The 114226-nt window shown below is 46.2% G+C and carries 114 protein-coding genes and 1 pseudogene (1 of these 115 cut by a window edge); 74 read left to right on the forward strand and 41 right to left on the reverse strand.

Features of this window, described 5'->3' with window-relative positions; translation table 11 throughout:
- The first annotated feature begins 237 nt into the window (after positions 1-237).
- Entirely contained in the window at positions 238-1230 is a 993-nt protein-coding gene (locus D1Z90_RS10285) for a WG repeat-containing protein (RefSeq protein ID WP_119910671.1), read from the forward strand.
- Positions 1231-1283: 53 nt separating this feature from the next.
- A complete protein-coding gene (locus tag D1Z90_RS10290; RefSeq protein ID WP_119910672.1) occupies positions 1284-1964 on the forward strand; it encodes a hypothetical protein in 681 nt (226 codons plus the stop codon).
- 42 nt (positions 1965-2006) lie between these two features.
- Here the strand turns inward: D1Z90_RS10290 and D1Z90_RS10295 are convergent, their stop codons facing one another.
- Entirely contained in the window at positions 2007-2306 is a 300-nt protein-coding gene (locus D1Z90_RS10295) for a hypothetical protein (RefSeq protein WP_119910673.1), read from the reverse strand.
- Between the two features lie 380 nt (positions 2307-2686).
- Between D1Z90_RS10295 and D1Z90_RS10300 the strand changes: the two genes are divergently transcribed.
- Both D1Z90_RS10300 and D1Z90_RS10305 read left to right on the forward strand, forming a co-directional pair.
- Positions 2687-3202, forward strand: a complete 516-nt coding sequence (locus tag D1Z90_RS10300; protein WP_147378754.1) for a DUF6985 domain-containing protein — start codon at positions 2687-2689, stop codon at positions 3200-3202.
- A gap of 172 nt (positions 3203-3374) precedes the next feature.
- Positions 3375-3599, forward strand: a complete 225-nt coding sequence (locus D1Z90_RS10305) for a hypothetical protein (RefSeq protein ID WP_147378755.1) — start codon at positions 3375-3377, stop codon at positions 3597-3599.
- A gap of 229 nt (positions 3600-3828) precedes the next feature.
- On the opposite strand, the gene D1Z90_RS10310 is transcribed toward D1Z90_RS10305, so the two are convergent.
- The 6 genes from D1Z90_RS10310 to msrP form a co-directional block, all read right to left on the reverse strand.
- Positions 3829-4824, reverse strand: a complete 996-nt coding sequence (locus tag D1Z90_RS10310; RefSeq protein WP_119910676.1) for a transposase — start codon at positions 4822-4824, stop codon at positions 3829-3831.
- Positions 4825-5103: 279 nt separating this feature from the next.
- Positions 5104-6147: a GMP reductase gene (locus tag D1Z90_RS10315; RefSeq protein WP_119910677.1), complete on the reverse strand. Its 1044-nt coding sequence runs from the start codon at positions 6145-6147 to the stop codon at positions 5104-5106.
- A gap of 421 nt (positions 6148-6568) precedes the next feature.
- Complete coding sequence (locus D1Z90_RS10320; RefSeq protein ID WP_119910678.1) at positions 6569-7177, reverse strand: hypothetical protein; 609 nt, start codon at positions 7175-7177, stop codon at positions 6569-6571.
- Positions 7178-7287: 110 nt separating this feature from the next.
- Entirely contained in the window at positions 7288-7539 is a 252-nt protein-coding gene (locus tag D1Z90_RS10325; RefSeq protein WP_119910679.1) for a hypothetical protein, read from the reverse strand.
- A gap of 23 nt (positions 7540-7562) precedes the next feature.
- The gene (gene msrQ / locus D1Z90_RS10330; RefSeq protein WP_119910680.1) at positions 7563-8252 is read right to left on the reverse strand and encodes a protein-methionine-sulfoxide reductase heme-binding subunit MsrQ; all 690 of its coding nucleotides are present in this window, start codon (positions 8250-8252) and stop codon (positions 7563-7565) included.
- Complete coding sequence (msrP, locus tag D1Z90_RS10335) at positions 8252-9247, reverse strand: protein-methionine-sulfoxide reductase catalytic subunit MsrP (protein WP_119910681.1); 996 nt, start codon at positions 9245-9247, stop codon at positions 8252-8254. Before msrP ends, msrQ begins: the two co-directional genes overlap by 1 nt.
- Positions 9248-9514: 267 nt before the next feature.
- Between msrP and prfB the strand changes: the two genes are divergently transcribed.
- Positions 9515-10613 (forward strand): peptide chain release factor 2 gene (gene prfB, locus D1Z90_RS10340; protein WP_119910682.1). Its coding sequence is split into 2 segments (ribosomal slippage): positions 9515-9589 and positions 9591-10613, totalling 1098 coding nucleotides; the frame shifts between segments, so codons are not numbered across the junction.
- Between the two features lie 19 nt (positions 10614-10632).
- Positions 10633-12171, forward strand: coding sequence for a lysine--tRNA ligase (gene lysS, locus D1Z90_RS10345; protein ID WP_119910683.1), 1539 nt, complete (start codon positions 10633-10635; stop codon positions 12169-12171).
- A gap of 155 nt (positions 12172-12326) precedes the next feature.
- On the opposite strand, the gene D1Z90_RS10350 is transcribed toward lysS, so the two are convergent.
- From D1Z90_RS10350 to D1Z90_RS10370, 5 genes are all read right to left on the reverse strand, one after another.
- The gene (locus tag D1Z90_RS10350; protein ID WP_119910684.1) at positions 12327-12863 is read right to left on the reverse strand and encodes a YbhB/YbcL family Raf kinase inhibitor-like protein; all 537 of its coding nucleotides are present in this window, start codon (positions 12861-12863) and stop codon (positions 12327-12329) included.
- Positions 12864-12956: 93 nt separating this feature from the next.
- Positions 12957-13805: a helix-turn-helix transcriptional regulator gene (locus D1Z90_RS10355; protein ID WP_119910685.1), complete on the reverse strand. Its 849-nt coding sequence runs from the start codon at positions 13803-13805 to the stop codon at positions 12957-12959.
- A gap of 24 nt (positions 13806-13829) precedes the next feature.
- Positions 13830-14042, reverse strand: a complete 213-nt coding sequence (locus D1Z90_RS10360) for a hypothetical protein (protein WP_119910686.1) — start codon at positions 14040-14042, stop codon at positions 13830-13832.
- Between the two features lie 305 nt (positions 14043-14347).
- On the reverse strand, positions 14348-14590 hold the full coding sequence (locus tag D1Z90_RS10365) for a hypothetical protein (protein WP_119910687.1): 243 nt from the start codon (positions 14588-14590) through the stop codon (positions 14348-14350).
- 240 nt (positions 14591-14830) lie between these two features.
- Positions 14831-15235: a hypothetical protein gene (locus D1Z90_RS10370; RefSeq protein WP_119910688.1), complete on the reverse strand. Its 405-nt coding sequence runs from the start codon at positions 15233-15235 to the stop codon at positions 14831-14833.
- 210 nt (positions 15236-15445) lie between these two features.
- Between D1Z90_RS10370 and D1Z90_RS10375 the strand changes: the two genes are divergently transcribed.
- The gene (locus D1Z90_RS10375; protein WP_119910689.1) at positions 15446-16402 is read left to right on the forward strand and encodes a DUF2860 family protein; all 957 of its coding nucleotides are present in this window, start codon (positions 15446-15448) and stop codon (positions 16400-16402) included.
- Positions 16403-16408: 6 nt separating this feature from the next.
- Here the strand turns inward: D1Z90_RS10375 and D1Z90_RS10380 are convergent, their stop codons facing one another.
- Positions 16409-17344 carry a LysR family transcriptional regulator gene (locus D1Z90_RS10380; protein ID WP_119910690.1) on the reverse strand — a complete coding sequence of 312 codons (936 nt, stop codon included), beginning with the start codon at positions 17342-17344 and terminating at the stop codon, positions 16409-16411.
- A gap of 153 nt (positions 17345-17497) precedes the next feature.
- On the opposite strand from D1Z90_RS10380, the gene gltS reads away from it, so the two are divergent.
- Positions 17498-18694 (forward strand): sodium/glutamate symporter, encoded by a 1197-nt coding sequence (gene gltS, locus D1Z90_RS10385; protein ID WP_119910691.1) that lies wholly within the window; start codon positions 17498-17500, stop codon positions 18692-18694.
- Between the two features lie 277 nt (positions 18695-18971).
- Here the strand turns inward: gltS and D1Z90_RS10390 are convergent, their stop codons facing one another.
- From D1Z90_RS10390 to D1Z90_RS10415, 6 genes are all read right to left on the reverse strand, one after another.
- Positions 18972-20444, reverse strand: coding sequence for a glutathione synthase (locus D1Z90_RS10390; protein WP_269777037.1), 1473 nt, complete (start codon positions 20442-20444; stop codon positions 18972-18974).
- Between the two features lie 60 nt (positions 20445-20504).
- Positions 20505-21044: an RNA polymerase sigma factor SigZ gene (gene sigZ, locus D1Z90_RS10395; RefSeq protein ID WP_119910692.1), complete on the reverse strand. Its 540-nt coding sequence runs from the start codon at positions 21042-21044 to the stop codon at positions 20505-20507.
- 189 nt (positions 21045-21233) lie between these two features.
- Positions 21234-22523 (reverse strand): MipA/OmpV family protein, encoded by a 1290-nt coding sequence (locus tag D1Z90_RS10400; protein ID WP_119910693.1) that lies wholly within the window; start codon positions 22521-22523, stop codon positions 21234-21236.
- 184 nt (positions 22524-22707) lie between these two features.
- The gene (locus D1Z90_RS10405) at positions 22708-25797 is read right to left on the reverse strand and encodes an efflux RND transporter permease subunit (protein ID WP_119910694.1); all 3090 of its coding nucleotides are present in this window, start codon (positions 25795-25797) and stop codon (positions 22708-22710) included.
- Positions 25798-25808: 11 nt separating this feature from the next.
- Positions 25809-26882, reverse strand: a complete 1074-nt coding sequence (locus tag D1Z90_RS10410) for an efflux RND transporter periplasmic adaptor subunit (RefSeq protein WP_158587102.1) — start codon at positions 26880-26882, stop codon at positions 25809-25811.
- Between the two features lie 130 nt (positions 26883-27012).
- A complete protein-coding gene (locus tag D1Z90_RS10415; protein WP_119910696.1) occupies positions 27013-27522 on the reverse strand; it encodes a metal-independent carbonic anhydrase family protein in 510 nt (169 codons plus the stop codon).
- A 236-nt stretch (positions 27523-27758) separates the two neighbouring features.
- Here D1Z90_RS10415 and D1Z90_RS10420 point away from each other — a divergent pair, with 236 nt between their 5' ends.
- Positions 27759-28109: a putative quinol monooxygenase gene (locus tag D1Z90_RS10420; RefSeq protein ID WP_119910697.1), complete on the forward strand. Its 351-nt coding sequence runs from the start codon at positions 27759-27761 to the stop codon at positions 28107-28109.
- A gap of 148 nt (positions 28110-28257) precedes the next feature.
- Here D1Z90_RS10420 and D1Z90_RS10425 read toward each other — a convergent pair whose 3' ends face one another.
- A complete protein-coding gene (locus tag D1Z90_RS10425) occupies positions 28258-28500 on the reverse strand; it encodes a hypothetical protein (protein WP_119910698.1) in 243 nt (80 codons plus the stop codon).
- Positions 28501-28721: 221 nt separating this feature from the next.
- Between D1Z90_RS10425 and D1Z90_RS10430 the strand changes: the two genes are divergently transcribed.
- Complete coding sequence (locus D1Z90_RS10430; RefSeq protein WP_119910699.1) at positions 28722-29138, forward strand: DUF4174 domain-containing protein; 417 nt, start codon at positions 28722-28724, stop codon at positions 29136-29138.
- Positions 29139-29209: 71 nt separating this feature from the next.
- On the opposite strand, the gene D1Z90_RS10435 is transcribed toward D1Z90_RS10430, so the two are convergent.
- Together D1Z90_RS10435 and D1Z90_RS10440 are read right to left on the reverse strand one after the other, a co-directional pair.
- Positions 29210-31264 (reverse strand): bifunctional metallophosphatase/5'-nucleotidase, encoded by a 2055-nt coding sequence (locus D1Z90_RS10435; protein WP_119910700.1) that lies wholly within the window; start codon positions 31262-31264, stop codon positions 29210-29212.
- Positions 31265-31512: 248 nt separating this feature from the next.
- Positions 31513-32898 (reverse strand): DEAD/DEAH box helicase, encoded by a 1386-nt coding sequence (locus D1Z90_RS10440; protein WP_119910783.1) that lies wholly within the window; start codon positions 32896-32898, stop codon positions 31513-31515.
- Between the two features lie 387 nt (positions 32899-33285).
- Here D1Z90_RS10440 and D1Z90_RS10445 point away from each other — a divergent pair, with 387 nt between their 5' ends.
- Positions 33286-34725: a KAP family P-loop NTPase fold protein gene (locus tag D1Z90_RS10445; RefSeq protein WP_119910701.1), complete on the forward strand. Its 1440-nt coding sequence runs from the start codon at positions 33286-33288 to the stop codon at positions 34723-34725.
- Between the two features lie 319 nt (positions 34726-35044).
- On the opposite strand, the gene D1Z90_RS10450 is transcribed toward D1Z90_RS10445, so the two are convergent.
- The 3 genes from D1Z90_RS10450 to D1Z90_RS10460 all read right to left on the reverse strand — a co-directional run bounded on the left by D1Z90_RS10450 (position 35045) and on the right by D1Z90_RS10460 (position 37485).
- Positions 35045-35473, reverse strand: coding sequence for a hypothetical protein (locus D1Z90_RS10450; protein ID WP_147378756.1), 429 nt, complete (start codon positions 35471-35473; stop codon positions 35045-35047).
- 453 nt (positions 35474-35926) lie between these two features.
- Positions 35927-36328, reverse strand: a complete 402-nt coding sequence (locus tag D1Z90_RS10455) for a GFA family protein (protein ID WP_119910703.1) — start codon at positions 36326-36328, stop codon at positions 35927-35929.
- 101 nt (positions 36329-36429) lie between these two features.
- Entirely contained in the window at positions 36430-37485 is a 1056-nt protein-coding gene (locus D1Z90_RS10460) for an alpha/beta hydrolase family protein (RefSeq protein WP_119910704.1), read from the reverse strand.
- Between the two features lie 160 nt (positions 37486-37645).
- Between D1Z90_RS10460 and D1Z90_RS10465 the strand changes: the two genes are divergently transcribed.
- From D1Z90_RS10465 to D1Z90_RS10485, 5 genes are all read left to right on the forward strand, one after another.
- Positions 37646-38191, forward strand: a complete 546-nt coding sequence (locus D1Z90_RS10465) for a phosphoribosyltransferase (protein ID WP_119910705.1) — start codon at positions 37646-37648, stop codon at positions 38189-38191.
- A 113-nt stretch (positions 38192-38304) separates the two neighbouring features.
- Positions 38305-38751, forward strand: coding sequence for a hypothetical protein (locus D1Z90_RS10470; RefSeq protein WP_119910706.1), 447 nt, complete (start codon positions 38305-38307; stop codon positions 38749-38751).
- A 129-nt stretch (positions 38752-38880) separates the two neighbouring features.
- The gene (locus tag D1Z90_RS10475) at positions 38881-39300 is read left to right on the forward strand and encodes a GFA family protein (protein WP_119910707.1); all 420 of its coding nucleotides are present in this window, start codon (positions 38881-38883) and stop codon (positions 39298-39300) included.
- Between the two features lie 177 nt (positions 39301-39477).
- On the forward strand, positions 39478-40701 hold the full coding sequence (gene trpB, locus D1Z90_RS10480; protein WP_119910708.1) for a tryptophan synthase subunit beta: 1224 nt from the start codon (positions 39478-39480) through the stop codon (positions 40699-40701).
- A gap of 340 nt (positions 40702-41041) precedes the next feature.
- Complete coding sequence (locus D1Z90_RS10485) at positions 41042-41656, forward strand: arylesterase (RefSeq protein WP_119910709.1); 615 nt, start codon at positions 41042-41044, stop codon at positions 41654-41656.
- Here D1Z90_RS10485 and D1Z90_RS10490 read toward each other — a convergent pair.
- Entirely contained in the window at positions 41653-42573 is a 921-nt protein-coding gene (locus tag D1Z90_RS10490; RefSeq protein ID WP_198419117.1) for a LysR substrate-binding domain-containing protein, read from the reverse strand. The genes D1Z90_RS10485 and D1Z90_RS10490 overlap by 4 nt on opposite strands.
- A gap of 371 nt (positions 42574-42944) precedes the next feature.
- Between D1Z90_RS10490 and nagE the strand changes: the two genes are divergently transcribed.
- Positions 42945-44417 (forward strand): N-acetylglucosamine-specific PTS transporter subunit IIBC, encoded by a 1473-nt coding sequence (gene nagE, locus D1Z90_RS10495; RefSeq protein WP_119910710.1) that lies wholly within the window; start codon positions 42945-42947, stop codon positions 44415-44417.
- Between the two features lie 141 nt (positions 44418-44558).
- Here the strand turns inward: nagE and D1Z90_RS10500 are convergent, their stop codons facing one another.
- Positions 44559-45479 carry an NADP-dependent oxidoreductase gene (locus D1Z90_RS10500; protein ID WP_119910711.1) on the reverse strand — a complete coding sequence of 307 codons (921 nt, stop codon included), beginning with the start codon at positions 45477-45479 and terminating at the stop codon, positions 44559-44561.
- Between the two features lie 166 nt (positions 45480-45645).
- On the opposite strand from D1Z90_RS10500, the gene D1Z90_RS10505 reads away from it, so the two are divergent.
- The gene (locus tag D1Z90_RS10505) at positions 45646-46545 is read left to right on the forward strand and encodes a LysR family transcriptional regulator (RefSeq protein WP_119910712.1); all 900 of its coding nucleotides are present in this window, start codon (positions 45646-45648) and stop codon (positions 46543-46545) included.
- Between the two features lie 15 nt (positions 46546-46560).
- Here D1Z90_RS10505 and D1Z90_RS10510 read toward each other — a convergent pair whose 3' ends face one another.
- Positions 46561-47349, reverse strand: coding sequence for a hypothetical protein (locus tag D1Z90_RS10510; protein WP_198419119.1), 789 nt, complete (start codon positions 47347-47349; stop codon positions 46561-46563).
- Positions 47350-47479: 130 nt separating this feature from the next.
- Here D1Z90_RS10510 and D1Z90_RS10515 point away from each other — a divergent pair, with 130 nt between their 5' ends.
- From D1Z90_RS10515 to D1Z90_RS10530, 4 genes are all read left to right on the forward strand, one after another.
- Positions 47480-48115, forward strand: coding sequence for a LysE family translocator (locus D1Z90_RS10515; protein ID WP_119910713.1), 636 nt, complete (start codon positions 47480-47482; stop codon positions 48113-48115).
- A gap of 43 nt (positions 48116-48158) precedes the next feature.
- Positions 48159-48653, forward strand: a complete 495-nt coding sequence (locus tag D1Z90_RS10520) for a GNAT family N-acetyltransferase (RefSeq protein ID WP_119910714.1) — start codon at positions 48159-48161, stop codon at positions 48651-48653.
- Positions 48650-49129, forward strand: coding sequence for a DM13 domain-containing protein (locus tag D1Z90_RS10525; RefSeq protein ID WP_119910715.1), 480 nt, complete (start codon positions 48650-48652; stop codon positions 49127-49129). Before D1Z90_RS10520 ends, D1Z90_RS10525 begins: the two co-directional genes overlap by 4 nt.
- A 231-nt stretch (positions 49130-49360) precedes the next feature.
- Positions 49361-50086, forward strand: coding sequence for a sulfite exporter TauE/SafE family protein (locus D1Z90_RS10530; RefSeq protein ID WP_198419121.1), 726 nt, complete (start codon positions 49361-49363; stop codon positions 50084-50086).
- Between the two features lie 224 nt (positions 50087-50310).
- Here the strand turns inward: D1Z90_RS10530 and D1Z90_RS10535 are convergent, their stop codons facing one another.
- A complete protein-coding gene (locus D1Z90_RS10535; protein WP_119910716.1) occupies positions 50311-50556 on the reverse strand; it encodes a YecH family metal-binding protein in 246 nt (81 codons plus the stop codon).
- 233 nt (positions 50557-50789) lie between these two features.
- Between D1Z90_RS10535 and D1Z90_RS10540 the strand changes: the two genes are divergently transcribed.
- Both D1Z90_RS10540 and D1Z90_RS10545 read left to right on the forward strand, forming a co-directional pair.
- The gene (locus D1Z90_RS10540; RefSeq protein WP_119910717.1) at positions 50790-51449 is read left to right on the forward strand and encodes a glutathione S-transferase N-terminal domain-containing protein; all 660 of its coding nucleotides are present in this window, start codon (positions 50790-50792) and stop codon (positions 51447-51449) included.
- Between the two features lie 109 nt (positions 51450-51558).
- Complete coding sequence (locus D1Z90_RS10545; protein WP_119910718.1) at positions 51559-51936, forward strand: hypothetical protein; 378 nt, start codon at positions 51559-51561, stop codon at positions 51934-51936.
- Positions 51937-51992: 56 nt separating this feature from the next.
- Here the strand turns inward: D1Z90_RS10545 and D1Z90_RS10550 are convergent, their stop codons facing one another.
- Entirely contained in the window at positions 51993-52622 is a 630-nt protein-coding gene (locus tag D1Z90_RS10550) for an MBL fold metallo-hydrolase (protein WP_198419129.1), read from the reverse strand.
- 289 nt (positions 52623-52911) lie between these two features.
- Between D1Z90_RS10550 and D1Z90_RS10555 the strand changes: the two genes are divergently transcribed.
- From D1Z90_RS10555 to D1Z90_RS10565, 3 genes are all read left to right on the forward strand, one after another.
- Positions 52912-54291: a PhoH family protein gene (locus tag D1Z90_RS10555; protein WP_119910719.1), complete on the forward strand. Its 1380-nt coding sequence runs from the start codon at positions 52912-52914 to the stop codon at positions 54289-54291.
- Positions 54292-54408: 117 nt separating this feature from the next.
- Entirely contained in the window at positions 54409-54699 is a 291-nt protein-coding gene (locus tag D1Z90_RS10560; RefSeq protein ID WP_119910720.1) for a PilZ domain-containing protein, read from the forward strand.
- 155 nt (positions 54700-54854) lie between these two features.
- A complete protein-coding gene (locus D1Z90_RS10565; RefSeq protein WP_158587103.1) occupies positions 54855-56105 on the forward strand; it encodes a prolyl oligopeptidase family serine peptidase in 1251 nt (416 codons plus the stop codon).
- A gap of 108 nt (positions 56106-56213) precedes the next feature.
- Here D1Z90_RS10565 and leuA read toward each other — a convergent pair whose 3' ends face one another.
- Entirely contained in the window at positions 56214-57776 is a 1563-nt protein-coding gene (gene leuA, locus D1Z90_RS10570; RefSeq protein ID WP_119910722.1) for a 2-isopropylmalate synthase, read from the reverse strand.
- A gap of 338 nt (positions 57777-58114) precedes the next feature.
- Between leuA and D1Z90_RS10575 the strand changes: the two genes are divergently transcribed.
- The 6 genes from D1Z90_RS10575 to ilvN all read left to right on the forward strand — a co-directional run bounded on the left by D1Z90_RS10575 (position 58115) and on the right by ilvN (position 63440).
- A complete protein-coding gene (locus tag D1Z90_RS10575; RefSeq protein WP_119910723.1) occupies positions 58115-58768 on the forward strand; it encodes a TetR/AcrR family transcriptional regulator in 654 nt (217 codons plus the stop codon).
- 336 nt (positions 58769-59104) lie between these two features.
- Positions 59105-59617 (forward strand): phosphatase PAP2 family protein, encoded by a 513-nt coding sequence (locus D1Z90_RS10580; protein WP_119910724.1) that lies wholly within the window; start codon positions 59105-59107, stop codon positions 59615-59617.
- A 3-nt stretch (positions 59618-59620) separates the two neighbouring features.
- Positions 59621-60724, forward strand: a complete 1104-nt coding sequence (locus tag D1Z90_RS10585; protein ID WP_119910725.1) for an MJ1255/VC2487 family glycosyltransferase — start codon at positions 59621-59623, stop codon at positions 60722-60724.
- 98 nt (positions 60725-60822) lie between these two features.
- Complete coding sequence (locus tag D1Z90_RS21515; RefSeq protein ID WP_198419130.1) at positions 60823-60978, forward strand: hypothetical protein; 156 nt, start codon at positions 60823-60825, stop codon at positions 60976-60978.
- Between the two features lie 249 nt (positions 60979-61227).
- A complete protein-coding gene (locus D1Z90_RS10590) occupies positions 61228-62946 on the forward strand; it encodes an acetolactate synthase 3 large subunit (RefSeq protein WP_119910726.1) in 1719 nt (572 codons plus the stop codon).
- Entirely contained in the window at positions 62946-63440 is a 495-nt protein-coding gene (ilvN, locus tag D1Z90_RS10595; protein WP_119910727.1) for an acetolactate synthase small subunit, read from the forward strand. The genes D1Z90_RS10590 and ilvN overlap by 1 nt, the downstream gene beginning before the upstream one ends.
- Before the next feature lie 115 nt (positions 63441-63555).
- On the opposite strand, the gene D1Z90_RS10600 is transcribed toward ilvN, so the two are convergent.
- On the reverse strand, positions 63556-64467 hold the full coding sequence (locus tag D1Z90_RS10600) for a SphA family protein (protein WP_119910728.1): 912 nt from the start codon (positions 64465-64467) through the stop codon (positions 63556-63558).
- A 448-nt stretch (positions 64468-64915) separates the two neighbouring features.
- Here D1Z90_RS10600 and D1Z90_RS10605 point away from each other — a divergent pair, with 448 nt between their 5' ends.
- From D1Z90_RS10605 to D1Z90_RS10635, 7 genes are all read left to right on the forward strand, one after another.
- A complete protein-coding gene (locus D1Z90_RS10605; protein WP_119910729.1) occupies positions 64916-65125 on the forward strand; it encodes an envelope stress response protein PspG in 210 nt (69 codons plus the stop codon).
- 63 nt (positions 65126-65188) lie between these two features.
- Complete coding sequence (locus tag D1Z90_RS10610; RefSeq protein WP_158587104.1) at positions 65189-65638, forward strand: copper chaperone PCu(A)C; 450 nt, start codon at positions 65189-65191, stop codon at positions 65636-65638.
- Positions 65639-65659: 21 nt separating this feature from the next.
- Positions 65660-66658, forward strand: coding sequence for a DUF2333 family protein (locus D1Z90_RS10615; RefSeq protein ID WP_119910731.1), 999 nt, complete (start codon positions 65660-65662; stop codon positions 66656-66658).
- Positions 66659-66781: 123 nt separating this feature from the next.
- Positions 66782-67438: a TIGR04219 family outer membrane beta-barrel protein gene (locus D1Z90_RS10620; RefSeq protein WP_119910732.1), complete on the forward strand. Its 657-nt coding sequence runs from the start codon at positions 66782-66784 to the stop codon at positions 67436-67438.
- A gap of 215 nt (positions 67439-67653) precedes the next feature.
- A complete protein-coding gene (locus D1Z90_RS10625; protein ID WP_119910733.1) occupies positions 67654-69471 on the forward strand; it encodes an assimilatory sulfite reductase (NADPH) flavoprotein subunit in 1818 nt (605 codons plus the stop codon).
- A complete protein-coding gene (gene cysI / locus D1Z90_RS10630; RefSeq protein ID WP_119910734.1) occupies positions 69471-71201 on the forward strand; it encodes an assimilatory sulfite reductase (NADPH) hemoprotein subunit in 1731 nt (576 codons plus the stop codon). Before D1Z90_RS10625 ends, cysI begins: the two co-directional genes overlap by 1 nt.
- Positions 71194-71955: a phosphoadenylyl-sulfate reductase gene (locus D1Z90_RS10635; RefSeq protein WP_119910735.1), complete on the forward strand. Its 762-nt coding sequence runs from the start codon at positions 71194-71196 to the stop codon at positions 71953-71955. Before cysI ends, D1Z90_RS10635 begins: the two co-directional genes overlap by 8 nt.
- A 26-nt stretch (positions 71956-71981) precedes the next feature.
- On the opposite strand, the gene D1Z90_RS10640 is transcribed toward D1Z90_RS10635, so the two are convergent.
- On the reverse strand, positions 71982-72251 hold the full coding sequence (locus tag D1Z90_RS10640; protein ID WP_119910736.1) for a hypothetical protein: 270 nt from the start codon (positions 72249-72251) through the stop codon (positions 71982-71984).
- Positions 72252-72416: 165 nt separating this feature from the next.
- On the opposite strand from D1Z90_RS10640, the gene cysG reads away from it, so the two are divergent.
- The 7 genes from cysG to D1Z90_RS10675 all read left to right on the forward strand — a co-directional run bounded on the left by cysG (position 72417) and on the right by D1Z90_RS10675 (position 79734).
- A complete protein-coding gene (gene cysG, locus D1Z90_RS10645; RefSeq protein ID WP_119910737.1) occupies positions 72417-73832 on the forward strand; it encodes a siroheme synthase CysG in 1416 nt (471 codons plus the stop codon).
- A gap of 11 nt (positions 73833-73843) precedes the next feature.
- Positions 73844-74752 carry a sulfate adenylyltransferase subunit CysD gene (gene cysD / locus D1Z90_RS10650; RefSeq protein ID WP_119910738.1) on the forward strand — a complete coding sequence of 303 codons (909 nt, stop codon included), beginning with the start codon at positions 73844-73846 and terminating at the stop codon, positions 74750-74752.
- Between the two features lie 11 nt (positions 74753-74763).
- On the forward strand, positions 74764-76191 hold the full coding sequence (gene cysN, locus D1Z90_RS10655; protein WP_119910739.1) for a sulfate adenylyltransferase subunit CysN: 1428 nt from the start codon (positions 74764-74766) through the stop codon (positions 76189-76191).
- A 4-nt stretch (positions 76192-76195) separates the two neighbouring features.
- Positions 76196-77923 (forward strand): SLC13 family permease, encoded by a 1728-nt coding sequence (locus tag D1Z90_RS10660; RefSeq protein WP_119910740.1) that lies wholly within the window; start codon positions 76196-76198, stop codon positions 77921-77923.
- A gap of 8 nt (positions 77924-77931) precedes the next feature.
- On the forward strand, positions 77932-78534 hold the full coding sequence (cysC, locus tag D1Z90_RS10665; protein ID WP_119910741.1) for an adenylyl-sulfate kinase: 603 nt from the start codon (positions 77932-77934) through the stop codon (positions 78532-78534).
- The gene (gene cysQ, locus D1Z90_RS10670; RefSeq protein WP_119910742.1) at positions 78515-79276 is read left to right on the forward strand and encodes a 3'(2'),5'-bisphosphate nucleotidase CysQ; all 762 of its coding nucleotides are present in this window, start codon (positions 78515-78517) and stop codon (positions 79274-79276) included. The genes cysC and cysQ overlap by 20 nt, the downstream gene beginning before the upstream one ends.
- Before the next feature lie 209 nt (positions 79277-79485).
- Positions 79486-79734 (forward strand): hypothetical protein, encoded by a 249-nt coding sequence (locus tag D1Z90_RS10675; RefSeq protein ID WP_119910743.1) that lies wholly within the window; start codon positions 79486-79488, stop codon positions 79732-79734.
- Between the two features lie 45 nt (positions 79735-79779).
- Here the strand turns inward: D1Z90_RS10675 and ppk2 are convergent, their stop codons facing one another.
- Positions 79780-80577, reverse strand: coding sequence for a polyphosphate kinase 2 (gene ppk2 / locus D1Z90_RS10680; protein WP_119910744.1), 798 nt, complete (start codon positions 80575-80577; stop codon positions 79780-79782).
- Between the two features lie 148 nt (positions 80578-80725).
- Here ppk2 and D1Z90_RS10685 point away from each other — a divergent pair, with 148 nt between their 5' ends.
- Positions 80726-81088, forward strand: coding sequence for a hypothetical protein (locus D1Z90_RS10685; RefSeq protein WP_119910745.1), 363 nt, complete (start codon positions 80726-80728; stop codon positions 81086-81088).
- A 288-nt stretch (positions 81089-81376) separates the two neighbouring features.
- Here D1Z90_RS10685 and D1Z90_RS10690 read toward each other — a convergent pair whose 3' ends face one another.
- Entirely contained in the window at positions 81377-81820 is a 444-nt protein-coding gene (locus D1Z90_RS10690) for a CBS domain-containing protein (protein ID WP_119910746.1), read from the reverse strand.
- A 252-nt stretch (positions 81821-82072) separates the two neighbouring features.
- On the opposite strand from D1Z90_RS10690, the gene D1Z90_RS10695 reads away from it, so the two are divergent.
- The 7 genes from D1Z90_RS10695 to D1Z90_RS10725 all read left to right on the forward strand — a co-directional run bounded on the left by D1Z90_RS10695 (position 82073) and on the right by D1Z90_RS10725 (position 89293).
- Positions 82073-83296: a S1 family peptidase gene (locus D1Z90_RS10695; protein ID WP_119910747.1), complete on the forward strand. Its 1224-nt coding sequence runs from the start codon at positions 82073-82075 to the stop codon at positions 83294-83296.
- A 103-nt stretch (positions 83297-83399) separates the two neighbouring features.
- Entirely contained in the window at positions 83400-84467 is a 1068-nt protein-coding gene (gene queA / locus D1Z90_RS10700) for a tRNA preQ1(34) S-adenosylmethionine ribosyltransferase-isomerase QueA (protein WP_119910748.1), read from the forward strand.
- A gap of 39 nt (positions 84468-84506) precedes the next feature.
- Entirely contained in the window at positions 84507-85634 is a 1128-nt protein-coding gene (gene tgt, locus D1Z90_RS10705) for a tRNA guanosine(34) transglycosylase Tgt (RefSeq protein ID WP_119910749.1), read from the forward strand.
- A 24-nt stretch (positions 85635-85658) separates the two neighbouring features.
- Positions 85659-85994: a preprotein translocase subunit YajC gene (gene yajC, locus D1Z90_RS10710; protein ID WP_119910750.1), complete on the forward strand. Its 336-nt coding sequence runs from the start codon at positions 85659-85661 to the stop codon at positions 85992-85994.
- Positions 85995-86013: 19 nt separating this feature from the next.
- The gene (secD, locus tag D1Z90_RS10715; protein WP_119910751.1) at positions 86014-87873 is read left to right on the forward strand and encodes a protein translocase subunit SecD; all 1860 of its coding nucleotides are present in this window, start codon (positions 86014-86016) and stop codon (positions 87871-87873) included.
- Positions 87874-87889: 16 nt separating this feature from the next.
- The gene (gene secF / locus D1Z90_RS10720; protein WP_119910752.1) at positions 87890-88837 is read left to right on the forward strand and encodes a protein translocase subunit SecF; all 948 of its coding nucleotides are present in this window, start codon (positions 87890-87892) and stop codon (positions 88835-88837) included.
- An 84-nt stretch (positions 88838-88921) separates the two neighbouring features.
- Positions 88922-89293: a rhodanese-like domain-containing protein gene (locus D1Z90_RS10725; RefSeq protein ID WP_119910753.1), complete on the forward strand. Its 372-nt coding sequence runs from the start codon at positions 88922-88924 to the stop codon at positions 89291-89293.
- A 54-nt stretch (positions 89294-89347) separates the two neighbouring features.
- Here the strand turns inward: D1Z90_RS10725 and suhB are convergent, their stop codons facing one another.
- Positions 89348-90148 (reverse strand): inositol-1-monophosphatase, encoded by an 801-nt coding sequence (suhB, locus tag D1Z90_RS10730; RefSeq protein WP_119910754.1) that lies wholly within the window; start codon positions 90146-90148, stop codon positions 89348-89350.
- Positions 90149-90299: 151 nt separating this feature from the next.
- On the opposite strand from suhB, the gene trmJ reads away from it, so the two are divergent.
- From trmJ to pepB, 10 genes are all read left to right on the forward strand, one after another.
- Positions 90300-91049 (forward strand): tRNA (cytosine(32)/uridine(32)-2'-O)-methyltransferase TrmJ, encoded by a 750-nt coding sequence (gene trmJ / locus D1Z90_RS10735; protein WP_119910755.1) that lies wholly within the window; start codon positions 90300-90302, stop codon positions 91047-91049.
- Positions 91050-91170: 121 nt separating this feature from the next.
- Positions 91171-91677, forward strand: coding sequence for a Fe-S cluster assembly transcriptional regulator IscR (gene iscR, locus D1Z90_RS10740; protein ID WP_119910756.1), 507 nt, complete (start codon positions 91171-91173; stop codon positions 91675-91677).
- 54 nt (positions 91678-91731) lie between these two features.
- The gene (locus D1Z90_RS10745; protein WP_119910757.1) at positions 91732-92946 is read left to right on the forward strand and encodes an IscS subfamily cysteine desulfurase; all 1215 of its coding nucleotides are present in this window, start codon (positions 91732-91734) and stop codon (positions 92944-92946) included.
- 39 nt (positions 92947-92985) lie between these two features.
- Positions 92986-93366 carry a Fe-S cluster assembly scaffold IscU gene (gene iscU, locus D1Z90_RS10750; protein ID WP_119910758.1) on the forward strand — a complete coding sequence of 127 codons (381 nt, stop codon included), beginning with the start codon at positions 92986-92988 and terminating at the stop codon, positions 93364-93366.
- 18 nt (positions 93367-93384) lie between these two features.
- Complete coding sequence (iscA, locus tag D1Z90_RS10755) at positions 93385-93708, forward strand: iron-sulfur cluster assembly protein IscA (protein ID WP_119910759.1); 324 nt, start codon at positions 93385-93387, stop codon at positions 93706-93708.
- 9 nt (positions 93709-93717) lie between these two features.
- Positions 93718-94233 carry a co-chaperone HscB gene (hscB, locus tag D1Z90_RS10760; protein ID WP_119910760.1) on the forward strand — a complete coding sequence of 172 codons (516 nt, stop codon included), beginning with the start codon at positions 93718-93720 and terminating at the stop codon, positions 94231-94233.
- Positions 94234-94239: 6 nt separating this feature from the next.
- Positions 94240-96087 (forward strand): Fe-S protein assembly chaperone HscA, encoded by a 1848-nt coding sequence (gene hscA / locus D1Z90_RS10765; protein WP_119910761.1) that lies wholly within the window; start codon positions 94240-94242, stop codon positions 96085-96087.
- A gap of 1 nt (position 96088) precedes the next feature.
- The gene (fdx, locus tag D1Z90_RS10770) at positions 96089-96427 is read left to right on the forward strand and encodes an ISC system 2Fe-2S type ferredoxin (RefSeq protein ID WP_119910762.1); all 339 of its coding nucleotides are present in this window, start codon (positions 96089-96091) and stop codon (positions 96425-96427) included.
- 20 nt (positions 96428-96447) lie between these two features.
- Positions 96448-96645 carry a Fe-S cluster assembly protein IscX gene (iscX, locus tag D1Z90_RS10775; protein WP_198419131.1) on the forward strand — a complete coding sequence of 66 codons (198 nt, stop codon included), beginning with the start codon at positions 96448-96450 and terminating at the stop codon, positions 96643-96645.
- A 185-nt stretch (positions 96646-96830) separates the two neighbouring features.
- Positions 96831-98117, forward strand: a complete 1287-nt coding sequence (pepB, locus tag D1Z90_RS10780) for an aminopeptidase PepB (protein ID WP_119910764.1) — start codon at positions 96831-96833, stop codon at positions 98115-98117.
- A 190-nt stretch (positions 98118-98307) separates the two neighbouring features.
- Here the strand turns inward: pepB and D1Z90_RS21520 are convergent.
- Positions 98308-99003 (reverse strand): annotated as a pseudogene (locus D1Z90_RS21520) (hypothetical protein).
- A gap of 474 nt (positions 99004-99477) precedes the next feature.
- On the opposite strand from D1Z90_RS21520, the gene D1Z90_RS10795 reads away from it, so the two are divergent.
- From D1Z90_RS10795 to D1Z90_RS10825, 7 genes are all read left to right on the forward strand, one after another.
- Complete coding sequence (locus D1Z90_RS10795; protein WP_119910766.1) at positions 99478-99819, forward strand: DUF5713 family protein; 342 nt, start codon at positions 99478-99480, stop codon at positions 99817-99819.
- Positions 99820-100517: 698 nt separating this feature from the next.
- Entirely contained in the window at positions 100518-101141 is a 624-nt protein-coding gene (locus D1Z90_RS10800; RefSeq protein WP_198419133.1) for a CDP-alcohol phosphatidyltransferase family protein, read from the forward strand.
- A complete protein-coding gene (locus tag D1Z90_RS10805; protein ID WP_119910768.1) occupies positions 101138-102985 on the forward strand; it encodes a bifunctional alpha/beta hydrolase/class I SAM-dependent methyltransferase in 1848 nt (615 codons plus the stop codon). The genes D1Z90_RS10800 and D1Z90_RS10805 overlap by 4 nt, the downstream gene beginning before the upstream one ends.
- Positions 102985-104394 carry a phosphatase PAP2/dual specificity phosphatase family protein gene (locus tag D1Z90_RS10810; RefSeq protein ID WP_119910769.1) on the forward strand — a complete coding sequence of 470 codons (1410 nt, stop codon included), beginning with the start codon at positions 102985-102987 and terminating at the stop codon, positions 104392-104394. The genes D1Z90_RS10805 and D1Z90_RS10810 overlap by 1 nt, the downstream gene beginning before the upstream one ends.
- Positions 104375-104899, forward strand: a complete 525-nt coding sequence (locus D1Z90_RS10815) for a hypothetical protein (RefSeq protein ID WP_147378757.1) — start codon at positions 104375-104377, stop codon at positions 104897-104899. Before D1Z90_RS10810 ends, D1Z90_RS10815 begins: the two co-directional genes overlap by 20 nt.
- A gap of 75 nt (positions 104900-104974) precedes the next feature.
- Positions 104975-105649: a lysophospholipid acyltransferase family protein gene (locus tag D1Z90_RS10820; RefSeq protein ID WP_198419135.1), complete on the forward strand. Its 675-nt coding sequence runs from the start codon at positions 104975-104977 to the stop codon at positions 105647-105649.
- The gene (locus D1Z90_RS10825) at positions 105646-106587 is read left to right on the forward strand and encodes a phosphatidate cytidylyltransferase (RefSeq protein ID WP_119910771.1); all 942 of its coding nucleotides are present in this window, start codon (positions 105646-105648) and stop codon (positions 106585-106587) included. The genes D1Z90_RS10820 and D1Z90_RS10825 overlap by 4 nt, the downstream gene beginning before the upstream one ends.
- Before the next feature lie 82 nt (positions 106588-106669).
- Here the strand turns inward: D1Z90_RS10825 and D1Z90_RS10830 are convergent, their stop codons facing one another.
- The gene (locus D1Z90_RS10830) at positions 106670-107551 is read right to left on the reverse strand and encodes a GGDEF domain-containing protein (RefSeq protein ID WP_119910772.1); all 882 of its coding nucleotides are present in this window, start codon (positions 107549-107551) and stop codon (positions 106670-106672) included.
- Between the two features lie 71 nt (positions 107552-107622).
- Here D1Z90_RS10830 and D1Z90_RS10835 point away from each other — a divergent pair, with 71 nt between their 5' ends.
- Positions 107623-109656 carry a monovalent cation:proton antiporter family protein gene (locus D1Z90_RS10835; protein ID WP_232525240.1) on the forward strand — a complete coding sequence of 678 codons (2034 nt, stop codon included), beginning with the start codon at positions 107623-107625 and terminating at the stop codon, positions 109654-109656.
- A gap of 31 nt (positions 109657-109687) precedes the next feature.
- Here D1Z90_RS10835 and D1Z90_RS10840 read toward each other — a convergent pair whose 3' ends face one another.
- Positions 109688-110800: a patatin-like phospholipase family protein gene (locus D1Z90_RS10840; RefSeq protein WP_119910773.1), complete on the reverse strand. Its 1113-nt coding sequence runs from the start codon at positions 110798-110800 to the stop codon at positions 109688-109690.
- Between the two features lie 198 nt (positions 110801-110998).
- Here D1Z90_RS10840 and D1Z90_RS10845 point away from each other — a divergent pair, with 198 nt between their 5' ends.
- Entirely contained in the window at positions 110999-112561 is a 1563-nt protein-coding gene (locus D1Z90_RS10845) for an ATP-binding response regulator (RefSeq protein WP_119910774.1), read from the forward strand.
- A 107-nt stretch (positions 112562-112668) separates the two neighbouring features.
- Here D1Z90_RS10845 and D1Z90_RS10850 read toward each other — a convergent pair whose 3' ends face one another.
- Both D1Z90_RS10850 and D1Z90_RS10855 read right to left on the reverse strand, forming a co-directional pair.
- Positions 112669-113703, reverse strand: coding sequence for a response regulator (locus D1Z90_RS10850; RefSeq protein ID WP_119910775.1), 1035 nt, complete (start codon positions 113701-113703; stop codon positions 112669-112671).
- A protein-coding gene (locus D1Z90_RS10855) for a response regulator (RefSeq protein ID WP_119910776.1) crosses the window boundary here: on the reverse strand, positions 113696-114226 show its end. The gene runs 5235 nt beyond the window's last position; the window shows 531 of its 5766 coding nt (coding positions 5236-5766); the start codon falls outside the window, past its right edge — the gene reads right to left on this strand; its stop codon occupies positions 113696-113698. Before D1Z90_RS10855 ends, D1Z90_RS10850 begins: the two co-directional genes overlap by 8 nt.

The raw sequence follows: 114226 nt of genomic DNA on the forward strand, positions 1-114226 counted from the left end.
CTTAACAGCATGACTAAACGGTTGATTTTAGGCTGGTCTAGCGGGGTTTCTTCTAACGCTTGGGTATATTGTTTGGTAAATAAATGGTGCCATTAAACACGGGCTGTCTAGTCACTTGTGAGCTAATTAGCCTGCGCTTGTCATGTTTTGAACACTTCGTTATTTAACTGCCTGTTTTTTAATATATAAAATATTTAGCTTAATGGTTTATTCGTATTTTTAGGGGAGGAGAGACCGGTGTCGAGATACGTAGTGAGTAAAAATGGAAAGTTTGGTTTTATTGATCAAGCGGGGGGTGAAGTTATCCCCTTGCAGTTTGATATGGCTGGTAAGTTTAATGAAGGGGTAGCTTGGGTGGTCATTACTCAGGATGAGCGACGGTTATCAGGCTTTATCGATGAAGCGGGAGAGTGGGTGATTGAGCCGATATTTTCGGCTGATGGATGGCACAATATGGATGGCAGCCTGTTTTCAGAGGGGGTTGCGGGCATCCAAGCTGATAATAACAAAATGATGTACATTAATCGCCAAGGCGAGCCGATTTGTGAGCCGATTTATGATCAGGTGCACCCTTTTTGCGAAGGGCGAGGGCTCGTGTGTCGTGATGGGTTATATGGCTATATTGATAGCACTGGGCAAGAGGTGATTACGTGTCAGTTTGCGATTAACAATACGTTTCCCGAACACAGTTACTTCTCTCATGGCAAAGCCATGGTGCGATTTAATATTGGTGAGGAAGGGCTGGAAACGAGCAATAATTTTGGCTGTATTAATAAACAAGGTCAGACGGTATTTGACCCTGAAGACAATTACGCTAATGCCTACAAAGAAGGCTTCTCAATGGTAGGGGATGGCCATAACTATTACTTTATCGATGAAGAGGGGCAAGTTCCGTTTGAGCGAACGACCCGCCAAGCAACCTCGTTTTCTCAAGGACTGGCGGACTTTTTGGATTTTGGCACTGGGCTATTTGGTTATATTGATAAAACGGGTGAGTGGGTTATTAAGCCGCAGTTTAAAAGTACCTTTCGATTTACCGAAGGGCTCGCTGTGGTGCATACGAAATATGGCAAAAGCAAGGGCTGCATAAATTTACAAGGAGAGCTGGTAATAGAGGGCGACTTTAAAATTATTTTGCCTTTTGAAAACGGCCTAGCGAAAGCGCATGAGCAAAACAAGTCGGGATACATCAATAAACAGGGTGACTATGTGTGGTCAACAGCTGATTGATGGTGAGCAACTTATAATCATTGGCGCTGACACCAAGGTCACAGGGAGAAAGTGTGAATACTAAGTGGTTAGTAGTCATTGGCATACCGTTTGCCATCAGCCTTATATTTCATCTGCTGATCGCCTCAGGTGTGCTAAATCGGTTATTAAATATCAGTGATGGGTTTCATGCCGGCACGGCATTAGGGGTTTGGTTGATGATACTTTATCCCGTCATGATCATAGGCTCTGCCTTACTGGTGATGGGCTTGGTTCAACAACAGCGAGGGTGGCACTTTTTCTTGGCCTTGATGGTATCTATTGGCTGCCATTTTGTTATCGCCAGAGGCTTAATTTTTTATAATCAACAAAAGACTGACGCCAGAGTCCAAGCAAGCTATCAGTTCGATCCACAAAGTCGGCCGAGGCACGATCCACTTAGGCCGCTTGCGGTGATGGAAGCTAAGGTATTACAAGGGCAAAATGGCCTCCAAGTTCACCTTGTGGTCCACGCGCTGGCTGGGGTGGTAGATGGCGCAGAGCGCCAGATTGAAGTTAAACCCGATCCTTACCCAGATTCAATTGCTTGGGGAGTGGGCAGCCTGCACGATACGAGAACATTAACCCCAGCGGGGCGCAAGGTTTATCGCGCTACTGTGTCATTCACTGCTCCAGTAAACTGGCACAGTGGCATAGTCGTGGTCAGGGGCCGCGACAATATCCTTGATAGCCGCAGTATTACAATGCCAGATTAAGCCGCTGCGCAAGGCATCGCTCAGCGACAAATGTGTTAGTCACTAAGGTGTTAATTGCGTAGCAAGCTGTTGGCTTTTGGCTATCCACAATGCGCGTTGGCGCTGTTTCGGGGAAAGCTGATTAGCGTAGTCTAAGGCCAAGTCAACGTATTGTTTGGCTTGTTCAGGGTTACTATTTTCCATGTACAGCTCGGCTATTTTTTGGCTGACACCGCCTAATTCAATGATTTTGGGCTTTAAGCTGTGTTGGCTGTGGTCGGTGCTAATAAACAAGCTAAACCAGTAAATAGCTTGGTCAATGATGGCACGCAATATCAGTTTGAATATAATGCCGCTCGGCACTTAACGCAGGTACGAAATCAGTTTGGAGAAAGGATTAGCTTTGAAGTCGACCCTGTAACTGGGTTCCTTGACTTTACTCCTTATTCTGCAAGGGGAAAGTACGCTTACAAGTTCGGCTCTTTATCTGGCAAAGGAACCGACATGACATCAGCGAATAATTGGGCTCGTAATACTTTTGGTGCTGACAATGTGTAACCTTTACCTAATGGTAGAATAAAGATTGATGGTGTTGAATATACTTGGCATCATCATCAAGAAGGTAAATCGATGATCCCGGCGGAGGTTAGGGTTTACGGGGTGATTCAAGGCGGTTTTGCTCACTCAGGTGGAGCAACGGTAATTAATTACGGGTTACAAGGCTTTTTCGGAGGGTCGGCATTTTGGTTGGTAAATTTTTGAATGTAAAGGATTTAATTAATGCCGGGTTGTTTAAGCCTAATGAGGAGGAGCCAAGTAATTCAAGTTTCGAAATCAGCGTTTTTTTGCCTGGTTTTAAAAAGGAAGTCAAAGTGGTGGCATGTAACTTAGTTAGTTTGGACTTGACTGAACAGATGAGCTATGTCGCAGAAACTGTTAACAGTATTATCTCGTTTGGGGCCAAAGATTACGTTTGGCTAAAAGAGGTTATATGGAAACACTATGAATCATGTATTTCAAATATTAGTTATGCAATGGTCGATTCAGAGGGGGGGGACAACGAGATTGATGCAAATCGAAAATACTTCAATATATCTTCGCCTAGCGAGGCATTTAGCTTAGCATCTTTAGAGGTGATTTGGTTTGATGTTAGTTTTTTGGGCGTCGATTACTTTAACTTGCATTTTAGCTGCCCTTGGGAGACGGAGCACGGAGTAATGATCGGTATATCCGAAGGAAAATTAGATTATTACGAATGATATTATACAGACAGAATAACTGGACAGCAGTTTAACGGGGCATCCATCTAAATAATCAAGCTATTTGAGAAAAATCCGAACACCCACCTAAATTTGAGTAATGTCACGTTTCCCTGCTTTAAGAACGAAGTGTATCACCATCTAAACTAATACAGTAAAAGAGATGGTATTTGTGGACAGTGGCACGGCGTTACTGAGTGATATTGAGTACCAAGCGTTTGATGGTCCGGTAGCGTGGCAAAATGGCAATGGCACCGCGTATCGCCAGCGACGTGATGTAGACGGTCGAACGGGCGAAATTACCTTGCAGCATGAAGGTGAAGATGACGCGTTGTGGCAGCAGGTTTACGCCTTTGATAGTTTCAATAAGACCGAATCATTGGACAGCCATCTATGAGTACAGAATCATTGGACAGTCATCTAAACAATCAAGCTATTTGATGGCTGGAAGCCAACGTAAAATACAAATCTTGCTGACGAGATTCGCAGCTGATTCATTAATGGATGAAAGGTTAAGCTAAAATGTTATCAGAAATACGTAACGCAGAGTTGATGTGTGATGTTTAGGCGTGAACAACCCTGCCTGTTAAGCAATTTGCGCAGTTAGTTTGTGCAGCTGGAAAATATTATCCAAATCCACTCAGTCGGTTACATGCAGCTTGGCCACGGGTCCAGCAGTGGCCTGCTCGGATGCTATGTGCTGTGAGGTGCTCCCAGCTGCCTGCAGCGCTGCCAAAGCTACGGCTAAAATGGCTGACAAGCTGTAGCCAGCTATCTTGCTCAATGCCCAGCTCGTGCAAAAGCTTGGGTTGATGGGCGGGAATGTGGCCACGCTTATCGTCCCGAATGGCGCGCCCTGTCCAGTCTACTAATTGCAGATACTCTTCAAAATAGAACGGAATTTCATTGGGTTGACGTGAATCAAATTGGCGCTCAAAGGGTAATAGTTCGAGCTTCGCTTCCGTATATTCATTCTGCTTTGCTTTATATTGCTGTATGCGTTCGTAAATTGAGGTGAACTCTTGCTCTTCGATACGCTGGCAGATATTGGCTCGCATTGGATTTAAATCGACATAAGTCATGCACGTAAGTAGCGCTTTCTCATCCAGCAAGGCTTGGCTTTTAAACCGCCCTTCCCAAAAATGGCCTTTGCACTTGTCTTCTTGGTTGGCTCTGCGGGCGATATCTTCATTTAAACAGCGCATCAACCAGCTGATGTCCTTAAGGCGAGTACGCCATTTTGCAATCAACTCAGCTAACGCCTCTTGTTGGGCAGTGCTTTGCTGTTTACCCACTCGCCAATCATCTACCAAAATGGGCGTAGCAAACAATTGCCGCCAGCGTTCCACAACGTCAACATCCGATAAATCATGGTTATCGGCTAAATTAATGTGCAGTATCAGGTGGTAATGATTACTCATAATGGCGTAAGCACAGATATCTATGGTAAAAATGTTGGCAAGCTGTTTAATTTTATCCAACAGCCAAGGCTTGCGATGCTCGTAACTTTTTTGGGTGTAGTGGTCGATACCGCATAAAAAAGCGCGACGCACGCAACGGCTGGTGACATGGTAATACGGGGTTGATTCAGGGCAGATCAACTGCTTGCGAGGTAAGGTCATGGCCACATTCTGCTCATTAAGTGGTCTGTTAAGTATGGTACAGGATGTGAGGTAGTGCAAAAAGGGGTGGGTGTCCTGATACTGTGCACTGATACTCCCTCGTGAAAAGGGGTGGGTGTCCTGATACTCCCCGTCCTGACACTCCCCGTGATACTCCCCTTAGTTGACCACTACAGTAAGCTTCTGCCTATCTGCACGCAAAGGGGGGGAGTGTATGGAATGTATACTTAACAAACAGCCACTTAAAAGTGGCTGCTGGGTTTGATGAATACAGTCAATCTATTCTCTACCAAATACGTTATTTTCTTGCTCTTGCACTCGAATAAAGGTGGTGCGTTTAGTCAGCTCTTTTAGCTTGGCCGCGCCAACATAGGTACAGGTTGAGCGCACGCCGCCCAGGATATCGGAGATGGTGTCGTGCACGCTGCCGCGGTAGGGAAGTAATACGGTCTTGCCTTCAGCTGCGCGGTATTTAGCCACGCCACCTGAGTGCTTGTCCATGGCTGATTGGCTCGACATGCCATAGAACTTCATAAATTGCTTACCGTCTTTTTCAATCACTTCACCGCCAGACTCTTCATGGCCGGCCAGCATACCACCCAGCATGACAAAGTCCGCGCCGCCGCCAAACGCTTTAGCAACGTCGCCCGCGCAAGAGCAACCACCGTCGCCTATAATGCGCCCGCCTAAACCGTGAGCAGCATCGGCGCACTCAATAATGGCTGAAAGTTGCGGATAACCCACGCCCGTTTTAACGCGTGTTGTGCACACTGAGCCGGGGCCTATGCCCACTTTAACGATGTCGGCGCCAGCCAGAATCAGCTCTTCTACCATGTCACCGGTGACCACATTTCCGGCAATGATAACCTTGTTTGGAAATGCTGTGCGCACTTTGCCTACAAACTCCACCAAGTGCTCAGAGTAACCATTGGCAATGTCGATACAGATAAACATTAAGTGCTGCGACATGGCTAAGATTTGCTGCGTTTTTTCAAAATCAGCGTCAGAGGTACCACTGGAAACCATGACATTGCTAAGCTCTTTCTCACTTGCCCCTGCCACAAAGGTTTGCCATTGCGCCACGCTGTAATGTTTGTGAACTGCCGTTAATACTTGGTGCTCAGATAAGGCTTTGGCCATTTCAAAGCTGCCGACCGAGTCCATGTTGGCGGCAATGACAGGTACGCCAGACCATTTTTCGCCACTGTGCTTAAAGGTAAACTCTCGGCTTAAATCGACCTGAGAACGACTCTTTAGGGTCGAACGCTTAGGGCGAAACAAAACATCTTTAAAACCTAACTTCAGCTCTTGTTCAATACGCATGGTGCTATTTCCTCAATCATTCAATCAAAGTGTGGCGGGTTTTGCGTGGCATCAGTGACTGCAACCGACTCGCTAATTTTAGCCAGTTGCTAAATTTCGGGCACAAAAAAACCGCAGCGCTGTCAGGCGCTCCGGTTTTCAGTATTATAGGTTGCAATTACTTTGCGGCAAGTCAGTTATTTGTCACCAAAATATCTGGCTGGTCACTAAGTCAAACTGGGACTATCTACTCTTCATACTTGAAGTCGCAGCTTTGTTAACTGTGCCAATTAACCCTATTTACATAGAACACCTATGCTCACAGGGCTAAATTGGCTTGTTGCCGCGCTGCAACTCCAATTATCTTGGGTATAGGCGATGGGGTAATAATGACACCATCATTCTGGCTCGGTATTTTTTCAGCCTCACTGCCTTTGAAACGCTATTTTTCTGAGACAGGCAAGATCCCAGATTGCTGCCATTGCTCGTTAATACCGTGACTGAGCGACTCTGCCACTGAGTGAATGTTACCCGGATTGGTAAATTCGCCGTTGCCGGTCCAAATCAATTGGTTATCGTTTAATGAATACAAGCTGACTTCAAACGTGACTTTTTCACGGCTCTCTAAGCTTGTTGTGTGAAATGACAAGGAGCTACGGTAATGGCGATAAAATCCGCGACTCACTCCCATTGACATACTAGGGCGCTCATAAAGCTCTGTTTTGGATGAAATATGCCTCACTAACAGGGCATGGCTAAAGCCTTGCTTTTGCACCATGGCGTGCTTTTGTTCGAGGCTTTCTGCGTCCGTATTACTGAGATAGCGATAACCCGCTTCGCCATTGATTGACGGCATGAGGGATATCAATGCGTCTTCAGCCACGCGCCGATTCGCAGGCGTGTCGAGCACGGTCACTACTAAGGTTTTATCAAATTCAACGGGCAGCGATTGTTGTGGCTCTTGCCAAGCTACATCAATGGGGTTACTGGAACAAGCGGTGAGCAGTAAGGCACATATCACGGCAGAGGTTGAGGCAAATATCGATTTCATAGCGCTCCCTTAACAAATGGTATTGCGCTAGTTATAACACGAAATTCTCTCGCTTAATGCAATTTATTCTTATTTAGCAGCGTGCTGGCTTTGCGTTCAAAGCATTGCGGCTATTTTACGCTGACTTTGCCGCCGATTATTTTATAAGCAGGCAGGCCGCGAATAATTTGTTCTCGAGCAAATACTTGCTGACACTGCGGGCAATGGCAAGGCGTGGTGGTGAAGTCGTGTACTAGGCGAGACTTAAAGCATTTTACCAGAGCGCCTTTGCCGCCTTTGCGGTATTTAAACAAAGGGCTGCGGCACTTAACGCAAAAGATATCGACGGTGCGCACCGGCCCTTTGATATTCGGTTTTGCCATGGCGGAATTTGGCCTGTGGATGACTAGGTTTTGTGAATGTTACCATGATTAAGGGCCGATTGACGGGTCACAGGCTTGGATGCCTTAGGTGCCTGGCAAGCGTGCCAGCACTTTTTTACCGGCGCCCACAGTTTTTGCCGCCTTAAAAATAGTAACCAGCCGGCTACGACCAGGTAGATGATGGCCTCGGCTAACCCTGCTTTTACCGACCAGTAGTAGTGAACCGGCGCTAATACAGCCGCTAAATACACCCAATTATGCAATTTTTGCCATTGTCTGCCCAAGCGTTTTCGAATGCCATTGTGGGAGGTTATTGACAGCGCGAGCAAGACTGCAAACGCCAGCATGCCGAACAAGATGTATGGCCTGCTGAGGGTTTCATTGAACAGTAGGGCCCAGTCATTGCCTAAGTCGAGGTATATGAAAATCGCCAAATGCACGCTGGCATAGGCCATGACCCAAAGCCCTAACAAACGTCGTAACTGAAACAATGGCGCCAGTTTAAAACGCTTTGCGAAAGGGCTAACCAAGAGCGTAATAAACAACAAGTTTAATGCCCCCTTGCCGGTAAAGTGGGTTAAATACTGTACCGGGTCACCGCCCAATTGACCTTGCCAAGTTTGCCAAGCCAGATGTGCGAGTGGTGCTGCAATGGCCAAATGCACGAGCGCTTTTATCACGCTCATATGGCGTTGGAGTATTGCTCTAACCATTAATAAAACTTCCTTAAATCCAAGCCCTTATAAAGGCTTGCCACTTCGTCTTGATAGCCATTAAACATCAGCGTAGGAATACGTTCGGCGCGAAACCCGTCGTTAATTCTGCGCTCACTGCCTTGGCTCCATCTTGGGTGGTCAACCTCAGGGTTGACGTTGGCGTAAAAGCCATATTCGTTAGGGGCGAGGGCTTGCCAAGTGGTTGGCGGTTGCTGCTCGGTCAGGGTGATTTTGACGATGCTTTTAATGCTCTTAAACCCGTACTTCCATGGCACCACTAAACGCAGCGGTGCGCCGTTTTGCGCGGGCAGCGTTTTACCGTACAAGCCTACCGACATCAGCGTTAATGGGTGCATGGCTTCAGCCATGGTTAGGCCTTCGACATAAGGAAATGGAATGCTGCTAAAGCGCGAGTTCTGCCCCGGCATGCGCTCAGGGTCGTACAAGGTTTGAAACGCTACGTATTTTGCCTTAGAGGTGGGCTTTACTTGTTTCAGCAGTGCCGCCAAAGGAAAGCCCAACCAAGGGATCACCATAGACCAAGCCTCAACGCAGCGCAGCCGGTAAATACGCTCTTCAATGGCGTGCTGTTTGAAAATGGCATCCATGTCTAAGGTGACTTTTTGTTTCACTTCCCCATCTATTTCTATGGTCCAAGGCTCGGGGTTAAACAGTTTCGAGTTTTCAATGGGGTCGGTTTTATTGGTACCAAACTCATAAAAATTGTTGTGGCTGGTGACCTTGCTTTCTGGGGTCAACTTCTCGGTTAAGTTGTTAGGCACTTTTTTACTGATAGTCAGGGGCTTGGGTTGATAAACCGCCACGTCAGGTTGGGCCGGCTCATCATCACCAAACAGCCCAAACAATGCGCCAGCACTTGGCGCGGCTACCGCGCTCAGGCCAACGCCAACGCCGGCTTTTTTCATTATTTCACGGCGTTGGCGGTAGATTTTTTCAGGGGTAATGGCTGAGCTAGGAATCTTATTTTTCATCTTGTTTAACCTTATATCGTCCTGACTACTACAGTCACAATGTCCTTGTTTGGCAAGAAGCGTTGCAAGCAATTTTTCTTGCGGTTAATGCTTTAGACCGTATCGCCAATAAAAAAATTACAGTGAAAAGGGCAATTTTTGCTTTTTCCTCTGACGAATACGAAACAAGAAGGCAAATTGCGCAACTTTAATCGGCATTGTTGCTATTTATTTGCATGGCTTTAAGGTAAAATTTTGCCCCTATTTTTTAGCACTTTGAGTACGACAATGTTTGAAGTAAATCCTGTGAATAATACCGTTAAGGAGCTGGGCGAACGCACTGAGCTTCTTAGGGGGTACCTTTGACTACGAGACGAGAAAAGAACGTCTTGAAGAAGTCAGCCGCGAATTAGAAGCGCCAGAAGTTTGGAACGAGCCTGAGCGAGCGCAAGCCCTTGGTAAAGAGCGTAGCGCATTAGAAGCAGTGGTGAAAACCATTGATGATATGGACGCCGGTCTAGAAGACATTACCGGTTTGGTTGAGCTAGCGGTGGAAGAAGAAGACGAAGATACGTTTTTAGAAGCCAAGGCTGAGCTGGCTGAACTCGAAGCCAAACTGGAAGTATTGGAGTTTCGCCGCATGTTCTCTGGCGATCACGATAGCAGTGATTGTTACTTGGACTTACAAGCGGGATCGGGCGGTACCGAAGCACAGGATTGGGCCAGTATGCTACTGCGTATGTACTTACGCTGGGGCGAAGCGCATGGCTTTAAAACTGAAATTATTGAAATTTCAGACGGTGATGTTGCCGGCATTAAAAGTGCCACCATTAAGTTTACTGGCGAATACGCCTATGGCTGGTTACGCACGGAGACTGGGGTTCATCGATTGGTTCGCAAATCACCATTTGATTCAGGCGGTCGCCGTCACACCTCATTTGCTTCAGCGTTTATTTACCCTGAAATTGACGACAATATCGCGGTAGACATTAACCCAGCAGATTTACGTATTGACGTATACCGGGCTTCCGGTGCCGGTGGTCAGCACGTTAACACCACTGAATCTGCGGTACGTATTACGCATTTGCCAACCAATATCGTGGTGCAATGTCAAAACGATCGCTCGCAGCATAAGAACAAAGACCAAGCCATGAAGCAGTTAAAGGCGAAGTTGTATGAGTATGAGCTGCAAAAGCAAAACAGCGAGAAACAAGCCAACGAAGACAATAAATCTGACATCGGCTGGGGCAGTCAAATACGTTCTTACGTGTTAGACGACGCTCGCATTAAAGATTTAAGAACGGGCATTGAAAACCGCAATACCCAAGCTGTTTTAGACGGCGATTTAGACAAATTTATTGAAGCTAGCTTAAAATCTGGCCTGTAGACACTTTGAGACCCTAAACATGACTGAACAAGTACAAGACGAAAACAAACTGATTGCAGAGCGCCGCGGCAAACTTGAGCAAATTCGCCAAGAATGTAGCGCCAACGGTCACCCAAATGACTTTGACCGTGAACACTACACCGGCGATCTACAAGCTGAGTTTGGTGAAAACAGCAAAGAAGAGCTGGCTGAGATTGCCAAAGTGGTGGCCGTAGCCGGTCGTGTGATGGCGAAACGTGGCCCTTTCCTTGTGTTGCAAGACATGAAAGGCCGCATTCAAGCTTACGCCGATAAAAACGTGCAAAAAGAGCTGAAAGCAAAATACGGCCAACTGGATATCGGTGATATCGTGGGCGTAAAAGGCGAGCTGTGTAAATCAGGTAAAGGCGACTTATACGTTAACATGGAGCAATACCAGCTGCTCACTAAGTCATTGCGTCCGCTGCCAGAAAAATTTCACGGCTTGGCTGACCAAGAAACCAAATATCGTCAGCGTTACGTTGACCTTATCATGAGCCAAGAAACCCGTGATACTTTCCAAGTGCGTTCAAAAGTGATTGAAGGCATTCGTCGCTTCTTAGTTGAGCGCGATTTTATGGAAGTGGAAACGCCCATGCTGCAAGTGATCCCTGGCGGCGCTACGGCGCGTCCGTTTGTGACTCACCATAATGCACTTGATATTGATATGTACCTGCGCATTGCCCCTGAGCTTTACTTGAAGCGTTTGGTTGTTGGTGGCTTTGAGCGTGTATTTGAAATCAACCGTAACTTCCGTAACGAAGGTTTAAGCCCGCGCCATAATCCTGAATTCACTATGATTGAATTCTACCAAGCGTACGCGGATTACAACGATTTGATGAACCTAACGGAAGAGATGCTGCGCACCGTCGCCGCTGACGTACTGGGCTCACCTGTGGTACGCAATACCAAAAAAGACGACGAAGGCAACGTGGTAGAGGAAATCTTCTATGACTTTGGCCAACCGTTTGAGCGCTTGCCAATGGCTGACGCTATCTTGAAATACGGCCCAAGTGAGTTTGACGCAGAAGTGTTGAAAAACCCTGAAGCTAACTTTGAGCAACTAAAAGCTTACGCTAAGCAAGTAGGTGTTAAATTCCCTGAAAAAGACGGTATTTGGGGCCCTGGCCGCGTACTGTGTGAAATCTTTGAAGAAACGGCTGAGCACTTGCTCATTCAACCGACCTTCATCACTGAGTACCCGTGGGAAGTTTCGCCACTGGCACGCCGTAATGATGACAACCCATTTATCACTGACCGTTTCGAGTTCTTCGTGGGCGGCCGTGAACTGGCAAACGGTTTCTCTGAGCTTAACGATGCGCAAGATCAAGCAGAGCGTTTCAGCAAGCAAGTAGAAGAAAAAGACGCCGGTGATGACGAAGCCATGCACTTTGACGAAGACTACATCCGCGCACTTGAGTTTGGTTTACCGCCAACAGCAGGTGAAGGCATAGGTATCGACCGTTTAGTCATGCTGTTTACGGATAGCCCAACCATCAAAGACGTTATCTTGTTCCCGCACATGCGCCCGCAAGCGTAACCTGCGAAGATAGTACTGATACTTGGGGCGCGCCCCAAGTATCAGTGAGACAAGTGAAAAGCCCAGCAGATAAACGTCTCTGCTGGGCTTTTTTGTGCCTTTTAATTGCTTATTGAAGGCGCTGATGAAGGCGCTGATGAAGGCGCGGCCGTCGCTCAGTCGCGGTTGTAGGTCGCCATAATGGTGGCTGACTCAATGACATTTAGATGAATTTGATAGCCTACCATCGCCGGTGGCACGTCCGTTGGCAAGTCTAATTTATCTACTTTTAAGGCATGAATGGTAAATTGATAACGGTGGGCGCCGTCGCTTTTGGGCGGGCATGCGCCGCCGTAACCCATTTCGCCGTAATCATTTCTTGCTTGCACGCTCCCGCTAGGCAAGCCTTTGCTTGCTGCGCCTTGAGGCAATTCAGTGACATTCGCCGGAATGTTGAATGCTACCCAGTGCCAAAACCCACTGATGGTGGGCGCATCCGGGTCGTATACGGTTAATACAAAGCTTTTAGTGCCTTCGGGCACGTTTGACCATTTCAGGTGCGGGGATATATTTTTTCCGCCACAATCCCACAAGTTAGAGGCGAACTTGGCGTCCATTAGGCCACCTTCAACTAAATCTTGGCTGGTCATATCCAAGGCGCTGGCTGGCAATGCCGCTGAGCTTAATAACATTCCAAAAATCAATGATTTCATCTTTCTCTCCTGAATTGTGAATCAACGCCATCAGGATAGTATTTTGCTTACTGCTATGTTGCTGTGAAACGTTCAGGTTTTACTGCGAAACGCTCAAATGACCGATTTCTGGAGTTCCGACGGCAACATGCCGTACCTTTGCTTAAAGCGCGCACTGAAAGTCGATAAAGATTGATACCCGCAACGCTCACTGACATCGCTGATTGAGCGCCGCTCTAAACCGCTTTGCAAAAGGTATAAACCGTGGCCTAAGCGCGCTTCGGTTAAGATAGCGCGAAAGCTGCTACCTTCCATTTTTAATTTACGGCGCAATGTCGCTTCGCTGGTGGCCATGCGCAGGGCGACTTCGTTGAGAGACCAGTTAAAAGCTGGGTCTAAGCTTACTTGTTTGATGACCTTGTCGCGCCATCGCGATTGGGGTTGATGAAACAAGGCTTGGCCTTGGCCACTGATCAAAAGCGCCAGTAATATTTCGGCGTATCTATGGTCCAGTAGCGCTTCAGGCATGTGTTTTAGATCTGCGTCGAGTAAGTGCAAAATGGCCGTCAGCACTTCCTCTGTGGGCTGAAAGGGATGTAAAGCGGCTTCGGGCTGCCAGTTTTGTTGGATCAGCTGACCAAACATCTTTTGGGCTTGTTGCAGTTGGCTATCGGTGAAAAAAAGAATCAAAGCGTAAAATGCATCTGCCGTAGGAATATTCGTGATGGTAAAGTCAACATGCTCGGGGACCACAATGATGTCGCCGGCATTCACCATGACCTCTCCTTGGGAGAGATTGACTCGCTTTTTACCTTGTACTAAAACGGTTAAGAAACTGCGACTGGTTTGCAGGTTACGAATGCGTTGCTGTTTATCGCAGCGGACATATCCTACCCCCGGCAAGAGTTGGTTTGCCTCGCTGCTTTTCACCCAGTGTTTTAATTGTGACCATTTTTCATCCATGAATGTAATGCTTATCCGTTCTAACTAAGGAGTGGAAGCCGCCCACGTTAAAATAGCAGGGGTAATGTCTTTGACCACAGATTGCACCTGACGATTATTTAAATCAAGCGAAAACCAGCCGTCTGTACCCATCATATCAATCTGATTAAGCTCGACTTTTTGATTTTCTATCAGTTGTCCTTCAAGACGAAATGTGCCGCTAGGTGTGACTAAACGGCTGATAGAGATAGTTGCCATTGATCCTTGCCATTGATAGTTGCTTGAGTGTGGATTTGATAACCCCATTGTGACAGCAAGGCGCGTAAATGTCTGCCTGACTTTGCCTTAAAGGTAATCACTGCTTTAATGGTATGCACTGCCTGCCAGGTGGGTTTAATGTCACTGCTATTGTAACAGCCATTATCGAGGTGATGAGAGGAGTGGGGAGCCTGTGTGGATAACTTGTTGTACTTACTTCGCGCACAACCCCTAAACGCACCAAGCCACTCATTGAGTGGCTTTGTTGAGCTATCACCGGCGAGGGTAGCGAGATGTCAAAGTGGTTACATTTCTTTGATCACTTTGTACTTAACGGCGCGTTTTAGGCCTGAGTCATTGCTGTTGGCAGTGTTAGAAACCGCTTTCAGTTTAACCGCTTTTTTAAGGCCAGAATCGTTATGGTTGTTGTTAACGATTTGGTCGGCAGCTTTGAGTTTTACCGCGCCTTTGATAAGGCCGTCAGCATTGGCTGCAAACATAGGGCCGATAGCGAATGCAAGTGCGATAATGGTAGTGATTTTTTTCATGATGACCTCATCTTAAATGGCTGTGTCAGAGATGTTTCGCTGACTTCGTTTTGATGAGTTAACTATACGGCGAGGGAGTAAACAAAAGTTACCAATAGGTGACAGGCTATCTGTATTACCGGACTACTTTATGACTCAGAAAACGGGCCACACTCAAACCCATGCAAGATATTTGTCGCCGAGCCTCAAGCTGCCCGCTATGTCCTTATAGCGTTGGCAAGAAGGTTTACTGGAGTGAGCTTATAAGACCGAGGGGAACTGCTGGCTTAAATGGAGTGCTTTGGCGTAGCGACGACTGAGTAATAAGTCCTGGATCAGGTCAATATTCAGTCCGTCAATGCTGCTTTCTAGTTGTAAGTCATCAAGCCAGAAAATGTCGATGAGTAAATGGATATCGTCGCACAGCTCTGCCAGGTCAGCTTGGCTTAGCTTGTCTAGTTTGTGGCCCCACGCCAGCGATAAATCCACCAAAATCACGCGCTGTTCATAACCGGTTAAGAGTTTTAAAAGGGCGTGTTGGTTAGGGCTATTTACCAACAATAACTGGCTTTTACCTTCGCCATGGTCGGTAATTCGGTATGGCCTATCGTTTAAATGTATTTTGGTTTGATAAAACCCTTGGTCAAGACTATTAAGTATATTCATGGCTGCCTCTGCTAACGTATTTAAGCTTAATTTATCGTTTTTTTCAGCCGATTAAAGTAATAAGAGATATTCATTTTTGGAGATTCATTTTGGGTTTTGCCTGGGTTTTAAGCTCCAAAAATGAATAACTGTTAAACCTACTTTTTCACTGCGATTTTCTTAATATCTGTCCTCATTGAACGTCGTTACTACTGTGAGCAAGGGGTTATTATGAATAAGTTGGTTGGGTTGACATTGGCAGGTTTGGCATCAGCAAGTGCAATGACTTGGGCAGAGGAAGCGCCGCGGCTAAGCGGTGAAATCATGTTCTCCAGTGCTTATCTCTCTAGCAACTCTCAGTTGCATACTCGAGGTGACAGCCAATTAAACAACCTCAATAGTCACGCCTCACAGCATGACGAGTGGCTAATTGTTCCACTGGGCAATATCACTTATGAGTTAGGGGATAGCCGTCGTCAACGAGTATATCTGGGTACCTCAAACGATGATCTTGCGATTGGTAATTTGGCCTTTGAGTTGGGCTATCAATATGACTTTGACAACGGGACTCAAATTGATGTGTCACTTTTACCAACGGTAGTGTCCGGAGAAAAATGGGCTAATCCTTATCAAGAAAGCGGCATGAGAAGTAAGCAAGATGTCTCCGGTATCGCGTATCGCATGCAGTTACATAACTTGGTGAACACAGGGCTTACTTTGGACATGGCATACGCCAACGCAGAATATGATAACGACCAAGTACAGCATCAAAGCTTGCTCAGAGATCATGACTTATATTATATCAAAGCCAGCTATCCGCTGATGTCGTGTGCCCAATCAAGCTTGGTGGCCGCGATTGCTTATACGCATAAAGATGCGAAAGGCAAAGCACAATCCTATGATCAATATAAAGCCGAACTCAGTTATTACTGGCTTAAAAATGCCCATTCTTTGGCCGTGACAGGCGGGATAGAGCAAAGAGATTATGACGCGATTCACCCCATTTTTGAGCGTACACGTGAAGACAAGCAATACAGTTTATTTGTTGCATATCAATATGCTAACGTATTTGGTTGGGATAATTGGAACCTAGTATCCTTTAATGGTGTGAAAGCCAACGATTCCAATATTAACTTTTATGAAAAGCAAGAGTACTTAACGTCTATCGGTTTAAGTTATAACTTTTAAGCAAGGTTAATACTGTATAGGCTGATTGACAGAATTAAAGTAGCCCTGGATAACTTGGTGTAAATACTGATTCAGTGGGTCATCGCGTTTGGCTTGTAAATAGCCGCCAGACACGCTGACTTTTCGGTATCGATTAAACTTCTTCGGCAGCGGATAACAGGCAAGCTCTTCGTCTTGCACTGCAATGTGGCTGCTGCTGAATTTGTAAGCGTCTGAGTGTCTCAGCGCTTCCAATAACACAGGTACGCTATGGGTTGCCAATTGCAAGTTTGGTTGATAGCCATTTTCAATGAAGATTTCGTCCAACACGTCGTGTTTGCCAATCACGGAATCGGAAACGGATTTAACCAAAGGTAAGTGATGAATGTCTTCCAGTTCCGTGGTTTGGCTCAGAACGGGGTGGTTTTTACGCGCCACCAAACAGACTTCAATATCCACTAAGTGGTGGGAATAAATGTCTTGCGGCAAGGGCAATAATGAATAATGTACCATATAGTTAATTTGCTTATCTAAAATGGCGCGCAGCGAAGACTCTTGCCAGTTGAGTAAGCGAAAAGAGGCTTTTGGCAGAGCTTGCCTGAGTGTTATAAATAGCTCTTTGCCAAAAATCTCTAACAAGCTGAGCTCTAAACAAATAACGATTTCGCCTTCATACTCGTTGGCGTCAAAGGCTTGGTAAGCCATGAGCACGTCATTAAAAGGGACTAACATATTGTCTGCGGCTTGGGCTAATTGTTCGGCCAGTTCAGAGGGTTCCACGCCGTGCGCTTTACGAATAAACAACTGGTCGCCAAAAGCTTCTCTTAGCTTGGCGATACCGCGACTGACACTGGTTTGAGAGATGCCCAGTTTTTCAGAGGCGATAGAGGTGTTGCGAGTGGCAACGACAACCTTGAGTAACTTGAGCAGGTTTAAATCCAGCTCATCTAACTTGTTATTCATCGTGATTGATGCTCCTTGCTGCAATACGTTTGTAACGGCTTTTTAAGCTTACATGAATGCTCTGTTAATGCCTACCGCTGGCGCGGTGTAAGGACATGACGTTGATAAAAAATAGTACAGTAAATCCAATATTAAAAAAAAGGTGTTGTTAGTATGGAAGTTGTTGAAATAGAACAATTTATATCATTCACCTTAGCCATTATGCTGCTTTTTGTGGGCAAGTTTGCTTCCATGAAATTTAGCATCTTGCGCAAGTACAGCATTCCTGATCCTGTCATCGGTGGCTTTTTTTGTGCGCTGATAGTCGCGCTGTTTTACTGGTTGTTTGACATCACCATCAGCTTTGATTTAGAAGTGCGCGATACCTTACTGTTGTACTTTTTTGCCGGCATCGGTCTTAGTGCCAATTTAAAAACCTTGATTGCAGGTGGCAGGCCTTTGTTAGTGCTCACTTTGCTCGCAGTTGTTTATATCATATTGCAAAATATCGTCGGCGTGAGCATAGCCTCAGCGTTAGGGTTAGAACCATTACTTGGTTTGATGGCGGGCTCTATTTCATTAATTGGCGGCGTAGGTACCACCATGGCTTGGTCGCCGATCTATCAAGATATGGGGTTAGCCAGTGCGGCAGAAATTGGTTTGGCCAGTAACACCATGGGCCTGATTGCGGCGTGTTTAGTAGGTGGGCCTATTGCCAAGTACCTTATTTCTAAGCATAAACTTGAGCCAAACCCTGATCAGAACCTCGACATTGGTGTCAGCCATGATTCCAAAGTGAAACTAGACCATTACGGTTATTTGTATGCTTGGTTAATGCTGAATATTTGTTTGGTATTGGGTTATTTCATTGACATGGGCATTGCCGAGCTAGGATTGCAACTGCCAATGTTTGTTGCGTGTCTTATTGCTGGTATTTTAATCGGTAACTTCAAGAGCTTGGTTTTGAAATATCAGGTGGGAGAGAATGCCCAGCAAGGTCAAAAGCTGATATCAGACATTTGTCTTGGCATGTTTTTAACCATGGCATTAATGGGACTGCAGCTGTGGCAGTTGCAAAGCGCTTTGCTGTTCATTGGCACGGTAATGGTGTGCCAAGTGTTGTTGTCGATAGCATTCACCATTTTTGTGGTGTTTCGCTTAATGGGTAAAGATTACGAAGCCGCGGTTATTGGTTCGGGCTTTGGTGGTATCACCTTAGGGTCAACTGCGACGGCCATTGTCAACATGACCGCGGTGACGCAGCAATATGGCGCTGCTCATAAAGCGTTTATTATCGTGCCGCTGGTGTGTGGCTTCTTTATTGATATTGCCAACGCGTTAATCATTAATGGCTTTATTCAACATTTATAAGCATTCGGCTATAAGCATTCAGCAACCATTCCCTCTGGGGATGGTTGCTTCCTTCTCTATTCGTGCTTGATGTGGCGCTGGATGTAGGATTGGATGCAGGGTGGTATCAAGTGTGATAAGTGCATTTTTCGAGCTCGATGTAAGGCTGGATGTTAGGTTGGATGGTGGGCTGGACTAAGAGTGAACAGCACATTTATCAGCCTTCAGTGAGGTCAACAGGCTCGCTGAATCTGCCACATGCTAATTAATGAATGGGGCAGACTGCCTAGCCATTGCATTAGTCGACTAAAACCAGTGAGTCGAGGATCCCTTGGCCACTATGAATGCCGCCCTCATTCTCTGCTGCGGGTTTACTGCGTATTAAATAGCCAGCATAACCGTCTAGCTCGGTCATTGGTTGGCCTTCAAAAAACACCGTGAATAATCCAATTTCGCTGACCAGGTGGGAAACTTCAGACGCTTGATTGTCTCGCACAGCGATAGCTGGCGTTGTGCGTGTGCGCGGTTGCAAGCGCTGCATCAGTGCCCACGCGTCGTATTCTTGCTCCTTAAGCTGGCTTAATGTGTGACTGATTGCATCGCCAAATACGCAGTGGCCACCGCCTTCCCCTTGGTTTTTGAGCACCCATTGTGAGTGGTCTGCTACTCGATTGAACCAGTCGATAGTGGCTGCCGAGACTGGCTGCATATCAGCCAACACGCTTTTGACTAAATTGGCCTCTGTCACTGTCAGTCCCCACCGCGCAAAATCTGTCACTGGCAGCTTGGTTAATAGCATTTGCATGGTTTTGCTGGTTGCCAATTGCTGACTAAAAGTGGCATTCACAGCGACGTAGTGTTGCTCGATAAATAATCGCGTTTGACTGAGCGCTTGGCAGCAAACTTGCTCTTCACGATGAGGAGAGTAGTAGTCCTGGTACTGGTATCCTGCGCGAAGGTAAACCACGTCGATGGTACCTACGCCGGCGAGCAACAAACGTTGTTGTTCGCCGCTGTACAATTCCTTACTCAGTTGTTCAAAGGTGCGCCTTACGGTGCGTATACCTAATTGTTGCAACGCGTCTTCCAATAGGTGCTGGTCGTATACGTTGTCTTCATTTTCTTGCACCACCATTAAAAACGTAGGCGCTTGCTCGGCGTTAGGGTCAAAGTGGGATTGAATGCGGTTTGCGGCCTGGGCGATGCCCGCTGCCATATGGATTAACCCTTGATTGTCGGCAGGAGAAGCATGGGGATTCTCAGCCCATTGCTGATACACGCTGGGCCATTGCCGTTTAATGTAATGGTGTAACTCAGTGGCGCGTTGGCCAAACGGCGCCATTCCCGCTGCAATACCATTAAATTCAATCACTTTAGCGCCCAGTTTGCGGTCATCCATGTAATCAGTTCGCAGCAATAGTAAGGGTTTTCGAGCAAGCGCTTGACGTTGCCCTAGCGCGCCATGGGCTTGTTGGTGCAAGGCCAGCAAGCGGCCAAAGAAAGGCTCAGCTTTAGCCATCTTGCTGAGCCGAGTTTGTAGAAAGTCATGATCTTCAGATACCCGATGAATGAGCTTTGCCAGCAGTGGGGTTACTTGGCGTAAATGCCGATACATTTTACGTGAAAGAGTGGTAGGGGTGATGCTAAAAGGGCAGTGTTTCGCGCTGTTATCGGCTTGGCGAAAGGCCACACCATGCATTATTGCCCACTGACTAGCTGCATCAATAAACGTTTGTTGGGGCAGGCTGTGAGGCGGTTTTTGGGGGTTCACTGAGTGCTGACTCCGATCAATTTAGGGGGCGGGTTACGGCGAATGACGCCAGTATACGCGCTAGCATTTGTGCGGTGAGCGGGCGTCTTTTGGCACACAGGCGTTGACACCTTCTTGGCCTACTTCAAAGTCACAGCACCTTAGTAGATGCTCTCGGAACTTGACGCGACTTCTCTGTACTCGGCTTTTGGCGCCAGACAAGCTTAACCCTAATTGCTGCGCAATGGCTTGTTGTGGCATGCCCTCAAGCTCAGATAATTGCAGTGCTATGGCGTATTTCTCGGGCAGCTCCTTAATCAATGGCACTAAACACTGCGCCAACTCTTGGCGCGCATGGCTATCCTTGTTTTCTTGCTGCGCCGCTAAGTTATCGGGAAGCGCCTCGTAGGTTTTACGCTGGCGGTAATAGTCCATTATGGCATTATGACTGATGCGATAAAGCCAGTTTAATAAGCTGTCGGTGGACTTTAGCTGATGCCGTTTGCTGCTGGCTTTGAGGTAAACGTCTTGGAGGATATCGTCTATTGCACTGGCGTCGTCAAGGCGCTTACTGATGTATTGCCGTAATTGTTTTTTATGGTTTTGCCACTCAGATATCATATTGTTAAAGTCTCAAGGTAAACAATGCGTCGTGATATTCACTAAGACGTGAGGGGCGATAAAAAGACGCAAAAAAATGATACTTTTTACCCAAGCCCCTTAACGCTGGCCCTGTTGCTACTTTAGCACATTCAAAAAGCGGAACATGCCATAGCGCATTTCTTATGCACCGACTTGGCTAATACACAGCTAGAAATGCCACTGTAAGTAGAGAGAGTTGTAGTCACTGCCGCCCTTAATGCGACCAAAAGTAGAGGTTGAGCTAAAAATGCCAGAGCGGTGGTGCAGGCTATAACCCAGCCAGAGGTTGTTCAAAGCCGGTTTATTGACCATATCACCGACGTTTACGTCGATTGAAAAGTCCAGGTAGTTCATTAGTTTACTTGGCTTTAAGCCTTTTTCAGTCATATTAGCTTGCTCAATATGGCTGACTTTAGTGCTATAGGAAATGCCTTCAGCAAAGCCTAAGCGGGTTTTAACCGGCAGGTCTAAGGTGTAATAAGCTTTGATGGCCACGACGTATTCGCCGAATGCTTTTTGCACGTTTGAACTGTGGTGTTGAACGTAACCTGGGGTGACATAGAAGTCGAGTGGCAAGCCAAACACACCTTCACTGAGGGGGTGACCGTAAAAGACCGACGTCATCGAGTTGCGATAGGGATCGGTGTCATTGTCCAAGCGGATCAAGTCGGTCACGCTAGAGGTCGTCGCGATGCCGTGGGCTAAGCGCATATAAGCGCCTTCGGCAATGCCGCTGCCTTGTGTGCGAGTCGTCGACATCAAAGATAACCCCGCATAGCTTTGCCATTGCACTCTTGAGTCTATGGTTGGGCTGCGATAGGTATTGTTATCTAACATGGTGGCTCCGACATGGCCGACAGCAAATAAGTTTTGATAGACCTGATAGCGGCCTTTGACGCCTACTTCATAATCAAGGGCCGCGCCGATATCCGTTTGGTTCAAACCGTAATAGGCATTGTTAAAGCGAGCGGATTTGGCGCGCAGCGTCGCATAAGGTTGCAGCTGCCAATGCTCGCCGGCAAAGCGGGTACTAACGCTGGCATTGGCGTAATATCGGCTGTCTTTATCTGTCATCAGTTCCAGTTTAACCTGACTGTGTTTATCCAGGTGCCAGGTTGCTCCTGTGCCCAGGTCAAACTGTGCGGCTTGATAGTCATTTTGTTTGGCACGAGGTATATCAAAAAAACGGAATCGACCTAGCACGTCTAAAGTAAGGGCGTCGCTTTGGTAGTATTTGAGGCCGCCTTTGAAACCGTCCAAGTAAAAACGCTCGCCTTGATAAAACAGCAAGGGAATAACGTCATGAACGCTGTCTTGTGGCATATCAAAGGCAATAGAAGCGCTGCGAACGCCAATGCCAACGCCCCATTCTTGGGCGGGCGTTGCGTTAGCCCACGCTACATTTTGTGCCGATACCATGGCGCCAAATAACACGGATAACAAGGTCGTTTTTTTCATGGTTATATCCACCAAGCTATTGAAGTTTAGAGATTAATATTGGTAATCCCAGCTGATGGAGTTATTTTATCTGGCCAAATTTACGGCGAACATGAAATACAGCTATTCATTTTTGCACTACAACGAAGGCCATTGAGCAAGCAAAAAGGCGGCCCTAAGGCCGCCTAAATATCTTCAATTGAGGTTAATCCGCTTTTACTAAGGTTTCAGGTAAAGCGGGTGATGCGATAGGGTCAGGTTTTACCCTGAAAAACAGCGCGTAGTTTAACGGTATGATGACCAGTGTTAACACGGTCGCAAACAGTAAGCCAAACATAATCGTTACCGCCATGCTTTTGAAGAAAGGATCGATGATTAAAGGTGCAACCCCTAAAATAGTGGTAGCCGCTCCTAATATGACCGGTCTGGCGCGGCTCATGGCTGCGTCAATGATGGCCAGGTATGGCATTTTCCCTTGTTGCACTTCATTTTCAGCTTGGTCGACTAAAACGATGGCGTTTTTCACCATCATGCCCACTAAACTTAAAAAGCCCAGGGTTGCCATAAATTCGAACGGCGTTTGAAACACAATCAAGCCAATGGCTACACCACCTACGGCTAAAGGCACGGTACACCAAATGACCAGAGCCTGACGGATACCATTAAACATAAAGACCACGGCTAACACCATCGCGGCAAAGCCATAAGGCGCTGCAGCTATTAATCCCGCATCGGCTTCTTTGGCATCTTTGTATTCGCCGTGCCACTGCAGCTCATAGCCCAGTGGTAAGGCGATGGCTTCGATGTCTGCGCGCACACTGGCCAACGCTTGGGCGGTTAACACTCCGGCAGCGGGGTCGGCTTGTGCTTTAATAGTGGGTTTGCGGTCGATACGTTTGATCAGGGCGTCTTGCCATTGTAATTCAACCGTTTCAACCACTTGGCCTAGCTCGATAAACTCGTTAACCGCTGGGCTAAAGACTTGTGTAGACTCAATCACTTGTTGCTGGCTACGTTCTTGCTGCGGCGCTCTGACGAGGATGGGGATCAAGTTGTTACCTTCACGATAAACGCCAACTTGGCGACCATTCAGGGTTTGAGCAAGGGCTTGGTTAAGTTCAACCGAAGTCAGGCCAAACCGTTGCATTTGCTGAGCGGAATAAACCGGGCGTAATACTGGCGCTTGTTGGCGCCAGTCGTCTTGTACCGCGACCAGCAATGGGTTGGCAGTCATGACGGCTTTTGCTTGCTCAGCCAGTTGTCTTAATACTTGGCTATCTGGGCCAATAAACGCGGCTTCTATTTTTTTACCGCCGCCGGGGCCAAGCATGAATTTCCAGACATTGATTGACGCATCTTGAAACTGCGCATTCAGGCTGCGCTGCAACGTGGCGACTAAACCTTCAATAACTTGGTAATCGTCAACATCCACTAAAATTTGCGCGTAGCTGGGATTTTGTGCTTGCGGTGAATAAGTCAGCATAAAGCGTAAGCCGCCAGAGCCAATAAAACTGGTGGTACCGGTAACGTTTTCTTGGCGCCAAATATGCTGCTCAATCTCTTTAACAATGGCTTCGGTACGCAGTATGTCTGCGCCTTGTGGTAAGAAAATATCCACGGCAAATTGCTCACGTTGTGACTCTGGCATAAAACCCGGTGGCACGAAGGAAAAAGCGTGGATGCCGGCGATAAAAATCACCATTACCGCAGCGACACTTTTCTTTTGATTGTTCAGTACCCATACCAAGACTTGGCGATAGCGCAGCGCGATGGCTCGTGGCTTTTGCGGTTTTTGGTGTGCTTTTACCTTAATTAAATCGTGACAAAGCAAAGGCGTGACAGTGATGGCTAACACCCAGCTCAGGAACATGGCATAGAGAATAACCCAAAACAAAGAGCCGGCGTATTCACCCATGTTGGACGGTGATAAGCCAATGGCGCTAAAGGCGAAAATGCCGACGATGGTGCCGCCTAATAGTGGCCACTTAGTGTCGTTAACGACTTGCGCAACGACCTCTTTGCGACAAGCGTTAGGTTGACGTTGTAATCGGGTGATGATGCCATCTGTCACCACTATGGCATTATCCACTAGCATGCCCAGCGCAATGATCAGCGCGCCCAGTGAAATACGTTGCATCGCGATATCATCAATTAACATGACAATTAAGGTACCCGCGACGGTGAGTAGCAATACAAAACCTATCACCACGCCGGTTCTGACACCCATAAATAAAAGCAGTACGACAAAAACAATGACCACCGCGGCAATGAGGTTATCAATAAAGTCGCTGATAGAGTCTCGTACCGAATCGGATTGAATAGATACCTCGTGTAGCTCAATGCCATGAGGACGCTGATTTTCTAACTCTGCTATTTTCGCCTTGACCGCGTCGCCCATCGCGACCACGTTACCGCCGGCCACGTTTGAAATACCTAAGCCAATGGCTCGCTCGCCGTTATAGCGCATTAATACACGGGCTGGCTCTTGGTAATCACGGCTAATGTCGGCGATATCGGCAAGGCGCACTATGGTTTGTTGCTCGCCTAAGCCAACCGGTAGCGCTTTAATTTGGGCCAAGGAGTCAACGTTAGCGCGAGGAATGACAGCCATACGCATGTTCTCGCTGGCTAATGAACCAGCCATAGAGACTTTATTTTGTTTTTCCAGTACTTGATATACGTGTTGCGCTGAGATGCCAAATTGCTTTAAACGGTCCCGTGAGATGGCCACAAAAATGGCGGCTTCTTTCTCCGCGAGGGTGGCGGTTTTTGCCACCCCTGGTACTAAGACCAACTCTCGGCGCAAATCGTCGACATAATCTTGCAGTTGCTGATCGCTAAAGCCTTCTCCGGTTACCGCATAAAACTGAGAATAGACGTCTGCAAAGTCGTCGTTAACAACAGAAGCTTGCGAGCCGGGGGGCAATAAGTGCTGACTGTCAGTGATTTTACGACGCAGTTTATCCCATACTTGTTGCAGCTCGGCTTCATTGTTTGAAAAGCTGCGTTTAATTTCAACCGTGACTTCTGATACGCCGTGTTTAGAGACTGAAGTGACTTCATCTAGCTCTTGTAACCCTTGCACTGCGCCTTCGATGATATCGGTCACTTCATTGGCAACTTCTTCTGCGGTGGCGCCAGGGTAGGGCGTTACAATGACCGCTTGGCGAATCACAAACTCGGGATCTTCAAACCGTGCCAACTTTAAATAGCTGATGTAACCGCCAATCAGCGTCAGCGCAATTAAAACCCAAACGCTGGTGCGTTTGGCAAGGGTGTAGTGAGCGATATTCATGACGGTTTACCTTATTGATACAAAGGACGAACTTGTAAGCCTTGGCTGAGGCGCTGAGTACCCGAGGTGACGATGTGTTCGCCTGCTTGCAGCGAAGCCAACACTTGGACTCGGTTACCTTGCAGCGAGCCCGTTTCGATTTGGCGCTTGTTAAGGCGGCTTTGGTTATCAATCACCCAGACGTACTGATGTCCGAGGTTGTCTGGGCTAATTGCGGTAAGAGGAACGCTAACGTGAGAGGTTTCTGGCTGCCACTGTGATACCACTTGCACGTGCATACCCGGTAAAAGCTGCGCGCCAGATTGTGTCTCAAGACCCAGGGTAACTTGGTAAGTGCGGGTCATAGGATCTGGCTCTGTTTGGTATTCAGACACGTGCAGCGCAAACGTGTGTTTGGGAAATAATGGACTAGTGGCAAAGATGTTGGCTTTGGGCGTGGTGGAGACCATGACCGCTTCAGGTACGTCTATCACTACTTCCATTTGCGATAAATCGTGCAAGGTGAAGATGGTTTCGTTAGCTTGTATCACGGTGTAATTATTGGCCGATTGACGACTGATCACGCCGTCGAACGGAGCTATCAGGTAGGTGTCGTCCAGCTTTTTCTGGGCCTCTTTAAGCTTGTTTTGCGCCATGTGATAACGCAGGGTAATTTCGTCAAGCTGGCTTTTAGAAATGCCGTGTTGACCGTTAAATAGTGTATTTGCCCTTTGGTATTCCACCTTGGCATTTTCCAGTTCGGTGCGAGCAAGGGCTAGGCCTATCTGGGCATTGGCCGCATCCAGCCTGGCTAATACGTCGCCTTGGCTAACTTGACTGCCTTCTTTCGCCATAAGCTCGACAATACGGCCGCTGCTTTGAAACGACAACTCAGCCCGAGTGGAAGCAGACACTGTGCCGCTGAAGTGAAGCTGTTGCTGGTCATGATTACTGACAATTTCTGAGCTTACCGGGCGCACTACTTTGGCTGCCGTGTCAGGTTGTGAAGTATCGCTGCAACCGGTTAGCAGCAACGACAGCGCGACACTGCCGGCAAGTAAGGCGCGCTTAGGCGCAAAGGCACGAAAGGGGTTGAGGGTAGCCACTGTTCTCTCCCAGAGATAATGTGATTGGAATATTCACAGGCTACTGGATCCACTTTTTTACACCACGTTTAAGAGATATTCATTTTTGCACTTTCACTATAAGCAGAGTGGCGACAAGGCGTTTTTCGCCTTATTGCGCAGGGTTATAGGGCACGGATGAGTGGTGCAAAGTGATTTTTAGCTGACCGGCATCGTCTTTGATGTATGAAAAAGAAAACTCGACCTTAATTTCGTCGCCTTGCTGGTTGGTAAAGAAGTAGTTACCCATTGCCAGCGCAGTGGTTTGCTGAATAATGATGCCTTCATTTTCCCAGCGCACTTTGACAAAAGGGGTTAAGGCAAAGCCACCGTCTTCTGCAATCTCGCCACCGACAAAGTAAGACAGGGCGGCAGCTTTTGTAGTTCTAAATTGTACTTTTGCTGCCAAGGTAGGTTTAAACAGTACGCCGCTCGAGTCAAAAGCGTAAAATTTGTCTATGTGGGCCTTAGCGGCTTGAATAGGATCTTTGGCTGCGCCTATCTCGACAATGCCATTGCCCCAACCCTTTTGCGCGGCGATGACTTCCTCCTCGCGGATGCGGCAAGTCACTTTTTCGCTAAGGGGAGAAGTGGTTGTGGTCGTCGTAGCTGAAGCTGTCATGGTAAAGCGCCTTAATAAATATTTTTGTTATATTATAACAAAATGAAGTTTTATAAAGCGAGTCAGGCTGGAAATACGCGCAGCTAATACTGAGTAAACAGCCACCCAAAAATAACCTGAGGGTTCGCCTTTTCCTTGAGCGGCGCTTAATGCCGACTGGCTTGCGATTACAATGCACGCACTTATAATAAGCCTCATCGATTGCATCGATTATCACTCACCATCAAGGAAATATTATGAGTCGTCGCGTTTATGTTATTGCCCAGTTTAAAGCTAAACCCGGTAAGGAAGCAGAGCTTTTTGAAGTGCTAAAAGCACTAGAGCCAGACTCTTTAAGAGAGCAAGGCTGTTTACAGTATTTATTAACCCGCCAAATTGATCATCCCAGTGCGACACGCACGGACTACAGCATAGTATTTAATGAAGTATGGGAAGACGCGGAAGCATGGTCTGCCCATGGGCGAAGAAAACAAGTACAGCAGTTTTTTGAGCAACACGTACAAGCAGAAACGGGTTTAGTTGCAGACGCGATAGTGACAAGTTATACCGATGAAGGCATTAACTTCGACGCACCGGTTTATGAATAATAGCCAATGGCCAAAATGGTTTAGCCTGTTGTAACCCTACCTCCATCAATCGCTCTTAAGCTGAGCGGCCAAGGCTTAACGGTTATCCCCCCAAAAAACCACTGAACTTTACATGCTGTCAGTGGTTTTTGGGCTCTAATGGGCTTAATTACATCTCTTTGATGACTTTGTATTTCACTGCGCGTTTTAAGCCTGAATCATTACTATTTGCTGTCTTAGACACGGCTTTTAACTTCACCGCTTTTTTTAGGCCCGAGTCGTGATGATTATTGTTGACGATTTGATCTGCCGCTTTAAGTTTGACAGCACCTTTAATAAGGCCATCAGCGTTGGCTGCAAACATAGGACCGATAGCAAAAGTTAGGGCGATAATGGCAGTTAATTTTTTCATGGTGACCTCATCTTGGTATGGCTGTTTCGGAAACGTGTCAGTTATGTTTTGCTGACTTCGTTTTGATGAGTTAACTATACGTCGGCATTAGGTATTAAAGTTACCATTTGGTGACACTGATGTTTGCTGTTGTTTAACTGCTTTGCTCGCGTGTGCATAAGTGATCTTTTCTTTGCTTTGGGCGGTAACCTCTAATATTAAGAATAAAAATTGGGTTGCTTATGGCTTTGTCTGATTGGTTATGTGGTTTAACTTTGATGGGAGTGAGCATCAGTGCACAAGCTGAAAAGCTTGAAACTCTGGCTTCTTTGCAGTGGTCTGCCAGGGTCATAGTGGTGTGGTCGGAACAAGACCCTCGCGCGACCATTGACCTGCTAAATCAAGAGCAAGCCTATTTGGATGAGCGTCATGTGGTGTGGTTTGTGGTGCACAAAGCAAAGTTGCTCAGTAATTATGGCGGCGAAATAGCGCCCAACTTTGTTGCTAACTTAAACCGAATGTACCCGCAAGAGAAAGGGGCGGTATGGTTAATAGGAAAAGATGGCGGGGTTAAACAGACCGCTCAAGCACTGAATTTGGACGCCATTTATGGTCAGATAGACGCGATGCCGATGCGCCAAAGAGAAATGCAGCGCTAGGCGCGCTGCATTCGAGTTGAGGCTTTACCTTGACGGCCCTGAGCACCTTACAGACCGAACTAATTCGGCCACTACAGGCGGGTAATGCGGGTGTCGCTATGACCGTTTTCAATCAGATCGTCAGCTCCTTGATACGCCGCGTCTTGGTTGGGGTAAAACGCTTGTAAATATTCCGCTAACGCATCTTGTTCAGTGCCGGTTGGCGCAAAGTCAGAGTAGGCCGGGTCTTGCGTTAATCCCTGACTTAACGGAGTTTGATTAGCACAATCGTCACCGTCACAAGGGAAAGGATAACCATCTCCTCCTTGGCCAATATATCCCAATGTCACTAAGGTAAAGGTGCGTTCAACATCGCCTTGTAGCTCGCCATTAATGACCACTTCGTCGTCTGGCTCATCGCGATGACTCAAGACGGTTAAGTGTTGAATACGCATGCCAGACGTCACCACTTCACCGCTGCTTTCATCTATTTCCCGCGCGTGTTGCTGAGGGTCAAAACTAAAGCTAAGGCCGGCCACTTGTGGGAAACGGCCTCCGCCGTAACCGCTAACATCATCAGCTGCAACGGCTGCCACGCTGTGCTCTAACAGGCTTTTTAGCTCGGCTGCGCTGACTGTCATTGTCACTAAATCGTTGTTAAAGGCTAGTGATGTTTGAATATCAAATTGTGAAATATCGCCGCTTGCTTTGCCCGCCGCAGGGAACTCTGCTGTGGCAAAGTAACGAATATCATCAGGGTTAGTCGAGCCTGCTGGATACCGTTTTTGGCCGATTTCAGCACGAATGCCGCCACCGTTTTTAATCGCGATACGGGTATTCGGATCAGCTAACTGGGCGTACCAAAGATTAGCATCAGCCGTTAAATTACCTAGATTGGTTTCTTGGCTGCGCACGTCAGCGCGAATGCCATTTAAAAAAACCGCTGAGTTACCGAGTATATTGCTTTCTGATGCCACAATAACGTCACTCATAGCGCTGGCAATTGCCGTTACTTGGCTGTTCTCTTCTCCACCTAACTCGGCGGCTTTTTCTGCTGAACTAGCAATCGCACCACTTTCATTTTCATCTATGCTAGCCGTCACTAATAAGCCATTATTGTCAAACTCAACCACTAAACGCCCCAAGTATTTGTAGTCGCCATCGACGTTCACTAATGCGACCGGCTCTGCACTGGCTGACTCTAATAATAGGGGGTAAGTTTCTGCTGCGTTATCTCCTGGCCATAATGTATCTTGGCTATCAGCCATTAAGGTGTTAGAGCCTCCGGCCACTATAATATCGACGTCTTGCAACAAGCCAGCTAATGCTTTTTCAACCGCAATATCTTGCATATGAGCTAACAGGATTATTTTGTCGACGCCAGTTGCCGTGAGGGCATCAACTTGCGCTTGGATCAGGGCCGCGAGCGCTTCGTTGGCATCACTTAACGGCAATACTGCCACATCCCCGGTTGAGGTTATCACCTCTTGGGTTGGCGTTGTTGCACCCACAATGCCAATGGTTTGGCCATTAACAGTGACTAAGGTGCTCGCAGTTAACGATTGTCCGAGCTCTTCAGCGTATTGCCCCGCTGCTTCAACTAACCCCTGAGTGTTTTCGTCAGTGCTGAAGTCGAGGTTGCTACTCAGGTAAGGAAACGCAGCGCCAGGATAACTGTTATCTATGCTAATGATACTGGCAAATTCTTCTGGGCCACCATCCATGTCGTGATTGCCTACCGCAGAGGCTTGCAAGCCCATCGCGTTTAGCATGGCAATATCGCCTCTGGCGACGCCCGGCTCGTTGACCCCGGCTACATTAGAGAAGCGTTCGTCGGCGCTGGCATCGTAACGCGATCCGGGAATGTAGTTATCACCCGAGCTCACAAATAAGCTGTTTTCAGGGTAGAGCAAGCGAGCGGCATTAAGGTTGCGTGCGAGGTAGGGGGCATTATCGATGACCCGTGCGTTAGAGCCATCCATATCGGCCACATGCAAGAGCTGCAGTTTAAAGTAGTTGGTGCTGATATCTTCGGATGCGCTTTTGTCGTCTGAGCCGCTAGAGCCGCAGCCCATTAGCCCCAAGGTAATGACACTGACTGCAACGCATGGGCGCAGAGCTTTACTGAGATGAGATAATTGAAACATGCTACCTGTCCTTGATGACTCAGAGTGAGTCGAAGTCTTTGAACGGTTAATATTCCAACCTCAGATGACAGAGATATGAAAATGCAGTGCGGTGAGCGCTAAAAAGATTGTGTAACGAACAAGATGAGTAGCCTCTCGTTGTTAAGTATTGCCTTGAGTATCTGCTTAATACTGGTAGGTCAACAACGATGTGGCGATGAGCTGGCCACAGCGTTGTTGCCATTGATTGTTATGATAAGCCGCTGCTTTTATTTATCTTTTCCTTGCCACTGGGCCCAAGGGTTATCACCGCCTGATGAGGGAGCTTTTTGGGGGGATGTTTTGTGTTTGGGCGCAGCGCTGTGATTTGAAGGTTTGGCCTTATTTCGATCGCCCTCTGGCTGGCTTTTTTCTGATGCTGCTTGACTGCGTTTGCTTGCTTTCGCTGTGGTTTTATCTTGGCTCGCTTTCGCTGCTGGCTTGCGTTTAGGCTGATAATTTAAAATAGACACAGGCACGACTTTTTTCGGTTCAAAACCTTCAACCACTCTGCGCTCGATCAAGTGGCCCAGTTTACTTTCAATGGCGCACAGGTTTTTAAAATCATCTTTCGAGACAAACGAAATGGCTTCGCCAGATAATCCCGCACGGCCTGTTCTGCCGATACGATGCACATAGTCGTCAGCTTGATCTGGCAGATCGTAGTTAATCACGTGGTTAAGTTCGGCGATATCAATGCCACGGGAAGCAAGCCCGGTGGCGATGAGTATCTTCACTTTACCGGCTTTAAATTGCTTGAGCAGCTGCTCGCGATTGGCTTGACTGCGGCCACTGTGGAAGGCTTCTGCAGCAATGCCGCGTTTTTCCAGTTGACTCACCAACTTGGCAGCGCCGTGCTTGGTTTGAATAAAAATCAGCAATTGCGGGAATTGGTGCTGCTGAATTAAATGGCTTAGCAGCGCAGATTTTTTGTCTTTATCAACCGTGATTAACCATTGTTCAATGCCTTTTGCCGCCACTTGCTGCTGGGCAATATTAATCTCTTGGGGTGATTGCATCGCCGTTTTGGCCAGAAAGCGTACACCGTCAGGTAAGGTGGCAGAAAAAAGTAAGGTTTGTTTTTGCTCTGGCAAGCGCGCCATGATTTTATTGATGGCTTCAATAAAGCCCATGTCGAGCATGCGGTCTGCTTCATCCAGTACCAAATGCGTGAGCTGGTCAAAATGTACCGCGCGTTGGTGCATCATGTCTAACAGGCGACCTGGGGTCGCTACAAGAATATGCGTGCCTTCAATGAGCTGTTGCTTTTGCGGCGCAATGTCTACCCCGCCGTACATGGCCAGTGAAGTCAGGTTCATGCCTTGGCTGTATAGGTCGATTTTTTGTTGAACCTGTTGCGCGAGCTCTCTGGTTGGCACCAATATCAGTGCTCGCACTCGCTTAGCGCGGTGCTCGGGAGCTTGGCTAATTAATTGCAATAAAGGTAATACAAAGCTGGCCGTTTTACCTGTGCCCGTTTGCGCGCATGCCAGCAGATCTTTACCTGCTAATACCACAGGGATCGCTTGGCTTTGGATCTCCGTCGGCTGTTGGTAATCAAGGCTGGTTAAATGTTGGCATAGATCAGACTCTAAGCCCAAAGATGAAAATGACATGGCGCTCTCGTTAGCGGTTAGCACAATGGGCAGATCATACCGGTTATCGCCTTAAAAGGCGAAGTGAACCTAGCGTCGTAAGCCAATAAAATCTGATCGAAACAATTAAGCTCGCTTTTTTATCGTCTATTGAGTTAATAGCGAGTTGTAGCTTAACTCGTTAGTGCCCCTTTCATTGCTAGCGATGACCAACCTCATAAATCACAGTGAGTTAATTTAACTTATTTTTTCTTATCTATGTGATTTTTAGTATTTTACTGTCTGACCACTTTCTATCTTTTTTCTAGCTACTTAACTCAGGTTTCAAGTCTCATTATAGATTTATAACCATTGAATGGGCCCAGTGATTAAGTGCAATATCTAGGAAAACACAATCACGGATCAAGTATGTCTGACTTAATAAACCAAGCAAAGTATGCCAACTGGAAAGACACTCATACATTTGAAAGCTGTAGGCTAAATCGACAAGAGTATGGTGAGTTTCTTGCTGATTACCTAATAGGAGAACACTATGGATTTGTTCTCAACATCGACGGTTCTTGGGGGGCTGGGAAAACCGAGTTTCTGAAAAGACTATATTCAATGCTACTCAAGCGAAACCACCCTACAGTGTACATCGATGCTTGGGAAAGTGATTTTTCAAAAGTTCCACTGAGTGTTGTGGCAAGTGAGCTAATCAAGCAACTTGAACTATTTTGTACTGATGAGGAAAGTGATGCTGATTGGAAAAAAACTAAAAAGCACTTAGGTGCGCTGTTAAAGTCTTCAATAACAGGCATCGCAGGTGCGGTTTCTTTAGCAACGTCAGGCACCGTTGTAGGTGCTACAGCCATTCAACCACTATTAGCACTTATCAATGATCCTGAGTCATTGACCGAAAAAGTTGCTAAAGATCACGCTGAGCAAGTACAAGCCATTGTTGATGTGAGAGCGTCATTAAGTGAAATAGCAGTAACTCTCAAAGAAAAGTATGAGTTAGAGTTACCAATAGTTGTCTTAATCGACGAGTTAGACAGGTGTAGACCTAGCTACTCCATCGAAATGCTTGAGGTGGTAAAACACTTCTTCGCTACAGAAGGATTGGTGTTTGCTATTGCTACTGATACTGGGCAACTTTGTCACTCGATAAAGGCTGTATATGGGCAAGATTTTGATTCGTTGCAATATCTGAAACGTTTTTTCAACCGACGCATTAGTCTCCCTAAACCAGAGATAGCAACTTACATAAACAGTTTAGATTTAAGTTTTTTGAAACTAGATGGTGTTGAACTATTCCCTCTAAGCAACGCTAAATTCAGCTACATTGTTGAAAGACTTGCAACCGCATATAGATTACAAATGAGAGACATTGATCAACTGCTTCACAAAGTAAATGCTTGTCTCAAAACTGCATCAGCTACAAAAGCTAGAACAGGTGAAACACAATATATAAACGTTCCAGCTTTGATTGTGGGACTAATAGAGCATGACCGAGATTATGCTAGCTTCAATGATAGAGGTCGAAACAATCCCATATTCGATAAACCATCAGATACTTCTATTAACTGGTGCTCTGATCTTTCAATGAGTGATTACATCGAAGCAGTCATGAAGTATACGATTCTGTTAGATAAAGAACGTGAAGATGAGTTTGGAGAAGCGACAACGCAAACTAAGCTACCAAACAGCAGAGAGGACTTTATTCATCCTGAATCGCCAAACCACGAACGAACTCTGTTCTTCCAAGATTTGGAAAATCATGCACGTCACTTCAATGGACATGATAAAAAATACTGGCTTTGGGAGCATTATAAGAGAGTCATTGAGCTTGCGGGAAATATTGACTAGCTCTTGTAGTGGAATAGTAAATTTGGTCATATAGTCTGATGCTCTGCAATACCAAAGATAATCCGCCAATAGCTGATATTGTGAAGACATATAAAATGTCTCTGTCCAAAACTCCGTCAGAGCTGAGCAAGTGTTTCTGTAAATTTTGGTGCGCTTAGAAATCCAACTCGATCTAAAATGATCAATTTGAGTTGTAGGATTGCTTAATGCTGCCAATTCCAATTCCAAGTGCAAAAGCGATCAATCTTTATCGTCTTCTGATACCTACTCGTTAGCTTGAAAAGGCACCACTAAAAAGTGCCTTTTCAACATCTTGTTATTAAATTTGGGGATTTGGGCGACTTATTTTCAATGTGCTTTTTAGTATGTTCACTTGCTCCTCAAACCTGGTTTTTTCTTGGTCGGAAAAGGTTTTGGCCACGTTGACCCATTGTTTTCCGGTTTCATCGATATGCATAAATTCGATTTGCAGTGCGTATTTTGCGCTGCTGACAAAACCAAGCCCTAAACCGATAGCTGCCAATAAAGCGAGCAGAGAATAGTAAAACTCTGTGCTGAAGTGAAAGCACATGGCAAAAAAGCCAAACACGCCAAACGACACTGCAAGCCAAAATGCCATAAAGCCAAGGTTATCCATTAGCGACATTTTCTTTAGGCGCACACCGTGAATTTTAGCCAGTGGGTAGCGGTCATTATTAAACTGAAAATGGTCGTTATCGATTTTAAAACTGGCTGACTTTAACATCACAGGCCACTCCTTTATTGTGATTTTAGACATATTATGTCTAAAGGTTTTAATAAAAATAGAATTTAAGGCATATTATGTCAAGTGGCTTTTTTAGATTTATTTTATCTCGCTTGGTTGGCGGGATGAGCTAAGTGTATTTCAAGTGGTAACAGTATTTGGGAGCGGATGTTATGTCATAGAGCTTTGGTTAGGTGTATCGGTAGAGGAGGTAGAAGGGCAATCGCATGAATGTTATTTAAGCATAAAGTGATGTCTTATTGGGCGAGTATCTGCCGCAAGGATACGGCTGTTAAGCGATCATGAATGATTTTACGGCGTTTCGTATATGGAAAGACCACTTATCATCGCTTGCTGTTTGAAAGTAAAACATATATGCGTTTGCCCTGAGAGGGGAAGCCACCCCCTTTTTTTGCAGCTGCTTAATGGTTGGCAGCAAGGCTGGTACGCAAAAGGTTATTGGCTGCGATCTGCTGGGTGGTTAACGCCGTCATTAGTGACTACATCACCTAACCCAAAAGGATTGACGCCTTCTAAACAACCAATGTTATAACCATACTCATCAGGGGCAGAGCGCCTTTGATGATGGGTATAAATTCCGCAGTGACTGCAAAAGTAGTGCTTCGCGGTGTGAGTGTTAAATTGGTATAACTTAAGTGCGTCTTTACCTTGAATAATACGAATGCCATCAAGGGCGACAGAGCCCACTATTGCACCTCTGCGACGGCAAATTGAACAGTCACAGCGTCTTGGGTTTTCAATGCCGCGGGGAAGGGACATTTCAAGCACTACTGCGCCGCAATGGCAGCTGGCTTTGTGCTTGGCTTTTATTTTTGTGTTTCCTACCTGACGAATCATCAGACTGCTTCCTTTTTGGGTAAATCTGTTATTAATCTAATGATTTATTCCATCATGTTCAAATGGCGCAATTCCCCGCTGAGTTGCGCCATTATCTGGCGTTAAAGCAAGGTGCAAGAGGTGGGTTTAAAAGCGTCGCTTGGCTCAGCGCTTAGAGCATTAAGCAGGTACTGGTTAATGTCTGCCGTGAGTTGTTGATGAAACTGGCTGCGATTAAAACCTTTAGGGTCTTTGGCGACTTTACCTAGCTTATCTTTAATTTCCGCAGGAAAAGGCGTGATAAAAGCGTAATGACTGGCATTTTTCACTAAGCAATGAGACAGCAGTGCTTGGTCTTTAAAATGGTTAGCAATAACAGTGGCGTGATAAGGTTCAGTGAGCTCTTGGTCTTTTTCTGCTTGCAGCATCAAGGTTGGGATCTTGACGTTGCTCAGCGCATCTTCAGCTTGAAACAGTACCCCGACCGGAGCCATTAATACAATGGCTTTAATACGTGGGTCATAGTTATCATCGAGTGGTTGCGGTTTTACTTTCTTAGCCTTGACGGCTTTACACATGGGATCTTTGATGACCCCTTGTTGGCAGAATTCAATCAGGTGACTGGTATCCGCTTTGCCTCCGGCGGCCGCGAGTGCGGTATAGCCGCCGGCAGAGTAACCTACCACCGCGATTTGCTCGTTATTTATGTGTTTGCCTACGGCTTTATCTGCTAATACGGCATCAATTGCTTGTTTGATATGGGCCGGGCGATCATTCCAGCTGTCGGTGCTGCCGGCTGCGGAGTTATTTTGGAAATTGTTGCCAGGATGAAGCGGTACCCCAACCACAAACCCGGCTTTAACCAAGGCAAATGCAATGCTGCGGTGGGCTAAGTTGGTGCTGCCTGAGCCATGAGAGATGATAGCTAAGGGGTATTGCCCCTTAGCTATCTTGGCGCCTTTGGCCAAGCGCATTTTAAAGGGGCCAACGTTAATGGCTTTGTCGCGAGTGTGGGTTGGGTAAATAAGGCCGATAGGAAACCCTGGCTCTGCTTTACTGGGCTTGACCGTCAGCTTTTTAAAGCCAATGTATTTGGCGGTGTTCTCGGTTGTCCCGTGAGCGAAAAATGACGAAATTGATAGCATCATAAATGCGAGCAAAATTCGGGTACGATTCATTCATATATCCTTATTTATCTATCAGGTGAGAAAGCCATGACCAGCACTAAAACTGCGCCATACTCAACTTAGTATAGCGACAAATTATTAATCCATTTATACAGAGTAATGAACAATTTAACTCTGGCTGTGTGGTACAAAAAGGGGAGAGTGAATAGCAATGCAACGATTATTAAAGCAAGCCCTCGGCGAGCAGGTGCTTAGCCCACAGCAAATAGCACAAGGGGTGAGCAAGGTGGCGCAACAACTTAATCAGGCTTATCAAAGTGCGGTGATCATCAGTGTGGTGCCGGGTGGAATTTTGTTTACCGCTGATCTCGTTCGGCAGCTGGAGTTTAATATTGAGATGGATTACATCTCTTGCCCTCATACGCCAGGGGACAATAACAATCAGTCGGCCATTGTTTACCACCAAAATATCGACATCCGAGGTAAAGACGTGATTTTAGTGGATGATGCACTGGAGTCAGGCAGTACCATGAAACGTTTATTGCAGCACTTCGAACAGCTCAATATTGCGCGTTCGTTAGCCGTGGCGACATTATTGGTTAAACCGGGGCGAGTCGACCTAGCGGCGGCACAATATTTTGCTTATGAGTTGGCAGCGGACGCCATGATAGTGGGTTATGGCCTGCCTTTAGAGGATCGATATCGACATTTAAATGCCATTTTTAAAGCGCCCAAAGAAAGCTTAGATAACACCTAGGCAAAACCCATAATCATATATAAATCCGGAGGTTAAAAACTATTAGCTTTTGACTCATCAGAGATATCGTGCAAAAGTAAAGCGCTTATTTCGATGTTAAAAAGGCGCGTTTTATGAAGTATTCAGGATGGCTTATTGCAGCGGCATTGCTCGGTGGCGCCGTGGTGTGGCAGTTTAATCGTGGTGAGCGACAACCCTTATCACCCCCTTTGCCAGCTTCACCGCCTTTTACTCCCAGCACTGCATTTGATGGTGAGTGGCAAGGAGAGCGTTTTGATGAAAGCGGTGACAGTATTTGTTTACCTACGGCTGTGGTGGGGTCAATCAAAAATGGTGCGGTCAAACTTAAACTCAGTTACAACAATACCTACCTTTTAGGTTGGATATCTGAGCAAGGTGAATTGGTTTTGTACTCAGATAGCTTGCGTTGGGGCTATCGATTTACAGGGCAATATCAACAAGACTCGGGAAGCTCGGATCGGCCCCGCATCGCGGGGCATTGGCGAGTGACCAATGCTTTATGCCAAGGCACTTGGTATGTGGCGCCAGTCAATGAGTAAAGTTACGGCGCGCCTTTGCCACGGAGCATTAAAAAAGCATGGGTTGCTAATAGCGGTTTAATCTGTTGTCTACAATATTATTGTTTTAATTTAATAAGGTAATGACATCAATAGTATTTGGAGAAGCAAATGGGTGAAGCGGTAACGGCGACGGGTCAATGCTTATGTGGCAGCGTTAAAATATTTGCAGCGCAAGCAAACACCTCGGTAGGGGCTTGTCATTGCAACATGTGCCGGCAATGGACTGGTGGGCCGTTAATGGCGGTGGATTGTGGTAATGACGTGAGCTTTGAAGGGGCTGAGCACATTACTTGCTTTACTTCATCTGAGTGGGCTGAGCGGGCATTTTGTAAAAAATGCGGCAGCCACTTATTTTATAAGTTGACCATCAGTGGCCAATACATAGTGCCGGTGGGGTTACTCGACATGCCGCAACCTCTGGCATTTGACCATCAAATCTTTATTGATGAAAAGCCAGAATATTACTGTTTTGCCAATGAAACCAAGAATATGACCGGGGCAGAAGTGTTTGCTCAATATCAGCCATAAAAGCGTGCTGATAAGTTTGTAAAAAGCAGGCGTCGGCCTGCTTTTTTGATCTGAGATAAGGCAACGGCCATTAGTGAAATTACGCCTGTTGATATGCTCACAAAATCTGCAATTTCAATTAGTCAGCGTTTACTATTTTCTTTATAAACAAGCTTTAAGCAGTTAAGGACGACACTTATGAAAAACACTTTTGATCACCCCTTGCCCAATGCTCAAGGCTTTTTTGGCGAGTATGGTGGCAGCTTTATTCCACCGCAATTACAACAAGTCATTGATGAAATCAGCGAGGTTTACCAAACGTGTCGTCAAGATCCTGATTTTCTGGATGAGTTAGCTTATTTGTATAAGCACTTTGTGGGACGTCCAAGCCCCATTTTTTATGCTCAAAACCTGTCTCAAAAATACGGCGCAGACATTTATCTGAAACGGGAAGACTTAAACCACACCGGCGCTCATAAAATCAACCACTGCCTAGGCGAAGCCTTGTTGGCTAAAAGAATGGGCAAAAAGAAGCTGATTGCAGAAACCGGGGCTGGCCAGCACGGCGTTGCACTGGCAACGGCAGCTGCGTTAGTTGGGTTAGAGTGTGATATTTATATGGGTGAAGTAGACATAAAAAAAGAGCACCCTAACGTGGTTCGCATGCGCATTTTAGGCGCTAATGTCATTGCCGCCACCCATGGCAGAAAAACCTTAAAAGAGGCGGTAGATGCGGCGTTTGAAGCGTATTTAAAAGATCCAGTAACGCAACTGTATGCCATTGGCTCTGTGGTTGGGCCACATCCGTTTCCTATGATGGTGCGCGATTTTCAATCTATCATAGGCAATGAAGCCAGAGAGCAATTTCAGCAGATGACGGGGGCATTGCCAGATAACATCGTTGCTTGTGTCGGCGGCGGTTCTAATGCGGTGGGCATGTTTACTGCCTTCTTAGATGATGCCAAGGTAGAGATATATGGGGTTGAGCCCGCTGGGCGCAGCTTAACCGAAAAAGGCGAGCACGCTGCAACCCTCACTTTGGGTAAACCCGGTATCATGCATGGCTTTAAGTCTTACATGCTGCAAGACGAACAAGGCGAGCCAGAGCCGGTTTATTCTGTTGCCAGTGGCTTGGATTATCCTTCGGTAGGGCCGCAGCACAGCTACTTAAAAGACCAAGGCCGGGTAAATTATGTTGCCATCAGCGACGCCCAAACCATTGACGCGTTTTTTGAGTTATCGCGCTTAGAAGGCATTATTCCTGCCATTGAATCAGCTCATGCCGTCGCGCAAGCGATTGAATTGGCTAAAAGTGGCGTGAAGGGCAGCATTTTGCTGAATTTATCAGGCCGTGGTGACAAAGACATCGATTTTGTGGTTGAAAATTACGGCCAGCAATACGGCATTGAGTCACTGCTTTAATGGTCTTTACATTTTTATTGTGGCAAGCGAATTTAGCTTGGGTAGGCTTAAGTTAACGATTTTCCGCACGAGGTAAACAGCGAGTCTGGTTGACCCCTGGCTCGCTTTTTTATTGTTGTTATCCCTTGTCTAATTCCCCAGTACCATTTCCGCCTTTTCCATCAGTCAGGCTTTCTGGCAAAAGCGGGGGCTTTTATTATTTCGCTGAACAAAAATACCAATCCTTGATTCATCATGCTCCTTGATAAAGCGAGTTGTGGCAATTACGGCGCTGACATACGTTGCACTCATGTTAGGTTGGGTTATCATAAGCCGCTGAAATGTTTGATTGGGAGTGGTCATGTCTGTTGCTGTTTTACCTTCGTATTTACGCTTTTGTTGGTTATTGTTAGTGGTGTTTTTATCGGCATGCTCGAAGCAACCAGACACGGCATCGATTGCCCAAACTGGGGTGATTTTGGCTTATGGTGACAGCTTAACCAAAGGCGTGGGCGCTGATAAATCGCAAAGTTATCCCGCGCACTTGGCGCAGGCCTTGGGCGTCAAGGTGATTAATCAAGGCATTTCAGGTGAGACCAGCGCAGAAGGTTTGGCTCGCTTAGAAGGCATTTTGCAAGCAGAGCGTCCGGATCTCGTGATTTTAACCCATGGCGGCAATGACTTATTAAAAAAGCTGCCGGTAGCCAAGCTAAAAGCCAACTTACAAAGCATGATAGCGCTGTGCCAAACTTATCAAGCCCAAGTGGTTTTGGTCGGTGTGCCTAAGCCGGCGTTGATGCTGTCACCTTTGCCTGTGTATGAAGAGCTTGCAGAGCAGTATGAGCTAGTGGCCGAGCTGGATATTTTGAGTGATTTACTGGGTGAGAATGCCATGAAATCAGACGCCGTGCATTTAAACGGCGCCGGCTATAAAGCTTTTGCTGACGCTTTAGCGGAAAAAATTACCGTCTATTAATGGGCGTTGGGCAATTTACTTACGCCATCACGACTGCTGATTATTTCGTGGCGTAACCACTTGGCAAAGGCTTGAAATCGCGCTTGCAGCTCCATGCCTTGCGGGCACACTAAATCATAACCGCCTTCTCCGGCAATCGCCGGGTAGGGGGCGATCAACTCTGCGCGTTGTAATTGCGGCGCAACTGCGTGTAAGCGGCCCATTGCCACTCCAAGGTGGTGTTTAGCTGCTAACAAGTCTTGACCGCGCTGGCTTAAGCGATAACACTGCTGCTCTGGGTTAATATTTTTGCCCATTTCTGAGAGCCAGCGAGCCCAAATTTGGGAGTCAATGATTTGAATAAAGTTCACCTTGGCTAAGCTGTCCAAATCCCCTTTTAACAAGTTAAATTGCTCGGCGTATTGCGGGCTCATCACCGGCAGAAACTGCTCCTCAAACAAGCGCTCTGCATAAAACCCAGGATAAATGCCTCGGCTGTAATATATCGCTAAATCAATCGATTCTTGCTCAAAGTCGTAACGGTATTCTTTCGAAATAATGGTCACGTTGAGCTGCGGGTAAAGACTTTGAAAGCGAGCCAGCCTTGGCAGTAGCCAGTCCATGGCAAACCCAGGCGAGGTGCCTATGGTTAAGTCCCCGCTGAGTTGATTGAAGCGTATATCTTCCAGCTCGCTAAAAATACGATCAAAAGACGGATTAAGGGTTTGCAGCAGGCGCTGGCCTTCGTTAGTGAGCTCTAATTTACGCGTCAGGCGAATAAACACAGGAAAACCCAGTTGCTGCTCTAGCATTTTAATGCGGTAGCTGACCGCGCCTTGGCTCAAGCATAACTCGACGGCGGCTTTGGTAAAGCTTAAGTGTTTGGCAACCACGCTGAATGTGTGCATGTTGGCCAGCACTACCTGGCGATTCTCCATTAATTACACCTTTATGCATTAAAAATTTTAATTCATGGTAACAAAATTATCGGTTTGTTGCCGAGTTTAAATTGGGTTGTAATTACCTCAGTTGATTTATACCTGACTACGAATGAGTAAGGCAAAGGTGCAATTTGTGTTACTTGCTTGCAATGAGCTAAGCGCAACATGGGGCAGTTTTATGGGTGTAAATACCGGCTCAATAGCAATCTGGCCTTTCCTGCTATTGGTATCTTTGTAAGGACACATAAATAGATAAAAGTGGCTGCTTTACCGTTATTTACTCCCTTTTTCCTGCCAAATACCGAGCTTAGCCGGTAGTCATTAAATCCTAATTTCAATCGCGAATTACAAAATAATAGAGGACGATAATGAATATTTTAGGTTACATGCAAAAGGTGGGTAGAGCGCTCATGGTGCCCGTTGCCGTACTGCCAGCCGCGGCCATTTTAATGGGCATTGGTTACTGGATAGATCCCGTTGGTTGGGGCTCTGAAAGTATTCTTGCAGCATTACTGATTAAATCAGGCGGCGCCATTATTGATAATATGGCGCTGCTTTTTGCCATTGGTGTGGCGTTTGGCTTAAGTAAAGATAAAAGCGGCCCGGCAGCTCTGTCGGGCTTTGTCATGTTTATGGTGGTGACCACATTATTATCACCTGCCGTGGTAGCCCAGTTGCAAGGGGTTGACGTGGCCAACGTGCCGGACGCTTTTGCCAAAATAAGCAACCAGTTTGTTGGTATTATCATAGGCATTATTTCGGCAGAAATTTACAACAAATATTCAGGAGTCGAACTGCCAAAAGCCTTAGCGTTTTTCAGTGGTAAGCGTTTGGTTCCTATCCTTACCTCGATTGCCGGTATCGTATTAGCTTTTATTTTGCTTTACGTATGGCCAGCCATTTACGACTCCTTGATAGTTTTTGGCACCTATTTGCAATCACTGGGCGCAGTGGGCGCTGGGTTATTTGGCTTTTTTAACCGCTTAATGCTGTCTGTGGGCATGCACCATGCTTTATACCCCGTATTTTGGTTTGATGTAGTGGGCATTAATGATATTCCTAACTTCCTCGGCGGTGGCCAGTCTATTGCCAACGGTACTGGAGTGCCGGGTGTGACTGGTATGTACCAAGCAGGTTTCTTCCCCATTATGATGTTTGGTTTACCTGGTGCGGCACTTGCTATGTACCACTGCTCTGAAGCGCGCAATAAAAACAAGGTGTTCTCTATCATGTTAGCGGCGGCAATGGCGTCGTTTTTCACCGGCATTACCGAGCCTCTTGAGTTCAGCTTTATGTTTTTAGCGCCGGTATTGTATTTGGTGCACGCGGTACTAACGGGCATTTCTTTATACATTGCCGCAAGCATGCAGTGGATGGCGGGCTTTGGTTTCTCAGCAGGGTTGGTGGACTTAGTATTATCAAGCCAAAACCCACTGGCGACCAACTGGTATATGCTGGTATTGCAAGGCTTGGTATTCTTCGCGCTGTACTACTTTATCTTCCGCTGGATGATCTTGCGCTTTAATATCTTAACACCGGGTCGTGGTGTGGATATGAACCAAGAGGAAGAAGACGAAGCGGATCCAGCTGCAGCCTTAACTAAATTAACCCATAAGTACATCAAGGCCATTGGCGGCGAGGACAACATAGTGGAAATTGACAACTGTATTACGCGCTTGCGTCTAACAGTGAAAGATTCCGGTCTGGCTGATGAAGCTGCTCTAAAAGGCTTGGGCGCAGCAGGCACGGTTGCCATGGGTAAAGAGGGTTTACAAGTCATTATCGGTGTGGGCAAAGTCGATAAAGTTGCCCAAGAAATGAAAAATATCCTCGGGCGTTAAGTTTGCTTAACTGACGATAAGGTAATAAAAAAGCTGCTACGGCAGCTTTTTTATTGGGCTTTTATATTTATCAAACGGATCTCTTTACCTCAGTGAGAGGGAATCTTGATAAACATAATGGCCGAGAGGGAACGCAGGCAATTAAAACACGGCGACCAATTTACCTCGCACATGGCCTTGCTGACTCTCTTGGTAGGCTAGCTCGATATCATCCACTTGAAACAGCTTATTCGCATGAGCAAGCAACTGCTTACTTTCTACCAATTCGGTAATGTGATTGAGCTGCTCGGCGTTAGGCTGCACAAAGACAAACTCGGCTCTGACGTTGGCCTCCTTGGCTGCGGCGACGGTTTCGGGCATCAAGCCTGATAAACTAACTAAACGGCCTTGGGGTTTAAGTACGGCAACTGCATCGAGTTGGAATTGCCCCCACATTGACTCGATCACCAAATCAACCGGTTGCTCTGCCAGCTCATCAATAACGGATTGACTCTCGTAATCAATCACTTCATCTGCGCCAAGGGCCAATAAATAATCACGATTTTTTTCAGAGGCTGTAGTAATTACATAAGCGCCCATGATTTTGGCTAACTGAATGGCGATTGAGCCAACTCCGCCTGCGCCGGCTTGAATGAGTACCCTTTGCTCACGGCTTAATTTACCTGCCACAAATAACGCTTGCCAGCTGGTCAGTGCCGCCATAGGCAAAGACGCCGCCTGCGCTAATGACAGATTTTTAGGGGCTCGGGCAAGATGAGAGCGTTTAACGCTGCAGTATTCTGATAAGCTGCCGGTTTGGCCGATGGTTTTCATGGCGTAGACTTTATCGCCCGCTTTAAAACCGTGGGCACTTTCGACGACTTCTCCGGCTACGTCTGAGCCTAAGGTTAAAGGCAGCGGTTGGTCTATTAGCTGCGCCAGCTGGCCGGAGGCAATTTTCCAGTCAACGGGATTGACGCCCACACCGGCTACTTTAATTAATACTTCTTCCGATTTTAGGGTAGGTAAGTCTATTTCAGAAATGCTGATTTGGTCTTGGCTGAGTAACTGAACGGCTTTCATTGATTGCTCCTTTTTGCTAGTCACCTGTCAATACTATTTATTCCTTATGGCTTGATAAATGTGCTAAATGGAGTAATAGTTTTTCCAAAATGGAATGAATAACTTGGTTTCTCAGTAAAATAACAGCAACAGACCAACAACAAACCAGCAACAGGGAGGAAAGGCCATGGATAAACTCACCGCCATGAACATCTTTATTAGGGTGACTGAGCTTGGCAGCTTTTCCAAAGCGGCAGATGAAATAAACACTTCTCCTTCGTATATCAGCAAACAAATTTCTGCCTTAGAGCAATCCCTTGGCGCGCGTTTATTGCAGCGAACCACCCGCGTATTGAGCTTAACCGAAGCCGGTGAGTCGTATTTGCATCATTGCCGCAAAGTGGCGCAGCAATTAGCCATTGCTGAGAGTGAAATTGCTGAGTTACAAGGCACGCCAGCAGGCTTGCTTCGCGTGAGCATGCCCAGCGTGTTAGGTGAACAAGCCAGCGCCCTGATGTATGCGCAGTTTATGCGTCAATACCCCAGCATAGAGCTGGACATCATGGTAGAGGACAGATTTGTAGATATGGTAGAAGAAGGCTTTGATATTTGCATTCGCGCCAGTGAAGCCTTTCCTGATTCCAGCTTAATCTACAAACCCATTGGTGATTTAGCGGTGCACTTAAAGGCGGCCCCTGAGTATCTTGCGCAACATGGTCATCCTCGCACGGCGAAAGATCTTGCTCATCATCCCTTGATTTCCCATCGTTATGGCTGGGCTAATAGCTATCGCTTTGTAAAAGAAGGGACCACAGAGCAGGTCGCGTTTGAGCGCAAAGTGCGGGTGAATAATACTGCTATGGTGCGCCACTTATTAACACAAGGTATGGGGGTGGGTTTTTTGCCTGTATATCGTAGCGATGAGCAAAATGATGATTCTCTGGTGACCTTATTACCAGATTATCAAGACGGTACCATCACTATTAGCATGGTGTATCCGGCGCGTACTTTTACCCCCTTGAAGGTACATAAGTTTATCGCTTTTTTTCAGTTGTGGTTTGAGCAGCATATGCAAACACTTGGCTAAGCGGAACGGCCTGTATTAAAGGGTAGAAAAGTCGTGACTATAAGACAAAATGATCTTTTGGGTGGCGCCATAGTCGTTATCAGCAGCAATGGCTAACAGGCTAACCGAGTCTCTTTGGGTAAACTTATAACCAACACCCGCACCTAACCAATAACCAAAGTAGTCATCTGAGCCTGCCGAGGCCCCGGCAAAGGTGATTAAGGTATAGCTGTCGTTAAGAGGCTTTAAAGAGAAGTAGCCCAAGTAACCGCCCGTGCTGTCGGTAGGGTGCAATAAATAAGGGTTAGCAGGATCATATTCTGGCTCGCCTTCACCCACCGGGCGTTCACCATCGGTGTAATTAAAGCCTGCCATCGGGAAGATTTGCCAACCGTTAGGCTCAATACCAAACACGGTTAACGGCACAAAGGTGCCGACGCTGTAGTTATTGTAATTAGAGCCGTCGTCGTATTCACTTTTACCAAAGTTGAAGTTCACTATGCCAATATCAAATAACCAAGAGCCTCCTAGCATCCACTCGCCGGTATCTGGGTGAAGCCTTAGGTTGATTTTTTGGGCTTCGCTTAGGCCAATTGAGCCAGAGATAGAATAACCGAACTTTTCAGACTCAAAGTTATAGTCACCGGCAAAGCCCAGTTTGGTATTGATACGAGTCGGATCGTCGGCATTTTTGCTTTTGTTGTCGTAAATGTCTCGTTCTTGGCTTGGTGCTTCTTCGCCGTCGCTTTGTTCCGAGGCCCAACTCGTAGGGGCAAATAAAACAGGCGAGATTAAACATAAGGCAGCAAGGGGCATTCGAGGCATAGTGATGTTATCCAATCGGAAAAAAGCAGAAATAAAGGGGTTAAAAAGTGAGGCGAAAATAAAGCTCGCGCGTAGATCACTTGCTTGATAGTTTACACTTTGTTCAACGTGAATGTTACAGGCAACAGATATGGACTTATGGCAAGGCTTATTATTGATAACCTCTATTCACCTTTTGGCTGCGGCGTCGCCGGGGCCGGATTTTGTATTGGTGTCGCAACAAACCTTAACTCAAGGGAAGCGGGCTGGATTATGGTGTAGTCTCGGCATTGCGCTGGGGCTGGGTATTCATATTCTATATTCTGCGCTGGGCTTGGCCACTGTCATTGCGAATTCAGCTACTTTATTGTGGGTCATCAAAATACTGGGTGGCAGTTACTTAATCTATTTAGGCTTGCAAGGTTTACGCAGTCGGGGAGGGCAAGTCACCGCTATTTCAACGACGGGAGCAAAAACGGCATCACTGGCCGCTGGCAAGCTCGTGCGGCGGGGCTTTTTATGTAACGCCTTAAATCCCAAAGCGCCGGTGTATTTTGTATCCTTGTTTACTTTGGTGTTGTCTGCTGACATGCCACTATATCAATTGGCGATTTATGGCCTCTGGATGATGGTGATCCAGTTTGTTTGGTTTGCGCTGGTGGTGAACATTTTGTCGCAGCCAAGATTAAACGCCCAGTTTCAACGCTGCAGCCATTGGATAGACCGCGTATTAGGCGGAGCCATGATAGCCTTAGGACTGAAAGTGTTGGTGGGTAAAATTCAATAATGCCTGTTTGATTGGGCAAACAAGACAAGGAGTCAGAATTAATATGGGTGTGTTAACTATTCGCCGTGCCAAGCTTGAAGACGCCGCCGCGTTGAGTCAAATAGCTAATGGCTTAAGTCACTTTTATATGGCGGATGCGCAGCTCCCTGTGCCGACTTGGCTGCAGCAAAGTTTTACTGAAGAAGGTTACCGTCAGCGGTTGGCTGAGCCGGCGTTTATTCATGACGTTGCGGTAATTGATGGCCACGTTGCGGGTTTCATTGCCACCCGTAATAATGACTATTTATACAACTTATTTGTGGCTCAAGCGTACCATGGCCAGGGTATCGCTAAACGGTTATGGCAACATGTGCTGCAACGCTGGCAGCAGCAAGCCGTGCAGCCTGCAACCGTTTCGCTACGCTCTTCATTATTTGCCGTGCCTGTGTATTCAAGGTTCGGGTTTGTCAAAGTGGGACAAGTTGGCGAGCACGAGGGGGTCGCCTTTCAACCTATGGCATTAGCATTAAAACAATCGTTAACAGAGGAACGTTTATGAAGATGATTCGCTACGCTATTTTAGCCATTTCTCACGTGTTAACCTTGGTCGTCGGCATCGGCTTAGGCATTTATATGTTGCCTATTTTGATTGCTCCCAAGGCCCCTTCAACCGCCGAAATTGCAAAAGTCACAGCGCAGACCGAATTTACCGCATCGTTTACTCGCGAGCGCCAAGACAGTGACGCCCTGCACTGGGGAGAAGGCAAGGTCGTGCTAAGTGCTGACGCCATTGGCTTTATGGGAGAGTTGGCTCCAGGACCTGATTATAAGCTCTACCTTTCGCCCCGCTTCGTGGAAACCGAAGCCGATTTTAATGCTTTAAAAAGCCAAATGGTGCGGGTAGGAGACGTAAAAACGTTTGAAAACTTTCTGTTGCCGTTGCCGCAAACGGTAGCGTTAAGCCAATATAATACCGTGGTTATTTGGTGCGAAACCTTTGGTCAATTTATTACCTCGGGCCAATATCGAGAATAAGTGTAACAGCAATGGCAAAGGCTTTATCGTTAAGCCTGTAGTGGCAAATAGTGAGATCATGGCAAGCGCTTTGCTGTAGCCACCGATTTTAATCATAGCACTTGGCATTGTCTGGTTATGACTGCAGCGTACGCGTGTGCGTATCTGTAGCCGCGCTTTTAAGCTGACCCAGCGCAAAAAGCGTTAAGGCGGCTGTGCTATAGTGCCGCTTTGTTCTTCTGAGGTTATGCTGTGGACAGCGCAATATTGATCGCCATGTTGGTGATTATCATCGGAGCGTATTTACAATCTGCGATTGGTTTTGGTTTGGCGATTGCAACCGCGCCGGTATTGTATTTTCTTTCACCTGATTATGTGCCTGCGCCGATTACCATGGTGGCCGTTGGGCTGTCGCTCACAAACGCTTGGCATTATCGCCAAGACTTATCCTTAAAAGGCCTAAGCCATGCCATTTTGGGACGCATCCCGGGCACATTAGCCGGCGGCGCGCTGCTTTGGTACATTAACGCGCAGCAATTATCTTTATTGATTGGCCTGACTGTATTGGCGGCGGTTGCAGTGAGTTTATTGCCCGTCAGAATTGAACCTACCCCTAAACGTCTGGCCTGGGCGGGCTTTTTTTCTGGCCTGTTTGGCACCAGCTCTGGCATTGGCGGACCACCGATGGCGCTGCTATTACAGCATCAAGCTGCCAATGTCATTCGCGCCAACTTGGCCGCGTTCTTTTTAGTCAGCTCTTTGATGTCTTTAGCCGTTCAAGGAGCCAGCGGCTACCTAACTTGGCATCATGTGCAGTTAACGTGGCCGCTTATTCCCGCATCCTTTGTTGGTTATTGGCTCGCTAAACGTACCAACCACTTAATTGCTAAACACCAGCTGCGAATGATGTCGTTAGTCTTGTGTTGTGTGTCCGGTGGCGCGGCGGTCGTGGGCTATGTGCTTATGGCGACGTCTTAAGCTAGTTTGTAAAGCCTGTCATTCAAGTCAAACATTAAGGCAAAAAACGAAAGCAAAAATCAGGCTAGCTTTTAACGTTTATGCCTACCCCATTTGACCTGCTTTGGGGCAGGTCTTGGAGGCAAGAGCTGGCAATCTTAATTGAAGGGGTCAATGACAATTGAAATCATCGACGCTTTCTCAGTTCTGGTGAACAGATTGCCTTTTTATGTTTGTTCACACTCTTAACTGTGAGAGCAGGTATCGCCCGCTTTACGAGTAAAGCCGCTATCATCGCCTTCAAACTTGCCTTTGCCTTTTAAAAAGCTCACGGCTTGGGCCGCATCCATGCCTTGCTGACTGCAACTGCGGTATTGGGCATCTTCACCGAAGGTGCGTTGCATCGCAGCAATTAACGAGTCTGTGCTGTATTGCTCTGCCGATTGCGACATCATATTTAATACGTCATGTACATGAACTTTGTTGGACATTGTATTACCTCTAAATCAAAAGACGCTGTCAAAATCCCACACTGGTCACAAAGTGGCAAGGGCTATCGAACCGGATGCTGATATAAATCAAATCCTGTGGGTGTTTTGTGTTGGCTTGATTTGACGGCAAAAGACATCGCCAGCCGCTGGCGAATTTAAGGCTGTGATTTGACCTTGCTTGGTTTCGGTGTATGTTGTGTATAGGCTTCATATAATCAATAGGATACGGCGATATGTATACACTGTTTTATGCCCCCACTCCCAATGGCCATAAAGTGACTTTAATGCTCGAAGCGTTAGGCGTGGATTACCGTTTAATCCCTATCAATATTCGTTTGAATGATCAGTTTTTACCGTCGTTTTTAGAGCTTGCACCCAATAACCGCATCCCTGTGCTGGTGGATGAAGAAGAAGGCATCAGTGTGTTTGAGTCTGGCGCAATTTTGACTTATTTAGCGGAAAAATATCTGGCTTTTTTACCTGAGTCTGGGCCGGAGCGTTATGAAGTATTGCAGTGGCTTAATTGGCAAATGGGTGGTCTTGGGCCTATGGCCGGGCAAAACCACCACTTTAATTTGTACGCGCCAGAGGTTGTGCCATATGGTATTAAGCGTTACACCGAAGAAACCCACCGTTTATACGGCGTGTTGAACCAACAACTGACGGGGCAAGACTATGTTGCAGGCGATTACTCCATTGCCGACATGGCCATTTTTCCTTGGGTAAGGCCGCACGTACAGCAACAACAAGACATAGCGCTGTTTCCGCACATTGCCCGCTACCTCGACACCATGAACGCGCGAGCAGATGTGCAAGCAGCCCTTGCTAAGGGCGAGCATTTTGACTGGGAAGCCAGCCTAACCGATGAACAGTTACAGCGTTTACTTGCTTAATGCTCATCGCGCTGTGTGGTATCTGTGAGAGGATAAATCACAAAGTGTTGAAGTTGAATTTCTCCTTGCTGAGATACACGCAAAGATACGCAGAGTAAGGTAATAACGAGTGAGTAAAAATATCAAACGATCGCGCACCAGACATAAAAACTGCTACTGCAGCTTGTGGCAAACCTCCCCTGACACCCTCACTCAGCAAGGAGTAAAGCCCGGTTATTGCGGGATTTGCAGCTTATGTGGTGAACAAGGTCACTTACGCCATGCACCAGGCTTTCATCCTTATACAGATGCTTGGTGTGACTCATGTTTTAAAGCTCAATCTATGGTGAATGGCCTGCAATGTCTCTCTGTGCCCTTGGCGATATGCAGCTTGTTGTTTAGCCTTTATTGGCTACTGGGCTTGTGCGTGGGGGTATTTGTATTTACCTATGCGCTTATTAACTACAAAACTCACTGGATCCGAAAGATTGCCGGTGTGTTGCCTTAATCGTTTGGGTTTAGGGAGTAACAACGCGTAAGGGGGAGCTTACGCGTCTTTTTACGTTAATAAATATACGGGTTGGTTTTTTTCTCTTTGCCAAATGTTGACTCAGGACCGTGTCCACTGACGAATTTAGTTTCATCTGGCAATGGCCAAAGCTTGGTTTTGATGGCCGTAATTAATTGCTCGTGATTGCCCATTGGGAAGTCGGTACGGCCAATAGAACCACGAAATAACACGTCGCCCACTAAGGCTTGTTGGCTGGCATGGTCGACAAAGACAACGTGGCCTGGAGTATGGCCCGGGCAATGTAATACCGCCATTTCTACTGCGCCAAAGCTTACCGTGTCACCGTCTTCTAACCAGCGGCTTGGGGTAAATTTCTCTAACTTTGGAAAACCAAACATTTGGCTTTGCATATCAAAGCCTTCAATCCAGTAAGTGTCATCTTTATGGGGCCCTTCAATGGGCACGTTCAAGCTTTTGGCCAGTTCTGCGGTGCCGCCTGCATGATCTAAGTGGGCGTGGGTGATAAAGATTTTCTCCACCGTGACGCCTTCTTCAGCAATGGCTTGCAAGATCCTTGGTACGTCGCCTCCGGGATCGACCACCGCCGCTTGTTGAGTTTTTTCACAAATCAACAAGGTACAGTTTTGGTGAAACGGGGTCACAGGAATGATTCGAATGCGCATGGTCAGCTCCTTAATTTGTCTGGCGTTAGTGTAACCATTTTCGTCGCTGACGCTAGGGGCTAAGATCAGCATTATGGTGGTTTTTAAGCGTCAATATGCCGCAACCATCGTTGGCGTTGGATCACTTTCTGAGGCATTTATTGGCATGGGATGTCGGTTTTAAGATTTTTGTCATAAAACTGACATTGCTGCCTAGCTAGAGTGGAAAGGCTTGAACTATGCTGAAATTAACACTTCAGCTGGTTTGTCAGTCAGACAATTGGCGAAATGGAGTACAAGGAGAAAGCCTATGGGAAATGATGATCGTAAGTTTTTTATCTTAGATACCAACGTATTACTACATGAACCCCTCGCAATTTATTCTTTCCAAGAGCACAACGTCATCATTCCGATGACGGTTTTAGAAGAGTTAGACCGAATCAAAGACAGGCAAAAGGATGTTAGCCGTGATGCTCGAGTGGCGATTCGTGCCTTAGAAGACATTTTTAAAGACGCTGATCCCGACGCCATTACACAAGGCGTATTACTGAGCAAAAACGATGAAGACCACAGTGGTCGTGTGGCCATTTTCACTGATCACCATCAACCCATGAGCCAAGAGGTCTTCACTGAAGACGAACCGGATAACCGCATTATCAATGCTGCTTTGTATTTACAACAAGTGAAAGAGCGCACTCAAGTAGTCTTGGTCACTAAAGACATTAACATGCGCCTCAAAGCTAAAGGGGCGGGGCTCAAGTACGTAGAGGATTACCGCACCGACCAGCTGATTGATGATATTCAGCTATTGTCGAAAGGCTTTCGCCAGTTACCCGGGAGTTTTTGGGACCAAGTGGAAGACTGCGACAGCGATACGCAGGGGCGTGATACCTTCCATAATTTAGACCCAAGCTTGATAGAAGGGGCGTACCCGAACGAATACATCTTGGATGAAACCAAACTGTTTGCGGCCAAAGTCGTGGCCCAAGAAGCCGGCAACCTTCGCTTACAAGACTTGGGCAGAGACCGCTTATTGTCGCGTAATGCTTGGGGGATTCAGCCGAAAAATATATACCAAGCCATGGCAATTAACGCCTTGCTTGATCCCAATATAGAATTGGTGATCCTTACCGGTCCCGCCGGTTGTGGTAAAACCCTATTGGCCATGGCCGCAGCATTAGAGTTGGTGGTGGAAAAAGGCATTTACGATAAGGTTATCGTGACCCGAAACACGCCCGAAATTGCCGAGTCTATCGGTTTTTTACCCGGCACCGAAGAAGAAAAAATGATGCCTTGGCTGGCTGCTATCACAGATACCTTGGAAGTACTGCATAAAAACGATGAATGCACTGATGGGTCGCTGGACTACATTATGGAAAAAGCCAATATCCAGTTTAAGTCGGTGAACTTTATGCGTGGTCGCAGTATCCAAAATTCGTTTGTACTGTTAGATGAATGTCAAAACCTCACCGCTTCGCAACTGAAAACCATCATTACCCGTTGCGGGGAAGGCACTAAGTTGGTTTGTTCGGGCAACTTGGCACAAATTGACAGTAACTATCTTACCCCTGTGACTTCTGGCTTAACGTATATTGTTGAGCGCTTTAAAGATTTTGAAGGCAGCGCCAATGTTTACCTGAATGGCGTCGTGCGTAGCCGCTTGGCGTCGTTTGCAGAGGAAAATTTATAGCTTAATGAGCAAGTGTGCGGTGGTTAGCAGTTATGTAATTATGGCTTGACCCATTTTGCTAACTGCTGCATGTTGTTCAACCATGTGAATTTGTATTTAAAGAAATAGGAGTAGCGAGTGATTGATGCACAAAGCGACCGAAGAAACTTTCGTCGTATGGCCATAGAGTCGGGTGTTGAAGTAACGTTAGCTGGTCAAAAATACGAAGGAATGTGTGTAGATTTAAGTGCCACAGGGATGAGCATTACCGTATCAGACAATGTGTTTAAACCTAACGACAAAGTGTATGTGCAATTAACGGCAAATGGCACCAGTACGCCGCCGTTAAAAGCCGATGCTGTGGTATTAAGGATCCAGCCCCTAGGGGACAAATACTCGATGGCGGTGCAATTTAGCCAGCTGTCTTAGTGTAATAATAACACGCTGCTAGGCGTGTTACTCATTAACTGACGATTGCCATCAGCATCAAGGCCCTGCAGGGGCCTTTTTTGTTATTGATTTTTTATCATTGGCAGGCTCAGAGCAACGAGTACATGGAATTTATCTAGAACATGGAGAGCAAGATGCGACACCCACTTATCGCTATCACCTTAGCGTTTATCACCGCTTCAGCATGGGCCGACAATTTGTTGTCTGAGCGTGCAGGGTTTACTACTGTGCTCACTGAGCAACAAAAAATCACTGAGGCCATGCCTCACCCTCCCGCAGAGATCTTTAAAGTGGTGCAGTATGACAGTGAGATAGGCCCAATGTCGGCGTATTTAAGTCAGCATCAGTTGGCCGAGAATGAAAAGAGGCCGGCGATTATTTGGCTGACAGGCGGTTTTCCTACCAGCTCTCCAGGTGAATATCTGTGGACGGAGATTGACGTCGACAATGAACAGTCTGCCAGAGTTTACCGCAATTACGGCATCGTGATGATGCACCCGACTTTACGTGGCGGTACCAAAGGTAACCCTGGCGTGGTGGAGCAGTTTTATGGCGAAGTGAACGATGTTATTAGCGCCGCTAAGTACCTTAAAAGCCTCGACTATATTGACCCGAATCGGATCTACTTGGGCGGTCATAGTACGGGCGGAACGTTGGCGCTGTTGGTGGCGCAGGCGACAGACATGTTTGCCGGTGTGATTGCGTTAGGGCCAAGTAGCGACCACTATGGTAAAAAGCGAGCCAATTTTGAGTGGCAAGATAAAGAAATTTACCTAAGAAGCCCAAGAAATTTCATGTCTTACATTAATACCCCTACCTACATTGTTGAGGGTGAGCAGGGTAGGGCTGCTAATATTAAAGATTTTGAGCAACAGCTTGCGGCGAAGCCAAATGATAAGGTCACGACCGCCTTAATTAAAGGGGCTGACCACTTTAACCTTATTCACTCTATCAACACCCTCTTTGCCAATGCGATTGTTTCGAGTAAAAGCGGCGCCTTGTCAATTGATGTAAACAAGCAGCTAATTCCCGCTTATCTGACTTATGTGAAAAAAGTTCAAGAAACCACCGATTTACGCATTCTGGCCAATTTGAGATCTCAAGGGGTCGTACTTGACGGTAAGCAAGCGGTGGAGTCATATTATTACGCCCGTTCGCAGAAACCGTTAAACGTCATCGCGCAGCAAGCCAAAGCGCAAGGCATGAGCGCTTCAGCCATTACCGAGAAAACAGCCAAAGATGGCAGCGTGTTCTATATGGCGAGCATGTCAAAATCCATTGATATCAGCTCTCTTGCTGAAGTGTTTGCCGCAAGTAAAGCCTTTAAAACCTTGGCTGATGAACAAGAGCTGTATTACGACTATTGGACCCTTGCCAGCCAGTAATTGGCATCACCTTGCAAACGCATTGTTAATGCAATGCATAAAAGGCAAGGCATAAAAAAACGCCCGCTGTGGCACAGCGGGCGTTTTTATTGGTATCAAGGTTAGCAATTAAACTTGGTCTTCAATGTTTAATCTGGCTTGTTTTTTTTGCGCAACCGCTTGGGCACGATGAATATGGTTCATTACGTGCACTAAGGCGAGGGCGGCAGACTCAACCACGTCGGTAGCCAGACCTATACCGTGGAACTTACGGCCGTTGTACTTGGCGACAATATCGGCTTTACCTAGGGCGTCTTTACCTTCGCCTTTAGACGAAGTTTTGTAATCGTCTATGGTGATGTCATAACCGCTGATACGGTTTAAACATTGGTATACCGCATCGATCGGGCCATTCCCCGTGGCAGCTTCTACTTTTTCTTCTTGTTCGCCAATTTTCAGCTTCACCGTTGCCGTTGCTAATACACCAGAGCCAGATTGCACGCTGAGATAGTCTAAGGTGAAGTGCTCGGATTCTTCATGAATATTGTTGAAAAATACCAAGGCTTCAAGGTCGTAATCAAATACTTGGCCTTTTTTGTCTGCCAGCTTGAGGAAATCAGCGTATAACTCATCTAGGTCGTAGCTGTTTTCATCGTAGCCGAGCTCTTCCATCCGGTGCTTGATCACGTGGCGACCAGATCGAGACGTTAGGTTAAGGTTGTTCTGGGTTAGGCCGATGCTCTCTGGCGTGATGATTTCGTATGTGTTTTTCGCTTTTAACACACCGTCTTGGTGGATACCCGAAGAGTGCGAGAAAGCATTGCCGCCGACGATAGCTTTGTTCGGCTGAATGGGCATGTTACACAACTGACTCACTAATTGGCTGGTGCGGTGAATTTCAGTTGGGCGAATATTAGTATGCAGCCCGGTAATATCTTTGCGCGTATCCAGGATCATTGCCACTTCTTCTAGTGAACAGTTACCTGCACGCTCACCAATCCCGTTAATGGTACACTCAATTTGGCGTGCACCATGCTGCACCGCGGCAATGGAGTTTGCAACCGATAAGCCAAGGTCGTCGTGGCAATGCACCGAGATAACCGCTTTATCGATATTAGGGACGCGATTAAACAAGGTTGCAATTATGCCGCCAAACTCGCTCGGTAAGGTATAACCAACGGTATCTGGGATATTGACCGTGGTGGCGCCGGCATCAATGGCAGCTTCGACCATACGACACAAGTTATCAATTGGCGTACGACCAGCATCTTCACAAGAAAATTCAACGTCGTCAGTGTATTTTTTGGCGTGTTGGATGGCTTTAACACCCATGGCGAGCACGTCGTCAAAGCCGCGTCTGAGTTTGCTTTCAACGTGAATGGTTGAAGTAGAAATAAAAGTATGAATACGAAAACGTTCTGCCACTTTTAAAGCTTGACCCGCCGCGTCGATGTCTTTTTCCAGCGCGCGCGATAATGCACAAGGGATGCTGGTGGTGAGTTGCTTAGCGATAGTTTGTACGGACTCAAAGTCGCCCGGTGATGAAATAGGAAAACCCAACTCCATCACATCTACGCCTAAACGTTCCAGAGACAGGGCAATCTGTAATTTTTCTTTCACGGTTAAACTTGCGGCTAAAGCTTGTTCTCCGTCACGTAAAGTCGTGTCAAAGATGATCACCTGATCTGTCATGTTACTTCCCTCTGCTTATATCACTTATAAAACAGTGAATTACTGCTTATTATTTGAATGTATTTATCGCTAATTTTTGGTTCTTTGACTAGTATTTTGGTTACTAGCGCTAGACGCGTGTATTGATACTATAGCGATCACGCCTGCAAGTCGCTGCAGCCATGGTTATTTTTGTGAAAATTGTACGCTTTAATACGTGGTTTTTATAGTTGAGTCAAGATTTAAGCCCAGCAAACCCTGACGGTATTTGGTATCTGGCGCAGGCTCACAATTGAGAAAATGACTTAATCGCATGCCCCGTGCTGCGCCAGGTTTTTATATGGATACTGAGAGAACACATGACTGCTGACAATCACTCTGAACTCAAACGTAAACCTGGTCGTCCCGAGGGAGGTTCAGATACCCGTGATGTGCTGCTTAACAGCGCGCGAAACTTGTTTATTGAACGGGGTTATAAAAAGGTCACCACCCGAGCCATTGCTGAGCATGCTGGCACCAATATTGCCATGATCCATTACTACTTTGGCAGTAAAGAGCAGCTTTATATTGCGGTATTAGATGAAACCATCAAATTGATTGATGATCTTATTGTTGAGCATATGAATAACCCGCACGCGGACTCTATGCGTGATATTATTACGCGCCATTATATTGTGATGTCTGAGTTTCCCGAATTTATAAATTTGATGCGCTATTTACAGCAAAACTCGATGGAAACGGGACATGATTTTTACCTAGACACGGTTAAAAATCGACTACTGCCTCATTTTAAAACACTGTTAGATAATATGGTTGAGAAAGGCTACATCTCTCAGCAAACTGACACTAATAAGCTGTGTTTGATTATATTAAGTGTATTTTCTCAGCCATTTTCGGTGCAGCCTTTATTTGGTGGAGAGATTGGCATGGAAAACAGCTTGCAGTATTACACTGGACTGGGAGAATTTGTCGCCGACTTTGTTGAGAAAGCAATCGCCCCCGATGAAGCCTAAAACCCGCTAACTGCACTCTTTCAGCCCGCTTTATGACTAACAACGCGGGCTTCTCCTGTATCGTAATTTCTGCCATTTCAGGCACCGAATGGATTGCGAGAGCCAGCTTGTTGCGAAGACTTAGTAACCGCGAATTGCTTCGTGCTTACTGATGGGTTGGCGCTTATGTCTGCGTCGTCTCTCCTCTTAACTCCTTTTGGCTGACTTTATCTTTATTTTGGGCCTTATGTCGGCTCATTACTTAATTAGTCTTTTGTCACTTTACTGCCTCCAAAGCGTCACTTCATTGTCACTTGGCCTGTTTACTCTTTTGCTGGTATGGCAAAGGAGCAGCAGATGAAACTGAATATGATTAGTGAGTTTGACTATGCGTTATCAACGGCTTGCCTTGGACACAAGTTTAACCGCCAAGTGGCAGCCCAATGCAAGTGGGTGTCGCGCAGCGGCGATGGCCATGGCTACTTTTTGCTCGGCATTTTACTGCTGTGTTTTGAGCACCAGCAAGGAGGTGAGTTTTTTGCTACTTGCTTGTTGGCGTTTGCCATTGAGTTGCCGGTTTATATTACGTTAAAGCAGGCGTTTAAACGTAATCGGCCAACTAATTTACCTTGCTTTATTGAACCGTCAGACCGTTACAGTTTGCCATCTGGGCATGCTGCTGCGGCATTTTTAATGGCAAGCCAAATCAGCGTGTTTTACCCCTCGTTCACGATCGTGGCTTTTATTTGGGCAACCTTGGTGGCGTTATCTAGGGTATTGCTTGGCGTGCACTTTATCAGCGATATCATCGCTGGGGCATTGCTAGGAATGAGCGCGGCTTACTTTACGTTATCTTTGGTTGGAGTGTAATACATGCGCGTTTTGTATGGCGTTCAAGGAACCGGTAATGGCCACATTACACGGGCGAGAAAAATGTCGCGTGCCCTAGCGGACGCTGGCATTGAAGTGGACTACCTTTTTTCTGGGCGCGAGCCTGATGGTTATTTTGACATGGCACCATTTGGTGATTATCGCACCCGTAAAGGTCTGACATTTAGTTCAGGTCATGGTGAAATCAGTCATATTCGCACCTTGCTGAATGCCAACCCTTGGCAGTTTTTGAAAGACGTACGCCAACTTGACGTCAGTCAATATGACCTGGTACTGAATGATTTCGAACCTGTTTCAGCTTGGGCCGCCAAGCGGGCCAAAAAAACCTGTATCGGTATTTCTCACCAAAACGCGTTTCGCTACGACATTCCTAAAGTCGGCAATACAATGGTTAATCAGCTTTTAATGAAGTATTTTGCGCCGACTAAAACGGCCATTGGCGTACATTGGTATCATTTTGGGCACGCGATTTTGCCGCCCATCGTTGAAATGCTCGATAGCGATGAAACGGTTGAAAACAAAATATTAGTGTACTTACCGTTTGAGTCTTTATCTGATGTAGTCGACTTATTACGTCGTTTTAGTAGCCATAGCTTTCATTGTTATCACCCTGATGCAACCGATGTGGATATAGAGAACGTCAAGGTACGCGCATTAAGCCGTACTGGCTTTCAACACGACTTACATGACTGTGCCGGCGTGATCGCCAATGGCGGTTTTGAGTTACCTTCTGAAGCCATGCAAATGGGTAAGAAAATGCTGCTTAAACCCCTTGCGGGTCAGTTTGAGCAGCTCAGTAATGTGGCGACACTGGAAATGATGGGGCTGGCGACTAAACTGGAAAAGTTAGACGCCGCAGAGGTGGCCAAATGGTTGCCGACAGACAGCTTTGGTAAGGTGCGTTTGCCCGATGTTGCCCAGGCCTTAGCGCAGTGGATAAAGCAAGGGCAGTGGGATGATTACCAAGGCCTAAAAGAGCAGTTGTGGCAGCAAGTTGTCTTTCCTGAAAATGTATTAGATCAGCTGCCCGAGTCACAGTTGTTGCGCTCGGGATCGCTGGCATGGGATATCGCTTTACGCAGTTAGCCCCTTGGTATTGAGAGGGGACATTTATCAACCGCATTGGCTGGCAATCTAATTGGCCTGTGCCATGCTTAATAATGAGACAGGTAAAGGAGCACAAGATGCGTTTTAGTAATGAAAATGGCGAAGAAATAAACTTAGCCGACAACTTAACTCTCAAAGAGCTGATCGATATGGGCGTAAGCGTATCAGTGTCTGAAGACTTAGACCCTAATAACGCGATTTGGTTGGCCGAGCCGGAAAATAATGAGCATTAATTGGCTCACTGCTTAATGTGAAAGGGCGTCTGCGGACGCCCTTTTTACTTTCTCATATTCACTATGTTGCAGGTGCTTTTCTTGTGTAATTGTCTGCTCGCTTAAATAAACCAAGCATTTCTTCGCACCGCTGAAAAAATCAATAGACGAATAAAGTGAAAAATTATTACACTTGTTAATCTATCTCGGCACACTTTGTTTGCCATAATATCCTTATTAATGAAACCGTAACTCAACGGGAGAGTGTCAATGGAAATGTTATCCGGCGCTGAAATGGTGATCCGTTCACTGGAAGACGAAGGCGTAAAACACATTTTTGGTTACCCTGGTGGGTCCGTTCTTGATATTTATGATGCCTTATTTAACAGTGACGATATCGAGCACTTTTTAGTTCGCCATGAACAAGCAGCCGTGCATATGGCTGACGGTTATACTCGTGCCACTGGAAAGGTGGGGTGTGTATTAGTGACTTCAGGCCCTGGGGCAACAAACTGTATTACCGGCATTGCCACCGCTTATATGGACTCAATTCCTATGGTGGTGTTATCAGGCCAGGTGCCAACCAATTTTATTGGTGATGATGCTTTCCAAGAAACCGACATGCTGGGCGTTTCAAGACCGGTCGTTAAACACAGCTTCTTGTGTAAGACTGCCACCGATATTCCTATGGCGATTAAAAAAGCGTTTTACCTTGCGTCTACCGGCCGGCCGGGGCCAGTGGTTGTGGATTTGCCAAAAGACGTGCAAAACCCAAAGCTTAAGTTTCCATACGAATATCCTGCTGAAGTGCACATGCGCTCATATAACCCAACCTTAAGTGGCCACAAGGGCCAAATTAAGCGGGCGGTGAATGCTTTAATGGCTGCTAAGCGTCCAGTACTTTATGTTGGCGGCGGCGCTATCAATGCAGAGGCATCGGGCGATGTCATTCAATTAGCCGAGCAGTGTAATTTACCCGTGGCCAGCACCTTAATGGGGTTAGGCGCGTTTCCAGGCACGCACCAGCAGTCGCTTGGCATGCTTGGCATGCATGGCACATACGAAGCCAATATGTCGATGCATAACGCCGATCTGATTTTTGCCGTTGGCGCGCGCTTTGACGACAGGGTGACTAACGCGGTTAACAAGTTCTGCCCAAATGCGACCATTATGCACATCGATATTGATCCGACTTCGATATCTAAAATCATTAATGCCGATATTCCAATTGTGGGTTCGGTTGAAGTGGTACTGCGACAAATTCAGCAGGCGATTGCCGACACCAATGCGTTGAGTAAGCAAGCGGATTTATCCGAGTGGTGGCAAATGATCAATGGCTGGCGTGAAAAAGAGTGTTTGGTGTATGCCAAGTCTGACTCAGTGATTAAGCCACAGCAAGTGATTGAAGCGCTTTATAAAGTGACCAAAGGGCAAGCTATCGTTACCTCTGATGTTGGCCAGCATCAAATGTTTGGCGCCTTGTATTACCCATTTGATAAACCGCGTCAATGGATCAACTCTGGCGGTCTGGGCACTATGGGCTTTGGTTTTCCAGCTGCAATGGGCTGTAAGGTGGCCTTGCCAGATGCGGAAGTAGCTTGTATCACTGGGGATGGCTCCATTCAAATGAATATTCAAGAGCTGTCTACTTGTATGCAATATAACTTGCCAGTGAAAATTGTATCCCTCAATAACCGCTCTTTAGGGATGGTGAAGCAGTGGCAAAAAATGTTCTACGAAGGGCGTCAATCTCATTCATACATGGACTCGGTGCCGGATTTTGTCAAGCTGGCGGAAGCTTATAACCATGTTGGCATTCGTGTGGATAAACCAGAAGACCTAGAGCCGGCGTTAGAAAAAGCCTTTGCGATGAAAGACAGGCTGGTATTTTTAGACATAGCGGTAGACCCAGAAGAGCACGTCTACCCCATGCAGATAAAATTTGAGAGCATGAAAGACATGTGGTTAAGCAAAACGGAGAGAACTTAATGCGCAGCATCTTATCGATATTAATTGAGAACGAAGCCGGCGCTTTGTCTCGCGTGGTGGGATTATTTTCTCAACGTGGTTACAACATTGAGTCACTGACTGTGGCGGTTACTGATGATCCTACTTTGTCACGCATGACCATTACCACCAATGCGGATGAGCGTAAAATAGAGCAAATTGTTAAGCAATTACATAAGTTGGTCGACGTATTAAAGGTATCGGAGCTGACTGATGGCGCTCATGTTGAGCGCGAGTTAATGCTGGTCAAAGTGAAAGCTTCAGGCAGTAAACGCGATGAAGTGAAACGCAATGCCGATATTTTCCGAGGTCAAATTGTAGATGTGACGCAAAGCTTGTACACGGTGCAACTCAGCGGCACGACCGAAAAGCTCGATGCTTTTATTGCTGCTTTAGGTGAAGCCACTGAAATTGTTGAAGTGGTTCGCTCTGGCGTTTGTGGCATTGCGCGTGGTGAAAGAGCGCTGCGTCCTTAGTTACACACCTTCTTATCCTAAAGTGTATAACTCAACCTTAACCTATCAGGTTAAGGTTGAGCCTGTTCTGGCAGACTAAAGCGACTGAGGTAGCCGCGATTTCTGCTGATATCAGTTAAAAGATTGCTTTCGGTAAGTAGGTGATATTCAGTGAATAAGACTCCCCTTCAATACGAGCTTTAGACTTAAACTCTGTCGCCGCGTTGGCGGTAATATTCCAATTTCCATTTACCCAATAGCCAACTGAGACTCCCACTCCGTGAACTTGAGACTTGGCGCCAATAGAGGTATTCAACGCTTCGTTTATTTTGTCATGGCGGTCGGTAATGTCATCACTCTCAACTTGCCATTGACTGTAGCCTCGGATCCCGACCTCGAGCTGTTGCGTTAAGTATTGGCTGTAGCCGTATTCAAGGCTGATGTGATCGCCTGGCGTGACTTTGGTCGAGTCTGACTCGGTATGAGCCTCATAGGTGACCGCCAGCATAAGTGCGCCTGCGCCCTCCATCAGGTAATAATACCCCGCGGTTTGCAGCTGTAAGGTCCAAAGATCCAGGGTGACGTCGCTATTGCCTGTTGGCGCATACACGCCTAAACCAAAGTTAATGTCATACTGGGGGGCTTGCCAGCCCAACCACAGCGGTTGAACAAACAAATCGCCAACGCCGGAAGCGTCTCCGCCGCTTGCCTCTGTATCTACCAATAAGGGGTTAACCGTAAAGGCATAACGTGCACCTAGAAGCTGTTGTTCTGTCACCCAAATAAAAGTAGGAGCAATCGCGAGCACATTATAATGCCCCTCACTTGTTAACGTGTTGCCAGAGCTGTCTGTTAGCTTGCTGGCGCTGTAATAAATATTATATTGCTCATAGATAAAGCCGGCTTCTCGCGGCACCGTCAGGTCTCGAATATTACTGATGCCGGCGGAATAGTGGCCAGAGCCAAATAAACCGTCCGCGTGAGATAATGGCGACATAATGAGCCCGGCAAACACCAGAGCACGCGTTATCGGTGAGTTTTTCTTCATTGTTGTAAATCCCTTCGTTAAATCCGTTATGGTTGGCGTAATGCCTCACAAAAATGCTGGCGTGGCAGACTCCGAATTTGCACTCGTGCCACCAAGATAAAACGCTATTATTTTTTATATTAATAACAGTAGCTTGATAAGTATGGGAGATAAAGTATAAAAATCAGTTAGCAAGGGTGTGCTAACGATAGAGACAAAACTTGAGTTAGCACAATGGCATCCATGCGCTGGTAGATATAAAAATGTGGTCAATATTACCTGTTAACTTGGTGAATTTGACCATGAAATTAGAGTGTTCCTCAAGTTGAACCGATTTTATCTATTAATTTCAATGGTTTGCTGGTTTTGGTTTTCTGGCACGGTTTTTGTTATGTATTGAGTATTCCATCGTCTGAATACGGCCTTTGAGCGCTGTGTTATCAGGAAATTAAACTGCCGAGGAGGGCATATGTTTGAACTATTATTTTTTGCATTCATTATTGTGGCAATTGCGATGACGGGGTTTACCTTGGTGGGAACCTTGCTGGTGCTTGCCGCCGCTTTAGTCTTAACCATTGTTTTTGGCGCCGTTGGTATTTTAGTGCAATGGGCGCCTTGGTTGATTGCTGCCGGTGTGCTTTATTGGCTGCTTTCCAATAAGCGCACTGAAAACAGTTAGCGTTTGCACTTGATGAGCCTTTCAATTAAATTGGGGTCACATTTATGATCAAGGATGGATCCCATGAAAACATTTATCTCATTCATTTTACTTGCTTTTAGCACATTGACTCAGGCCGTAGCGGCTGACTTTATGGTTTCAGGCGCTTACGCCAGAGAAACGCCACCAAATGTGCCTAACAGTGCTGCTTTTTTACAATTAATGAACCACACTGATAAAGCCGTGCGCTTAGTTGGAGTGAAGAGTGATATTGCTGACAAGGTAGAACTGCACAATCACACCATGGTAGATGGCATGATGAAAATGCGTCAAGTTGACGCCATAGAAGTGGCCGCGATGGCTACCGTTGAACTAAAACCGGGCGGCTTCCACATCATGATGATGGGGTTAAAGCAACCGCTTAAAACAGGTCAATCGGTTGATTTTATTTTAGTATTTGAAGATGGCACAGAGCTTTCATTCGCTGCGCCAGTACAAAAAGTGGGTGAGCATAAAAAACACGCTCATCACTAATTTTTATAATTGAAGGTTGTTATGGAAAAATTTACAAAAAAGCGTGTCTTTGCGGGCTTATTTCTCCTTTTTTTGCTGAATTACGGCGTGGCTGTGTATTGGAGCATGGAGCCCGATATCATGGACGTGTCGCAGCTGGTGGCATTGTCTCAAGAAGAAGCCAAAGAAGAAGGTAAGACGGCCGTGGTAGGCTATACCACAACAACCACTTTGATTACCGTAGCGGAAACCCTGCTTAACAAGCCTGGTGGTTACTTGGTGAATGACGTCACTCCACCCAGTATTTTTATGGATAATATGCCTAACTGGGAGTTAGGGGTGCTGGAGCAAGTCCGTGATTTATCTTTGATCATGCGTAAAGACTTTAGTCGCTCGCAAAGTCAGAGTATCGAAGACAAAGACCTGGTCAAAGCGCAGCCTAAGTTTAATATCGACAGTCAAAGCTGGAATTTACCGAGCGCAGAAAAAGAGTATGGCGAAGCCATCGCTGCGCTACGCAGCTACCGGACACGTTTGGCCGATCCTGCGCAAACAGATGCCCAGTTTTATGCTCGCGCAGATAACCTCGTCAGTTGGCTGAAAGAAGTGCAAAACCGTTTAGGCAGTTTATCTCAAGGCCTAAGTTCAAGCGTGGGTCGCCACAGTTTGAACGTTGGTTTAGCCGGTGAAACGGGCGCTGAGCAATCGACTTATGCGCCAGAAGAAAAACTCATTAAAACGCCGTGGTTAAAAATTGACGACGTGTTTTATCGTTCGCGCGGCGCAACGTGGGCTTTATTGCATTTTATGAAGGCCGTTGAAGTAGACTTTAAAGGTGTACTTGAGAAGAAAAATGCCACCGTGAGCTTGCGTCAAATTATTCGCGAGCTTGAGGAAACTCAACAGACAGTATGGAGCCCTATGATTCTAAACGGCAGTGGCTTTGGGGTCATGGCAAACCATTCGTTAGTAATGGCAAATTATATTTCGCGCTCTAACGCGGCGGTACAAGATTTGATAGAATTATTAGGCAAAGGTTAAGCTTTACTCGGTTAATTCCAATTAACTGAACCTTAGCTGAACAAAGTGGTAATCTGGCGTTCGCTGAGATTGCCACTTTTTTTTTAATAGTTACAATGCCTGTAACTATTTAGGAGACAAATAATGAAAAAACTTCTTGCGCTGACCTTACTATCTGCTTCAATTTCTGCACCGGCAATGGCCGATGATTGGGGCATTTTTGTAGGTGCTGATTTTATGAAACCTAGCACCAGCGGTGAGTTTGAAGGACAAGATGTTAATTTAAAGGATGATTATCGCGGCAGTGGTTACATTGCAGTTGAACACAGCATTATTTTACTGCCAAATGCTAAGTTGGCTTACAGTAACTTAGATACAAAAGGCAAAGGGGACAACCAAGGCTTCAATACAGATTTGAGCAGCCTTGATGCTATTTTATATTACCAAATACTGGACAATGGTCTCACAGAGCTGGATTTAGGTTTGAACTTTCGTTACCTAGATGGCAAGGCCGCAACGGGTGAAAGCGTTAGTTCTGTGGTTCCTCAGTTATACGGCGCGGCCAAGATTGGCATTCCTAGCACTAACTTTAAAGCGTTTGCTGAGCTAACCGCGGGTTCATTCACCGATGATGACACTATTAATGCCCTAGCGGGCGTAAGCTATACCTTTAACCCACAAGGGGTAGCAAAATTTAGTTTACGCGGTGGTTACCGTTACCAAGAAATTAAACTGAAAGACGACACTAAGTTCAACAGTGAATTTGACGGCTTCTTCCTAGGGGCAGAGGTAAACTTCTAAAGCTTAGCTGCAAGTCATTGACCACAAAAAAGAAGCGCACGTCGCTTCTTTTTTATTTGATTCAGACTTAAACGGAGATTTAGCAGCCTTTGTGGGCATATCTAACCCGTTTCTTATTCCATTTTCTTATAAAAAATCCATATTTATTCTTTGTTGTTATCCATAGCCGGCAGTAAACTGTGCTCAATTATTTTGGGATAGTGGAAATCAATGCCATGCTGTTAAAGGAACTCTCTTCGTTAACCAGCCCTTTGTCTGATATGCAATTATCTAAATTGCAGCAGGCAGTCGCTGAGTTAAATCCAAACCAGCTTGCCTGGGTCAGTGGATATTTATCTGGTATTAGTCAAGGTGGCGCGGTTGCGACTACTGGCGCGGTTGCTACAGCAGCTGCAGCGGCTCCTGCCGGTAAGTTAACCGTTTTATTCGGTTCTCAAACCGGTAACTCTAAAGGGGTTGCTGAAGAATTGGCAGCTGAGGCCAAATCGAAAGGCTTGCCTGTTCAGCTTAAATCAATGGCGGACTACAAGGCGAAAGACCTTAAATCTGAAACGCACATGATTATAGTTGTCAGCACTAACGGTGAAGGTGAAGCGCCGGATGATGCTGCAGAGCTGCATGAGTTACTTGCGTCTAAGAAAGCACCTAAGCTACCAAACCTCAATTATGCAGTACTGGCATTGGGCGACTCAAGCTACGAATTCTTCTGTCAAACCGGTAAAGACTTTGATGAGCGTTTAGCGGCATGTGGCGCGAAAGGCTTCTTAGATCGTATCGATTGTGATGTTGATTATGAAGGTCCTGCGAAAGAGTGGGGCAGCAAAGCGCTGGTTATCGTTGAAGAAACCCTTGAAGTAGGTGGCGGTGACGCACAAGTTGTACAGCTACCTGTTGGCGGTCAAGAGTTAGCGGCGAGTCAATACGACAAGAAAAATCCATATACCGCAACGTTAGCGACCAACCAAAAAATCACAGGGCGCAACTCAAACAAAGACGTACGTCATTTTGAGATTTCTCTGGAAGAGTCTGGTATTCAATACCGAGCCGGTGATGCATTAGGCGTGTGGTTTGAAAATGACCCGAAATTGGTTGCGAAAGTTGTTAAGCAAGTTGGCCTAAAAGGCGATGAAGAAGTTGAAGTGGATGGTAACAAGGTTACGCTAACTGAGGCTTTGGTGGCGAACTTTGAGTTAACGCAGTCTTACCCTGGTTTTGTTGAAAAATATGCCGAGCTTTCGGGCAGTAAGAAACTGGCTAAAATCGCAGCAGATAAAGCGCAAGCCCGTGAATATGCGAACAATCACCAAATTCTGGATATCTTAGCGGCCAAGAAAGGCGTGAAATTATCGGCTGAAGAGCTAGTGGGAATGCTACGTCGCATTACGCCACGTTTATACTCGATTGCTTCTAGCCAAGCAGAAGTGGATGAAGAAGTGCATTTAACCGTTGGCATGGTCGAATTTGATAACGCCAAAGGTGAAGCGCGCAGCGGCGGTGCAACGGGCTTCTTAAAGCGTCTTGAAGAAGGCGGAGAAGTGAAAGTATTTGTTGAGCACAACGACAACTTCCGCTTACCTGCTGATACTAACACCCCTGTTATCATGGTTGGTCCAGGTACAGGTGTTGCCCCTTTCCGTGCCTTTATGCAAGAGCGTGAAGCGCAAGATGCCGACGGTAAAAACTGGATGTTCTTTGGTGATCAAACCTTTACCGAAGACTTCTTATACCAAGTTGAGTGGCGCAGTTACTTGAGCTCTGGCCTACTGACTAAGATGGACGTTGCCTTTTCTCGAGATCAAGAAGAAAAAGTATACGTGCAGCACCGTTTACTGGAAAACGCGGCTGAAGTTTACCAGTGGTTAGAAGAAGGCGCCCACTTCTACATTTGTGGTGACGCTAACCGGATGGCAAAAGATGTCAACGACGCCTTGGTACAAATTGTCCAAGAGCAAGGCAGCAAGAGCCAAGAACAAGCAGAAGAATACGTCAGTGAATTACGTCGTGCTAAGCGTTACCAAAGGGATGTTTACTAATGAGTTACGAGCCTAAACCAAGTCCAGATAATAGCCTAGACGGCCGCGCATTATCAGATAACGAAAGAATTAAAACCGAGAGTGACTTTTTACGAGGCACTATCGCTGAAGCATTAGATGATCAAGTTTATGGTGGCTTTAGCCCTGACGACATTCAGTTGATCAAATTCCACGGTTTATACCAACAAGATGACCGTGATATTCGTGGCGAACGTAAAAAGCAAAAATTAGATCCTCGTCATAGCTTCCTATTACGCGCACGTATGCCTGGTGGTGTGTGTACACCTCAGCAGTGGCTGCAAATAGACAAGTATGCGCAAGAGCGCACCATGGTGGGCAGTATTCGTCTTACAACTCGTCAGACGTTTCAGTATCACGGTATTTTGAAGCGTAATTTACGTCCTATCTTCCAAGGTCTAGATGAAGTTGGCATCGACTCTATCTTTACTGCGGGTGACGTGAACCGTAATACCCTGTGTACGTCTAACCCAGTTGAGTCAAAGTTCCATGCTGAAATGTATGAACTATCAAAGCAAACCAGTGAGCATTTCTTACCTAATACCAAAGGGTTTGCAGATCTTTGGTTAAATGGCGAAAAAGTGGCGAGCAATGAAAAACAAAGCGAGCCTTTATACTCAAACGTGTATTTGCCGCGTAAGTTCAAAATTGCGTTTGTGATGCCACCGCAAAACGACATAGATGTTCACGCTAACGACATCAGTTTTGTAGCCATAGTGAAAGACGATGAACTGATTGGTTACAACGTATTAGTGGGTGCAGGCCTTGGTCATACGCACGGTGATAAACGCACACACCCTCGTAAAGCGGATGACTTTGGCTTTATCGCTAAAAAAGACGTCATTGCGATTTCTGAAGCCATTGTTACCGTTCAACGTGATTGGGGTAACCGTTGCGACCGTCATCTGTCTAAAACTAAGTACACCTTAGAGCGGGTTGGCGTTGAAGCATTTAAAGCCGAAGTGGAAGGTCGTTCTGGCATTAAGTTTAAAGCCAGTAAGGACTACAAATTTGAATACCGCGGCGACCGCATTGGTTGGATTAAAGGTATCGATAACAAGTGGCATTTAACCTTGTTTATCGAAAATGGTCGTATTTTAGATTTCCCTGGCAAACCGTTGAAAACCGGCATGCGTGAGATAGCTAAAATTCACAAAGGCGATTTCCGTTTAACCGCAAACCAGAATTTAATCATTGCGGGTGTTGCGGATAAAGATAAGAAGAAAATTGAAAAACTGGCCGTTGAATATGGGCTAAAAACCGCAGATTTGAGTGCGCAGCGTGAAAACTCAATGGCGTGTGTATCCTTCCCAACATGCCCACTGGCAATGGCTGAAGCTGAGCGTTACTTGCCAGGTCTTGTGACCAAAGTGGAAGATATGCTGGAAGAGTACGGCGTAGCAGACGAGCATCTAGTACTGCGTGTGACAGGTTGTCCTAACGGTTGTGGTCGCGCTGCACTGGCTGAGTTTGGTTTAGTCGGTAAAGGCCCTGGTAAATATAACATCTTGCTAGGCGGTAACCGTGAAGGTACGCGCTTGCCTAAGATGTACATGGAAAATGTCGACGAAGAAGGCATCTTAGCAGAGTTAGACAGCTTGATCGGTCGCTGGGCGACGGAGCGAGAAGCTAATGAAGGCTTTGGTGACTTTACTATCCGCGCCGGCATTGTGGAAGAAGTTGTTATCGCGTCACGGGATTTTTATGCCTAATCTAAATTTAGATGCCTTATTAGCGTTAAATGCAGCACAGCGCGCGATTGAGCTGTCAGTTATTAATGAAGAACTGGAACAAATGAGCCCAGTAGAGCGTATTCAATGGGCGTTTGAAAATTTAGAAGGCGAGTTTGCGTTATCTTCAAGCTTTGGTATTCAATCAGCTGTATCGCTACATATGATGAGCCAATGTAAAGCGGATATTCCAGTAATCCTGACTGACACGGGTTATTTGTTTTCTGAGACTTATCAGTTTATCGATGAGCTTACTGAACGTTTAGGGTTAAACCTTAAAGTATACCGCGCGACTACATCAGCGGCCTGGCAGGAAGCTCGTTATGGTAAGTTGTGGGAACAAGGCGTTGATGGCCTAACCAAGTATAATCAAATCAACAAAGTGGAGCCCATGAAGCGGGCTTTGAAAGAGTTGAAGGTTAAGACTTGGTTTTCTGGTCTGCGCCGTACTCAATCGTCAAGCCGCGGTAACTTGCCCATTTTAAGTATTCAAAATGGCTGCTTTAAGTTTTTGCCAATCATAGATTGGAGTAACAAAGACGTGCACTACTACTTGCAAGAGCATAACTTGCCTTACCATCCTTTATGGGACCAAGGTTATGTCTCAGTGGGGGATGTGCAAACGTCACGCCCACTTGAGCTGGGAGAGTCAGAAGAAGATACGCGCTTCTTTGGCTTAAAGCGTGAATGTGGTCTGCATGAAGAAGATGGTGAACACGATGGCAGCGGTATTTAATTGCCTTTGCTGAAATAAAAAGCGCCTTAGGGCGCTTTTTTTTGGTTGTCGGATTGAGGGTGTTTTATTTTCATAACCATGTGGCGAATGAACATAAGTGCGACTAAACACAAGGTAAACAATAACCATTGCTGAGGCCAAGCCATTGGCTCAAATCGCATCGTTCCACCCACACAAAATGCGGCTAGGCCGACACAAAATGCCAGGGCTTTCAAGCGTGCTAACTCCAGTAACATCATCAATAGGGCAAAAGACAGCCAATGCCATTGATTGACGTGGATTAATAAATCAATCATAGGTATTATCCTTGCCGATTAATCTGGATTTTCGCATCTTTTATAACTCAATTGTTTGTCTTTGGTGTTTTTTATTCCCAAATGGAATATGAGATTCTCATTAATTATTTTACGAGATATCAGTCTCAATTTATAGTTGCTCAACTTGCGAACCTAGGTGTTTTTATGGATTACCTCCCAATTTTTACCAAACTACAGAGCCAACCATGCTTAGTTGTTGGTGCGGGTGAAGTCGCAATCCGTAAAATTCATTTGTTACTGCGGGCTGGCGCCGAAGTAACGGTATGTGGCATCGAGTGTCGCCCCGAAATTGCAGAGTTAGCAGAGCAGGGCAAATTGACCCTTTTACTACAGGCGTTTGATGAGTCTATGGTATCGGGTGTTCGTTTGGTGATTGCAGCAACTGACAGTATTGACGTGAACAAACAAGTGGCCACCGTTGCAGATGCCCAAGGCATCTTTGTTAACGTGATTAACGAGCCTGAGCAAGGCAGTTTTGTGATGCCTTCGATTGTTGACCGCTCGCCCATGTTAATTGCCATTTCCAGTGCCGGTCATGCCCCCGTATTGGCGCGTATGATAAGAGAGAAGCTGGAAGGTATTTTACCTAAGCATATCGGCCCGCTGACTGCGTTAGCTGGGCAGTTTCGCGAAACGGTGAAACAACAATTAGCGAAACCCACCGCAAGACGTCGATTTTGGGAAACGCTATTTAGCCGAGGTGAAGTGGCCAGCTTGCTTGAAAAAGGTCAAGGCCAGCAAGCGCAGCAAAAAATCTTAAGCTCGTTAGAAGGTTTCACGGCTCAAGGTGAAGTAGCTCTCGTTGGCGCAGGACCGGGCGACCCATCGCTGATAACGCTCAAGGCGTTACAGTTGATGCAGCAAGCAGACATTGTATTGTTTGATCAGTTGGTTTCAACCGAGACCTTAGAGCTGGTTCGCAAAGATGCTAAATTAGTGAATGTGGGCAAAGAAGCCGGCAAGCACAGCGTGATACAAGAAAAAACCAACGAGTTGTTGGTGCAATACGCCAAAGCCGGCAAGAAAGTCGTGCGATTAAAAGGCGGCGACCCGTTTATTTTCGGTCGCGGCGGCGAAGAATTAGAAGAGTTAATCGAACACCAGATACCGTTCCAAGTGGTGCCAGGGGTGACTGCCGCGTCAGGTTGTTCCAGTTATGCAGGTATTCCGTTAACTCATCGAGATTATGCTCAGTCAGTAGTATTTGTGACGGGGCACAATAAGGCTCAAGGGGCAGGACCTAACTGGGCCTCCTTAGCGCAAGCCAATCAAACCTGTGTGTTTTATATGGGGTTATTGCAATCCGCTAAGATACAGCAGAATTTAATAGAAGCAGGTCGCGCAGCGTCGACCCCAGTGGCCATAGTGTCAAAGGGAACGCGGCAAGACCAACAAGTTATTACAGGGCAGTTATCACAGTTGGTGGAACTGAGCCAAGAGGTGCAACCTCCGGCTTTGATCATCGTCGGTGAAGTCGTCAGTCTTGCAGATAAGTTAGCCTGGTTTGGCCAACAAGCAGACGCCGGTCAAGCTGCCTCATCATTAATAAATCTAGCCTAACGGAGTAGAAAATGGACCAACAAAGGTTAACACACCTTAAGCAGTTGGAAGCAGAAAGCATTCACATTATTCGTGAAGTAGCCGCCGAGTTCGATAACCCGGTGATGTTGTATTCAATTGGTAAGGACTCAGCAGTGATGCTGCACCTGGCGCGTAAAGCTTTTTACCCAGGTAAGCTGCCATTTCCTTTGTTACACGTTGACACTGACTGGAAATTCAAAGAAATGATTGAATTTCGTGACAGACTAGCAAAAGAGTATGGTTTTGATTTATTAGTGCACAAAAACCCTGAAGGGTTGGCGATGAACATTAACCCATTTGTTCATGGCAGCTCAAAACACACAGATATTATGAAAACCCAAGGCTTAAAGCAGGCTTTGAACGAGCACAAATTTGATGCTGCGTTCGGTGGTGCACGCCGTGATGAAGAAAAATCGCGTGCCAAAGAGCGAGTGTACTCTTTCCGTGATAAGAACCACAGATGGGACCCTAAAAACCAACGTCCTGAGCTATGGAATACCTACAACGGTGCAGTAAACCAAGGCGAAAGTATTCGTGTATTCCCTCTATCAAACTGGACTGAGTTGGATATCTGGCAGTACATTTTCTTAGAAAATATCGAAATTGTCCCGCTTTACCTTGCCAAAGAGCGCCCTGTGGTTGAGCGCGATGGCACGTTAATCATGGTTGATGACGAGCGTATGCCGCTAGAAGAAGGCGAAGTACCACAAATGAAGAAAGTACGTTTCCGTACCTTAGGTTGTTACCCGCTAACGGGGGCGATTGAGTCTGAAGCTGAAACCTTAAGCGAAATCATTGAAGAAATGCTACTGGCTAAAACCAGTGAGCGCCAAGGTCGTCTTATCGACAGTGACCAAGCGGCATCAATGGAATTGAAGAAACGTGAAGGTTATTTCTAAGGGATAAGACAATGAACAGCTTAATCGAAAAAGAATTAGAAGCGTCAGGTAGCATTGAACAATACCTAACGAAACAACAACACAAAAGCCTACTTCGTTTACTGACTTGTGGCAGTGTTGATGACGGTAAAAGTACCCTGATTGGTCGTCTATTACACGACAGCGCGCAAATCTATGAAGATCAGCTTGCTACGTTGCACTCTGACAGCCAAAAAATGGGTAATGCCGGTGAAGCATTAGACCTTGCACTATTGGTAGATGGCTTAGCCGCTGAGCGTGAGCAAGGCATTACGATTGATGTTGCTTACCGTTACTTTTCAACTGAAAAGCGTAAGTTCATCATTGCTGACACCCCAGGGCATGAGCAATACACGCGTAACATGGCAACAGGTGCATCTACCTGTGAGCTAGCCGTTATCTTGATTGACGCCCGTTACGGCGTATTAACGCAGACTAAACGTCACAGCTTTATTGCTTCACAGCTAGGCATCAAGCATTTTGTCGTTGCGGTTAACAAGATGGATTTAGTGGATTTCTCCGAAGAGAAATTTGAAGCCATTAAGCGTGATTACCTTGAGTTTGCGGAAGGCTTAGCAGACATCAACATCAGTTTTGTGCCTCTGTCAGCCCTTAACGGTGACAACGTAGTGAGCAAAAGCGAATCGATGTCATGGTACCAAGGCAAGCCATTACTGACATTATTAGAAGACGTACAAGTACAAGGTGAGCTGCTACAAAAAGACTTCCGTCTTCCGGTGCAGTACGTTAACCGTCCAAACCTCGACTTCCGTGGTTTTGCCGGTACTATCGCTGGCGGTCAAGTTGCGGTAGGTGATGCCATCACAGCGCTGCCTTCTGGCAAACAGTCTGTAGTGAAAGAAATCGTGACTTTTGATGGTAATCTTGAGTCTGCTTTTGCAGGTCAAGCTATTACTTTGACGTTGGAAGATGAAATCGACGTCAGCCGCGGTGACGTAATTGTTAAAACGGGTCACGAGCCATTATTGGGTAACGCGTTTGAAGCTAACATCGTATGGATGACAGAGGACGCGCTTGTTCCTGGTCGTCAATATGACTTCAAATTAGCGACCAAGAAAACGCCTGGTTTTGTGTCTGCAATCAAGCAACAAATTGACGTTAACACCCTAGCGCGCTCTGACGCCAGCCAACTAGAGCTGAATGCGATTGCAACCTGTCAGGTTGAACTAGAAGAAACGGTTGCATTTGACCTTTACCGTGACGTACCTAATACAGGTAGCTTTATCATCATTGATCGTCTAACTAACGTTACAGTTGGTGCGGGCATGATCCAGCAAGCGGCAACAGCACAAGCAGCAACACACGAGTACAGTGAGTTTGAATTAGAGTTTAATTCATTGGTTCGTAAACACTTCCCGCACTGGCAAGCGCTTGATATCAGCAAGCTAGCGGAGAAGTAATCCGATGACGCTAGACCAAGGATGGGTTTTAGTTATATTAGCAGTGTTAGTTACGCTGTTAATTGCTTCCAAATTAAGGCCTGCCTTGTTGTTTGGCGTTGCGGTTTTAATCTGTTACTTAGCCGGATTGCTGCAGCTACCGGCTATTATTGACAGTTTCAGCAATACTTCCTTGTTGGTATTGGTGTTGTTATTGGTGGTCTCCACCGCTATCGAAAAAACAAGGCTGATATCCTGGATCAGTCAGCAATTATCCAGTGGCAGTTATTTTAGTGTGGTGGGCAAGCTGGGTTTGTCGACGGCATTTTTATCTTCGTTCACCAATAATACCGCAGTTGTTGCGTCATTAATTGGCGCCATAAAGCGCAATAGTCATCATGCGCCTTCGCGGTTATTAATCCCGCTTTCTTATTCCGCTATTTTTGGCGGCACCTTAACCTTAATTGGTACTTCCACTAACCTGATAGTTAATAGTTTTGTAGTGGATGCAGGTTTACCAAGCTTAGGTTTTTTCGAATTTTCTTTGGTTGGTTTAGCCGGTTTTGTGGCCGGTATGATAGTACTAATGATACTCAGTCCCGGGTTACCAGACACTAAAGCCAGTCAAAGTGAACAAGCGGACTATTTTTTAGAGGCTAGGGTCAACTCCGGCTCTCCGTTAATTGGTAAAACGGTTTCCCAAAACAACCTGCGTAACTTACAACAACTTTACTTAGCAGAAATCGTTCGAGATGGTCATCGCATATGCCCTGTATCTCCAGATGAGTGTTTATTGAAAAATGATGTATTGCTGTTTTGTGGTAACGTTGAAAGCGTAGGGATATTGCAAGATTTTCCTGGTTTAGACCTATTTGCCGAGCACCACCTTAAAGGCCAAGACCTGGTGGAAGTTATCGTCAGTCACAGCGCCTCAATTAAAGGCAAAAGCATTAAAGAGTGTCACTTTCGTGAAGAGTTTGACGCGGTTGTGGTGGCGATTCGCCGGGGTCATACGCCACTAGAGGGTGGCTTAGGTAATATTTTATTACGCGAAGGCGATACTTTGGTACTGGCCCCAGGAAAAAGCTTCTATAAAAATAAACGATTAGCGCGAGAGTTTGTCGTGGTCAGTGGAGTTGATGCGAGTACCCGCCTAAACAGTAAGCGTAGTGCGGGTGTTATGCTTGGTTTTACCAGCGTAATTGCATTGGCTGTGTTAGATATATTTCCCTTAATCAAAGGGTTGATAGTATTTTTAATTGCATTACTTGCGACAAGCACATTAAGTTGGAACGAAGTAAAGCGCCGTTTTCCTTTTGAGATTTGGGTCGTGGTTGGGTCCGCATTAAGCATTGCTCATCTGATGACTGAAACAGGTCTGGCATTGCGACTTGGAGAGTTAATTCAAGCGCAGTTTAATGGCTTTGGGGTCATGGGAGCCTTTATTGCTGTGTTCCTTATCACGCTTATCTTGACCGAAGTGATTACCAACAACGCGGCTGCAGCGCTGGCTTTCCCCATTGCTTATAGTTTAGCGATCAGTTACGGCGTGAGTCCTATGCCTTTTATTATGGCGGTGATATTTGGCGCCAGTTCCAGCTTTATTTCGCCATATGGCTATCAAACCAACCTGATGGTGTATAGCGCGGGCAACTACCGTTTAAAAGATTATTTGAAAATAGGCATCCCTGTGTCGGTCGCCTATTCCGCAACGGTATTAACTACCATTCCAATATTTTTCCCTTTTAGTTAGGACGTTTCATGGCAGATGAAAATATAGTGTGGCATCAGCACGACATTGCAAAGCAAGAGCGCAGCCAGCAAAAAAAACAAAAAGCCTGTGTTCTGTGGTTTACTGGTTTAAGCGGCGCAGGTAAGTCTACCGTTGCGGGTGCAGTGGAACAGCGTTTACACGAAATGAATGCTCATACTTACTTGTTAGATGGCGATAACGTGCGCCATGGCTTATGCGGTGACTTGGGTTTTAGCGACGAAGATCGCAAAGAAAATATCCGCCGAGTGGGTGAAGTAGCTAAACTCATGGTAGATGCAGGATTGCTTGTCTTAACAGCATTTATCTCGCCTCATCGCGCAGAGCGTCAATTAGTTCGCGACTTGCTACCAGATGCCGAGTTTATCGAAGTCTTTGTTGATGTTCCCTTAGATATTTGTGAGCAGCGCGATCCAAAAGGCTTGTACAAAAAAGCACGTGCCGGAGAAATTAAGAACTTTACTGGCATAGACTCTGTTTATGAAGCGCCCGATAACCCTGAAATTCGCGTTGAAAATGGCGACCAGCCACTGTCGATAGCAGTCGATCAAATCATTCAATATTTGGAGCAACATGGCTACCTCAACCAATAATCTAATACAAAGTGTTTGTGATATTGCCCGCCAAGCGGGTGAAGACATTCTGGTAATTTATCAGCGTGACTTTGCAGTGCAAACCAAAGCCGATGAGTCGCCTTTGACCGAAGCAGACCTTGCCGCCCACAAACGAATTGTGGCAGGTTTGAAAGCATTAACCCCTGATATCCCTATTTTGTCTGAAGAAGACGCGAATATCAGCTGGCAAGAGCGCCAACAATGGCAAAAATTTTGGCTGGTCGACCCACTAGACGGCACCAAAGAGTTTATTAAGAAAAACGGTGAATTTACCGTTAACATTGCATTAATTGAGAATAACCAGCCTGTATTAGGTGTGGTGTTTGCTCCGGTGTTGGACAAAATGTATTTTGCTGATGACGAAGGTGCATTTTTAACTTCTAGCGCTGGCACAAGAAAGCTGAACGTAGTGACGCCAGCAGCAGGCGAAGTGATTAAAGTGGTGGGAAGTCGCTCTCATCCAAGCCCAGATTTGGCTGAATACCTCACCCGGTTTGAGCAACATGAGATGGTCCCTGTGGGCAGCTCATTGAAGTTTTGTATGGTCGCTGAAGGTTTAGCGCACACTTACCCAAGACTTGGACCAACGATGAACTGGGACACAGGTGCTGGCCATTGCGTCGCTGAAAAAGCGGGCGCTAAAGTACGCCAGTTAGATGGCTCGCCATTACGATACAATCACCAAGAGTCTTTACTCAACCCGTACTTTGAAGTCGTTTAGGCATTCACTGACTTGATTACTTGAGCTTTTCTGTCACAGAAGATTGAAAAGCTCATTATTTATGCATCCCACCGTTTTAAACTTTCTTTTACTGAACCCAGCTCACCCGTTCCTAATGGCGTTTTGGTTTATATCTAATTGATATTCAGCTTTTATTCAGCTTTGCTTTGGCATAATGAAGCCAGTTAAATGAATCAGAGAGAATAACAATGAAAAAGATTATTAACGCTGTGCTTATCACTTTATTAATGTTGACGGCTGTGCCAGCAACTGCTGCGAAATACAATCATTCAGGCATTAAAAAAGTCATTCGCCATAATGGTTTTAGCTGTAAAGACGTGAAGAAAGTTAACAGCATACAGCAGTCAAAATGGCTTAACGTAGTGTGCCGCCAGTTCAATGACAACATGGCACGCTTTAAAGTGAACGTGAAAACTGAAAAAGCTTACAAATTATAATCTGTTTACCCTAAGCAACCGGGTCGCCTAGGGCAAGAATCCGCTTTATTCCTTTTCTAAACTACTCGCATAAACCTCAGGCACAAAAGTTTGTTCGTTAAGTGGCGCGCGTACATAGCCTGTTTTATTAATAGGGGGCAGGTTTATCTCGCTGTCCGCAACGCTTTGATAATCGATTTGCGATAAAAAGTGGCTGATACAATTGAGCCGCGCAGCTTTTTTAATGTCAGAATTAACGACCCACCACGGGTTTTGCTTGGTATCGGTATAAGCAAACATTTCATCTTTGGCTTTGGAATATTCGGCCCAGCGGCTGCGTGATTCAAGGTCCATAGGACTAAATTTCCAGCGCTTTAGCGGGTTATTGATCCGGTCAATAAAACGTTGCTCTTGTACTTCATCGGACACAGAAAACCAGTATTTGATTAAGGTGATACCAGAGCGTGTCAGCATGCGCTCGAATTCTGGGCAAGAGCGAAGAAACTCTTGGTGTTCATCTGGGCTACAAAATCCCATGACATGCTCGACGCCGGCGCGGTTATACCAGCTACGATCAAATAATACGATTTCTCCTGCCGCCGGAAGGTGCGAGACGTAACGCTGAAAATACCACTGGGTTTTTTCTCTGTCAGTTGGAGCGGGTAGGGCCGCCACGCGACAAATTCGAGGGTTAAGCTTTTCAGTAATACGTTTGATCACGCCGCCTTTACCCGCGGCATCTCGGCCTTCAAAAATAACCACTATTTTTAGCTTTTCTTGAACGACCCATTGTTGCAGCTTAACGAGCTCTGTTTGTAATTCGAGTAACTTTCTTTCATATTCTTTTTTTTTCAACTTTGCCATCGTCCTTCCTTAATTGGCTGAGATACCTCTAAATTTAGCGCAAAGACAGCTTTATTGCAGCGAGAACAGCGGCTAAGGTTAACTTATGAGTAGTTATTGAATATTGGCTGCTGTCGTTTGTTCAAGCTGCCGAAGGAGTCAACCCAGTATGCGGGCGTACCTTAAAAGCTATTTGATGATGTCGATAGGGGCTGGCTTAAGCGGTGCTGCTTTATGCGCCTCAATTGAGAGTAATATAGACGTTGAGATTATTATTCCTTCGGCGAATGCCACGCCTCAAGGCTTAGTGGTGTATCAGCCTAACCGGCAAACAAAAAGTTATTTCTATTCTTACCACAAGGCGCTTAGCCCAAGTTGTCGCTGGTTGTCTAAGCGACTGACTTTACTTCACTCTTGGTTGGACTCTGTCAGTGAACCACCTTATCCCGAAGCTCAGTTTATTTTGCAGCAGGAGTGGTATAAGCGGCAACGAGACTGGATCCAACAAGGCTGTAAGGCAAATTTTAGATAAAAAAAAGCCTAGCAATCGCTAGGCTAATACAAGGAATAATTTACAAGGAGATAACGCTTTATCGTCTTGTGCTCACACAGCCAGCGGCTGTGTGATAAAAATGGTTTGGCTTTTAAAAAGCGAAGGCATTGGCTTGCTATGCAATGCCCCTAACCGGAACAAGCGATATAGTAATGTGATGAAACTCACATTGCAATAAAAAGGTGTAACAAAACTACAAAATTATTCTAAATAAACACTTTCTTGCTGTTTTTGTTGGCAAAATACCCTTGAAATTCTGTAATGGGATTACATATCTAATACATCCGCGTCATGAATCTCTTCTAACTCTAGTAAATTAATCGCAACACTGACGAAGTCGGTATCAGTAATAATGCCTACTAGCTTGCCGTTTTCAACGACAGGCAGACAGCCAAAACGGTGTTTTTGGATGTAAATAGCAGCCGCTTTTACACTGGCATGGGGATCAACAGTCGTCAGTTTGGTTTTCATTATTTGACCAAGGGAGACGCTGGAAGAGGAGGATTTTACCGACGTATCGGCTTGAATATTTGACTCTTTTGCTGCTAGCACATCACGTTCTGTTATCAAACCAGTAATGGCGCCTTCATCATTTACAATCGGCACATGGCGGATCATTTTTTCCTGCATCAAGGAAGCCGCGTCGGCTAGCGTATTTGCTGCAGTTAACGTGAGAGGTTTCGCTGTCATAATGTCGGAAACAGTAATCATAATAATACCTCCTTTAGTGCGTGTACCTTCAATCTAAAGACTCTTGTAACAACAGATGTTGATCTTTATCAATAGTTATACCGAATGTACATCCTGCTGTTAAAAAGTGATTTTATGTAATTTTACATTGCTAAATGAATTTATGTTATTTTTTTATACTGTTTAAGCATCCGTTAGTCCTTACTAAACTGGTATCACTACGACGAAGGTCTAAGCTTTAATAACCCCTAGGTTAAATCGCAAGGTGACAAGATGACCGAGAGTGTTACGCCCTTGTTTGTACCTATTAGTTTAGTCCGTTGCTTATTATTAAGCTTATGTTTAGTACCATTCTTATCTTCTGCAGCATTGCCGAGGATCGTCGGGGGCGAGAGTGTCGCAGGCGAGCAATGGCAGGCCGTCAGTTTGCAGTATGGTCGCGGCAACGGCATTTATCACTTTTGCGGCGCTTCAATCATCGCGGAGCGTTGGTTACTCACCGCTGCCCATTGTGTCAATGCCAATGGTATTGATGCCAATCGCGATGGTTTGTTGGATCAACCCGTATCTGCTTTCATAGGTCAAAGCGAACTAGGGTTATCAAATCGAACCGATTACCGCCTTGAAGTTGCCGCGATCATTATTCACCCCGATTTTGATGCATACACATTAGCCAATGATATAGCATTACTATACCTTGCCGATGCGGTGACAGGACCTACTGCTGCGCTTGGTGAAGAGCATATCGATGAACTAGCACAAAATAATGCAATTCATCGTGCATTTGGTTGGGGCGCGACCGACCGTGCAGGGGTAAATTTCCCGAGCACATTGCAACAAGTTGATCTTGAACATATTACTTGTCAATACAACGACGTGCCACAACACGTCTACTGCGCCGGTGGTCAAGCCCTAAAAGATGCTTGCTTTGGTGACTCCGGTGGCCCGGCGTATGTTTTGCAACAAGGGCGGTGGTTACAGTATGGCATTACCAGCTTTGGCGCAGCTGGCCGCTGTGGTTCAGCCGGATTACCGACGGCCTTTACGTTTGTACCTGCCTTTAAGCCTTGGATTAAGCAGCAGCAAGGTTTATTGCACTTTGGGTTAACGCCTGTATTTGAGAGAATTTCCCAGCGACAAACGGTGCAACTGTTTAACACCTCCACTTCTGCTATGAATATTGCTCGTGTGTCGCTCTCAAGTAGCGCCAAGCTAACATGGTTTGACGACTGCACGGGGCAAAGGCTTGAGCCTGATGAGTTTTGTAACTTGCAGATATTGTTGGAAGGGCAAAATGATTTAATTAATGACGTGGTCCTAGAGGCCATTTCTGAAACCGGCATTACCGCGATAAAACGTTTTGCTATTGCCCTTGAAGCCGATAACCAAGTAGAAGATTTAGACCGTGCGGCAGGACAAGCTGGAGGTGGCGCAATAGGTTGGTTAAACTTGTTTATTGCGCTGATGATATTGCGCGAAAGAGCAAAGCTTGATTAGCGCCTATTTAAGGCTATCTTTTATTTAGCTTGGGCCTAGTTTACTTGCTATTAGACGGTTGCCCGCCTAGACTACCGACCTTCTATTTTTATGGCATGCAGTGATGAAAGTTACCGATTTTTCATTTGACCTTCCAAACGAGCTAATTGCTCGCTACCCACAAGCAGAACGTACCGCCAGCCGGTTATTGAGTTTAGATGGCAACAGCGGCGAGCTAGCCCACTTACAATTTGCAGACATAGAAGCGCAATTGCAAGCCGGTGACCTGTTGGTTTTCAATGATACTCGCGTGATCCCTGCTCGGATGTTTGGCCAAAAAGAAACCGGTGGAAAGTTAGAGGTGCTGGTTGAACGCATGTTAGATGACAAGCGTTTTTTAGCTCACGTTCGCTGCTCTAAATCGCCCAAGCCGGGTAATAAATTGCAGTTGGAAGGTTCAGTTAATGCCACCATGATTGCGCGCCATGACAGTTTATTTGAAATAGAAATTGACGACAGTCGCTCTTTGCTAGAGGTATTAGAAGCGGTAGGCCATATGCCTTTACCGCCATACATAGACCGTCCAGATGAAGATGCTGATAAAGAACGCTATCAAACCGTGTATAACAAAAAGCCAGGCGCTGTCGCGGCACCCACCGCGGGTTTACACTTTGACCAAGCACTCCTCGCACGTCTAACAGAAAAAGGTGTCGAGCAAGCTTTTGTTACCTTGCACGTTGGAGCGGGCACTTTTCAGCCGGTCAAAGTGGATAAGGTAACGGATCATCAGATGCACTCCGAATACGCGGAGGTTCCACAGGATGTGGTCGATAAAATTTTGGCAACAAAAGCCAATGGCGGCAGGGTAATAGCGGTTGGCACTACCTCGGTCCGTTCATTAGAAAGCGCAGCTCAAGCAAGCATAAGGCAAGGCAAACCTCTGGCCCCGTTCATGGATGATACCCAAATATTTATTTATCCTGGCTACCAGTTTCAATTAGTGGATGCCATGATTACTAACTTTCATTTACCTGAGTCGACCTTGATCATGCTGATCTCAGCATTTGCAGGTTACGACAATGTAATGAAAGCTTACCAAGCGGCGATTACTGAAAAGTATCGCTTTTTTAGTTACGGTGATGCGATGTTTATCCGTCGTAATGAGCACGTAACTGTTCCTTCGTTCACTTAAATTCGGTCGGACTGTTTTTCCGGTTTGAAGAGGTAGCAAATGAAATACGAACTATTAAATACAGACGGCCGCGCCCGCCGCGGACGTTTGGTATTTGAGCGCGGTACGGTAGAGACGCCGGCATTCATGCCAGTAGGTACTTACGGTACGGTTAAAGGCATGACGCCTGAAGAAGTGGCCAGTATTGGCGCAGAGATTATTCTGGGGAATACTTTTCACTTATGGTTACGTCCGGGACAAGAGATCATGCGCCAACACGGTGATTTACATGATTTCATGAATTGGCACGGGCCAATACTGACCGATTCCGGTGGCTTTCAGGTGTTTAGCTTAGGCCATATCCGAAAAATTACTGAGGAAGGGGTGCATTTTCGCAACCCAGTGAACGGCGATAAAATTTTCTTGAGCCCTGAAGGTTCAATGGATATTCAATACGACCTAGGCTCAGACATCGTGATGATTTTTGATGAATGTACGCCTTACCCGGCGACGGAAGCTGAAGCTGAAAAGTCAATGCAGATGTCTTTACGTTGGGCTAAGCGTAGTCGTCAGCAGTTTGAGCAAAAACAAAACCCCAATGCGCTTTTTGGCATTATTCAAGGTGGCGTTTATGAGCACCTACGTGATGTTTCGCTGGCCGGTTTGATGGATATTGGTTTTGATGGTTACGCGATTGGCGGATTAGCCGTCGGCGAGCCGAAAGAAGATATGCACCGCATACTGGAACATATTACGCCTAAAATCCCTGCCGATAAACCACGCTATTTAATGGGCGTCGGTAAGCCAGAAGATCTAGTTGAAGGTGTTCGCCGTGGCGTTGATATGTTCGATTGTGTGATGCCAACCCGTAATGCGCGAAATGGTCATTTGTTCACCAGTGAAGGCGTGATCAAAATCAGAAATGCGAAACATCGTGACGACACTAACACTTTAGACGCAGAATGCGACTGTTACACTTGTAAAAATTATTCTCGGTCATATCTACATCATTTGGATAAGTGTAACGAGATCCTTGGCGCGCGTTTAAATACCATTCATAACTTGCGACATTATCAGCGAGTCATGCAAGGTTTGCGCAACGCTATCGAGCAAGGTAAATTAGACGACTTTGTGACAGAATTTTATGGCAAACTCGGCAAGCCGGTTCCGCCTTTAGATGAAAAATAACTTTAATAATATTGGGGAAAAACAATGAGCTTTTTGATTTCTAATGCTTATGCTGCACCAGCTGCTGGCGCCGAAGGCGGTGGCATGTCTATGATTTTTATGTTAGTTGTATTTGCAGCAATTTTCTATTTCATGATCTTTCGTCCGCAGAATAAGCGCGCAAAAGAGCAGAAAAACTTGATGGCATCACTTTCAAAAGGAGATGAAGTGTTGACTCATGGTGGCCTGGTTGGTCGTATTGTGAAGGTAGCAGAAGATAACGATTATATTGCTATTGAACTAAACGAAAATAACCAGATTGTTCTCAAAAAAGACTACATTAGTGCCGTGTTACCTAAAGGCACATTAAAGTCTCTATAAGTCTACAAGGACGTTTACTGTGTTAAACAAATACCCGTTGTGGAAGTACTTGATGCTGATCTGCGTGATCTCCGTCGGTATGCTGTACGCAACACCTAACTTATACGGTGAAGACCCTGCGGTGCAGGTGTCTGGAAAGCGTGGCGCAGAAGTTGAATTAGCCACGGTTTCTAAGGTCACTGATGCCCTTGCACAAGCCAATATTGAAGTGAAGAGCTCAGCCCTTGAAAATGGCAAGCTATTGGTTCGTCTGGTGAAACCAGAAGACCAGTTAACGGCTAAAGAAATCATGGCTGACGTGCTAGGTAGTCAATTTACCACCGCACTTAACCTTGCTCCAGCGACGCCTGCTTGGCTCGAAGCCATTGGCGCAGGCCCACTCAAATTGGGTCTTGATTTACGTGGTGGTGTTCACTTCCTGATGGAAGTCGACATGAACGCGGCAATTGCCAAAGCGAAAGAGCAAATGGTCAGCGATTTTCGTTCTGAACTAAGAGAAGAAAAAATTCGCTATCGCGGTGTCCGTGAAAACCCAAAAGCAAATGGCGTCATAGTGCGTTTTGCTGATGAGGAAACTCGCGATGCGGCTGAAACGTTCTTAAAGCCAAAATACAATGGCTTCTTGTTTGATGACTCAGAAGCTGATGGTGTGTACTTGCTTACCGTGACCATGAGTGATGACGAGCTTAAGCAGACTAAAAACTACGCTCTTGAGCAAAACATTACCATCATTCGTAATCGTGTTAACCAGCTTGGTGTTGCAGAGCCTTTGGTACAACGACAAGGTGCTGAGCGCATTGTGGTTGAACTACCGGGTGTACAAGATACCGCGCAGGCGAAAGAGATTCTTGGCGCGACCGCCATGCTGGAATTTCGTTTAGTTGACGAAAAAACGGACGTACGTGATGCTGTTGCTGGCCGTCTACCATCAACTTCGCAAGTTTATCAAAATCGTGAAGGCCAGCCTTACGTGTTGCAAAAGCAGATCATGCTAACCGGTGACCACATTGTTGGCGCACGTTCAAGCATGGATGAATACAGTCGTCCGCAGGTAAATATTGACCTGGACTCACAAGGTGGCAGCAAAATGTCACGGGTGACCAAAAGCAATATTGGTAAGCCTATGGCGACCTTATTCATCGAATGGCTACCCACTGGTGAAGTGGACGCTGAAGGCAAGAAAAAGCTTGAAAAGCACGAAGAGATTATCAACGTAGCGACAATTCAAGCGCAGTTAGGCCGCAGTTTCCGAATCACAGGTATCGATAACCCAGCAGAAGCGCACAACCTTGCACTGCTATTGCGTGCGGGTGCTTTGATTGCACCGATTCAAATCGTTGAAGAACGTACAATCGGTCCTAGCATGGGTAAACAAAACATCGAAAATGGTATGCAGGCAATGATTTACGGCCTGACCGCAGTGGTTATCTTTATGGCTATTTACTACCGTGCGTTTGGCTTAGTGGCTAACGTGGCGCTACTGGTGAATATCGTGATGATCGTGGGCGTTATGTCGATGGTACCGGGGGCAACTCTGACCTTGCCTGGTATTGCTGGTATTGTATTGACCGTTGGTATGGCGGTGGATGCGAACGTGCTTATCTTTGAGCGGATCCGAGAGGAGTTGCTTGACGGTAAGAGCGTGCAGCAAGCCATTAACCAAGGTTATGGCAATGCTTTCTCAACCATTGCCGATGCCAACATTACTACCTTGATCACTGCGTTTATCCTGTTTGCTGTGGGTACGGGTCCAATCAAAGGTTTTGCGGTGACATTAATGATCGGTATTGCGACATCAATGTTTACTTCTATCGTGGGCACTCGCTCTATTGTTAACCTTATTTGGGGCGGTAAACGTCTCAAGAAGCTGTCGATTTAACAAGGAGTAAGTGACTATGTTTCAGATTCTAAAACCAGGCGACACGATCAACTTCATGCGCTACTCCAAGCCGGCTTCATTGTTTTCGGCATTGTTAGTAGTTGCTGCGATTGGCATCATGGCAGTAAAAGGCTTCAATTGGGGTCTCGACTTTACGGGTGGTACCTTAATTGAAGTAAGCTTTGAGCAGCCTGCTGATTTGCCGCAAGTGCGCGAAGTGCTAGCTGAGAAAGGCTTTAATGACGCTATCGTGCAGCATTTTGGTAGCTCAAAAGAAGTCATGGTGCGTGTAGCACCTCGCGAAGGCATAAAAGGTGAGGTCATTGGCCAGAAAATTTTAGCTGCGCTGAAGTCTGATATTGATGCTGGCGTTGAAATGCGTCGTATCGAGTTTGTTGGACCTAACGTGGGCGAAGAGCTGACAGAAGATGGTGGCTTGGCTATATTAGTTGCCTTAGCTTGTATCTTAATTTACGTTAGCATGCGTTTTGAATGGCGCTTAGCATTGGGCTCAGTGTCTGCCCTAGCTCACGACGTTATCTTAACTTTGGGGGTTTTCTCGCTGCTTCAACTTGAGTTTGACCTTACGGTACTCGCTGCGATACTCGCCGTGGTCGGTTATTCATTAAACGATACTATCGTTGTCTATGACCGTATCCGTGAGAATTTCCGCCGCGTTCGTAAAGGTGGTCCCAAAGAGATCGTGGATATCTCATTAACACAAACATTAAGCCGTACCATGATAACCTCGGGTACAACCTTGTTTGTATTGGTAGCCTTGTTCGTCAAAGGTGGCACCATGATCCATGGCTTTGCATCGGCTTTGTTGATTGGTATCTTCGTGGGTACATACTCGTCGATTTACGTTGCCAGTGCGCTGGCCGTAAACTTGGGTATATCGCGCGAGCACATGATCCCAGTGGAAATTGAAAAAGAAGGCGCAGACCAAGAGCCATTGGCGTAATCTTGCGTGTCTTTTAACGTTTTAAAACCCGCTTCGGCGGGTTTTTTGTTATGGTAAGTATTATTTGTGCAAGGAGATCCCAGTATGCAGCATAGTCAGCGCTTTTTAGATTTGGTTGACGCCAGTCGCCAAGTTATTCAAGAAACCAATGTGGCCCAAGTTGAGCAGTGGCAAGCGCAGGGCGATGCGTTTGTACTGATTGATAACCGTGAAGAAAGTGAGTGGGCGAAAGGACATATCCCTGGCGCTGTTTATATGGGGCGCGGTATTTTGGAACGAGATATTGAACATCGCTACCCCGACCTTGACCAGAAAATTGTGGTTTATTGTGGCGGTGGATATCGCTCAGCGCTTTCAGTCGAGAACTTACAGAAAATGGGTTATCGCAATGTGTGGAGCATGGACGGTGGGATCAGGGGGTGGCAACAAGCTAATTTGCCATTAAGCGAAAGTTAATCGAAGCATTAAAAAAGGCGCCATAAAGCGCCTTTTCATTGCGTATCGCGGTAATTAGCGAATGGCGTCCGTTAGGTGAGGGCGAATTTTAGCAAGCATAGTTTTAACCACTTTTGGGTTACCCGCTACCAAGTTGCCTGTTTTAACGTAGTTATGGTTACCGGCAAAGTCAGTGACGATTGCGCCTGCTTCTTTTGCAATCAATTCGCCTGCTGCAAAATCCCAAGGCTTTAAGCCTAATTCAAAGTAGCCGTCGGCTCGGCCGGCTGCCACATAAGCAAGGTCTAGCGCAGCAGAGCCCGCGCGGCGCATATCGCCTGCGTCAGCAAAAAGAGAAGCAAAGATACTTAAATAAGTTTCAAGATTATGCTTTTGCTTGAACGGGAAGCCCGTGGCTAAGATAGCACCGTTGATATCTTTGTTGTTACTTGCACGAAGGCGGTAGCCATTGAGTTGAGCGCCAGCACCACGGGAAGCGGTGAATAGCTCGTTACGAATTGGATCGTATACCACAGCTTGTTCAATTTTGCCTTTGACTAAAAGGGCAATTGAAACCGCAAAGTGTGGGATACCTTTGATGAAGTTAGTCGTACCATCTAGTGGATCGATTACCCATTGATGATCTGTGTCAGCCCCTTCCAACTCACCGCTTTCTTCCGCGATGATAGAGTGGTCAGGGTAAGACTTACGAATAGTATAGATAATAGCTTGTTCAGCTTCTTTATCGAGATTAGTTACAAAGTCATTAAGACCTTTCTGTTCAACTTCGACGTTGTCAAATTGTTCGTAAGCTTTTGCGATCAGATCGCCCGCGTTACGTGCTGCACGTACCGCGATATTTAGCATTGGATGCATATCGGATTCACCACTAGATGTTAAAGAACATTGTATAAAATTACGGCGCGCAGTCTAACAAGGGTTATCTGGCGAGTAAAGCAAAAAAGGCGTTTTTTCACCGTCATGCTGTGATAGAATCCGCGCTTTTATAGCGACTCAGAGTAAAACCATGTTAGACAATGTTCGTATCGTGCTAATCGGCACCTCTCATCCTGGCAACATTGGCAGCGCGGCTAGGGCCATGAAAACGATGGGATTGTCAGACTTGGTATTGGTCAGTCCTGAGTGTGAAGTCGATGGCCACGCGATTGCGATGTCAGCGGGTGCATCGGATGTTATCAAAGATGCCCAAATCGTCGAAACCTTAGAAGACGCGTTAGCGCCATGCCAATTAGCCATCGCAGCCAGTGCCCGGTGCCGAACCCTCAACTGGCCGATGTTAGATACCCGCGAAATGGGCAAAAAAGTGGTGACAGAAGGTCAAGAGGCCAAAGTCGCCATTGTTTTTGGTCGTGAACGAACCGGCCTAACCAACGAAGAACTGCAACGTTGTCAATTTCATGTCAATATCCCGGCTAATCCGGACTACTCCTCACTCAACCTAGCCATGGCGGTACAAACTTTAAGTTACGAGGTCAGAATGGCGTTCTTGAATCAAGAACAATGGCCGAAAACTGAGCAAGAGTACCCATTATCAGAAGATTTAGAACGTTTTTATAAGCATTTAGAAAGCACAGCTGAAACAATAGGCTTCATTATCAAGCAACACCCAGGTCAAGTGATGAATAAGCTGCGCCGTTTCTTCAATCGTGCCAGGCCGGAATCACAAGAGCTGAATATCCTTCGTGGCTTTTTAAGCTCGATAGATAAAACGGCTCAAGGCATCACACGTCCAGAAAAGCGTAAAAAAGGCCAATAAGCTTATTACGCAATGTGTTAATTGGTCAGTCCAAAATACCCGAGTAAAACACTAGGATATTTACTTGACTAAAATAGTCAGTTATTAAATAATGCCCGTATATTAATAACAGAGATACGTGATGAGACTGACTTCAAAAGGACGTTATGCAGTAACGGCAATGCTTGATGTTGCTTTGCACACAGATCGTGGTCCAGTACCGCTGGCTGAAATATCTGAGCGCCAAGGCATTTCATTGTCGTATTTAGAACAGTTATTTTCAAAAATACGCAAAAAAGGCTTAGTCTCCAGCGTACGCGGCCCTGGTGGCGGTTATCTGCTTGATAAGCCTTTGGCTGATATATCTGTAGGCATGGTTATTTCAGCGGTTGATGAGTCTGTCGATGCACGCAAATGCATGGGCAGTGGCGGCTGCCAAGATGGCATCCAGTGCCTCACTCACTCATTGTGGAATCAACTCAGTGAGCGCATCAGCGAATTCCTTAACGGGATCAGTTTGCAAGAATTAGTCAGTAATGCCGAAGTCAGGCAAATTGCTGAAGCACAAGATAACAAAATGAAATCAGCCAGCATCGAAAGCAAGCTGGTAAATAAGTTAGACCAATTAGAAGTAAATTTTCGCTTATAGCAATGTGAGATGCACAACTGAGCGTGACTCGTTGTGCAGATAATGGAGAACAAAATGAAGTTGCCAATTTACCTGGACTATTCTGCTACCACCCCGGTTGACCCTCGTGTGGCAGAGAAAATGATGCAATACCTGACTCTGGACGGCAATTTTGGTAATCCAGCTTCGCGCTCCCACCGATTTGGTTGGCAAGCTGAAGAAGCCGTAGATATTGCCCGTAACGACATCGCGGATCTGGTTAATGCAGACGCCCGTGAAATTGTTTTCACTTCTGGCGCGACAGAATCAAATAACCTTGCCATCAAAGGCGTTGCTAATTTTTACGGCAAAAAAGGTAAGCACATCATCACGGCTAAAACAGAGCACAAGGCGGTACTTGACCCTTGTCGCCAATTAGAGCGTGACGGTTTTGAAGTGACTTACTTGGATCCAAATGACCAAGGCATTATCACGCCAGAGCAAGTGCAAGGTGCGTTTCGTGAAGACACCATTCTTGTCAGTATCATGCACGTGAATAATGAAATTGGCGTCATCCAAGACATTGCTGCTATCGGTGAGTTGTGTCGCAGTAATAAAATCCTATTCCACGTAGATGCTGCGCAAAGCGTAGGCAAAATGCCGATTGACCTAAAAGAGCTAAAAGTAGACTTAATGTCTTTCTCTGCCCATAAAATCTATGGTCCAAAAGGCATTGGCGCACTTTACGTTCAGCGTAAACCTCGTATCCGTCTAGATGCTCAAATGCACGGCGGTGGTCATGAGCGCGGCATGCGCAGTGGTACGCTACCTACTCACCAAATTGTGGGTATGGGCGAAGCATTTAAAATTGCTAAAGCAGAAATGGCGCAAGAAAACGAGCGTATTATTGCTTTACGTGACCGCTTATGGAATGGCGTAAAAGACATGGAAGAAGTGTACGTGAATGGCTCTGTAGAGCAGCGTATTGCCGGTAACCTAAACGTCAGCTTTAACTTTGTTGAAGGTGAGTCGTTGGTAATGGCATTGAAAGACTTAGCCGTATCTTCAGGCAGTGCATGTACTTCTGCTAGCCTAGAGCCTTCTTATGTTTTGCGTGCACTAGGGCGTGACGATGAATTAGCACATAGCTCAATTCGTTTTAGCATTGGTCGCTTTACCACTGCTGAAGAAATTGACTATGCAATTGACATTATAAATAAAAATATTGGTCGCTTACGTGAGATGTCACCGTTGTGGGACATGTTCAAGGAAGGCATTGATTTGAGCACCGTAGAATGGGCTCACCACTAATATCGGCGACAACAGACTTAAGCATTGGAGTAATAAATTATGGCTTACAGCGATAAAGTAATTGATCATTATGAAAACCCTCGTAACGTAGGATCTTTTGAAAAAAATGATCCTACCGTCGCAACCGGCATGGTGGGTGCACCGGCTTGTGGTGATGTGATGAAACTGCAACTTAAGATCACTGAAGAAGGTGTGATTGAAGACGCGAAGTTTAAAACTTACGGTTGTGGCAGTGCGATTGCTTCTAGCTCGCTCGTTACTGAGTGGGTCAAGGGCAAAACTCTGGATGAAGCAGCAGCGATCAAAAATACTGACATTTCTGCTGAACTGGCGTTACCGCCAGTAAAAATCCATTGTTCTATCTTAGCGGAAGACGCGATCAAAGCGGCAATCGACGACTACAAAAGTAAAAAAGCATAAGCAAGCTAAGGCGGAAACATGGCAGTAACAATGACACCTCCGGCTGAAAGCCGGGTACGTGACTTCCTTGCTAATCGCGGTAAAGGCGTTGGCTTACGCCTTGGCGTTAAAACTTCTGGCTGTTCAGGTTTAGCATACGTGCTTGAGTTTGTTGACGAACTTAACCCTGATGACGAGGTTTTTGAACAAAATGGCGTTAACGTAATCGTTGACGCCAAGAGTTTAGTTTACCTTGATGGCACCGAATTAGATTTTGTTAAAGAGGGCCTGAATGAAGGCTTCGAGTTTAACAATCCTAATGTCGATGGGGAATGTGGCTGCGGCGAAAGCTTTAGTGTGTAAGGGCGATAAGTGAATTATTTCGAGTTATTTGGCTTAAGCCAAGACTACAATCTCGACACTCAAAGCCTTGCCGAGACTTATCGTGAATTGCAAAAGCGTTTTCACCCTGACAAGTTTGCCAATGCCAGTGAGCGCGACAAGCTGTTAGCATTGCAAAAAGCGTCAGAGATTAACGACGCTTTTCATACGTTAAAGGCGCCTTTACGGCGCGCAGAGTACCTGTTAGCTTTGGCTGGGCTCGATATCCGCGGTGAACAGCAAACTTTGCGCGATCCTGGTTTCTTAATGCAGCAAATGGAGTGGCGTGAGCAATTAGAAGAAATTGCTGGCAGCGCCAATCCTGACGATGGAATCGTTGAATTGCAGCAAACCTTGCAAGCAGAGAAAACAGCATTACAGCAAACGCTGCAACAGTGTTTGGCTGAGCAAGCTTTTGAACAAGCTGCCAATGCCGTGAGAAAACTTAAATTTGTGTTCAAGTTTGAAGATGAACTTGAACAACTAGAAGAATCCCTCCTGGAATAAAACAATATGGCGTTACTTCAGATTGCAGAGCCAGGTCAAAGCGCTGCACCTCATCAACGAAAACTGGCTGTGGGCATCGATTTAGGTACCACTAACTCTCTAGTGGCCAGCGTTCGTAGTGGTCAAGCTGAAACCTTAGTTAATGAAGCGGGCATCGACATAATCCCTTCTGTCGTGCATTACGGTGAAGAGGGCGTTTTGGTTGGACAAGATGCCCAAGCTCTTGCCATCAGTGACGCTGAAAATACTTTGGTCTCTGTTAAACGTTTAATGGGCAAAGCCCTATCAGATATTGACCCACAGCAATTGCCGTATCAATTTTCTGAACAACAAAATATAGAAATACAAACCCGCAGTGGCGTGGTTAATCCGGTACAAGTCAGCAGTGAAATCTTAAAAAGTCTAACTCATACTGCTTTGCAAACCCTGGGTGATGAACTCAGTGGCGTAGTGATCACTGTGCCGGCTTACTTTGACGATGCCCAGCGCCAAGCAACCAAAGACGCTGCGCGATTAGCCGACTTAAACGTATTAAGGCTGTTAAATGAGCCCACTGCTGCTGCGATTGCCTATGGTTTAGATTCTGGCCAAGAAGGTGTGATCGCGGTTTATGACTTAGGTGGCGGCACGTTTGATATTTCTATTTTGCGCCTTAACAAAGGCGTATTTGAGGTATTAGCCACTGGCGGCGACTCTGCTTTAGGCGGCGACGATTTTGATGAACAAATCGTGGCTTGGATTATGGAACACGCAGGTTTAAGCGTGCCACTTTCAAGCAGCTTACAACGAGAGCTAAAACAAGCCGCGTGTGATGCCAAGCAAAGCTTAACCGATCAAGATACGGTGACAGTCACCATAGAGTCTCTTAACTGGTCGCAGTCGCTAACAAAAGCTGAATTTGAAGGCTTGATTCAACCTTGGGTCAAAAAGACCTTAATCGCGTGTCGACGAGCATTAAAAGATGCCGATGTAGACCAAGCGCAAGTGCAACAAGTTGTGATGGTTGGCGGCTCTACTCGGGTGCCTTTAGTACGTGAAAAAGTGGCGCAGTTTTTTGCTAACGAGCCCTTAACCAGCATCGACCCTGATAAAGTCGTGGCCGTTGGCGCCGCGATACAAGCAGACATTCTTGTGGGGAACAAACCTGACTCGGAAATGCTGTTGTTAGACGTAATACCTTTATCGCTAGGCATTGAGACGATGGGCGGTTTGGTGGAAAAAATCATTCCTCGCAATACCACGATTCCTGTAGCTAGAGCGCAAGAGTTTACCACCTTTAAAGATGGTCAAACGGCAATGGCCGTACACGTTACCCAAGGGGAACGTGAATTGGTGGATGACTGCCGTTCTCTCGCCCGTTTCGAGTTGACGCAAATACCTGCTATGGCAGCGGGTGCTGCGCATATCAGAATTACCTTTCAAGTGGATGCTGACGGATTATTGAGCGTCACCGCAATGGAAAAATCTTCTGGCGTACAAGCATCGATTGAGGTAAAACCTTCATACGGTTTGGCAGAAGATCAAATCGCAGATATGCTGAAAGACTCAATGCAACACGCGAAAGAAGATATTCGAGCACGCATGTTAGCTGAGCAAAAGGTGGATGCCCAAAGGGTACTGGAAACCTTACAAGCTGCGCTAGGTGCAGACGGTGCTGAGTTGCTTTCAGACGCTGAACTGTCAGACATTCAGCAAGCAGTGTCGGCGTTACAAGTGGCTGCTGAAGGGGATGATGAAAAAGTAATTAAGAGCGCTATTGAAAAGCTTGATAGTGCAACCAGTGAGTTTGCTGCTCGTCGAATGGACGCGTCTATTCGAAAAGCATTACAAGGACAATCGGTCGATAAGGTGTAGTATGCCAAAGGTTATATTTTTACCCCATGAAGAGTTATGCCCAGAAGGTCTGGCGGTGGAAGCTGAGCAAGGCGAGAACGTATTGTCCATCGCTTTAAAAAACGGGATTCATATTGAGCATGCTTGTGAAAAATCCTGTGCTTGTACCACTTGTCATGTGGTACTGCGTGAAGGATTTGACTCATTAGAAGAAAGCGATGAGTTAGAAGACGACATGTTAGACAAAGCATGGGGTCTAGAGCCGGAATCTCGACTAAGCTGTCAAATAGAGGTGGCTGACGAAGACCTTGTGGTAGAAATCCCTAAATATACCGTTAACATCGTTTCAGAAGGCCACTAATTTCAAGTTAACCTCGAGAGGTGAACATGAAGTGGATAGACGTAAATGATGTTGCCACAGCGTTAGCGGAGCAATACCCAAAAGTAGACCCTACTCAAGTTCGGTTTACTGAACTCAGAGATAAAGTTATTGAATTAAAAGACTTTAAGGATGAGCGTGATTGTAACGAGCGGATTTTAGAAGCCATTCAACAATGCTGGATTGACGAAGTTGAATGAGCGTTTTAACCTCAAGCTAACCCGCACAAAAACCTAAGCCAAGGCTTAGGTTTTTTTATGCCTAAATAACCCTAAAGATTCGTTAGTTATACTTTTATATTCCACCTTTTAGGGCAATAAAAATACATGTTTAAGCATTGAAGTTTGGTATGCTAAATCATTATCTTGTGGAATCAGAGGAAGCTATGTCCCAATCATTTTCAATTTCGCTGAGTCAGCAAACCGCTGATGAGTGTTGGGGAAAAAACGCATTATTAAGTTTTCAAGGTCAGCAAGCGACCATTCACTTAGACGCCAGTAAAGACGAATTACGCCAAGTACAACAAGCGGCCCGAAAATTGAGTGGAATGGGCATCCCTGCTGTCACCTTAGTGGGCGAAATATGGCAACAAACCAGTCGCTGGGCATTTTATCAAGGCTTCTACAATGCTAAAACAGGTGCCAATGTTGAGTGGGGTGATGTGACCGAGGCGCAAGCTTCAGAATTGGACGCGCAAAAGCTCGCCGTCGATTGGGTACGTGGTGCCATCAACAAAACGCCGGAAGAGCTAGGGCCCTCGCAGTTAGCTTTACAGGCTGCAGAGCTGCTGAGCGACATTGGCAAAGAACACGTAAGCTACCGCTTTATTGGCGGTGAAGAGTTATTGCAACATGGTTTTGTGGGGATCCACCACGTTGGTCGGGGCAGCGTGCGCCCTGGCGTGATGTTGCAACTTGATTATAACCCAACCGGTAACCCTGAAGCAGAGGTGGATATTGCGCTGGTAGGCAAGGGCATTACGTTTGATTCAGGCGGTTACAGCATCAAGCCATCAAATGGCATGGCGGCAATGAAAAGCGACATGGGCGGCGCCGCGACATTAACCGGTGCCCTTGCGCTGGCCATGATGCGAGGCCTTAAAAAGCGAGTGAAACTGTTTTTATGCTGCGCCGAAAACTTGGTCAGCGGTCATGCATTTTTATTAGGCGATATCATCACCTACAAAAATGGCGTGACAGTAGAAGTGCTCAATACGGACGCGGAAGGGCGCTTGGTGTTAGCGGACGGTTTGATTGCAGCCACAGAAGCGAAGGCTAAATATATTCTTGACGCAGCCACCTTAACTGGCGCAGCGAAAGTGGCCGTTGGGCGTGACTATAATAGTGTGCTGGGCATGGATGATGAGTTAGTACACCAATTGCTGAGCTGTGCTAAATCTGAACAAGAGCAAGCTTGGCCTTTGCCATTGGCCCCTTGGCACAGTGAGCAAATCAGCTCTAATTTTGCCGATATTGCCAATATTGGCTCGGGTGAAGGCACCGCTGGCGCCAGCACGGCTGCGGCCTTTCTGGCTAAGTTTGTCGAGCAGCCAGAGCAAAATTGGGTGCACATGGATCTATCAGGGGCATACCAGCCTAGCGGTAACGATCTTTGGGCTGCAGGAGGCAAAGGCCACGGCGTGAAAACCATTGCTCACTGGCTATTGAGTTAAGGTTAAAATGCACTAAGCCAAGCTTTTCTGGCTTTACCTGTGTAAGGCCCTTAACTTAAGGTTAAGGGCTTTTTTGTGTTTGCGTTGTCGGGAAGCAATAAAGAACAAAGCCTTCCTCTTAACTAGGCGAGGTTACTTCAGGCCGCTTCAGCGATGACGCGGTACCCAGTCGAGGTACTGACGGATCCCCTCATAATTTCCCCAGTCCAACGCTGTGCGTGAGCCGTTGATATTCAAGTATTGCCCATTGGTATTGGGACTCATGAGTTTGAAATCGCCTGTGGTTCCGAACTTCCCTCCTTGAGTGGGGGATGGAAAGCACTCTGCGATGTTTTATTGTGTTGGCTTGAAAGTCAAAATGCCACTTTGCTTGTACCGCAACGAGTCCACTCCACCACACCAAAATCTCGGCTAGTAACGCGATGAGTAACAGTATGTCTAAGGGCTGAGTACCGCGGCTTCGGTTATGTCGAAGTGCAATGCCATAAGCTGTGCTTTTCAAGTCAAGAAATGACGCTTCTATTTGTATGCGTTTTGCATACAAATGCTCATCGAGTGCGAGGGACGCCCTTAGCGTTATATAACGAAGTTGCTCACGGACATCAGACTAAGCAACAAGGATAATAGTACAGAGGTTAGCCAGTGTAATTAAGTGGGCGTGCCACTTATAAATGGTGTCTTTCTCGTGGTGTTATTGTGGGTTACCGAGCAGCCTGTCGACGCGCTTAATGGCATGTTTAACCCTAGTGTTGGTTTCAAGTTTTCTGCCAAGCTTGGTTAAGTTTAAATCAGCGCCATTGAGCACACTTTTAGGGGCAAGTATAAGAGAACTGGATCATTTTTTGTGAATATTCGGGCATTGTTCTGCAACCGTTTGCTGTAGAATTTAAATGCTGCGCGTCTACTCATTGTTTTTATTGGTAATTATGAGGGGATTCGCGAGATTAAAGAGGTAGATGTACGATGGAAAAAATAGGTAATGGCTCAACTTGGATCTTGTATCGCCAATCTAACAATTATTATCTTGAATCTTTGTGTAACCACGGACCAGTTTCCTACACTTATACGATTGTGTTGACTGCGAGTGAGATCGCTTTGTATGAGAAGCAAGGCAGTGCATTTTTGGACGAGTTAGCTCATGACGTTCATTACTCAGCACCGGGTGCTAAGGGGTCAACGTCTAAGTTTAGGCCTAGAAAAGCCTCTGATGATGTCTTAGCGAGCATAAATGCCCTTCACTAGTGGACTACTTAACCATTTGCAGCAATAGACGGCTGCTAGTTGTCACGTTTTTTTTCAAAATTACCGCCAGTCGCGCCGAGTCTGTGTAAAGTGTTAACTACAGTTAAAAGGAGGCACTGTGCCTATATCTAATAAGGAAATAAACGGCTATCAATTTTTATCAGAGATGTATGATGATGGCTATTTCCCAAATTTCTTGGTAGATAAAATTAAGACCATCCTTGTTGAACTCTGTGAAAGCATTGAAAGCCAAAATCCGAAATCTTCCTCTGAATTACTTTCGCTTACTCATGCTGCAACTGACCGTATCAATGAGTTAGAGGAAGAGTTCGAGGACAATCATAGCGAGCTAGAGACTGTCGCACGTGAGGACATGGCTGAAAGTTTTGAGTTTATCGTCCGATCTTACGGCTTTTCAGATGTGGAAATTGAAGATGTTATAGCCACAAGAGAGTGGTGATAAATGGTTCAAGCATTTAACAAGGTGCTGTTGTCGAATTGTTTTTGTGCTGCGCTCCAAAACAGCCGCAAAGCTTAGCGTTATACCAACAAAGAAAGTGGAACCATTTTGATAGCCATAATTCCAAACCGAAATATTTAAGAAAAAGAGATTAAGATACTCAAAAGCCTAACCAATCAGCGCATTGAAGCGATACGTAATGCAGCATTTTATTTAAGATCACTGTACCGACCTAACGGGCTGCGCACTGAATTGAGAGACACTAGTTGTCAGGTGAATGATGACTCAGAAAAGAGTCTATAAGCACTACCCGCAAGAACTTAAAGAAATGCTGTGGCTTTAGGACAGGAGCACGGTTATAGCGTGGTTCAGGCAGCAGTCGTTGGCGTCACAACAAACCGTGAAAGTTTCAAACTGTAATGCAAAAGCTACAATCTTTATTGTCAGTTTTCAGGCTTCGTTGTCCACCGACTTGAGCTTGTTGCATTCGCAGGCTTATTCGGCGTGCCGTGTTAAAGCTATCAACGTAAAAGAGCTGACGCATATGGCAAGGTTAATCACCCTCCAAATATCACAAAGTTATGAATTTAAATTGACACTCCTACTGCCTTTGATACTCTGCGGTCATCGCTGATAACCTGATTTTGTATTAGCAATTATTGGGTTAGAAGCATTTTCTGGCTGCAGAGGCGCACCTTGTGTCTATTTATCAATTAAAATCGCGGTTTCAAAGTTTACTGAGGCCTGCGGTTAAAAAGCTCTATCAATGGGGCGTTACCGCAAATCAAGTTACCTTGGTGGCATTAATCCTTTCCGTATTACTGGGCTTATTTTTAAGCTTACCTGATACACCTGTCATTCTATTTTGGTTAATTCCCCCTTGGATGTTGCTGCGTATGGCGCTTAATGCCATTGATGGCATGTTGGCACGTGAATTTGGCCAACAGTCTCATCTTGGTGCCTATTTAAATGAATTAGCAGACGTGGTGGCAGATAGCGCACTCATGTTGCCATTTGTATTTCTTGCAGGTGTCGCGCCTATGCTGCCGTTAGCGCTCATTTTTTTCGCATTTTTAACGGAGTTTACCGGGGTGTTAGGCCTAATGGTGGGGGCGTCTCGTCGTTATGATGGCCCAATGGGGAAAAGCGATCGGGCATTTGGCTTAGGTTTGCTGGCGTGCTTAGTTGCAGCGCAAATGATTAACCCCAGTTGGTTAAATGGGTGTTTGAGTGTGATGTTATTTTTAACGATGATAACGGTCATTCATCGTGTTCGTCGAGGCCTTGAAGAAGTGGCCAGTGCTAAAAAGGATTGTTTATGAGTGATACATTGATAGTAGATAGTACCGCAGAGCAGGCTACTGACGGGCCAAATCAACCGCTTACGTGCACTGAGTCGGAGGGTGTTGGGCAAGCTGAAGCCAGCTTATTTCGCTTTACGACTCATGACGGTGTGGATTTGAGTTACCGGCATTGGCCAGCTTTGACAGAGGGAAAAGCCAAGAAAACCGTTATCATGTTTCATCGAGGCCATGAACACAGTGGACGTATGAGCCATTTGGTGGAGGAGTTGGCCCTCGAAGGTGCGGAATATTTTGCATGGGACGCTCGCGGTCATGGTGAGTCTCCTGGTGCCAGGGGACACAGCCCTAGTTTCGGCACTAGCGTAAGAGATATTCAAACCTTTGTGCAGCACTTGATTAAGCAGCATGGTATCGAACTGTCTGAGACAGTGGTCTTGGGGCAAAGCGTTGGCGCTGTGCTTGCGGCCACTTGGGTGCACGATTATGCTCCTAAGATACGGGCCTTGGTATTAGCGTCACCGGCATTTAGCATTAAGTTGTACGTGCCTTTTGCCATTCCGGGGCTGCGTGCATTGCACAAACTGAAAGGCGACTTTTTTGTTAATAGTTACGTCAAAGCCAACTTACTGACCCATGATCCTGAGCGCGTCGCTTCTTTTAACCAAGATCCACTTATCGCACGGCCCATCTCAGTGAACATGTTATTGGGTTTACACGATACTGCCAAACGCGTGGTAGCAGATGCTGCGGCGATAACTGTGCCGACCCAATTGCTGATATCTGGTGCGGACTATGTGGTTCGTCGCAAACCCCAAACCACCTTTTTTGCCAATTTGGGCTCCCCTTGCAAAGAGCAGCATATATTGCCTGGCTTTTTTCATGACACGTTAGGTGAGTTGGCACGCGGTGAAGCCGTGAGTAGAATGACACGTTTTATTAACCAGCGCTTTGCCGAACCAACAGCGGATGTGAGTTTATTAGCCGCGGATAAGTCTGGTTACTTTTGTGCCGAGGCTGAAACGCTGGCGACTCCTCTTCCTAAGCATTCTTTGAGAGGGCGTTTTTGGTCTGCATATCGTGCTTCTTTGGCTTTTACTGGGCGATATTCCGAAGGCGTAAAATTAGGTTTTGAGACAGGCTTTGACTCAGGTTCAACCCTTGATTATGTCTACCGTAATCAAGCCGGTGGCCAAGGGGAAATTGGTAGAATACTGGACCGCCAATATCTTAACTCAGTGGGTTGGCAAGGCATAAGGCAACGAAAGCTGCATTTAGAAGAGCTACTGGCCCTTGCGATGACAGGTATCAGCGAGCAGCAGCAAAGCGTTCGCTTATTGGATATCGCTGCTGGCCATGGTCGTTATATTTTAGCGGCCATTGAACAAGCGCAAGTAAAACCCGAGCGCGTGTTGCTAAGAGATTACAGCGACATTAACGTGCGCGATGGGCAGAAGTTAATCGAAGAAAAAAACCTTGGGGAGATAGTGCAGTTTGTTCAAGGTGATGCGTTTGACCAAGCTGATTTAGCCGGCCTAGCGCTAAAGCCTAACGTGGCCGTAGTATCGGGTTTATATGAGTTATTCAGCGACAACAAGATGGTACAGGGATCTTTAAAAGGGTTGGCCGCGGCTATGCCAAAAGGCGCGTACTTAGTTTACACGGGTCAGCCTTGGCATCCTCAGTTGGAACTTATCGCGCGGGCATTAACCAGCCACCGCGAGGGTCAAGCATGGGTAATGCGTAGACGTAGCCAACAGGAAATGGACCAATTAGTCGCCGCTGCGGGCTTTAGCAAGATAGAGCAGCGGATTGATGAAACCGGCATATTTACCGTTTCTATTGCTCAAAAGTTAACAGATTAATGGCAAGGGACACCGTACCGCCCCTTGTATCTTCGCAGCAGCCGGTTTTGTGGGGCAGAGGCCTGGCATGGCTGGCTTTGCTGGCTCCGCTATTTTTTATTAGTTACAACTACGCCAATCAATACGCCGCGAGTTTGCCGCACGTTCCCAGTGTCGCCTTCTCGTGGGAAGCCTTTATGCCTTTGCTGCCTTGGACGATTGTGCCGTATTGGTCGATAGACTTACTATACGGTTTGGCTTTTATGTTGCCTCGCCATGCCAAAGCCGTTGACACACTCGGCTTACGCTTACTGACAGCGCAACTGATTTGCATTGCTTGTTTTATGCTTTGGCCGCTGCACTTTAGTTTTACACGACCTGAGCTTGATGGCGTTTTTGGCGCCATGTTCGATGCCTTAATGGGTTTTGACAAACCTTATAATCAAGCGCCTTCTCTTCATATTACACTTATGGTTGTGCTCTGGGCGTGTTATGGGCGCTACCTTACAGGGTGGTGGCGATGGCTTGTTCACGCTTGGTTTGCGCTGATTGGCTTGTCTGTACTGACAACTTGGCAGCATCACTTCATTGATGTGCCGACCGGCTTATTGGCGGGACTACTTTGCCTGTGGTGTTGGCCAAGTCACGGCGCTTGCCCTGCTCGCAAGTCGCGACAGGCACAGGTTTTATTTGCGAATAAACGGCGCAAAATGGCGGCCTGTTATGGTGTTGGGGCCATCTTAGTATTGGCATTCATGGCTGGGGCAATAGGGCTGCAATATTACAGCAGTTTATTGTTATTATGGCCTTCGCTGGCGCTGTTAATCGTTGCGCTCAATTATCTGTATTGTGGCGCCGACGGCTTTCAAAAAGGCGCCGACGGCGAGCAGAGCCTCGCGGCTTATTGGCTATTGCTGCCTTATCGTGTGGGCGCTTGGATTAACTCTCGGCTTTGGACAAAACACCAAGATCCAAGTAATCATATTTTGGCCAATATATACCTTGGTCGCAGGCCCTCGGTGATGGAACTGAGCAATTTTCAAGGCGTGTTAGACCTTTGCGCAGAATTTCCGGCATCCCGTAACGCCCGTAAAATGGCTCCGTATTATGCTTCTTTTCCCTTGCTTGATTTGGTGCCTTTGAGTGCGATGCAATGTTGGCAGGTGGGCAATACGCTTCGCCAACTTAAGCAGCAACAGCCCGGTAATCTTTTAGTCTTTTGTGCGTTGGGGTATTCAAGGAGTGCCACGGCGGTAATGGCTTGGCTGCTAATAGATGGCAAAGTCAATTCTGTTGAGCAAGCGTTGGCGTTAGTACAGCAAGGCCGGCCGCAGGTTGTGATAAAACCGGCACAATTAGCGCAGCTGAATTTGATGTGCCAATTAGCCGAGTTTAATGGGCGAAAATGTCATGATAATCCCGAACAATGAGCATTCAGCCAAGCTGCAATATCAATTGCAGCTGGCGGTCTTGATAAGTGCCTTGCGCCAAGTGGCTTGTGTGGCTGTGGTGTCTATGCTGTTGACACTTACTGTCGTGCTACTGACATTGGTAATACCGATGGCAAACCTGAGCACTCTGGGCCGTGGCGCGGTGTTTATTATGCTACTACTGAATTTCTGGAATGGTTATTTCTGGCTAAGAGTCAGTTTTGATCAGCGTTTGTTTATGCAGTTACAGGCTTTGTCTACATCAGAGCTCAGCTCACAAGAGAGTGGCCCCCCTGGGGGGGCCCGCGTTGAAGAGGCTGGTCTTGGTCACCTTGCTGCTTTGGATCAAGCCTTGGTTAGTTTTAACCTGATGGCCAAGCCGCCCGCCAACGTTCGTAATTTATCCATGAGAGGGCAGGGAGCCATGGCATTAGCGAAACGCTTGTTATTAGGTTGTGGCTTACAAATGCTGGCCTTTGTGTGCTTAATTTTTAGCGCCGCTTAAATTATTCGTTTGGATAAGTCTAACCAATATGACTTGTTTTAAGCTTTACCATTTATACGACTAGACGCGAGATTCATGAAGTTACTCAAGAGCATAGCAGCCACAATTGTGGCTTGGCTGATCATCATAGGCGCCAGGTTAATAACCGGTGCGAAAGCGTTAGGCCAAGTGCCTGTTTTGTGTCAATCTGGTCGCGTTTATATTGCTAACCATACCAGCCATGGCGATTTTGTGTTGCTTTGGGCATCGCTGCCCAGTGCCGTTCGAAAACAAACGCGGCCAGTAGCAGGCGCAGATTATTGGCAAAAAGGTTGGCTCAGGCGCTTTATCATTGAAGAAGTGTTCCGCGGCGTTTTGATTAAACGCGGTGGCCGAGAAGAAGGTGAAAACCCCTTATTGCCACTTGTTGAAGCGTTAGCTCAACAAGACAGTTTGATTTTATTTCCTGAAGGTACACGCAATTTAACTGAGCCCAGTAAACAGGCGTTAAACCCTAACGTGGTGCCTTTACAGCCATTTAAGCCCGGTTTGTTTCACTTATTGCAGCAACACCCAGAAGTTCAGTGCGTACCAGTATGGATTGCCAATGTTAATCGCGTGATGCCTAAAGGGCGTAGTTTACCTTTGCCTTTGCTTTGCACGGTTAACTTTGGCGAAGCGTTTGCCATGACTGCGGATGAGCCAAAACAAATATTCTTACAACGAGCCCAACAAAAAGTCAGTGAGCTCGCCCCCGGAGAAGCCTTATGAGCCCTGAAATGATCAAGTTGTTTGTAGGGTTGGCTGCCGTATTGACGGTGGCTAGCGTGATTGCCGGTGTTATCAAATGGCGCTGGCAGCAAAAAGCGCAGGGCGAAAACGCAGTGATCGAAAACCTGGTCGCGCGTATCAACGCTTGGTGGGGCATGATCATTATCCTAGCCATCGCATTTCACTTTGGTTACTTGGGCGTGACTGTGTTGTTTTACGGCGTGTCTTTTTACGCTTTGCGTGAATTCTTAACCCTAGTGCCAACTCGAAATAGTGACTATCCGGCCTTGTTCGCGGCTTTTTACTTTGCGCTGCCGGTTCAGTACGTATTGGTTGCAATTGGCTGGTACAGCCTGTTTGTCATTTTTATTCCTGTTTATCTATTTTTATTATTGCCTATTTTGGCTGCTTTGGCTGGCGATACCACCCATTACTTGGCGCGAACCAGTAAGGTACAGTGGGGGTTAATGATTGCTGTCTATTGTGTTTCTTCCGTACCGGCAATTTGGATGTTGGATATTGAAGGCTTTGATGGCCGGCAGTTATCGTTAATTGCTTGGTTTATTTTAGTGGTGCAATTATCAGACGTATTGCAGTACATATGCGGCAAATTGTTTGGCAAGACTAAAGTCGCGCCGAGTTTGTCTCCGTCGAAAACCCTCGAAGGCTTAGTCGGTGGCGTGCTCTTGTCTATGCTTGTCGGCGCAGCTTTATACGGAATCACCCCTTTTTCCCCCTGGCAAGCAGCCTTGTTTGCTTTGGTGGTGAACTTACTGGGGTTTGCCGGTGGCATAGTGATGTCGGCAATTAAACGAGATTGTGGCGTGAAAGATTGGGGCAATATGATAGAAGGCCACGGCGGCATGTTCGATAGAATTGATTCTGTGTGCTTTGCCGCGCCAGTTTTCTTTCACTTGGTGCGATACTGGTGGACCTAACCTTTTAGGTGGTAACAGTGCCCTGCACGTAAGCAGGGCAGACAGATAACACTAGCCGATACTGTGGCAGCATGGGTTAATATTATTTGTTCGGTCGCGCCTTATGTTCGTATAACGACAAATCCGCTTGCTGGAACAAGGTTCTTGCATCCATGCCTCGGCTCCAGTCTTGCCACCCCATGCTACACCCTATTTTTAGTTCAGCCATGTAAGGGTCTTGTTTGAGGGCTTGTTTAATTCGCTCTGACACTTGCGTAACAGACACTGGTGTTGTCGGCGTTAATACAATAGCAAACTCGTCACCACCTAAACGAAAGGCCATATCGGAATGACGAATGGCACTTTTTAACAGGTGAGAAAATCGTATCAGTACCGCATCACCTTCTTGGTGGCCGAACCTGTCGTTGACTTCTTTAAAGTTATCTAAATCAAGCACCAACAAAGCTAGGCCAGAGTGAGAGCGGTAGTTTTGCTCAATCCAGCGCTCCATAGATTCATCAAAGTAGGCCCTGTTGCCGATGCCCGTTAAATGGTCTTTTAAGCAATTAGCCTGTAACTCACTCATTTTAAGGCTGTGCAGTAAAGGTTGGCTTAAGAGTTTATGGAGTTCATGCAATACCGCATTCTCTTTACTCGTAAGCGGCTTAGCGGTGCGATAGCTCAAGGTGCCTAACGGGGTATAGTCCGCACTGTCTAACGAAAAGTTATCGACATAATCAGAGCTTTTGCGAAAGTCTAGCGAGAAGAAGCCGTGCTTGGATTGAAACCTTAAACCAATAAAGCGGACATACCTTGCCGCTTGGGTGGCAAAATTTCGCATCAAAGTTTTTAAGTCTAAACTCTGTTGTAGTGCTTCAAGTACTTCCAGCTTATCTTCAACCGTGAACTCTGCAGCAGCACTATAATGGGCAACCGAAAGGGAGGCACTCCTGCTAATGGGGGTGATCCTGCTTAAATTATCCATATATTTCTCCCGTGCCAAAAAAATGTCAGCGATAGCTATTTTCTACCTTGAATAGTAATTAAGCAGGTTTTGTGCCAGATCTAACAGGCGATCGTTTTGCCCAAGCCAGCAAAAAGACACTAACCTTAAACAGAGTGTTGGGGGCCGCCGTGTTATTAGAATTTTTGTTATTGTTGTTTCTTGCGGTACTGAATGTCGCTATTTTTAGGCGACTTTATCTACCCGCTATTTTGGCTTACCTGTTCACTGGCGTCATTATTGGCCCGGTGTGGCTTGACTTGTTTGCGGATTTTCATGGCATTGAACTACTGGCTGAACTTGGCATTGTCTTTTTAATGTTTTCCCTTGGCTTGGAATTTTCCTTGCCTAAGTTGCTCAAAATGCGCCATTGGGTGTTTGGCTTGGGTGGCGCTCAAGTATTCATCTGTTCTGTGGCGGGTTTTTATGTTGCCATGCTTGCCGGTTTAACTTGGCAACAGAGTTTGATTGTAGCGGGCGCGCTCAGCATGTCCTCTACCGCGATTATCATTAAGCAGTTAACAGAGCTGCGTAAATTGCATACTCGACGAGGCAAACTTGCAATTAGTGTGCTGTTGTTTCAAGACTTATCCGTTGTACCCTTGCTTATTGTGGTGCCTATTATCGGCCAACCAGAGTTTGTTAATGCCGAACTCGGTGGGCAGTTAATGTTCGCCTTTGGCAAAGGCTTGGCGGCGGTGTGTATTATCTTGGCTGTCGGCAAGTGGGTATTGCCAAAAGTATTTCATGAAGTTGCCAGTGCTCGCTCTGATGAACTCTTTGTGATGAGTACCTTGCTGGTGGCCTTACTTGCCAGTGGTCTAACCTTAATGCTTGGGTTGTCGATGGCTTTAGGGGCTTTTTTAGCCGGTATGATGTTGGGTGAGAGCCACTATAAACACCAGTTAGAATCAGATATTCGTCCCTTTAGGGATGTGTTGATGGGGCTATTTTTTGTCACCATTGGTATGTTGTTCGACTTAAACGTCATATTGCAATATTGGTGGCAGTTATTGCTGCTGATTGTCGCAGTGATGCTGTTTAAAATTGTACTGCTCACAGGTCTTGCCAAATTGATGCGGGTAGAAAATAGCGACGCCTTGGCCACCGGTATTATGTTGTGCCAAGTCGGAGAGTTTGGTTTTGTGCTTGTGTCCTTGGCGGGGAAATATCAAATTTTGTCGGCGCAGATTATTTCTATCGTATTAGCCGTCGGGGTTTGTTCTATGGCGATGACTCCTTGGTTAGTTCGCCATTGTCGTCGGGTCAGCTTACAGCTACTGCAACACGATAAGCTACTGTTGCAAAGACAAAAACCGTTGCCGGGAGAGTTCAATGAACATGTGATTATCTGTGGCTATGGCCGGGTAGGGCAAACTATTGCCCGCTTTTTGTCTGACGACAATATCGCATATGTAGCTATAGACAGAGATCCCATTCGTTTAAAAGAGTCGGTGAAAGGCGGTGATTCAGTGGCCTTTGGCGACGCGTGTCGGCGCGATATATTACTGATGCTCGGCGTTGATAAAGCGAAGTTGGTGATCATTACGTTTGACCATAAAGCCAAAGCGTTAGCCATGTTATCGTGTATTCAGGATATTAATCCTGATGCCAAGGTATTAATCCGCACCAAAAATGATTCCGCCATCGCGGAGCTGAAAGCCGGCGGTGCCACAGAAGTGGTGCCTGAAGTATTAGAAGGCAGCTTGATGCTGGTGTCTCATGTATTACTGATGTCAGGCATCCCTATTTCACGCATTATCAAAAAAATGCAGCGAGAGAGAAAAAATCAATACCAGCATTTACACGGTTTTTTCCACGGTGAAACCAGTGAAAATAACCTTGAGCACCGAAGTAGGCGGTTACACGCTGTCGAGCTGACTGAAGAGGCTGACGCCATTGGTAAAGTCGTGGCGGACTTGCAGCTAGCGCATTTAACCATTCAAGAAGTCCGTCGCGGCAAACAAGACTTGTTGGCGCAGTTTGCCCCTAGTGAAGTGATATTGCAAAAAGGTGATATCGTGCTCTTATGCGGCGAGTCCGAAGCAGTAGACATTGCCGAGGCCAAGCTTCTACATGGCCTTTAATATCGAATCAACGCCTTGCTTGAACCGTCGGTTATTGATTTAAAAACGCGTTAATTTCAGCCATTCTATTTTGCGCATCTTGTTGACCTAATGCGATCAGTTCACGGGTGTAGTTTTGCTCGAACAATAAATAGGACACCAAACTGGATTGACTGTTTTTATTAATACCTAAACTGGCTAGCAACATTTTGATGGTCAGAGGCAGCTCTGAAAAATAATTCGCTGCAATTTGGTTAAAGTTTTGGCTGGGTTTGATCACAAAGCTCGAAATGGATTTAAGGTTACTGCTTGCCCCTTGTGGCAGTTGGTCGATGGTGGCATTGATTCTATGTAGCCGTTCAAGATCCGCGTTGAGGGTATCTGAAAAAATGGTATCTAATAAGTGGCCACTGATTTCAGATAGCCCCGGCGTGGCGTATATTGGGTGTTTTTGCTGGGGTTGGTCGAGACTGATTACAAATATTTTTTCGGCGCCTAAATGAATGGCCGGACTAAGAGGAGCCAGCTGATGTACCGAGCCGTCGCCGTAGTAGTCCTGACCAATCTGACAAGGAGGGAAAATGAGCGGAATGGCCGACGTAGCCATTAAATGCTCACTGTTAATCAGTACCTGCAAGCCTTTACGTTTTGAGCGCTGCCATGGTGGGTGTAAACCATTGGATTGGTAGAAGGTGATAGAGTCACCGCTGGAATAATCCGACGCCGTAATTGCGGCTGCTTGGATCGCTCCGCGCAAAATATTGCGATCAATACGCTCAAACTCCATGCTGTGTTGAAGCAAAGTACGCAAAGGACTGTGGTCGAGTAAAGAGAATCCTATTTTATTGGCATAACGGGTTTGCATGCCTGCTAATAGCTGCCGACTTAGCTTCAGCGCCAGTTGAGAGAGCTGCGTTTTATAGACCTGTTCAGTGCTAAAGTTACGCCATATATACTCCAGCTTTTTGACTCCCAAGCGAAAGCAACTGGCGTAGCAAGCGAGCGCTGTGCTGTTGATGCCACCGGCTGAAGTTCCACATAAAATTTTAAAGGGTACGTGGTCTTTGCGAGAATACTGTAAGGATATTGCTTTGAGCACACCTACTTGATACGCCGCTCGCGCACCGCCACCACTTAAAATTAAGGCACAAGGTTTATCTTTCATAATGTTAGCTTAGCTTTTGTCTGCTATTTTTAAACTAAAAAGACGCCTTTTTACGGTGAAGTTTTGGCTTTAGTTGGGCTTCAGGAATTTTTAATAAAAGGGCTGTAGAGAATTTGAACTGCCGCATTCAAAAGCAATGGCCAACAAATTATGATGCAATTAAGATTTTTAGGTAATTAGGCAAAAGGAAACGACGCAATGGCAGATTCTCAGTGGGAGACCCGCTTTTTGGTGGTTGATGACTTTAGCCCAATGCGGGAGGCGCTGCGATCGTGTTTAGTGTCGATAGGCTTTTCTAACGTGATGGTGTCTCCAGATGGTAGAGACGCCCTCAATCGTTTAGAAGAAGGGCGTGTTGATGTGATTATTTCTGATTGGAATATGCCTAAGATTGATGGTTTAACCTTGTTGCAAAAGGTACGAGAGCATCATCATTGGCAAAATAAACCGTTTTTAATGATCTCGGGCGATCCTAGCGAGAAGAATATTCGAGAAGCGCTTGATGCCGGTGTTGATGGCTTTATTATCAAGCCTTTTACGGCAAATTTTATCAAAGAGAAAATTCTTAAGCTGTTTAAAGACGACAAGCTGATTAAACATATTGTGCGGCAAAAAGCGAAAAAGCCTGAAGCATTTCAAGCTGACGCAGATAAACCGGCTGAAAAACCCAAAGACACGACCCCGATCATCTTAATCGTTGATGATGTACCTGAAAATATTGAGCTTATTTCTAACATAGTACGAGAAGATAATTTTAAGGTTAAAGCTACCACCAAGCCCCTGAAAGTCTTAGGGTTAGCCAAAAAGCAGCCGCAACCTAATCTGATTTTATTGGATATTATGATGCCGGAAAAAAACGGCATCGAGGTGTGTGAGCTATTAAAACGCGATCCTGAGACCGCTCATATTCCAGTGATTTTCCTCAGCGCTCAAGCTGACTCTCGTTTTATTGCTAAAGGTTTGGAAGTGGGAGCCGTGGACTATGTGACAAAACCTGTGTCACCGCCTGTATTAAGGGCCAGAGTCAAAAATCATTTAAAAATTGCCGGCAATATGGAAGTACTGAAGCAGCAGGTAGAAACGTTGGCAGAAAATGAAAAGCTGCGAGAAGAGGTGGAAAGGTTAACCCATCATGACGTGAAAAACCCTCTCAGTGCGATTTTGAGTCTAGCCTCTGATGTTTCTGCGGATAAACGCTTGCCAGCGGCTCTCAGTAATAAGCTGGGGTTAATTGAAAGTTCGGTATATCACATTAACTCTATTTTAGGACGCTCTGTCAGCTTGTATCAAATGGAGACAGGCACTTATCAAGTGGTCCCTGAAACGGTCAACTTGTTAGAAGTAGCAGAGAGTACCAGCAATGAACTCAGCGCGTTTTCAGCTGAGAACAAAGTGAAAATAGTGATAGACCCTGTCGAAGAGCCCATGTTAATTATTGGCGAAAAGCTATTGTGCCACTCTATGTTAGTTAACCTACTTAAAAATGCGGTCGAAGCCGCGCCTGCAGGCAGCATTGTGAGTACGATATTAAAACGGGCTGAGCAAGACGTGATGATAACGGTGAAGAACGCCGGCGTGATCCCGCAAAAAATTCGTGGCCAATTTTTTGAGAAGTACGTGACCGCGGGAAAAGCCGAAGGCACAGGTTTGGGTACTTACAGCGCGCGGTTAATGGCTGAGCAGCAAAAAGGCAGTATTCAGTTTGATATTGAAAATGAGCAATACACTTTAATTACGGTTACGTTACCGGCGCTGAGCTAGTCAGCGCCTATTTCTCTTGCCACAGTACTTCACTGAGTGACGCCGTTCTGTCTACGATATAATTCTCAACACTTAATCGCCGCGTTCGGCTCAAAATGGCGTTAGCCCTAATTGAGCGGGGGCACTATTTCGTCTGCGTACTGCTGTTTTATCACTTCTACTTGTGGCAATACTGCAATAAAAGCCGTTACGATTTCGGGATCAAAGTGGCTACCACTGTTTTCGTTAATAAACGCAATCGCGCGCTCCATGGGCCAAGCTTCTTTATACGGGCGTACGCTGGTCAAGGCATCAAACACGTCAGCGACCGCCACCACCCTGCCTGAAAGAGGAATGTCTGTGCCCGCTAAACCATAGGGGTAACCACTGCCATCCCATTTTTCGTGGTGGGAGAGAGCTATTTCACTGGCTAGCCGCATCAAGGCTGAACTGTGCTCGCCAAGAATGGTTGCGCCAAAATGGGTATGCTTGCGCATGGTGTGCCACTCTTCCTCTGTCAGCTTACCGGGTTTTTGTAAAATGCTATCGGGAATGCCTATTTTTCCGATATCGTGCATGGGTGACGCTTTAAAAACCAGGTCAACCCACGTAGGGTCAAGGGCTAATTGCTCGGCGATAAGTTTGGCGTAATGACTCATTCTTATCACGTGCAAACCGGTTTCATTGTCTTTATATTCTGCTGCGCGGCCAAGGCGTTTTATAATTTCAAATTGAGTTTGCTCTAGCTCTTCGGTGCGCCGCTTCACCGTGTTCTCTAAATGCTTATTTTGATCGTACAAAGCTAAGTGGGTGGCAACTCTGGCTTCTACAATCGCAGGGCGCACGGGTTTACTCATAAAGTCTACTGCGCCCAAGGCTAAGCCTTTGCTCTCGTCATCCGTTTCATTTTTGGCGGTTACAAAAATCACCGGAATGCTGGCGGTTAAAGGGTCTTGTTTGAGTTTTCTACAAACTTCATAACCGTCCATGTTCGGCATCATGATGTCGAGTAAGATCATATCTGGCGGTGATGTTTGGGCTATCTTTAAGGCTTTTTCGCCACTTAAAGCCGCTTTAACTTTGTATTTCTTTTTTAAAATGCCACTCAAGACATCAATATTTTGCGCGGTATCATCCACCACTAGGATTGTCGACTTATCCATACTGCTCCTTGAGAGTGAGTAATTTTTCAAGACTTACCAGTGCTTCGTCAAATTCGTATTGATTACAATATTGTTGGATCTCGGTTAATGCTTGTGTGAGCTCGGCCTGCTGTAAGCTTGGGCTCAATTCGTCGATAATATCAATCGCGCCGGTATCATCATCAGCCAATAACTGCCTTAATAGCGTTAGTTTCTGCTCTACCTCGGGCGCGGTGAGTGTTGCCTCCACCGACATTACTGGCTGAGGTAAACAAGCGTTAATGGCAGAGATTACGTGTTGTAATTCCGAGTCGCAGTCTTGCAACAGTGCATCGTAAGCTTCATTCTCCAGCAAAGCATGTTCAAGTTTATCGGCCATGCGTTGTAAGCTTTTAGCGCCGATATTGCCGGCTAAACCTTTTAACGTGTGGGCACAGCGCACCATATCATCCCTTGAACTTTGTTTGGCCTGGTTAAATTTAACGCTAAAGTCGACTTCATTTTGGCAAAATTTACTCAAGATTTTTTGGTAAAGCGATTTATC

This window comes from Motilimonas pumila (assembly GCF_003596335.1).
GTDB lineage: Bacteria > Pseudomonadota > Gammaproteobacteria > Enterobacterales > CBDFNC01 > Motilimonas > Motilimonas pumila.

Excerpts from the sequence above, each read along its gene's own strand:
- D1Z90_RS10310 (WP_119910676.1), bottom strand. The coding sequence starts at position 4,824 with ATGACCTTACCTCGCAAGCAGTTGATCTGCCCTGAATCAACCCCGTAT.
- D1Z90_RS10315 (WP_119910677.1), bottom strand. The coding sequence starts at position 6,147 with ATGCGTATTGAACAAGAGCTGAAGTTAGGTTTTAAAGATGTTTTGTTT.
- D1Z90_RS10320 (WP_119910678.1), bottom strand. The coding sequence starts at position 7,177 with ATGAAATCGATATTTGCCTCAACCTCTGCCGTGATATGTGCCTTACTG.
- D1Z90_RS10325 (WP_119910679.1), bottom strand. The coding sequence starts at position 7,539 with ATGGCAAAACCGAATATCAAAGGGCCGGTGCGCACCGTCGATATCTTT.
- msrQ (WP_119910680.1), bottom strand. The coding sequence starts at position 8,252 with ATGGTTAGAGCAATACTCCAACGCCATATGAGCGTGATAAAAGCGCTC.
- msrP (WP_119910681.1), bottom strand. The coding sequence starts at position 9,247 with ATGAAAAATAAGATTCCTAGCTCAGCCATTACCCCTGAAAAAATCTAC.
- lysS (WP_119910683.1), top strand. The coding sequence starts at position 10,633 with ATGACTGAACAAGTACAAGACGAAAACAAACTGATTGCAGAGCGCCGC.
- D1Z90_RS10350 (WP_119910684.1), bottom strand. The coding sequence starts at position 12,863 with ATGAAATCATTGATTTTTGGAATGTTATTAAGCTCAGCGGCATTGCCA.
- D1Z90_RS10355 (WP_119910685.1), bottom strand. The coding sequence starts at position 13,805 with ATGGATGAAAAATGGTCACAATTAAAACACTGGGTGAAAAGCAGCGAG.
- D1Z90_RS10360 (WP_119910686.1), bottom strand. The coding sequence starts at position 14,042 with ATGGCAACTATCTCTATCAGCCGTTTAGTCACACCTAGCGGCACATTT.
- D1Z90_RS10365 (WP_119910687.1), bottom strand. The coding sequence starts at position 14,590 with ATGAAAAAAATCACTACCATTATCGCACTTGCATTCGCTATCGGCCCT.
- D1Z90_RS10370 (WP_119910688.1), bottom strand. The coding sequence starts at position 15,235 with ATGAATATACTTAATAGTCTTGACCAAGGGTTTTATCAAACCAAAATA.
- D1Z90_RS10375 (WP_119910689.1), top strand. The coding sequence starts at position 15,446 with ATGAATAAGTTGGTTGGGTTGACATTGGCAGGTTTGGCATCAGCAAGT.
- D1Z90_RS10380 (WP_119910690.1), bottom strand. The coding sequence starts at position 17,344 with ATGAATAACAAGTTAGATGAGCTGGATTTAAACCTGCTCAAGTTACTC.
- gltS (WP_119910691.1), top strand. The coding sequence starts at position 17,498 with ATGGAAGTTGTTGAAATAGAACAATTTATATCATTCACCTTAGCCATT.
- sigZ (WP_119910692.1), bottom strand. The coding sequence starts at position 21,044 with ATGATATCTGAGTGGCAAAACCATAAAAAACAATTACGGCAATACATC.
- D1Z90_RS10400 (WP_119910693.1), bottom strand. The coding sequence starts at position 22,523 with ATGAAAAAAACGACCTTGTTATCCGTGTTATTTGGCGCCATGGTATCG.
- D1Z90_RS10405 (WP_119910694.1), bottom strand. The coding sequence starts at position 25,797 with ATGAATATCGCTCACTACACCCTTGCCAAACGCACCAGCGTTTGGGTT.
- D1Z90_RS10415 (WP_119910696.1), bottom strand. The coding sequence starts at position 27,522 with ATGACAGCTTCAGCTACGACGACCACAACCACTTCTCCCCTTAGCGAA.
- D1Z90_RS10420 (WP_119910697.1), top strand. The coding sequence starts at position 27,759 with ATGAGTCGTCGCGTTTATGTTATTGCCCAGTTTAAAGCTAAACCCGGT.
- D1Z90_RS10425 (WP_119910698.1), bottom strand. The coding sequence starts at position 28,500 with ATGAAAAAATTAACTGCCATTATCGCCCTAACTTTTGCTATCGGTCCT.
- D1Z90_RS10430 (WP_119910699.1), top strand. The coding sequence starts at position 28,722 with ATGGCTTTGTCTGATTGGTTATGTGGTTTAACTTTGATGGGAGTGAGC.
- D1Z90_RS10435 (WP_119910700.1), bottom strand. The coding sequence starts at position 31,264 with ATGTTTCAATTATCTCATCTCAGTAAAGCTCTGCGCCCATGCGTTGCA.
- D1Z90_RS10440 (WP_119910783.1), bottom strand. The coding sequence starts at position 32,898 with ATGTCATTTTCATCTTTGGGCTTAGAGTCTGATCTATGCCAACATTTA.
- D1Z90_RS10445 (WP_119910701.1), top strand. The coding sequence starts at position 33,286 with ATGTCTGACTTAATAAACCAAGCAAAGTATGCCAACTGGAAAGACACT.
- D1Z90_RS10455 (WP_119910703.1), bottom strand. The coding sequence starts at position 36,328 with ATGATTCGTCAGGTAGGAAACACAAAAATAAAAGCCAAGCACAAAGCC.
- D1Z90_RS10460 (WP_119910704.1), bottom strand. The coding sequence starts at position 37,485 with ATGAATCGTACCCGAATTTTGCTCGCATTTATGATGCTATCAATTTCG.
- D1Z90_RS10465 (WP_119910705.1), top strand. The coding sequence starts at position 37,646 with ATGCAACGATTATTAAAGCAAGCCCTCGGCGAGCAGGTGCTTAGCCCA.
- D1Z90_RS10470 (WP_119910706.1), top strand. The coding sequence starts at position 38,305 with ATGAAGTATTCAGGATGGCTTATTGCAGCGGCATTGCTCGGTGGCGCC.
- D1Z90_RS10475 (WP_119910707.1), top strand. The coding sequence starts at position 38,881 with ATGGGTGAAGCGGTAACGGCGACGGGTCAATGCTTATGTGGCAGCGTT.
- trpB (WP_119910708.1), top strand. The coding sequence starts at position 39,478 with ATGAAAAACACTTTTGATCACCCCTTGCCCAATGCTCAAGGCTTTTTT.
- D1Z90_RS10485 (WP_119910709.1), top strand. The coding sequence starts at position 41,042 with ATGTCTGTTGCTGTTTTACCTTCGTATTTACGCTTTTGTTGGTTATTG.
- D1Z90_RS10490 (WP_198419117.1), bottom strand. The coding sequence starts at position 42,573 with ATGGAGAATCGCCAGGTAGTGCTGGCCAACATGCACACATTCAGCGTG.
- nagE (WP_119910710.1), top strand. The coding sequence starts at position 42,945 with ATGAATATTTTAGGTTACATGCAAAAGGTGGGTAGAGCGCTCATGGTG.
- D1Z90_RS10500 (WP_119910711.1), bottom strand. The coding sequence starts at position 45,479 with ATGAAAGCCGTTCAGTTACTCAGCCAAGACCAAATCAGCATTTCTGAA.
- D1Z90_RS10505 (WP_119910712.1), top strand. The coding sequence starts at position 45,646 with ATGGATAAACTCACCGCCATGAACATCTTTATTAGGGTGACTGAGCTT.
- D1Z90_RS10510 (WP_198419119.1), bottom strand. The coding sequence starts at position 47,349 with ATGCCTCGAATGCCCCTTGCTGCCTTATGTTTAATCTCGCCTGTTTTA.
- D1Z90_RS10515 (WP_119910713.1), top strand. The coding sequence starts at position 47,480 with ATGGACTTATGGCAAGGCTTATTATTGATAACCTCTATTCACCTTTTG.
- D1Z90_RS10520 (WP_119910714.1), top strand. The coding sequence starts at position 48,159 with ATGGGTGTGTTAACTATTCGCCGTGCCAAGCTTGAAGACGCCGCCGCG.
- D1Z90_RS10525 (WP_119910715.1), top strand. The coding sequence starts at position 48,650 with ATGAAGATGATTCGCTACGCTATTTTAGCCATTTCTCACGTGTTAACC.
- D1Z90_RS10535 (WP_119910716.1), bottom strand. The coding sequence starts at position 50,556 with ATGTCCAACAAAGTTCATGTACATGACGTATTAAATATGATGTCGCAA.
- D1Z90_RS10540 (WP_119910717.1), top strand. The coding sequence starts at position 50,790 with ATGTATACACTGTTTTATGCCCCCACTCCCAATGGCCATAAAGTGACT.
- D1Z90_RS10550 (WP_198419129.1), bottom strand. The coding sequence starts at position 52,622 with ATGCGCATTCGAATCATTCCTGTGACCCCGTTTCACCAAAACTGTACC.
- D1Z90_RS10555 (WP_119910719.1), top strand. The coding sequence starts at position 52,912 with ATGGGAAATGATGATCGTAAGTTTTTTATCTTAGATACCAACGTATTA.
- D1Z90_RS10565 (WP_158587103.1), top strand. The coding sequence starts at position 54,855 with ATGCGACACCCACTTATCGCTATCACCTTAGCGTTTATCACCGCTTCA.
- leuA (WP_119910722.1), bottom strand. The coding sequence starts at position 57,776 with ATGACAGATCAGGTGATCATCTTTGACACGACTTTACGTGACGGAGAA.
- D1Z90_RS10575 (WP_119910723.1), top strand. The coding sequence starts at position 58,115 with ATGACTGCTGACAATCACTCTGAACTCAAACGTAAACCTGGTCGTCCC.
- D1Z90_RS10580 (WP_119910724.1), top strand. The coding sequence starts at position 59,105 with ATGAAACTGAATATGATTAGTGAGTTTGACTATGCGTTATCAACGGCT.
- D1Z90_RS10585 (WP_119910725.1), top strand. The coding sequence starts at position 59,621 with ATGCGCGTTTTGTATGGCGTTCAAGGAACCGGTAATGGCCACATTACA.
- D1Z90_RS21515 (WP_198419130.1), top strand. The coding sequence starts at position 60,823 with ATGCGTTTTAGTAATGAAAATGGCGAAGAAATAAACTTAGCCGACAAC.
- D1Z90_RS10590 (WP_119910726.1), top strand. The coding sequence starts at position 61,228 with ATGGAAATGTTATCCGGCGCTGAAATGGTGATCCGTTCACTGGAAGAC.
- ilvN (WP_119910727.1), top strand. The coding sequence starts at position 62,946 with ATGCGCAGCATCTTATCGATATTAATTGAGAACGAAGCCGGCGCTTTG.
- D1Z90_RS10600 (WP_119910728.1), bottom strand. The coding sequence starts at position 64,467 with ATGAAGAAAAACTCACCGATAACGCGTGCTCTGGTGTTTGCCGGGCTC.
- D1Z90_RS10605 (WP_119910729.1), top strand. The coding sequence starts at position 64,916 with ATGTTTGAACTATTATTTTTTGCATTCATTATTGTGGCAATTGCGATG.
- D1Z90_RS10610 (WP_158587104.1), top strand. The coding sequence starts at position 65,189 with ATGAAAACATTTATCTCATTCATTTTACTTGCTTTTAGCACATTGACT.
- D1Z90_RS10615 (WP_119910731.1), top strand. The coding sequence starts at position 65,660 with ATGGAAAAATTTACAAAAAAGCGTGTCTTTGCGGGCTTATTTCTCCTT.
- D1Z90_RS10620 (WP_119910732.1), top strand. The coding sequence starts at position 66,782 with ATGAAAAAACTTCTTGCGCTGACCTTACTATCTGCTTCAATTTCTGCA.
- D1Z90_RS10625 (WP_119910733.1), top strand. The coding sequence starts at position 67,654 with ATGCTGTTAAAGGAACTCTCTTCGTTAACCAGCCCTTTGTCTGATATG.
- cysI (WP_119910734.1), top strand. The coding sequence starts at position 69,471 with ATGAGTTACGAGCCTAAACCAAGTCCAGATAATAGCCTAGACGGCCGC.
- D1Z90_RS10635 (WP_119910735.1), top strand. The coding sequence starts at position 71,194 with ATGCCTAATCTAAATTTAGATGCCTTATTAGCGTTAAATGCAGCACAG.
- D1Z90_RS10640 (WP_119910736.1), bottom strand. The coding sequence starts at position 72,251 with ATGATTGATTTATTAATCCACGTCAATCAATGGCATTGGCTGTCTTTT.
- cysG (WP_119910737.1), top strand. The coding sequence starts at position 72,417 with ATGGATTACCTCCCAATTTTTACCAAACTACAGAGCCAACCATGCTTA.
- cysD (WP_119910738.1), top strand. The coding sequence starts at position 73,844 with ATGGACCAACAAAGGTTAACACACCTTAAGCAGTTGGAAGCAGAAAGC.
- cysN (WP_119910739.1), top strand. The coding sequence starts at position 74,764 with ATGAACAGCTTAATCGAAAAAGAATTAGAAGCGTCAGGTAGCATTGAA.
- D1Z90_RS10660 (WP_119910740.1), top strand. The coding sequence starts at position 76,196 with ATGACGCTAGACCAAGGATGGGTTTTAGTTATATTAGCAGTGTTAGTT.
- cysC (WP_119910741.1), top strand. The coding sequence starts at position 77,932 with ATGGCAGATGAAAATATAGTGTGGCATCAGCACGACATTGCAAAGCAA.
- cysQ (WP_119910742.1), top strand. The coding sequence starts at position 78,515 with ATGGCTACCTCAACCAATAATCTAATACAAAGTGTTTGTGATATTGCC.
- D1Z90_RS10675 (WP_119910743.1), top strand. The coding sequence starts at position 79,486 with ATGAAAAAGATTATTAACGCTGTGCTTATCACTTTATTAATGTTGACG.
- ppk2 (WP_119910744.1), bottom strand. The coding sequence starts at position 80,577 with ATGGCAAAGTTGAAAAAAAAAGAATATGAAAGAAAGTTACTCGAATTA.
- D1Z90_RS10685 (WP_119910745.1), top strand. The coding sequence starts at position 80,726 with ATGCGGGCGTACCTTAAAAGCTATTTGATGATGTCGATAGGGGCTGGC.
- D1Z90_RS10690 (WP_119910746.1), bottom strand. The coding sequence starts at position 81,820 with ATGATTACTGTTTCCGACATTATGACAGCGAAACCTCTCACGTTAACT.
- D1Z90_RS10695 (WP_119910747.1), top strand. The coding sequence starts at position 82,073 with ATGACCGAGAGTGTTACGCCCTTGTTTGTACCTATTAGTTTAGTCCGT.
- queA (WP_119910748.1), top strand. The coding sequence starts at position 83,400 with ATGAAAGTTACCGATTTTTCATTTGACCTTCCAAACGAGCTAATTGCT.
- tgt (WP_119910749.1), top strand. The coding sequence starts at position 84,507 with ATGAAATACGAACTATTAAATACAGACGGCCGCGCCCGCCGCGGACGT.
- yajC (WP_119910750.1), top strand. The coding sequence starts at position 85,659 with ATGAGCTTTTTGATTTCTAATGCTTATGCTGCACCAGCTGCTGGCGCC.
- secF (WP_119910752.1), top strand. The coding sequence starts at position 87,890 with ATGTTTCAGATTCTAAAACCAGGCGACACGATCAACTTCATGCGCTAC.
- D1Z90_RS10725 (WP_119910753.1), top strand. The coding sequence starts at position 88,922 with ATGCAGCATAGTCAGCGCTTTTTAGATTTGGTTGACGCCAGTCGCCAA.
- suhB (WP_119910754.1), bottom strand. The coding sequence starts at position 90,148 with ATGCATCCAATGCTAAATATCGCGGTACGTGCAGCACGTAACGCGGGC.
- trmJ (WP_119910755.1), top strand. The coding sequence starts at position 90,300 with ATGTTAGACAATGTTCGTATCGTGCTAATCGGCACCTCTCATCCTGGC.
- iscR (WP_119910756.1), top strand. The coding sequence starts at position 91,171 with ATGAGACTGACTTCAAAAGGACGTTATGCAGTAACGGCAATGCTTGAT.
- D1Z90_RS10745 (WP_119910757.1), top strand. The coding sequence starts at position 91,732 with ATGAAGTTGCCAATTTACCTGGACTATTCTGCTACCACCCCGGTTGAC.
- iscU (WP_119910758.1), top strand. The coding sequence starts at position 92,986 with ATGGCTTACAGCGATAAAGTAATTGATCATTATGAAAACCCTCGTAAC.
- iscA (WP_119910759.1), top strand. The coding sequence starts at position 93,385 with ATGGCAGTAACAATGACACCTCCGGCTGAAAGCCGGGTACGTGACTTC.
- hscA (WP_119910761.1), top strand. The coding sequence starts at position 94,240 with ATGGCGTTACTTCAGATTGCAGAGCCAGGTCAAAGCGCTGCACCTCAT.
- fdx (WP_119910762.1), top strand. The coding sequence starts at position 96,089 with ATGCCAAAGGTTATATTTTTACCCCATGAAGAGTTATGCCCAGAAGGT.
- pepB (WP_119910764.1), top strand. The coding sequence starts at position 96,831 with ATGTCCCAATCATTTTCAATTTCGCTGAGTCAGCAAACCGCTGATGAG.
- D1Z90_RS10805 (WP_119910768.1), top strand. The coding sequence starts at position 101,138 with ATGAGTGATACATTGATAGTAGATAGTACCGCAGAGCAGGCTACTGAC.
- D1Z90_RS10810 (WP_119910769.1), top strand. The coding sequence starts at position 102,985 with ATGGCAAGGGACACCGTACCGCCCCTTGTATCTTCGCAGCAGCCGGTT.
- D1Z90_RS10815 (WP_147378757.1), top strand. The coding sequence starts at position 104,375 with ATGATAATCCCGAACAATGAGCATTCAGCCAAGCTGCAATATCAATTG.
- D1Z90_RS10820 (WP_198419135.1), top strand. The coding sequence starts at position 104,975 with ATGAAGTTACTCAAGAGCATAGCAGCCACAATTGTGGCTTGGCTGATC.
- D1Z90_RS10825 (WP_119910771.1), top strand. The coding sequence starts at position 105,646 with ATGAGCCCTGAAATGATCAAGTTGTTTGTAGGGTTGGCTGCCGTATTG.
- D1Z90_RS10830 (WP_119910772.1), bottom strand. The coding sequence starts at position 107,551 with ATGGATAATTTAAGCAGGATCACCCCCATTAGCAGGAGTGCCTCCCTT.
- D1Z90_RS10840 (WP_119910773.1), bottom strand. The coding sequence starts at position 110,800 with ATGAAAGATAAACCTTGTGCCTTAATTTTAAGTGGTGGCGGTGCGCGA.
- D1Z90_RS10845 (WP_119910774.1), top strand. The coding sequence starts at position 110,999 with ATGGCAGATTCTCAGTGGGAGACCCGCTTTTTGGTGGTTGATGACTTT.
- D1Z90_RS10850 (WP_119910775.1), bottom strand. The coding sequence starts at position 113,703 with ATGGATAAGTCGACAATCCTAGTGGTGGATGATACCGCGCAAAATATT.